The organism is Arthrobacter sp. efr-133-R2A-63 (genome assembly GCF_030209795.1).
Lineage (GTDB): Bacteria > Actinomycetota > Actinomycetes > Actinomycetales > Micrococcaceae > Arthrobacter > Arthrobacter bambusae_A.
Map to the genome: position 1 here is coordinate 1 of NZ_JARVRG010000036.1, position 83,846 is coordinate 83,846.

74 protein-coding genes, 1 tRNA gene and 2 riboswitches are annotated in these 83,846 nt (G+C 64.8%); of the genes, 28 read left to right on the plus strand and 47 right to left on the minus strand.

What is annotated here, in order from left to right:
* The 3 genes from QRN45_RS18645 to QRN45_RS18655 form a co-directional block, all read right to left on the minus strand.
* Positions 1 to 916 (minus strand): ABC transporter permease (locus tag QRN45_RS18645; protein ID WP_284764268.1); only part of this gene is annotated, 916 nt, incomplete at its 3' end.
* 65 nt (positions 917 to 981) lie between these two features.
* The gene (locus tag QRN45_RS18650; RefSeq protein ID WP_241708200.1) at positions 982 to 1,977 is read right to left on the minus strand and encodes a substrate-binding domain-containing protein; all 996 of its coding nucleotides are present in this window, start codon (positions 1,975 to 1,977) and stop codon (positions 982 to 984) included.
* A 149-nt stretch (positions 1,978 to 2,126) separates the two neighbouring features.
* A complete protein-coding gene (locus QRN45_RS18655) occupies positions 2,127 to 3,137 on the minus strand; it encodes a LacI family DNA-binding transcriptional regulator (protein WP_284764269.1) in 1,011 nt (336 codons plus the stop codon).
* A gap of 157 nt (positions 3,138 to 3,294) precedes the next feature.
* On the opposite strand from QRN45_RS18655, the gene QRN45_RS18660 reads away from it, so the two are divergent.
* The 5 genes from QRN45_RS18660 to QRN45_RS18680 all read left to right on the plus strand — a co-directional run bounded on the left by QRN45_RS18660 (position 3,295) and on the right by QRN45_RS18680 (position 8,156).
* Positions 3,295 to 4,473 carry a Gfo/Idh/MocA family protein gene (locus tag QRN45_RS18660; RefSeq protein WP_241708198.1) on the plus strand — a complete coding sequence of 393 codons (1,179 nt, stop codon included), beginning with the start codon at positions 3,295 to 3,297 and terminating at the stop codon, positions 4,471 to 4,473.
* Positions 4,470 to 5,489, plus strand: a complete 1,020-nt coding sequence (locus QRN45_RS18665; RefSeq protein ID WP_241708197.1) for a sugar phosphate isomerase/epimerase family protein — start codon at positions 4,470 to 4,472, stop codon at positions 5,487 to 5,489. Before QRN45_RS18660 ends, QRN45_RS18665 begins: the two co-directional genes overlap by 4 nt.
* 161 nt (positions 5,490 to 5,650) lie before the next feature.
* Positions 5,651 to 6,031, plus strand: a complete 381-nt coding sequence (locus QRN45_RS18670) for an ArsR/SmtB family transcription factor (protein ID WP_241708196.1) — start codon at positions 5,651 to 5,653, stop codon at positions 6,029 to 6,031.
* Positions 6,028 to 7,746, plus strand: a complete 1,719-nt coding sequence (locus QRN45_RS18675; RefSeq protein WP_264637466.1) for a SulP family inorganic anion transporter — start codon at positions 6,028 to 6,030, stop codon at positions 7,744 to 7,746. Before QRN45_RS18670 ends, QRN45_RS18675 begins: the two co-directional genes overlap by 4 nt.
* Positions 7,746 to 8,156 (plus strand): hypothetical protein, encoded by a 411-nt coding sequence (locus QRN45_RS18680; protein ID WP_241708194.1) that lies wholly within the window; start codon positions 7,746 to 7,748, stop codon positions 8,154 to 8,156. Before QRN45_RS18675 ends, QRN45_RS18680 begins: the two co-directional genes overlap by 1 nt.
* Positions 8,157 to 8,210: 54 nt before the next feature.
* Here QRN45_RS18680 and QRN45_RS18685 read toward each other — a convergent pair whose 3' ends face one another.
* The 12 genes from QRN45_RS18685 to QRN45_RS18740 form a co-directional block, all read right to left on the minus strand.
* A complete protein-coding gene (locus tag QRN45_RS18685) occupies positions 8,211 to 9,083 on the minus strand; it encodes a sugar phosphate isomerase/epimerase family protein (protein WP_284764270.1) in 873 nt (290 codons plus the stop codon).
* Positions 9,084 to 9,091: 8 nt separating this feature from the next.
* A complete protein-coding gene (locus QRN45_RS18690; RefSeq protein WP_241708192.1) occupies positions 9,092 to 10,105 on the minus strand; it encodes a Gfo/Idh/MocA family protein in 1,014 nt (337 codons plus the stop codon).
* A gap of 38 nt (positions 10,106 to 10,143) precedes the next feature.
* Positions 10,144 to 11,055: a sugar phosphate isomerase/epimerase family protein gene (locus QRN45_RS18695; RefSeq protein ID WP_241708191.1), complete on the minus strand. Its 912-nt coding sequence runs from the start codon at positions 11,053 to 11,055 to the stop codon at positions 10,144 to 10,146.
* Positions 11,056 to 11,172: 117 nt separating this feature from the next.
* Complete coding sequence (locus QRN45_RS18700) at positions 11,173 to 12,684, minus strand: CoA-acylating methylmalonate-semialdehyde dehydrogenase (protein ID WP_284764271.1); 1,512 nt, start codon at positions 12,682 to 12,684, stop codon at positions 11,173 to 11,175.
* A gap of 44 nt (positions 12,685 to 12,728) precedes the next feature.
* Positions 12,729 to 14,657: a 3D-(3,5/4)-trihydroxycyclohexane-1,2-dione acylhydrolase (decyclizing) gene (iolD, locus tag QRN45_RS18705; protein ID WP_284764301.1), complete on the minus strand. Its 1,929-nt coding sequence runs from the start codon at positions 14,655 to 14,657 to the stop codon at positions 12,729 to 12,731.
* Positions 14,658 to 14,677: 20 nt separating this feature from the next.
* Complete coding sequence (locus tag QRN45_RS18710) at positions 14,678 to 15,607, minus strand: Cgl0159 family (beta/alpha)8-fold protein (RefSeq protein ID WP_284764273.1); 930 nt, start codon at positions 15,605 to 15,607, stop codon at positions 14,678 to 14,680.
* A complete protein-coding gene (gene iolC, locus QRN45_RS18715) occupies positions 15,604 to 16,614 on the minus strand; it encodes a 5-dehydro-2-deoxygluconokinase (protein ID WP_284764275.1) in 1,011 nt (336 codons plus the stop codon). Before iolC ends, QRN45_RS18710 begins: the two co-directional genes overlap by 4 nt.
* A 209-nt stretch (positions 16,615 to 16,823) precedes the next feature.
* Positions 16,824 to 17,228 carry a tautomerase family protein gene (locus QRN45_RS18720; RefSeq protein ID WP_284764276.1) on the minus strand — a complete coding sequence of 135 codons (405 nt, stop codon included), beginning with the start codon at positions 17,226 to 17,228 and terminating at the stop codon, positions 16,824 to 16,826.
* A 334-nt stretch (positions 17,229 to 17,562) separates the two neighbouring features.
* Complete coding sequence (gene sucD / locus QRN45_RS18725; protein ID WP_241708187.1) at positions 17,563 to 18,465, minus strand: succinate--CoA ligase subunit alpha; 903 nt, start codon at positions 18,463 to 18,465, stop codon at positions 17,563 to 17,565.
* A 13-nt stretch (positions 18,466 to 18,478) separates the two neighbouring features.
* Positions 18,479 to 19,648, minus strand: coding sequence for an ADP-forming succinate--CoA ligase subunit beta (sucC, locus tag QRN45_RS18730; RefSeq protein ID WP_078106244.1), 1,170 nt, complete (start codon positions 19,646 to 19,648; stop codon positions 18,479 to 18,481).
* Positions 19,649 to 19,930: 282 nt separating this feature from the next.
* The gene (gene pcrA / locus QRN45_RS18735) at positions 19,931 to 22,501 is read right to left on the minus strand and encodes a DNA helicase PcrA (RefSeq protein WP_241708186.1); all 2,571 of its coding nucleotides are present in this window, start codon (positions 22,499 to 22,501) and stop codon (positions 19,931 to 19,933) included.
* Positions 22,502 to 22,648: 147 nt separating this feature from the next.
* A complete protein-coding gene (locus tag QRN45_RS18740) occupies positions 22,649 to 23,491 on the minus strand; it encodes an inositol monophosphatase family protein (RefSeq protein WP_241708185.1) in 843 nt (280 codons plus the stop codon).
* Positions 23,492 to 23,524: 33 nt separating this feature from the next.
* On the opposite strand from QRN45_RS18740, the gene QRN45_RS18745 reads away from it, so the two are divergent.
* A complete protein-coding gene (locus QRN45_RS18745; protein WP_241708184.1) occupies positions 23,525 to 24,151 on the plus strand; it encodes a hypothetical protein in 627 nt (208 codons plus the stop codon).
* Positions 24,152 to 24,169: 18 nt separating this feature from the next.
* Here the strand turns inward: QRN45_RS18745 and QRN45_RS18750 are convergent, their stop codons facing one another.
* Positions 24,170 to 25,210 (minus strand): hypothetical protein, encoded by a 1,041-nt coding sequence (locus QRN45_RS18750; RefSeq protein ID WP_241708183.1) that lies wholly within the window; start codon positions 25,208 to 25,210, stop codon positions 24,170 to 24,172.
* 173 nt (positions 25,211 to 25,383) lie between these two features.
* On the opposite strand from QRN45_RS18750, the gene QRN45_RS18755 reads away from it, so the two are divergent.
* The gene (locus tag QRN45_RS18755) at positions 25,384 to 25,671 is read left to right on the plus strand and encodes a hypothetical protein (protein WP_241708182.1); all 288 of its coding nucleotides are present in this window, start codon (positions 25,384 to 25,386) and stop codon (positions 25,669 to 25,671) included.
* Between the two features lie 75 nt (positions 25,672 to 25,746).
* Here the strand turns inward: QRN45_RS18755 and QRN45_RS18760 are convergent, their stop codons facing one another.
* The 3 genes from QRN45_RS18760 to QRN45_RS18770 all read right to left on the minus strand — a co-directional run bounded on the left by QRN45_RS18760 (position 25,747) and on the right by QRN45_RS18770 (position 28,742).
* Entirely contained in the window at positions 25,747 to 27,267 is a 1,521-nt protein-coding gene (locus tag QRN45_RS18760; protein ID WP_241708181.1) for a putative bifunctional diguanylate cyclase/phosphodiesterase, read from the minus strand.
* A complete protein-coding gene (locus QRN45_RS18765; RefSeq protein WP_241708180.1) occupies positions 27,257 to 27,703 on the minus strand; it encodes a DUF7793 family protein in 447 nt (148 codons plus the stop codon). The genes QRN45_RS18760 and QRN45_RS18765 overlap by 11 nt, the downstream gene beginning before the upstream one ends.
* 277 nt (positions 27,704 to 27,980) lie before the next feature.
* The gene (locus tag QRN45_RS18770) at positions 27,981 to 28,742 is read right to left on the minus strand and encodes a DUF998 domain-containing protein (RefSeq protein WP_241708179.1); all 762 of its coding nucleotides are present in this window, start codon (positions 28,740 to 28,742) and stop codon (positions 27,981 to 27,983) included.
* A 141-nt stretch (positions 28,743 to 28,883) separates the two neighbouring features.
* On the opposite strand from QRN45_RS18770, the gene QRN45_RS18775 reads away from it, so the two are divergent.
* The 5 genes from QRN45_RS18775 to QRN45_RS18795 all read left to right on the plus strand — a co-directional run bounded on the left by QRN45_RS18775 (position 28,884) and on the right by QRN45_RS18795 (position 34,200).
* Positions 28,884 to 28,956: transfer RNA gene (locus QRN45_RS18775), tRNA-Arg, on the plus strand.
* A 1-nt stretch (position 28,957) separates the two neighbouring features.
* Positions 28,958 to 29,413 (plus strand): DUF6314 family protein, encoded by a 456-nt coding sequence (locus QRN45_RS18780; protein ID WP_284764279.1) that lies wholly within the window; start codon positions 28,958 to 28,960, stop codon positions 29,411 to 29,413.
* Complete coding sequence (locus QRN45_RS18785) at positions 29,410 to 29,826, plus strand: NUDIX hydrolase (protein WP_241708178.1); 417 nt, start codon at positions 29,410 to 29,412, stop codon at positions 29,824 to 29,826. The genes QRN45_RS18780 and QRN45_RS18785 overlap by 4 nt, the downstream gene beginning before the upstream one ends.
* Before the next feature lie 88 nt (positions 29,827 to 29,914).
* Positions 29,915 to 33,271, plus strand: a complete 3,357-nt coding sequence (locus tag QRN45_RS18790; RefSeq protein WP_284764280.1) for a response regulator — start codon at positions 29,915 to 29,917, stop codon at positions 33,269 to 33,271.
* Positions 33,268 to 34,200, plus strand: coding sequence for a GGDEF domain-containing response regulator (locus QRN45_RS18795; protein WP_284764281.1), 933 nt, complete (start codon positions 33,268 to 33,270; stop codon positions 34,198 to 34,200). Before QRN45_RS18790 ends, QRN45_RS18795 begins: the two co-directional genes overlap by 4 nt.
* Before the next feature lie 27 nt (positions 34,201 to 34,227).
* On the opposite strand, the gene QRN45_RS18800 is transcribed toward QRN45_RS18795, so the two are convergent.
* Both QRN45_RS18800 and QRN45_RS18805 read right to left on the minus strand, forming a co-directional pair.
* Complete coding sequence (locus QRN45_RS18800; protein WP_284764282.1) at positions 34,228 to 36,141, minus strand: ABC transporter ATP-binding protein; 1,914 nt, start codon at positions 36,139 to 36,141, stop codon at positions 34,228 to 34,230.
* Positions 36,138 to 37,808 carry an ABC-F family ATP-binding cassette domain-containing protein gene (locus tag QRN45_RS18805; RefSeq protein ID WP_284764284.1) on the minus strand — a complete coding sequence of 557 codons (1,671 nt, stop codon included), beginning with the start codon at positions 37,806 to 37,808 and terminating at the stop codon, positions 36,138 to 36,140. The genes QRN45_RS18800 and QRN45_RS18805 overlap by 4 nt, the downstream gene beginning before the upstream one ends.
* 256 nt (positions 37,809 to 38,064) lie before the next feature.
* Here QRN45_RS18805 and QRN45_RS18810 point away from each other — a divergent pair, with 256 nt between their 5' ends.
* From QRN45_RS18810 to QRN45_RS18830, 5 genes are all read left to right on the plus strand, one after another.
* Positions 38,065 to 38,790 (plus strand): hypothetical protein, encoded by a 726-nt coding sequence (locus QRN45_RS18810; protein WP_078106258.1) that lies wholly within the window; start codon positions 38,065 to 38,067, stop codon positions 38,788 to 38,790.
* Positions 38,787 to 39,494, plus strand: a complete 708-nt coding sequence (locus tag QRN45_RS18815; RefSeq protein WP_241708173.1) for a hypothetical protein — start codon at positions 38,787 to 38,789, stop codon at positions 39,492 to 39,494. Before QRN45_RS18810 ends, QRN45_RS18815 begins: the two co-directional genes overlap by 4 nt.
* Before the next feature lie 247 nt (positions 39,495 to 39,741).
* Positions 39,742 to 40,560: an amino acid ABC transporter substrate-binding protein gene (locus tag QRN45_RS18820; protein ID WP_241708172.1), complete on the plus strand. Its 819-nt coding sequence runs from the start codon at positions 39,742 to 39,744 to the stop codon at positions 40,558 to 40,560.
* A gap of 15 nt (positions 40,561 to 40,575) precedes the next feature.
* The gene (locus QRN45_RS18825) at positions 40,576 to 41,241 is read left to right on the plus strand and encodes an amino acid ABC transporter permease (protein WP_284764286.1); all 666 of its coding nucleotides are present in this window, start codon (positions 40,576 to 40,578) and stop codon (positions 41,239 to 41,241) included.
* Positions 41,228 to 42,055, plus strand: coding sequence for an amino acid ABC transporter ATP-binding protein (locus tag QRN45_RS18830; protein ID WP_284764287.1), 828 nt, complete (start codon positions 41,228 to 41,230; stop codon positions 42,053 to 42,055). Before QRN45_RS18825 ends, QRN45_RS18830 begins: the two co-directional genes overlap by 14 nt.
* 80 nt (positions 42,056 to 42,135) lie before the next feature.
* On the opposite strand, the gene QRN45_RS18835 is transcribed toward QRN45_RS18830, so the two are convergent.
* The 12 genes from QRN45_RS18835 to QRN45_RS18890 form a co-directional block, all read right to left on the minus strand.
* Complete coding sequence (locus QRN45_RS18835; RefSeq protein ID WP_284764289.1) at positions 42,136 to 44,277, minus strand: glycosyltransferase family 39 protein; 2,142 nt, start codon at positions 44,275 to 44,277, stop codon at positions 42,136 to 42,138.
* Between the two features lie 59 nt (positions 44,278 to 44,336).
* The gene (locus tag QRN45_RS18840; RefSeq protein ID WP_284764291.1) at positions 44,337 to 45,656 is read right to left on the minus strand and encodes a bifunctional glycosyltransferase family 2/GtrA family protein; all 1,320 of its coding nucleotides are present in this window, start codon (positions 45,654 to 45,656) and stop codon (positions 44,337 to 44,339) included.
* A gap of 93 nt (positions 45,657 to 45,749) precedes the next feature.
* Positions 45,750 to 48,773 (minus strand): alpha-mannosidase, encoded by a 3,024-nt coding sequence (locus QRN45_RS18845; protein WP_284764292.1) that lies wholly within the window; start codon positions 48,771 to 48,773, stop codon positions 45,750 to 45,752.
* A 148-nt stretch (positions 48,774 to 48,921) separates the two neighbouring features.
* A complete protein-coding gene (fdhD, locus tag QRN45_RS18850; protein WP_241708166.1) occupies positions 48,922 to 49,803 on the minus strand; it encodes a formate dehydrogenase accessory sulfurtransferase FdhD in 882 nt (293 codons plus the stop codon).
* Position 49,804: 1 nt separating this feature from the next.
* On the minus strand, positions 49,805 to 52,138 hold the full coding sequence (locus QRN45_RS18855; protein WP_284764293.1) for an FdhF/YdeP family oxidoreductase: 2,334 nt from the start codon (positions 52,136 to 52,138) through the stop codon (positions 49,805 to 49,807).
* A gap of 62 nt (positions 52,139 to 52,200) precedes the next feature.
* A complete protein-coding gene (locus QRN45_RS18860; protein WP_284764294.1) occupies positions 52,201 to 53,577 on the minus strand; it encodes a molybdopterin molybdotransferase MoeA in 1,377 nt (458 codons plus the stop codon).
* Entirely contained in the window at positions 53,574 to 53,861 is a 288-nt protein-coding gene (locus QRN45_RS18865) for a DUF6457 domain-containing protein (protein ID WP_171983416.1), read from the minus strand. The genes QRN45_RS18860 and QRN45_RS18865 overlap by 4 nt, the downstream gene beginning before the upstream one ends.
* A gap of 31 nt (positions 53,862 to 53,892) precedes the next feature.
* Positions 53,893 to 54,540 carry a molybdenum cofactor guanylyltransferase gene (mobA, locus tag QRN45_RS18870; protein WP_241708163.1) on the minus strand — a complete coding sequence of 216 codons (648 nt, stop codon included), beginning with the start codon at positions 54,538 to 54,540 and terminating at the stop codon, positions 53,893 to 53,895.
* A 36-nt stretch (positions 54,541 to 54,576) separates the two neighbouring features.
* Positions 54,577 to 55,077 (minus strand): HNH endonuclease, encoded by a 501-nt coding sequence (locus QRN45_RS18875; RefSeq protein ID WP_028266173.1) that lies wholly within the window; start codon positions 55,075 to 55,077, stop codon positions 54,577 to 54,579.
* Positions 55,078 to 55,327: 250 nt separating this feature from the next.
* Positions 55,328 to 56,092, minus strand: a complete 765-nt coding sequence (locus QRN45_RS18880; RefSeq protein WP_241708162.1) for an NlpC/P60 family protein — start codon at positions 56,090 to 56,092, stop codon at positions 55,328 to 55,330.
* 5 nt (positions 56,093 to 56,097) lie between these two features.
* A riboswitch (cyclic di-AMP (ydaO/yuaA leader) is annotated at positions 56,098 to 56,264 on the minus strand.
* Positions 56,265 to 56,409: 145 nt separating this feature from the next.
* On the minus strand, positions 56,410 to 57,228 hold the full coding sequence (locus tag QRN45_RS18885) for a M23 family metallopeptidase (protein WP_241708161.1): 819 nt from the start codon (positions 57,226 to 57,228) through the stop codon (positions 56,410 to 56,412).
* Positions 57,229 to 57,230: 2 nt separating this feature from the next.
* Positions 57,231 to 57,441, minus strand: a riboswitch (cyclic di-AMP (ydaO/yuaA leader).
* A 126-nt stretch (positions 57,442 to 57,567) separates the two neighbouring features.
* The gene (locus tag QRN45_RS18890) at positions 57,568 to 58,263 is read right to left on the minus strand and encodes an iron-dependent transcriptional repressor DtxR (protein ID WP_078106270.1); all 696 of its coding nucleotides are present in this window, start codon (positions 58,261 to 58,263) and stop codon (positions 57,568 to 57,570) included.
* Positions 58,264 to 58,535: 272 nt separating this feature from the next.
* On the opposite strand from QRN45_RS18890, the gene serC reads away from it, so the two are divergent.
* Entirely contained in the window at positions 58,536 to 59,666 is a 1,131-nt protein-coding gene (serC, locus tag QRN45_RS18895) for a phosphoserine transaminase (RefSeq protein ID WP_241708160.1), read from the plus strand.
* A 21-nt stretch (positions 59,667 to 59,687) separates the two neighbouring features.
* On the opposite strand, the gene QRN45_RS18900 is transcribed toward serC, so the two are convergent.
* From QRN45_RS18900 to QRN45_RS18910, 3 genes are read right to left on the minus strand one after another with little or no spacing between them, the layout of a single operon-like run.
* Positions 59,688 to 61,034, minus strand: coding sequence for an MFS transporter (locus QRN45_RS18900; RefSeq protein ID WP_241708159.1), 1,347 nt, complete (start codon positions 61,032 to 61,034; stop codon positions 59,688 to 59,690).
* A gap of 44 nt (positions 61,035 to 61,078) precedes the next feature.
* Positions 61,079 to 61,663, minus strand: a complete 585-nt coding sequence (locus QRN45_RS18905) for a DUF3027 domain-containing protein (protein ID WP_241708158.1) — start codon at positions 61,661 to 61,663, stop codon at positions 61,079 to 61,081.
* 7 nt (positions 61,664 to 61,670) lie between these two features.
* Positions 61,671 to 62,054 (minus strand): cold-shock protein, encoded by a 384-nt coding sequence (locus QRN45_RS18910; protein ID WP_078106274.1) that lies wholly within the window; start codon positions 62,052 to 62,054, stop codon positions 61,671 to 61,673.
* 243 nt (positions 62,055 to 62,297) lie between these two features.
* On the opposite strand from QRN45_RS18910, the gene QRN45_RS18915 reads away from it, so the two are divergent.
* From QRN45_RS18915 to QRN45_RS18925, 3 genes are read left to right on the plus strand one after another with little or no spacing between them, the layout of a single operon-like run.
* Complete coding sequence (locus QRN45_RS18915) at positions 62,298 to 62,513, plus strand: hypothetical protein (RefSeq protein ID WP_241708157.1); 216 nt, start codon at positions 62,298 to 62,300, stop codon at positions 62,511 to 62,513.
* Positions 62,514 to 62,562: 49 nt separating this feature from the next.
* Positions 62,563 to 65,025: a helicase-associated domain-containing protein gene (locus tag QRN45_RS18920; protein ID WP_241708156.1), complete on the plus strand. Its 2,463-nt coding sequence runs from the start codon at positions 62,563 to 62,565 to the stop codon at positions 65,023 to 65,025.
* Positions 65,026 to 65,035: 10 nt separating this feature from the next.
* Positions 65,036 to 66,679, plus strand: coding sequence for a DNA repair helicase XPB (locus tag QRN45_RS18925; protein WP_284764296.1), 1,644 nt, complete (start codon positions 65,036 to 65,038; stop codon positions 66,677 to 66,679).
* 18 nt (positions 66,680 to 66,697) lie between these two features.
* On the opposite strand, the gene QRN45_RS18930 is transcribed toward QRN45_RS18925, so the two are convergent.
* Both QRN45_RS18930 and QRN45_RS18935 read right to left on the minus strand, forming a co-directional pair.
* Positions 66,698 to 66,925: a hypothetical protein gene (locus QRN45_RS18930; RefSeq protein WP_284764297.1), complete on the minus strand. Its 228-nt coding sequence runs from the start codon at positions 66,923 to 66,925 to the stop codon at positions 66,698 to 66,700.
* A gap of 71 nt (positions 66,926 to 66,996) precedes the next feature.
* The gene (locus QRN45_RS18935; RefSeq protein ID WP_241708154.1) at positions 66,997 to 67,905 is read right to left on the minus strand and encodes a LysR family transcriptional regulator ArgP; all 909 of its coding nucleotides are present in this window, start codon (positions 67,903 to 67,905) and stop codon (positions 66,997 to 66,999) included.
* A gap of 69 nt (positions 67,906 to 67,974) precedes the next feature.
* On the opposite strand from QRN45_RS18935, the gene QRN45_RS18940 reads away from it, so the two are divergent.
* The 4 genes from QRN45_RS18940 to QRN45_RS18955 all read left to right on the plus strand — a co-directional run bounded on the left by QRN45_RS18940 (position 67,975) and on the right by QRN45_RS18955 (position 71,319).
* Positions 67,975 to 68,610, plus strand: coding sequence for a LysE/ArgO family amino acid transporter (locus QRN45_RS18940; RefSeq protein ID WP_284764298.1), 636 nt, complete (start codon positions 67,975 to 67,977; stop codon positions 68,608 to 68,610).
* A gap of 83 nt (positions 68,611 to 68,693) precedes the next feature.
* Positions 68,694 to 69,404 (plus strand): response regulator transcription factor, encoded by a 711-nt coding sequence (locus QRN45_RS18945; RefSeq protein WP_059388206.1) that lies wholly within the window; start codon positions 68,694 to 68,696, stop codon positions 69,402 to 69,404.
* A 2-nt stretch (positions 69,405 to 69,406) separates the two neighbouring features.
* Positions 69,407 to 70,888, plus strand: a complete 1,482-nt coding sequence (locus QRN45_RS18950) for a sensor histidine kinase (RefSeq protein ID WP_241708153.1) — start codon at positions 69,407 to 69,409, stop codon at positions 70,886 to 70,888.
* A 140-nt stretch (positions 70,889 to 71,028) separates the two neighbouring features.
* A complete protein-coding gene (locus QRN45_RS18955) occupies positions 71,029 to 71,319 on the plus strand; it encodes a WXG100 family type VII secretion target (RefSeq protein WP_284764299.1) in 291 nt (96 codons plus the stop codon).
* A gap of 71 nt (positions 71,320 to 71,390) precedes the next feature.
* Here QRN45_RS18955 and QRN45_RS18960 read toward each other — a convergent pair whose 3' ends face one another.
* The 6 genes from QRN45_RS18960 to QRN45_RS18985 all read right to left on the minus strand — a co-directional run bounded on the left by QRN45_RS18960 (position 71,391) and on the right by QRN45_RS18985 (position 77,290).
* Positions 71,391 to 72,482: a ribonuclease HI family protein gene (locus QRN45_RS18960; protein ID WP_284764300.1), complete on the minus strand. Its 1,092-nt coding sequence runs from the start codon at positions 72,480 to 72,482 to the stop codon at positions 71,391 to 71,393.
* Between the two features lie 169 nt (positions 72,483 to 72,651).
* The gene (gene groL / locus QRN45_RS18965; RefSeq protein WP_078106281.1) at positions 72,652 to 74,280 is read right to left on the minus strand and encodes a chaperonin GroEL; all 1,629 of its coding nucleotides are present in this window, start codon (positions 74,278 to 74,280) and stop codon (positions 72,652 to 72,654) included.
* A 297-nt stretch (positions 74,281 to 74,577) separates the two neighbouring features.
* Positions 74,578 to 75,846 carry an ABC transporter substrate-binding protein gene (locus tag QRN45_RS18970; protein ID WP_241708150.1) on the minus strand — a complete coding sequence of 423 codons (1,269 nt, stop codon included), beginning with the start codon at positions 75,844 to 75,846 and terminating at the stop codon, positions 74,578 to 74,580.
* Positions 75,847 to 75,938: 92 nt separating this feature from the next.
* Positions 75,939 to 76,142 carry a cold-shock protein gene (locus QRN45_RS18975; protein ID WP_059388209.1) on the minus strand — a complete coding sequence of 68 codons (204 nt, stop codon included), beginning with the start codon at positions 76,140 to 76,142 and terminating at the stop codon, positions 75,939 to 75,941.
* A gap of 139 nt (positions 76,143 to 76,281) precedes the next feature.
* On the minus strand, positions 76,282 to 76,905 hold the full coding sequence (locus QRN45_RS18980) for a LytR C-terminal domain-containing protein (protein ID WP_241708149.1): 624 nt from the start codon (positions 76,903 to 76,905) through the stop codon (positions 76,282 to 76,284).
* Positions 76,906 to 76,954: 49 nt separating this feature from the next.
* Positions 76,955 to 77,290: a DUF3263 domain-containing protein gene (locus QRN45_RS18985; protein WP_059388211.1), complete on the minus strand. Its 336-nt coding sequence runs from the start codon at positions 77,288 to 77,290 to the stop codon at positions 76,955 to 76,957.
* Between the two features lie 117 nt (positions 77,291 to 77,407).
* Between QRN45_RS18985 and QRN45_RS18990 the strand changes: the two genes are divergently transcribed.
* Positions 77,408 to 78,202: a uracil-DNA glycosylase gene (locus QRN45_RS18990; RefSeq protein ID WP_242598640.1), complete on the plus strand. Its 795-nt coding sequence runs from the start codon at positions 77,408 to 77,410 to the stop codon at positions 78,200 to 78,202.
* Positions 78,203 to 78,217: 15 nt separating this feature from the next.
* Entirely contained in the window at positions 78,218 to 79,057 is an 840-nt protein-coding gene (locus QRN45_RS18995) for a siderophore-interacting protein (protein WP_241708147.1), read from the plus strand.
* Between the two features lie 8 nt (positions 79,058 to 79,065).
* Here the strand turns inward: QRN45_RS18995 and QRN45_RS19000 are convergent, their stop codons facing one another.
* Positions 79,066 to 80,544, minus strand: coding sequence for a threonine/serine exporter family protein (locus tag QRN45_RS19000; protein WP_241708146.1), 1,479 nt, complete (start codon positions 80,542 to 80,544; stop codon positions 79,066 to 79,068).
* 96 nt (positions 80,545 to 80,640) lie between these two features.
* On the minus strand, positions 80,641 to 81,714 hold the full coding sequence (locus QRN45_RS19005) for a lipid II:glycine glycyltransferase FemX (RefSeq protein WP_241708145.1): 1,074 nt from the start codon (positions 81,712 to 81,714) through the stop codon (positions 80,641 to 80,643).
* A 231-nt stretch (positions 81,715 to 81,945) separates the two neighbouring features.
* Here QRN45_RS19005 and QRN45_RS19010 point away from each other — a divergent pair, with 231 nt between their 5' ends.
* Positions 81,946 to 82,110, plus strand: coding sequence for a hypothetical protein (locus tag QRN45_RS19010; RefSeq protein WP_171983419.1), 165 nt, complete (start codon positions 81,946 to 81,948; stop codon positions 82,108 to 82,110).
* Here the strand turns inward: QRN45_RS19010 and QRN45_RS19015 are convergent.
* A complete protein-coding gene (locus QRN45_RS19015; RefSeq protein WP_241708144.1) occupies positions 82,091 to 83,521 on the minus strand; it encodes an L-serine ammonia-lyase in 1,431 nt (476 codons plus the stop codon). The two genes, QRN45_RS19010 and QRN45_RS19015, sit on opposite strands and share 20 nt — an antisense overlap.
* Between the last annotated feature and the right edge of the window lie 325 nt (positions 83,522 to 83,846).

Here is an 83,846-nt window from a genome sequence, read left to right on the forward strand (position 1 = left end):
CGATCGCACCGCCCACCGCGGACCCGTACCCGCCGGTGAGCAGGCAGCCGCCGATGACCGCGGCGATGATGTACAGGAACTCGTTGCCCACACCCTCCCCGGACTGCACCGCGTCGAACGCGAAGAGGTTGTGCATGCCCAGGATCCAGCCGCAGAACCCGACCGCCATGAACAACCCGATCTTCGTCTTCGTCACCGGCACACCCACGGCGCGGGCCGCGTTCGCGTCCCCGCCCACAGCGAAGATCCAGTTGCCCACCTTCGTGCGCAGCAGCACCCAGGACGCGACCGCGACCAGGATGATCCAGAAGAACACCGTGATCTTCACCTCGACCCCGCCGATGCTGATCGAGGACGCGAACACCGCATGGGCCGAATCGAAACCATCCAGCTTCGAAATCGACGGCGAGGACACCGACCCCCCGATCAGGCGCGTCAACGCCAGGTTCAGGCCCGTAAGCATCAAGAACGTCGCCAGCGTCACAATGAACGACGGCAGCTTCGTCTTGACCAGGATCCACCCATTGATGAAACCGATGCCGAGCGAGACGACGAGGGCCAGCAGGACACCCACCCATGCGTTCAGGGAAAAGTTCCAGCTGAAAAGCGACGCGGTCAGGGCCGAGGAAATCACGGCCACACCGGTGGAAAGGTCGAACTCGCCGCCGATCATCAACAACGACACCCCCACCGCCATGATCCCGATCGTCGAGGAACCATAAAGGATCGTCGCCAAAGCATTCGGCTGGGTAAACGTCCCGGACACCGAAGCAAAGAAAATGAAGAGGACAACCGCCCCCACCAGGGCACCGACCTCAGGCCTGCCCAAAAACTTCTGGATCGGGCTACGCCTTCCGATCCGCTCATCGCCGGGGGCCGAGGCCGGTGCCGGCGGCAGGGTTGCTGTGTTTGCCATAGGAAGAAACTCCTTGTTGGTCAGGCCGCGCGGCGGTCGCCCGCCGCGCGGCCGGAATCCTGGATCTAGCGGACGCCCTGCTGGGCGAATTTGAGGACGTCGGAAGCGTTCGACTTGTCAACGATGGTGGGACCGGTAAGAACGGGCTGGCCCCCACCGAGCTTGAAGCCTCCGCGCTTGGCCTGCCACAGGGAGTCAACGGACATGTAGCCCTGGAGCCACGGCTGCTGGTCCACGGTGAAGAGCACCGAGCCATCCACGATCTTCTGGGCGAGGTCGGCGTTCAGGTCGAAGCTGGCCACCTTTGCGGAGCTGTTGGCGTCTGTGACCGACTTGAGGAGCGTGAGGGTGATCGGGGCGCCTAGGCCTACAATCACGTCCGCGTCCTTGGCTGCCTGGAGTTTCGCGGTCGCTGTGGACTGGACAGATGTCATGTCCTGGCCGTTGACGTACAGGACCTCGGTTCCCGGGACCTTCGCCTTCACGCCGGCACACCGTGCCTCAAGGCCGACGTGGCCCTGCTGTTGAATCACGCAGATCGGGTGCTTGAAGCCCTGCGACGCGAGCTTGGTTCCCACGGCCTCGCCGGCCAGCTTTTCGTTCGAGCCGAAGTGCGTAAATGCCCCGAGCTGGGCCGAGACGTCCTCGCCCGCATTGAGGCTTACTACCGGAATACCGGCGTCTTCGGCCTTCTTGAGGACGTCCTTGAGTGCATCAGGAGTGGCGAGGGTGACGGCGATGCCGTCGACCTTCTGGTCGATGGCCTGCTGTACCAGCTGGGCCTGGCGGCCGGCTTCGGGGTCGCTGGTGTAGAGGAGGTCAACGTTGTCCTTCGCGGACGCTTCCTCGGCGCCCTTGCGCACGATATCCCAGAACGTGTCGCCTGCTGCGGCGTGGGTGATGAGGGCTACTTTCATCCGGGGAGTGCTGACGGCTTGTCCGCCTCCCGCGGCGTTGGCGGTGTCGGCCGGCTTTCCGCCTTGGCTGGAACAAGCACTGAGAGCCATCATCGGAACGACGGCCGCCACAAGTGCCGCCTTCCGCCAGGAAAACTTCTTCACGATTTATCTCCTTTGATAGGGGTTGCGGCCCTGCCACTCTGCAGGAGCTCAAAGCCCTCTACACAGATCATGGTGACTGGCCTCACATATGTCAATACTTTGTCCTGACATTAGGATGTTTTTACGTGAAGGACTGGATTGATGACGAATCAGAGTGCGGCCCGGGCCGTCGTCGAGCGGACAACCAGGACGGGATCAATCAAGGTGCGCTCGGGCGCGATAGCGGGGTTTTCAATCCTGGCCAACAGCCTGCGCGCAGCGCCAATGCCGACGAGGTCGCTTCGGTTGTCGACGGAAGTGATGTCCAGGTACCTCGATTTGGCCAGGGGGGAATTGTCATAGCCGATCACCGAAATATCTCCGGGCACGCGAAGGCCCCGGGCCTTGAGGACGGCAAAGGCGCCCACGGCCATGGTGTCGTTGGCCGCGAAGATCGCGGTGGTGTCAGGATGGTGGTCCAGGAGCCAGGAGGCTGCCGCATAGCCATCTTCCTCCGAAGTGCCCCGGGATTCGGCGATCAGGAGTTCGACGCCGGCCGCCTGGATCTGCCGCCGGAACCCGGCGCGCCGATGGGCTGACGCGCCGTCGGACCCTGAGAGATGACCGATGCGTTGGTGGCCCAGCTCCAGCAAATGACTCGCGGCCAGGCCGCCCCCGCCGTCGTCGTCGTTGGTGATGAGGTCGGCACCGCTCGGCACCCCCAAGCGCCACCCGGCCACCACCGTGGGTACCCACGTCCGGGCCAGCATGGGCTCGCTCGGTTCCGCCGCGATCACCAGCGCGTCAACGTGCATGGCGAGGAGGCCGTCCGCGGCTTCTTTGATGCGGTTCTCGCCCGGCCGGGAGTCGGCCAGCAGGACGTGGTAACCAAGCTCCGAAAGAACCGACTCCAGGCCCCTCAGCAGATCCACGAACCAGAGGTTCCGGTAGTCGTCGATCACCAGGCCGATGCTCTTGGTGCGGTTGCTCGCCAGGGTGGTCGCGGCCCGGCTGGGCCGGTAGCCCAACTCAGATATCGCTGCCTGGACAGCTTCCCGGCGCTTGTCGCTGACCCTCGCCGGCGCTTGCAGGACCAAGGACACCAACGACGGCGAGACGCCGGCTAGCTTGGCAACGTCGTAGATGGTCGGGCGGCGGGTTTTTGGACTGCTGGAACTCATGGCTCGGAAACCTTTCTCCTTTGGTGTCAAGGGTATTAGCAAGACATTGACAGGACATACTCACATGATTAGGCTGTGAGTTCAGTGCTAAATTGTAGCGCTCCAAAATGCCAAAAGGGGTGTTCGGCACCCGGGCTGAATTTCGAAGGAGAAATCAATGGCTGAGAGCCTAGGGGTCGCCGTCATCGGCGCAGGAATGGCCGGCAAGGCACACGCGGCGGCCTACCGCACGGCGTCTGCCCTTTACAGCCCCGCGCTTCCGCCGGTGCGCCTCGTATCGATCGGCGACGTGAACGCGGAGTTCGGCTCCCTCGCTGCCCGGCGATTCGGCTACGAACGCAATGACACCTCGTGGCAGGCGATCGCGGAAGCGGACGATATCGACGTCGTGAGCGTCGTCATTGCGAATTCCCTCCACCGCGAGGTGGTCGAAGGACTGCTGGCCGCCGGCAAGCACGTCCTCTGCGAGAAGCCGCTGAGCGACTCGCTCGAGGACGCCCGCGCCATGGCGGAAGCAGCCCGCAACGCTTCCAGCATCGCGCGTATCGGCTTCACGTTCCGCCGCACACCGGGCATCGCCTATATCCGCGACTTGATCCGCACCGGTGTCCTCGGCAAGGTGCTGCACTTCAGCGGCCGCTACTGGACGGACTACGGCTTCAGCCCGTCCGCTCCCATGAGTTGGCGCTACAAAGGCGGCCCCGGCTCCGGCGCGTTGGCCGACGTCGGAAGCCACCTCACGTACATCTCCGAGTTCCTGTGCGGCGACATCACGTCCATCAGCGGCGGTCGTCTGAGCACCGTCATCGACAAGCGCCCCGTGCCCCTGGGCGCCGTCATGGGCCACGACCACGCCGCCGTGAGCGACACCTTTGAAGCCGTGGAGAACGACGACTACGCTGCCTTCAACGCAGCATTCGAGAATGGCGCAGGCAGCTTCGAAGTCTCCCGCGTTGCCGCCGGCCACGCCAACAGCCTCAACTTCGAAGTGTTCTGCGAGAACGGTGCGGCAAAGTTCGACCAGCGCCGCCCCTCCGAAATCCAGCTCTTCCTCAACGATGGCTCGGGCAACGAGAACGGCTACCGCCAGGTCATCCTCGGACCAGGCCACCCGTACATCGCCGGCGGCCTCGCCATGGACGCCCCCGAAGTCGGTTTCGGCCAAAACGACGCCTTCGGCTACCAGGCCCGGGCGTTTCTCGAAGAGGTCGCCGGCCTTCCCGAGGCCGATTCCCTCCCCCGCTGCGCCACGTTCGACGAAGGCGTCCGCAACATGGAACTGCTCGGCGCCGTCACCGAATCCGCACTCAACAATGGAAAGACCATCACGCTATGAAACTCGGCGTCTACAACGCGATCCTGCACGACCGCCCACTTCCCGAAGCCTTGAAAGTCATCGCTGATTTGGGCCTGACGGGCATCGAAGTCAACACGGGCGGGTTCCTCCCCGCCGTGCACGTCCCCACCTTCGACGACATCCTGGTCTCGGATGCCGCCCGCGACGACTACCTCGCGATCTTCGAGGGAACCGGCGTCGCGATCGCAGGACTGAACTGCAACGGCAATCCCCTGCACCCCAAGCGCGAAATCGGCGAGAAGCATGCCGAGGACGTCCGCCGCTCCATCCGGCTCGCGGAGCGCCTCGGCCAGGACCGGGTGGTGACCATGTCCGGCCTTCCCGGGGGCGAACCGGGAGCCACCACAGTGAACTGGGTCGTCAACGCCTGGAACTCGGCGGCCTTGGACGTGCTGGATTACCAGTGGGATATCGCGGCGAAGTTCTGGCGCGAGACCGACCGCCTGGCAGCAGACCACGGCGTCAAGGTGGCCCTTGAACTCCACCCGCAGAACATCGTGTTCAACACCGCCGATGTGCACAAGCTCATCGAGCTCACGGGAGCCACCCACGTTGGCGTCGAACTCGATGCTTCGCACCTGTTCTGGCAGCAAATGGATCCGGTAGCCGTGGTCCGGGAACTCGGGCCTTTGGTCTTCCAGGCAGCCGCGAAGGACGTCCGCGTCAACACCGCGAATGCCGCCCTCTACGGGGTTCTCGACAACAGCTTCCGCCGGCTCTCCCCGGAAGAGAACCGCACGAACCTCGGCGGCGACGAATGGGCCAATGAGTGGCCTAGGAATTCCGCGTGGGACTTCGTGGCGCTCGGGCGCGGGCACGACACTGCCTACTGGACCGAGTTCCTGCGCGCCCTGCATGAGGTGGACCCGAACATGCTCGTCAACATCGAGCACGAAGACACCTCGCTCGGCCGGATCGAAGGACTCGAGGTCGCCGCCAAGGTCCTTCGTGACGCCGACGCAGCGCTCTCCGCATCGCTGAACGTGACGGCCTAGCCACTTCACCCGAACCACAGAGGAGGGCCTCATCCGAAAAAAGTCGGATGGGGCCCTCCTTCGTTGGCCCGCAGGGCTCTCTCTTCCCACCCTTGATACACTGAATGATGAATCCATCAAATAGTCAAGCAAGGCTCGTGATGGCGGGCCGGGAGGCAGACATGGAAGAGTTCGCGGATTTCCGGGCACCGCTGTACGAGGTGAAGGCCAATCTGTTCAAGGGGCTGGCCCACCCGGTCAGGATCCGGGTACTGGAGCTGCTGTCGGCGGCGCCCGAAGTATCCGTGACAGACCTTCTGGCCGCAACGGGCCTGGAGGCATCGCACCTGTCCCAGCACCTGTCGGTGCTGCGCCGATATCAGCTCGTCAAGGGAGAGCGACGGGCGCTGCAGATGTTCTACACCCTCGCGTACCCCCAGGTCGCGGAGCTCCTCGCCGTCGCCAGACTGCTGCTCAACGACATGCTGCACACCACCCGGGCGCAGCTTGAGACCTCAGTAGCGACTGCACCCGCGGCAGCCGCAGCGGCCAGCACCCGGTGAAGGCCCTGCTCGCTGTCCGGGCCTTGCTGCCCGGACGGCAGGACTACACGTTGTTGCCGCGCACCTGGAAAGGAGACCTGGTTGCCGGAGTCACGGTCGGCATTGTCGCGCTGCCGCTGGCTCTCGCGTTTGGTGTCAGCTCCGGCGCGGGTGCGGCCAGCGGACTGATCACCGCCGTGATCGCCGGGGTTATCGCGGCCGTCTTCGGTGGTTCCAATATCCAAGTCTCCGGACCCACCGGCGCCATGGTCGTGGTTCTGGGCCCGGTCATCGCCGCCCATGGGCTCGGGGCACTGGCCGCAGTCTCGGTCCTTGCCGGGGTGATAGTGGTGGCCGCCGGGCTGCTCAAGCTCGGGCGGGTCGTGACGCTCCTGCCCTGGCCGGTGATCGAGGGCTTCACCGTCGGAATCGCGGTAATCATCTTCCTGCAGCAGGTCCCTGCCGCATTCGGCGCCAAGCCCGGGCCCAGCAGCAACGCCGCCATCTCGGCCATCCAGGCCATCAGCACCGTATCCCCAGCCTCGGTTCTTGCCCCGGTTGCCGTCGTAGCCCTGGTGGCGCTGATCATGGTTGCCTCGCCGCGGATCCACCCCCGGATCCCGGGCTCGCTCATCGCGATCATCATCGCCACTGTGGCCGCGCAGTTGCTCGATCTGCCCGTGACCCGGATCGGCGCCCTGCCCGGTTCCCTTCCGGCCCCGATGATGCCATCCCTGGACCTGGCGACGATCACCGCGCTGGCCGCCTCCGCGGGCACGATCGCGGCCCTGGCCGCGATCGAGTCGCTGCTCTCGGCACGGGTCGGGGCGTCGATCTCCGATACCGGCCCCTACGACGCGGACCGTGAACTCCTGGGCCAGGGCCTGGCCTCGGTCGCGTCCGGATTCTTCGGCGGCATGCCGGCCACAGGTGCCATCGCCCGCACCGCGGTGAACATTCGCTCGGGCGGCCGGACACGCCTCGCCGCCATCACCCACGCGCTCGTCCTGCTGGCCGTCGTGTACCTGGCCACCGGCCCGGTTTCCCGCATTCCCCTAGCCGCCCTGGCCGGGGTGCTCATGGTCACCGCGACACGCATGGTCTCCCTCAAGACGTTGCGCAGCGTGATCGGATCAACCCGCGCCGACACGGTCGTGTTCTTCGTCACCGCACTGATCACCGTGTCCTTCGACCTGATCGAGGCCGTGGAAATCGGGATCGCAGTTGCCGCCTTCTTCGCCTTGCGTGCCTTGGTCCGGTCCAGCGGGGTGCACCGTGAGGAAATCCCCGGCCCGGTCCGCGAAGGGGACGAGCACATCGCCGTGTTCCGCCTCGACGGGGCGCTGTTCTTCGCCGCCGCCGAGCGCGTCCTGGAGCGGGTCAGCGCCATCCGGAATGTCGACGTCGTGATCATCCGCATGTCACAACTGCAGATCCTGGACGCTACCGGGGCCAGAACAATCACCGACATCGTCCAGGCTCTGGAACGCCGTGGAATCACCGTGCTGATCAAAGGGATCCAGGAACGCCACCTTCGACTCGTCACCCAAGTGGGGGTCCTGGACTCCCTTCGCCACCACAAACACCTCTTCACCGAACTAACCCCCGCCGTGGAGCACGCCCGAAGCCACGTCGCCCGCGCCGCCAGCGCACGCACCGCCCGCAACCCCGGCAAGAAACCGCAACCGGTCCAGACGCAGGCGACCCTACAGGCGCCAACTTTGAAAGAAGACTAATGCCGTCACTGAATGAAGCCAGCGCCCACATCCGGGCCGCCCACCTGCTCGTGCGGTCCGCCGAGGAATGGGACGCGCTCTCCGAAGATTTGCTTCGGAGCTACGATCCCAATGACAACGACAAGGCCGAGATGCTCCGAGAATCCTTCGTTGCCGCTTGGAGGATGGTCATCCGCAACCTGCTCATCGATCCCCTGAACGCCATTGACATCACTGTCACCCCGGCCGTTCACCCCTGGGGCATCGCCACCCTGGAAACCGCCGGACGCGCCTGCGAACCGCTCTTGTGCTCCCCGGAAGGACTCCCCGCATTTCCCAAGACAAGCGACATTCACGGCAGGCCGCGGCTGCTTAGCTTCGAGGAAGTGATGGCCGGCTACAGCACCTGCCTGGCATCCCTGCTTCGGTAGCCGGGACAACAAAGGGAGGCGGCGAAAAATCGCCGCCTCCCTTTGTTGGCCGCCCTACTGGACCTTGGCGATGTACTTGCCCATCGTTTCCAGCTGGTAGCGGGACACCTCGTTGGCGTTGTCGTCCTCGGCGAAGACGCTGGACACCATGACGGTGTTGTCCTTGTCCAGGAAGCCGATTTCCTTAAGTTCGCCGAAGAACTCATCCCAGTTGACGTCGCCGTCGCCGATCTTGAGGTGTTGATGCACGCGCACGGCGTTTCCGGGCGGGTTGGTAATGTAGCGCAGTCCGTGCGAGGCATGGTGGTCCATGGTGTCGGACACGTGGACCAAACGCAGCTTGTCCCCCGCGGCCCGCATGATGTCGAGCGGCTTGTTGCCCATGTGGAACGTGTGGGAGGCAACATAGACCATGCCGATGTTGGGCGAGTTGACGCCCCGGATGACCCGCAGCGCGGCGAGTCCGTCCTCGACGAAGTCATCCGGGTGCGGGTCGATGAGGATGTCCAGGCTTTCGCGCTCGATGATCGGAAGCAGCTCTTCCATCGAGCGGTAGAACGCCCTTTCGGACTCCTCGGCCTTTTCCGGCCGGCCGCTGAATTCGGTGTTCATCGTCTGCACGCCGAGTTCTACCGTGATCTGGATGGCACGCTTCCAGTAGCGGACCGCTGCCTCGCGGGCGTCTTCGTCGGGTCCGGACCAGCGCAGCACGGGAAGCACCGAGGCGATCTCTACGTCGGCGTCCTTGCAAGCCTTTTTCAGCTGGCCGACCAATTCGTCGTCGGCCTTGGGGTGGTTGAAAAACGGGATAAAGTCCGCATGCGGGGTCAGCTGGAGGTATTTGTAACCGAGATCGGCAGCAAGCCGCGGAAACTCCAGGAGGCCGTGGCTGTGGTGGAACGGGGTGGGATCGAGGGCAATCTTCATGGCGATTCCTACTTGTACAGCTCGGGCTTGGTGTTGAGTTGTACCGCCACCTTTTCGCCCGACTTCTGGGCCTCGACGCCGGCTTCGCAGCAAGCAGCCGTGGCGTAGCCGTCCCAGGCGGTGGGGCCGCCGATTTCGCCGCGGCGGGCGGCATCAACCCAGGCCTGGACCTCGACGTCGTATGCGGCACCGAAGCGCTCTTCGAAGCCGGGCGTGACCTTGCCGCCCCAGCGGCCGGCGCTGCGGACGTAAGGACCGCCGTCGCCGCCGATGCTCACGATGCCGTCCTCGAAGGACGCCTGGGTGGCGACTTCGTAGCCGAACTTCGCGTTCACGTAGATCTCGACGTCGGCCAGCACGCCGGACTCGGTCTCGATCAGGACGTGCTGCGGGTCGTGCTGGCCGTTCGGGGCGTTGCGCGTCGCCTTGCCCAGGCGGACCTGCACGGAGGTGATCTCCTCGCCGGTGAAGAAGCGGATGGCGTCGAATTCGTGGACCACCGAGTCATTGATGAGCATCTCGTTGGTGAAGCCCGCAGGGGTGTCCGGGTTGCGGTGCTGGTGGTGCAGCATGAGCAGCTCGCCGAGTTCACGATCGCGGATCACGGAACCCAGGGCGGCGTATTCGGCGTCGAAGCGGCGCATGAAGCCCACCTGGATGCGCTTGTGGCCGAGCGCCGTTTCCGCCTGGACAACCTTCCAGGCGCTCTCGGCGTCCGGGGTGAGCGGCTTCTCGCAGAGAATCGGGAAGTCCTTCTCCAGTGCCTTGTACAGGATTTCCTCGTGCAGGAAGCCCGGGGTGGCGATCAGCACTGCGTTGACGTCCCCGTTGTTGAGGGCCTCATCGGCGCTGGCGAGGGCGACGGCGCCGTCGATCCCTGCGATGGCGGCCTGCGCACGGGCGAGGTCGACGTCGACGACGGCGGCCACTTCGGCGCCGTGGATGCGGGTGCTAAGCCGCTTGATGTGGTCGGCGCCCATGCGGCCTGCGCCGATGACGGCCACGCGGAGAATGTCAGTCATTGTTTCTGTCCTTAGGTGTTGGCGCCTGAAAGGCAGCGTTAGTTAACAGTCGTGCGGGAGCCGCACGAGAGCAGGTAGTTCCGGGTGCGCTTGGCGATAGGCATCGGGACGTCGAAGGCCACGGGATACATGTCCTGTTCCACAATGCCAAAGATCGGGCGGTTAAGTCCTTCAACCGCTTCGATGACGGCGCGAAGATCCGGCAGCCCGTTCGGCGGTTCGGTCATGACTCCGGCCAGGTTGGCTGCCGCCCAGGTCATGTTTTCCTCGTTGACCTTTCGCAGGATGTCCGGGTTGATCTGCTTCAGGTGCAGGTAGCCGATCCGGTCCGGGTAATTCTTGATGAGTTCCAGGCTGGAGGCTCCGCAGTATTCCGCGTGCCCGGTGTCCAGGCACAGGTTCAGATACTGGGGATCGGTCTCGGCGAGCAGGTGCTCGATATCCGCTTGGGCGCCGACGTGGGAATCTGCGTGGGAGTGGAATTGCTGCTTGAGGCCGAAGTCTTCCAGCAGCACCTTGCCCATGCGGTTGTGGCCGGCGAACAGATCATTCCACTGTTCCTGCGACAGTTCCCCGCTCTCCACGGCCTCGCCGGTGACGTCGTCGCGCCACATCGCGGGAATGACCACGATGTGTTCGCCGCCCATGGCGGCGGTCAGTTCGGCGACCTTGCGTGCCGGTTCCCAGGCTTCCTCATACTGTGCGCCACCGCGGTGGAAGGCCGTGAAGACCGTTCCCGCGGTGACCTTGAGGTCGCGCTGCTTGAGTTCCTCGGCGAGGCGGGCGGGGTCGTTCGGCAAGTAGCCGTAGGGGCCTAGTTCAATCCATTTGTAGCCGGACTCGGCTACCTCATCCAGGAAACGTTCCCACGGGGTCTGCTTGGGGTCATCCGCGAACCAGACACCCCAGGAGTCCGGGGCCGTGCCGATGATGAGTTTGTTCTCTGTCATTGCTCAATCCTTAACGTTGACTGCTCCCCACCGGGGGCCAGCCCAACTGACTCGCATTTGTTGTCGTTATGCGGGCCCAAAACGACAACTACTGCGAGTCAGTTGGGCCAGAGGAGACTAGTTGGAGGGGAAGTTGTAGGAGGCGCCGGAGGCGTGGGTGGGTTCGGGCCAGCGGGAGGTGATGACCTTGCCGCGGGTGTAGAAGGACACACCTTCGGGTCCGTAGATGTGTTTGTCGCCGAAGAGCGAGGCTTTCCAGCCGCCGAAGGAGTGGTAGGCCACCGGTACCGGCAGGGGCACGTTGATGCCCACCATGCCCACGGTGACGGAGCGCTGGAACTTGCGGGCGTTCGCGCCGGAGGAGGTGAAGATCGCGGTGCCGTTCCCGTAGGGGTTGGAGTTGATGAGCTTGATGCCTTCCTCCAGGTCCTCCACGCGGACGACGACGAGGACGGGTCCGAAGATTTCCTCCGTGTAGGCGGTCATTTCGGCCGTGACGTGGTCGATCACGGTGGGGCCGACCCAGAAGCCTTCTTCGTGGCCGGGGACCACGAGGTCCCGGCCGTCCACGACCATCGCCGCGCCGGCGGCTTCGGCTTCGGTGACGATCCGCACGATGCGTTCTTTGGAGGCCGGGGTGATGACCGGGCCCATTTCGGCGTCGGGCTCGGTGCCGTTCTTGACCTTCACCGCGAGGGCACGTTCTTCGACCTTCTTGACCAGCAGCTCCGCGGCATCGCCGACGGCGACCGCGACCGAGATGGCCATGCACCGTTCGCCGGCGGAACCGAACGCGGCCGCGGCCAGGTGGTCGGCGGCGTTGTCCAGGTCGGCGTCGGGCATGATGATCGCGTGGTTCTTCGCCCCGCCCAGGGCCTGGACCCGCTTGCCGTGCTTGGTGGCGGTTTCGTGGACGTACTGGGCGATCGGGGTGGAGCCGACGAAGGAGATGCCGTCCACGTCCGGGTGCGTCAGGAGCCCGTCGACCGTTTCCTTGTCGCCGTGCAGGACCTGGAACACGCCGTCGGGCAGCCCTGCCTGCTTCCACAGCTTCGCGAGGAGCATCGAGGCGGAAGGGTCCCGTTCGGAAGGCTTGAGGATGAAGGCGTTGCCGGTCGCGATCGCCATCGGTGCCATCCACAGCGGCACCATCACGGGGAAGTTGAACGGAGTGATGCCGGCGACGACGCCGAGCGGCTCCCGGAAGGAGAACACGTCGATGCCGGTGGAGACCTGGTCCGAATAGTCGCCCTTGAGCAACTGCGGGATGCCACAGGCGAACTCGATGACTTCCAGGCCGCGGCCGATTTCGCCCTTGGCATCGGAGATGACCTTGCCGTGTTCGGCGGTGATCAGGGCCGCGAGTTCGTCCACGTGCGCGGCGACGAGTTCGCGGAACTTGAACAGGACAGCGGTGCGCTTGGCCAGGGAGAAATCGCCCCACTTTTCCGCAGCAGCCTTCGCTGCGGCGACCGTGGCGTCCAGATCGGCCCGGTTCGCGAGCCGCAGCTCCGCTGAGACTGCGCCGGTGGCCGGGTTGTAGACCGGCTGGCTGCGATCGCCGGCGCCGGCGGTTTCAACACCGTTGATGAAATGCTTGATGGTGGTCAGGGTGGTCGTCGTCGACATGTGCGGACTTCCTTGTCTTTGGCTTGAAAAGAGCTTGAAGGGGTCTAGCCGAGCAGCTTGCGCTGGCGGTTCTTGTGGTCGGTGTAGGTCCGGTAGGCCTGTTGGGTGGATTCGAGTTCCGAGACCTGCGAGACGGGAACGTCCCACCAGGACTCGGAGCTCGGCGCATCCAGCAAGGGGTCCGATTCGACGTGGATCACGATCGGCCCGGTCTCTTCCGGCGCCGACTTCGCGTCGCGGATGGCCTGTTCGAGTTCGGAGATGACCTTCTCCCCCGGTTCGATCCGGATGACTTTCGCGCCGAGGGACTCGGCGTTGAGGGCCAGGTCGATGGGCAGGTTCTCGCCGGCGTCGAAGGAGTGCTGTTCCTTGTCCAGGACCCGGTACTGGGTGCCGAAGCGCTGCGAGCCCAGGGACTCGGAGAGCGAACCGATGGAGGCGTAGCCGTGGTTCTGGATGAGGACCACGATCAGCTTGATGCGTTCGGCGACGGCGGTGACCAGTTCGGTGTGCATCATCAGGTAGGAGCCGTCCCCCACCATGACCACGACGTCGCGGTCCTTGCCGCCCGCGGCGGCCTCGGCCAACGCGGCGCGCTTGACGCCCAGGCCGCCGGGGATCTCGTAGCCCATGCACGAGTAGGCATATTCCACGTGGTAGCCGAAGGGATCGCGGACCCGCCACATCTTGTGCAGGTCACCGGGCAGGGAACCGGCGGCGCAGATGACAACGTCCTGCTCGTCCATGGCCCGGTTGGTGGCGCCGATAATCTCGTTCTGCGCAGGCAAAGGCGTGTGGCGGGTGTCGAAGGCTTCATCCACCGTGGCGTCCCAGCGCTTCTTCTCGGCCGCGATCTTCTGCTCGAGGTCCCCGCCGACACGGTATCCGCCGAGCGCCTGGTTCAACTTGACGAGGGCCTTGCGGGCGTCGGCGACGATCGGCAGCACGGTTCCGTGCTTGTACGCGTCGATCGCGGCCACGTTGATGTTCACGAACTTCACGTCGGGGTTCTGGAAAGCAGTGCGCGACGCCGTTGTGAAGTCCTCGTATCGGGTACCGATGCCGATGATCAGGTCAGCCTCGGCAGCGATGGCGTTCGCCGCCGTCGTGCCCGTGGAGCCGATGGCTCCGAGCGAGAACTTGTGGTCCCACGGCAGCACGCCGACGCCGGCCTGGGTGTTGCCCACCGGGATGCCGGTCAGTTCGGCGAAGCTGGCGAGTTCCTCGTTGGCGAAGGCGTAGAGGACGCCGCCGCCCGCAATAATGAGCGGGCGCTTCGCGGCGCGGATGGCCTCCGCGGCGCGGCGGATGTCGTCGTCGTCCGCCTCGGGGCGGCGGATCCGCCACTCACGCTCGGCAAGGAACTCCTCCGGGACATCCAACGCCTCGGCCTGGACATCCTGCGGCAGCGAAATGGTCACGGCGCCAGTCTCGGCCGGGTCCGTCAGGACGCGCAGGCCGTGGTGGAACGCCGAGAACAACTGCTCCGGCCGGGACACCCGGTCGAAGAACTTCGAGAGCGGACGGAACGCGTCGTTGACCGTGATGTCGTAAGCGTAGGGCAGTTCGAGCTGCTGGAGCACGGGGTCAGCGACCCGGGTGGCGAACGTATCGCTGGGCAGCAGCAGCACCGGCAGCCGGTTGGTGGTGGCCAGCGCCGCGCCGGTTAAAAGGTTCGACGAACCCGGGCCGATCGAGGTGCTGATCGCAAACGTCTGGCGGCGGCGGGTGTGCCGGGCGTAGCCGACAGCCTGGTGCGCCTGGGCTTGCTCGTTACGTCCCTGGTAATACGGCATGATCGCCGGATCAAGCTGCTGATACTGCTTGAGGGCCTGCCCGACGCCGGCGACATTGCCGTGCCCGAAGATCCCGAAAGTGCCCGGGATCAGGCGCTCCCGGTACTCGCTCCCGCCGACGGTGTCCACCGTGTACTGCTTGGACAGGAACTCGACAACCGCCTGGGCGACCGTCATTCTGCGCGTTGACATTAGTCTTACTCCGATACTTTCGCAGGTGTCTTCAGCAGCTCTGGCGTCTTCAAGAGCGAGGCGGCGGTGGCAACGGCCCCGGCCACGTCGCCGTCGGCCGGATACAAAAGGGTGCGCCCCACAGTCAATCCCTGGACTCCGGGCAGGGCAAGCGCTGCCTGCCAGCTGGCAAAGACCTCGTCCTGGCCCGCATCCGGATCCCCGCCCAACAGGACAGTGGGCAGCGTGGTGGCCGCCATGACGCGTTCCATCTCAGCCACGACCGGCAGCTTCATCCAGGTGTAGGCGCTCGTGGAACCGAGGCCCTCGGCAATCGCGACCGACTTGATCACGGCGTCCGGGGAAAGGTCGTTGCGGACCTTGCCGTTCGCCTCGCGGACGGACAGGAACGGCTCCACCATCGCGATCAGCTTGCGCGCCGCGAGGGAGTCCACTGCCTTGGCGGTGGCCTCCAGGATCGACGCCGTGTCCGGGTCCCCGAGGCAGATCCGGGTAAGCATTTTGCCGCCGTCGGCGCCGAGGGCGTCCAGGGCCGCCGCGGTGTGGCCCGTGAAACGGTCATCGATTTCGTTGACCAGCCCGGCGAGGCCGCCGCGGTTCATCGAACCGAAGACGAGCTTTCCCTCCAACGCACCGAGCAGCAGCAGGTCATCCATGATGTCCGGGCTCGCGAGCACACCGTCGACGGCGGGGTTCGCCAAGGCGATCTGCAGCCGGTCGAGCAGGGTCCGGCGGTCTGCCATGGCTGTCGGGTCGGCGCCGACGCTCAGGGCGCCGCGCGCCGGGTGGTCGGCCGCGACGATGAAGTTCTGGGTCCCGTACTTGAGTCCCGGGTGGCGGCGACGGGCGGCGGCGGCGCGGGCAACGGCGTCGGGATCTTCAAGCCGGATGGCACTGAGGTGCTCGTACCGGCGGGGGTCGTCATTGAAGCTCAACGTGTTGCTCCTTCGGAAACGGCTGCGGCGGTACCGGCGGGTGTCAGGCGGCCGCGTTCAGCGAGCAGCGAGGTGACCTCGTCCGGCGTCGGCATGGCATCTGCGCACGAGAGGCGGGAGGCGACGATCGCGCCGGCGGCGTTCGCGTAGTCCAGGACCTGGGCCAAAGGCCAGCCGGAGAGCAGTCCGTGGCAGAACGCGCCTCCGAAGGAATCGCCCGCGCCCAGGCCGTTGACAGTCTCCACCGGAACCGGCGCGGAAACGACGCGTTCGGTGCGGGTCTTGGCCATGACGCCTTCGGGGCCGAGCTTGACGACGGCGATTTCGACGCCGGCGGCCAGGAGGCGGTCCGCCTGTTCGTCCGGGGTTCCCCCACCCACGGCGACGGCACATTCCTTGTCATTGCCGATGGCGACCGTGACGTGCGGCAGGATCTTGGCAACTTCAGCGCGGGCCTCGTCCTCCGAAGCCCAGAACATCGGCCGGTAGTCCAGGTCCAGGATGGTGTACTGGCCCTCCTTGAGTCCCGTGCGCGGACGTGCCTCGTGGGCTGCGAGGTGGGCTGAGCGGCTGGGCTCCTGGCAAAGCCCGGTCACGGTGGACCAGAAGATCCCGGCGTCCTTGATCGCGTCGAGATCCAGTTCCTCGGCCTTGATCTGAAGGTCCGGCGCCGTCGGGAAACGGCCGTAAAAGTAAAGTGGGAAGTCGTGCGGGGGCTGGATCGCGCAGAACGTGGCCGGGGTCTGCAGCCCCGGCACCGGGGTGACGAATCCGTCGTCGACCTTGAACTTGCGCAACTCGCGGTGCAGGTAGACGCCGAAGGGGTCATCGCCCGTACGCGTAATCACGCCGGAACGGCGGCCGTGGCGGGCTGCGGCAACAGCCACGTTGGAGGGCGAGCCGCCTAGATACTTGCCGAAGGACTGCACGTCCTCCAGTCCCACACCGATGTCGTTCGGGTAGATATCAACGCTGATGCGCCCGATGGTGAGCAGTTCGTGGGTCACGGTGATCGCGGACCTTTCTGTAGTGAACTCTTCTTGCGGGACGGTGAGAGCTCCGGTGCTTTTGCCGGCCCGCAGTGAGCGGGGCCACAACCACTACTTTGCACCAGAATTCATGTCCTGTCAAAGGTTTGTACTGACATATTTACAACGAAACGTAATGGCCGAAGTTACGCGGTGATATGGGTTTGAATCCGCTCCAAAACGCTGAGTTACCGGGCAGGAACGGCAAGTTCGCCGGTGACATACTGGGCCCGGCCGAAGCCGAAGGACCAGTCATCGGCGGTGTTTTCGACGTACCCCAGGAAGACATCCTCGCCGGCGACGCCGATCTCACTGAGTTGCGCGGCAATGGCGGCGAACAGGGACTGTTTGGCTTCGCGACTTCGACCACCCTGGGTGAAGATCTGGATCATGACCACGCCGGAACTTCGCTCGAAGCCGAGCCCGGCGTCCTGCGCAACGATCCGGCCCGCGGGATGCTCGGTGATGATGTGGAAGTAGTCGCGCTCGGGAATGCCGTACTCGGCGAGGATGGCATCGTGGATTCGCCTGCTGAGGTCGCCGAGCTGCTCCGGCGTTCGGCCTTCGTTGACGTCAATGCGGACGAGGGGCATCTGCTCTCCTTCGATTAGTTTGTCCTGACATACTAACAAAGTAGGTGATCGCGCCACAAGCCCTCGGCACCCTGATGCGCCGCCATCAGCAACGCCCGCTCACATATATGGCTAAAAGCCGAGACGCCCGCTCACATAAATCGCCTTAACCGCAAACGCCCGCTCACATCATGTGAGCGGGCGTCGGCCCAAAACCCTTCAGATGTGAGCGGGCGTCGGTGACGGGCCGCCCGGGCTTTCAACAGTTAAACCACGACGGCGCCCGTCACCTTCGCGTGGAAGGTGACGGGCGCCGTCGTGCTTCAGTCGCGCGGAAATCTCGCGCGGAGTTGTGCTAGAGGGTTGCGAAGACCTCGCGGAGGAGCTTGGCGGTCTCGGACGGAGTCTTGCCGACCTTCACGCCTGCTGCTTCGAGAGCTTCCTTCTTGGCCTGTGCCGTACCCGCGGAGCCGGAGACGATGGCGCCTGCGTGGCCCATGGTCTTGCCCTCGGGAGCGGTGAAGCCTGCAACATAGCCGACAACCGGCTTCGTCACGTTGGCCTTGATGAAGTCGGCTGCGCGCTCTTCGGCGTCGCCACCGATTTCGCCGATCATGACGATTGCCTTGGTCTCCGGGTCAGCCTCGAACGCAGCCAGGGCGTCGATGTGCGTGGTACCGATGACGGGGTCGCCACCGATGCCGATCGCGGTGGAGAAACCGAGGTCGCGCAGCTCGTACATCATCTGGTAGGTCAAGGTACCGGACTTGGAGACCAAGCCGATGGGGCCCTTGCCCGTGATGTTTGCCGGGGTGATGCCAACCAGGGCTTCGCCCGGAGTGATGATGCCGGGGCAGTTCGGGCCGATGATGCGGGTGATCTGCTTGCCGTCAGCATCAACCGTGGCCTGGGCAAGTGCCCAGAATTCGGCCGAATCCTGAACCGGCACGCCTTCGGTGATGACGACAACCAGGCCGATGCCTGCTTCGATGGCTTCAACGACGGCGGCCTTGGTGAATGCCGGCGGGACGAAGACGATCGAGACGTCGGCGCCGGTTTCGGCGATGGCTTCCTTGACGGTGCCGAAGACAGTGATTTCCTTGTCCCCGTGCAGCACCGTGGTGCCGGCCTTGCGGGCGTTGACGCCACCGACGATGTTGGTGCCGGCCTTGAGCATCAGGGCGGTGTGCTTGGTGCCTTCGCCGCCGGTGATGCCCTGGACGATGACCTTGGAGTCCTTGTTGAGGTAGATAGACATAGTCTTGCGTCCCTTACTTCGCTGCGTTGGCGAGCTCGGCGGCCTTGTCGGCGCCCTCGTCCATGGTGGCTGCCAGGGTAACCAGCGGGTGGTTGGCCTCGGCCAGGATGCGGCGGCCCTCTTCGACGTTGTTGCCATCGAGGCGGACGACCAGCGGCTTGTTGGCGTTGGAGCCAAGCTCGGCCAGTGCACCGACGATGCCCTTTGCCACAGCGTCACACGCGGTGATGCCACCGAAGACGTTCACGAAAACGCTCTTGACCTGCTCGTCGCCGAGGATGACGTCCAGGCCGGCGGCCATGACCTCAGCGGAGGCTCCACCGCCGATGTCCAGGAAGTTGGCCGGCTTGACGTTGCCGTGGTTTTCTCCTGCGTAAGCAACCACGTCCAGGGTGGACATCACAAGACCGGCGCCGTTGCCGATGATGCCAACCGAGCCGTCAAGCTTCACGTAGTTCAGGTCCTGCGCCTTGGCCTTGGCCTCGAGCGGGTCAGCCGCGTCCTTGTCCTCAAGCTCACCGTGGTGGACGTGGCGGAAGCCGGCGTTCTCGTCCAGCGAGACCTTGCCGTCAAGGGCAACGATGTCGCCAGCGCCGGTCTTGACCAAGGGGTTGACCTCAACGAGGGTTGCGTCTTCCTTCTTGAAGACGTCCCAGAGCTTCAGGATGACGGAAGCAACCTTGGCGCGCAGTTCCTCGGAGAAACCGGCAGCGGCAACGATTTCGTCAGCCTTGGCCTGGTCGATTCCGACTGCGGGATCGATGGCTACCTTGGCGAGGGCCTCGGGGCGCTCCACGGCAAGCTGCTCGATTTCCATGCCGCCTTCTACCGAGCACATGGCCAGGTAGTTGCGGTTGGCCCGGTCCAGCAGGACGGAGAAGTAGTATTCCTCAGCAATGTCGGCGCCCTGGGCGATCATGACCTTGTTGACGGTGTGGCCCTTGATGTCCATGCCGAGGATGTTGGTGGCGTGCTCAAGCGCTTCGTCAGCGGACTTTGCGACCTTGACACCGCCGGCCTTGCCACGGCCACCGACCTTTACCTGCGCCTTGACGACGGTCACGCCGCCGATGTTCTCGGCAGCAGCCTTTGCTTCTTCAGGAGTGTGCGCCACGATGCCGGCGAGCACGGGTACACCGTGCGCTTCGAACATATCGCGCGCCTGATATTCAAACAGGTCCACGGTTTAGTGTCCTTCTACGTCGAAGTAGTTTCTGTACAGCCGGAAACCACGGTGACCGCGAAAACCGGCTGCGGATAGGTGCGCATCGAACGGCCGACAAGCAGCCGGTCACATTGCGCAAGTTCCTCTCGAACTTTAGCCCCCCGGGGAGGCCAGCCGGTTCTACAGTACCTGTTAAGTGAGTAAGCACACAGTTCTATGGACCGTAGAAAAACCGCTATATGACGCGGTTTTCCGGCGCTCCGGACGCCGCCATGCCAGGACGACAGGACGCCGGAGCCGTTAGGAATCCAGTTTGGTCAGCGGCGCGTAACGCAACAGCAGCCGTTTCTCGCCGACGTCGAACTTCACCTTCGCCACGGTCTTGTCGCCGGCGCCTTCGACGCCGATCACGGTGCCGTTCCCGAAGCTCGTGTGGTTCACCTTGTCCCCGACGGCGACGGCGACCACTTCCTTCTGCGGCTGGACACGATTGCGTACGACGGCGGCAGGCACGTCGGCGTTGAAGCCCGCCGTCGCACTGGCGGCAGCCCCGCGCGAGGTGCCGGCACCCCAGAAGGATCCGCCGTAACGCCCGGAACCGATCGGGGCGTTGCCCCAGCCGCTCACTTGGCGGGAGGTACCTTCGCGTTTCCACTCCACCAGACCGGTGGGGATCTCCTCAAGGAATTGGCTGGCGGGGTTGTATTGGCTCTGGCCCCACATGCTGCGGACTTCCGAGCGGGTGACATAGAGGCGCTTCCGTGCCCGGGTGAGGCCCACATAGGCCAGGCGACGCTCTTCTGCCAGCTCCTTGGGATCGGTTGCGGACCGCTGATGCGGGAACAGCCCGTGTTCCATGCCGGTCAGGAAAACTACCGGGAACTCCAGGCCCTTGGCCGTGTGGAGGGTCATGAGCGTGACGACGCCCATCCGCTTGGCTTCTGCCACGGCGGCGGCTGCGTCCTCGGAGGATCCTTCCGGAGCGTCCGGGATCTGGTCCGCGTCGGCTACGAGGGAAACCTGCTCCAGGAATTCACCCAACGAACCTTCAGGGTTGTCGCGCTCGTATTCCCGGACCACCGCCACCAGTTCGGCGAGGTTTTCCACGCGGGACTCGTCTTGCGGATCGGTGCTGGCACGGAGCCCTGCAAGGTACCCCGTCTGTTCCAGAACCGCTTCCAACGCTGCCGCAGCCCCGGAACCCGAGGCCACTTCGGCCAGGTCATCCAGGAGTTTCACGAATCCCAAGACGGCGTTCACGGAACGGGTGGCCATGCCGGGAGCCTGGTCCGCCTTGCGTGCCGCAGTCATGAACGACATCCGTTCGCGTTCGGCAAGCGCCGCCACGGCTCCTTCGGCGCGATCGCCGATTCCCCGCTTGGGTTCGTTGAGGACGCGACGCAAATTGACGTCGTCGTCCGGGTTCACCAGGACGCGAAGGTACGCGAGGGCGTCCTTGATTTCCTTGCGCTCGTAGAAGCGGGTGCCGCCCACCACTTTGTACGGCAGGCCGACCCGGACCAGCACGTCTTCAATGGAGCGGGACTGGGCGTTGGTCCGGTAGAAAATGGCGACGTCGCCGGGACGCAGGCCTTCCTCGTCCTGGAGCCGGTCGATTTCCTTGGCGATGAACTGGGCTTCGTCGTGCTCGTTCTCCCCCACGTAGCCGATGATCTTTTCGCCGTCACCCTCGGCCGTCCAGAGCTTCTTGTCCGGGCGGTTGGGGTTGCGCGAAATAACGGAGTTCGCCGCGCTCAGGATGTTCTGGGTGGAGCGGTAGTTCTGCTCCAACTTGATGGTGCGTGCTTCCGGGTAATCCTTCTCGAATTCGACGATGTTGCGGATATCCGCACCGCGGAAGGCATAAATGGATTGGTCGGAGTCGCCGACGACGGTCAGCTCGCTCGCGTGGGGACCCTCGCCGACGATTTCGCGGACCAATGCGTACTGGGCGTGGTTGGTGTCCTGGTATTCGTCAACGAGGACGTGACGGAAACGACGGCGGTAGGACTCTGCGAGCGCGGGGAAGGCCCGGAACATGTAGACGGTCTGTGCGATGAGGTCGTCGAAGTCCATGGCGTTGGCCTGGCGCAGGCGCTGGGTGTAGCCCTTGAAGACCTCGGACACGGCCTGCTCGAAGGGTTCGTTGTAGTTGGCGCTCGACGCGAACGCGTCGTCGTCGATGAGCTCGTTCTTGAGGGCCGAGATCTTGTGCTGGATCGCTTTGGGCGCGAACTTCTTGGGATCAAGGTCCAGGTTCTTCGCGACGAGCGTGATGAGCCGCAGGGAGTCTGCGGAGTCGTAGATGGAGAAGTTGGAGTTCAGCCCCACGTTGGCGGCTTCGCGGCGCAGGATACGCACGCAGGAGGAGTGGAATGTTGAAATCCACATGGACTTGGCGCGGGCACCCACGAGGGCTTCGATGCGTTCCCGCATTTCCGCGGCCGCCTTGTTGGTGAAGGTGATCGCCAGGATCTCACCGTGGTGGGCCCTCCTGGTGGCGATCAGGTACGCAATGCGATTGGACAGCACGCGGGTCTTGCCCGAACCTGCGCCAGCCACGATCAGCAAAGGGCTGCCCGCGTGCTTGACGGCTTCCTCTTGCTGCGGATTCAAGCCTTGGAGCAATGCGTCCGCGGACGGCAAGCCCGAATGGCCCCGCTCCTCGGCACCGCCGGGCGTCCCTCCCCAGGACGCACCAGACGCACCCCCGGGCACGGAACCGCCGGATGCAGAACCCCCTCCGGGCGCAGAGCCGCCGGGTGCAGAGCCGCTTCCGGCGCGCGAAAGCACGGCCGGAGCGGCCTTGGTGGCAGCTGTGCTTGCAGCTTTGAAGGGGCCATCCGCGTACGGGTCAAACAACATATCCATGGTGTTTACAGTCTAGGCGGTGGCCCTGACACTCATTGTCCGGATGCCGCCCAGGATCGGTTCCCCCACGGGACATGCCCCCTCTTCGCCCGAACGAGTGGACATAACACCGCTATGTCCACTCCCCGGACCAAGAAAGGCGCATGCTCAGGCGAATTGCGGCACCGAGGTGAGGGCCGCGCGCAACTCGCGGACCGCCGTCGGGCCTCCCGCGATGAACCAGTCCAGGCCGTTGACGCGCACGACGTCGGTGTCCCCGCCGGCCGCGCGGACGATCGCTTTGCCGGGGAGCCAGTCCCACTCGGGGCAGCTGTGCTGGAACCAGCAGCCCAGTTCGCCGTCGGCAACCCGACCGAGATCGCAGGACCCGGAGCCGAACATGCGCAGTGAAGCGGTGGACACCGCTGCGGCGTGCCACGGCATGGCGGCGCGGGGATCGGCGAGCCAGGTGGGGTGGATGTAGGTCGCGGCGCCGAGTTCGCTGAGGGCAGCTCCGGATGGTCCCGTGACCGGTTCGTCGTTGAGGGTCGCGGGGTGGCCTTCGCCGCCTGTCCAGAGCTTGTCGAGCTCCGGTTGATAGATGGCCCCGAGGATGACGTCGGCGTCCGGGGCACCACCATGCGATGCCGTGCCCTCGTGCTTCAAGGCGATCGCCGAGCACCAATACGTCGAGCCGTGCAGGAAATTGTAGGTGCCGTCCACGGGATCGATCACCCACGTGCGGCCGCTGCTCCCTGCCACCGAGCTTCCTTCTTCACCCAGGATGCCGTCGTGCGGGCGGCAACGGCGCAGTTGCTCAAGGACATAGGCCTCGGCTGCATGGTCCGCGGCCGTCACCACGTCCGAAACCGAGGTCTTCCGTTCCCCCTGCAAGCCGCCCATCCGCATCAGCAGGGCAAGCTGCCCGGCTTCCCGGACCAGGGCTGCAGCGAGTTCGTAGTCGTCGAGCGAAGGATCAAGTTCTGTGGCGGAGTGCCTGCCAGTGGTCATGGGTCCAGCTTATGTGGCGGGATAATGAATGACATGGCCAAGACCCCAGCCCAACGCATCAAGAAGCACGGTGCCAATGCCGCCGTGCCCCAGCACCACTTGCCGTCGGTGATCAATCCCACCGCCCAGCAGGGCCCTGAGAAGGCGCAGAACAACGGCCGCCTCATCGTGATCGCCGGGGTCGTGGCCAGCCTGTTCCTGTTCTGGTATGTGCACCTCCTGACCCTGAACCAGATGACCCAGTTATCCGGCGGCATGGCCATGCCCGATTCACTTGTCGGCGGGTTCTCCACCGACTATGTCCATCAATTGCATGGCGCCATGACCGACGACGCCCGCGGACAGCTCAGCTACATCCACAAGACCGCCGGAACGCTGTTTCCGCTGATCTTCGGTTTCACCTGGCTTCTGCTCATTGGCACCAATGTGGCCGCGAAGGCGATGCGGTGGGCCCTGTGGGCTGCTCCCCTGCTGTTCGCGGTGGTCCGCTTGTGCGGCAACGTGGCGGTCGACGCCGCGCTGGGGACCGCAACGCCCGACGCCGGCCAGGTGGCGTTGGCTTCCACCCTCACCGTTGTGGGCTGGGTACTATTCCTGCTAAGCCTTTTGGCTGGCGTCGCGGCTGTATTCCTGGGGAGGCGGCGTTCCAAGAGCGCCTGACAGGCCGGCCCGTCGAGGCTACTCCTGATCCGAGCCGCTCCCCGGCGCGAGCATCTCCCTGGCTTGGAGAGCACGCTGGTGGGCGCCTGCCTTGTCGAAGCGGTCAGCGGCTTCGACCAGGCTTTCCTTGGCCGCCTGCTTGCTCCCGGTATCGGCTTGGGCACGCGCCATCAAGAGGAATATTTCGCCCGCGATCTGCGAAGGCAGCTGATCTGCGCTGCCGCTGATTTCGCCCAGCAGCTCAAGCGCCGCTCCGGCGTCTCCTGCCAGGTAGTTCCAATGCGCGCGGTTGAGGCGAAGCAGGAGAATTTCCTCTTCGCTCCCCCCGACAACATCCGTGGCAAGTTCGGCACGTTCGATGCACCGCAAGGTGGCGGCGTCAGCCACGTCCGCCGCCAGCCTCATCGCCGCCGATGCCTTGTTGAACTTGGCCCAGACGTCCAGGTTCCGTGACGGGGAAAAAGTCTCCGCGGCGAGTTCATGGTAATGGAGGCCCTCAGCGACCTTGTCGCAGAGGAATGCCACATTGCCGATGACCCAGTACGCCTTGCCGGCCAGTTGGTCATCCATCTCATCGGAGATTCTTTCCGAGAGCGAAAGGCACTCCTCCCAAGCCTCCTCAAGCTTTCCGGATTCGCCATACGTCGCGATCAGAGCCTGCCGTGCATGGACGTCGATTTCCATGTCTGCGTCATCATCGACCAAGCCCACAGCCGACGCCGCGGCCGCCGTCGCCATCTCCAGAAGTCCTTCACTCCGCAGGGAGTTCGCCATCAAAATGAGTGCCCTGGCCCTGTGCTGGGGTGAGGCTGCAGCCAACGATGCCTCGGAAAGGGATCTCGCCAAGGCAGTGCACTCGGCGAAATCACCGGCGTCGAGAAGGTTCTCGGCTTGCAGGAAGGTCATGTTCCACCAGCCCGTGGAATCGCCCTCGTCGCGGGCAATATCGGCGGCCGAACGCGCGCCGTCGGCAGCCTTGGTGAAATCATGGCTGGCGCGGTGCTCCCTCGCCTCAAGCTCCACCGCAGCGTACGCCGGCGCAACCTTTTTTTCTCGCATAGCTCCATTATGTCCCTGAGACACTTCGTCGAGACGCGGAAGGGCAATTAGCACGATTTTGGAAGATGCCGACCAAGCATTGATGACACGGCGTGTCGTTACTCTTATAATGAGCGTGCTTCACTTTGTTCACTTCAGTCGCATCAGTCACAAAAACTATCAGGAGCTTTCGCATGAAAAGAACTTTCGCCGCCCTCCTCGCGGCAGCAGCAATCTTGCTCGCGGGCATTACCGGCTCGGCAGCGGTGTCCGCCAGCGGCCAGGGCCCGTCGCAGGATTCCTCCGTAGCCATTGGCTGGTGGCCCAACGCCGCCACCCAGGGTGCGGCACAGGCAATCGGCTGGTGGCCCAACGCCGCTACCCAGGGTGCGGCACAGGCAATCGGCTGGTGGCCCAACGCCACCACCCAGGTGTCACCCCAGGCAATCGGCTGGTGGCCCAACTCCACTCCGTCCAACTAGTTCCACCTGAAAGGCACCGGACCTTGGGTCCGGTGCCTTTCTGTTGCCGTTCTTCCGTCGCGGGAGTAAGTGCGTTCAGGCGCCCCGCAGCAGTTCCGCAAACTTTTCCGCTGCCATGGGCCGGCCAAAGTAATAGCCCTGGCCACTGGCGCAGCCCAGGCGGGCAAGCTCAGCCGCTTGTTCTGCAGTTTCGATGCCCTCGGCAACGGCCTGCATTCCGCACGCATGAATGAGTTGGAGAACGGCCGCCACAAAGTTCCGTTCCTTCTCGTCCTTGCCCAGGTCCTGGATGAGGGAGCGGTCGATCTTGACCACGTTGACGGGAAGGCTGCGCAGGTAGCTGATCGACGAATAGCCCGTGCCGAAGTCGTCGATTTCCAAGCGGATGCCCAGACGCCGGAGGCCGGTCAGCGAGTATCTGTCGATGTCGCTGCCGTTCACCGCCATTGACTCCGTCAGCTCGATGACCAGCTTGGATGCTTCCACTCCGGTTTCGGCGAGCACTTCCCGGACGTGCTCGATCAATTCCAGGCTTTGAAGTTCCGTTGTTGAAATATTGACCCGCATGCTGAAGTCTTCGGCCACCCCCGGGCCGTCCTGCCATTCGCGCAGTTGCTGCATTGCCCGCCGAAGGACCCAATACCCGAGGTCGAGGATGATTCCGGTTTCCTCGGCCAGCGGGATGAAGGCATCCGGCATCAACAATCCCCTTTCGGGGTGGTTCCATCGCACCAGCGCCTCAGCGCCTTCAATCCTGCCCGAGGCCAACTCGACAACAGGCTGGAAATGGAGGACCAGCTGATCTGTGCGGATGGCTTCACGCAGTTCCGAGATCATGAGTCCTTGGAGCCGGCGCGCGTACAACAAAGCCGGCTCGAAAACCCTGACGCTGCTCCCTTGCTCTGCCTTTGCCGCGTACATGGCTGTATCGGCTTCCATGACGAGGTCGTCCACGGACTGTCCGGGTTCCGCGACCCGGAGCCCGATGCTGGTGCCGCAGATGATCCGGACTTCGCCGATGTCGATGCTCTCACCGACGGCCCGGAGGATCCGCTTGGCGACGCCCCGTGCATGCGCGGCATTGGATTTTGGCAGCATGACGGCAAATTCGTCGCCGCCGAGCCTGGCCACCATGTCAGTGTCGCGGACCGCTGAGATCAGGCGCCTTGCAGTGACCTTCAAGACGGTGTCCCCTGCGCCGTGGCCCAAGGTGTCGTTGATCCCCTTGAATGAGTTCAAGTCCAAAACGAGCAACGCCGGCGGGAGCTCACCCCTCTCGGACTCAACGAGTTCATGGTTCAGCGCCCTTTCGAGTGCCGTGCGGTTGGCCAATTGAGTCAGCGGATCAGTGAGCGCCATCCTTTCGAGTTCGATCTGGGCCTCGCGCAGCATGGCAGTCCGGCTTTCGACCCGTTCCTCGAGCTCCTGGTAGATGGCTTGAAGATCGTCGGCCATGAGGTTGATCCCGGTAATGACGGCAGCCACTTCGTCCCGCGGGCCGGAGACCGGGATCCTCGTGCTGAGGTCGCCGTCGGCAATCCGCACCACCCCTTCAACAAGGGCAAGGAGTCGCGGGTCCTGGGGCTCATGGTTCACGGTGGTGCTCTCTCAACCAGTCACGGGCCTCCGCCTCTGAGGTGAAGAACTGTCCCGGGAGGGAGCCTGGCTTCGCGCGAAGGAGAAAATGTGCAATCACACGGTCCACAGGACTCTCCCCTAAGAGGGCACAGGCTGAAACAGCCACGGAATTCGTGTACGTCAGGCGCGCGTCGTCGGTGACGGACAGTACTCCGGTCACTCTGAGTAGCAGCGGAAGCCTCCGGCCGTCCGCAAACATGCGAACGGCCGCCGCGGCCGCCCGGGCTTCCGGCGAGCGGACGACCGAGTTCGGCGGCAGGGTGACCTCGACAATCCCGTCCGCCGCCAAGTCGACGGTGATCTGATCGGCGAGGGCCGTCACGACTTCGGCTGAAGGCTCCGAAGCGTCATCGGGAAGCGTGCAATCCCGGGCGGGCAGTGTCCGGGCGCTCATCGTCGTGCGGCCTGCCGCCGTCGGGCGATCGGCCCGTGAGCGTTCCAAAGGGCACGACCCGAAAGGCCGGATCCTGCCCCTATGGGGAAAATAACGCCTGCGTGTCCCGGACCACGCCGAACAAGCTGATGAGTCATGGGTCCTATGTTCTGCCGTATCGGTCAATCTAGTCTGCGCCAAAACTGCGTGGAACCCTCAGCCCGGCGCCTTTCCGGTGAGTGCACTCATGATAATGCAAAGACCACCCACTCGCTGACATGAGGCTACCCGCGAAAACTCAGCGTTTTGCAAGCCGCGCCGTTCGCCGTACGTCCCGGACCCTTTGCGCCACCACCAGCCCTGCGGCGGAAAATCCGATCGTGACCGGATAGCCCATCAGGCGTTCCAAGGTTCCGGGTTCGGGGACATCCATCCGCGTCAGCCCACCGACCACGAGGGCGCCCAGGGTCAGCGTTCCGCATACCAGGATGAACCAGCTCATGGGAGTATGCGGCAGCCAGAGCACTCCGAGGAGCACCAGGGCGAATGCACCTCCGATGAAGAACATGAGGGCGCCCACGAAGTGGAAGGGAGACCCCAGGTCCTCCGGCACAAAACCAACAACCACGGTCCCCAGCCCGGAGATCCCCGTCAAGACACGGACCGCGACGGCGGTGGGCCACGCTTTGCGGTAGCCGGCGCCTTGCAGGATCCGCACGCCGGGACGGGCCGCGATGCACAGGAGCGCGGAACTAAGCAGCAACGCCCCGAAGAGCAACGCCAGGCCCTGCACCACGAAGGAGGCATTCATGAGCAAGTGAAGGGGCGAACAGACGTCGCGGTGTTCGTAGATCCCGCATTTGAGCGCGCCAAGATCGCTGATGAAACCGGTCCGGCGATCGTAGGGCTCGGGGCCGCGCCAGGCTTCTATCACCGCCGATTCGGCCACGAAATACTGCACCACGCTCAAATGGGCCCAGCCTCCGATGTTGGAGCGGATGGTCCCCAGGTCCGGGAGGTGGTCGCCGGATGCGGCCGGCACCGTCATCTGCTCTCTCATGCGGGCCAGCCTAGCCTCAGCCCGCCCCTCTGCCGCGCCGCCCCTGTTGCCCGCGGCGGTGTTCGGGGGGCGCCCCGGCAGCTTGTATGCTTGTATGCGTGCCCGGCCAGCGGCTCCCCGGAGCTTCCAGCACGTGCACAGGCCCTCGTAGCTCAGTGGATAGAGCACGGCTCTCCTAAAGCCGGTGTCGTTGGTTCGATTCCAATCGAGGGCACTTGAAAGACCAGCTGCGCGAATCGTCTCCGACGCAAGACCTGCGGGCCTACCTGCTGGGCAGCTGGACCGTGGAACGGTCCCTGTGGGACCGCGCGAGCGGCGCCCGAGGCACGTTCACCGGCGTCGTGCGCTATTCAGGAACCCCCGACGGCGGCCTCGCCCTTCGCGAAGACGGCACCATGACCTGGCCCACCCACACGGGTCCGGCCTTCCGCGAATACCTCCTGCGGCCCGGCGACTCCCCCGCCGCCATGGACGTCTATTTCCCGGACGGGAAGCCCTTCCACCGCATGAGCTTCCGAGACCACGCCAACGAGGACAGCCACTGGTGCGATCCCGATGACTACAAGGTCAATTACCTCTGGGGCGGACTGGACGCTTTCAGCTACGCCTGGGACGTCCAGGGACCGGCCAAGGACTTGCTGCTGGAATCCCGGCTAAGGAGAGAGCAATGACCCGCAACCGCCCAGCAAAGGACCTGATTGTGGTCAGCGCGGTCTGCGTCTACGACGACGCCGGACGGCTGCTGACGGTGCGCAAGCGCGGCACGGACAAGTTCATGCACCCGGGAGGCAAGCCCGAACCAGGTGAAACAGCGGCGGAGGCGGCATCCCGCGAGCTGGCCGAGGAAGTCGGAATCGACGTCGATCCGGCCGGGCTGGAGCCCTTGGGGAGCTGGCTCGCTGCCGCTGCGAACGAGGCCGCCACCGACATCGAAGCCACCGTCTTCACGGCACCGGGAACGTGGGAAGCCCATCCTTCGGCCGAGATCGCAGAGATCCGCTGGTTGGATCTCTCTGCCGAACTTCCGGACGATTTGGCTCCCCTCCTGACCGACCACGTGCTGCCCTTGCTCGCCCAAAGATGAAGAACCAGTAGAGCTTTCAGGCGACTGGTGGCAAAGTTTGGTTTAACCTAATACAGCCCCGCATTGTCAGATCCAGCTGGGGGATCGCATGCAATATCTTGATGAGCGCCGCGACGCTCCGGCCATCGGCATGAGCGGCTACGGGTTGCGAAAGCCCACCCTGCTGTGGGCGGTCATTGCCGCCGGTGCCGCAGTTGCCGTCCTGGCGATGGTTCTCGGAATCAACCACGGGACGTCCGCGGCCCAGTCCGCCGGGGATCTCGCCATCCTGGCGGCGGTGCTGCTCGCCACGGTCAGTTGCGCCCGCGCGGCCCGACGCAAAGACGAAAGCTCCCGCGCATGGTGGGTCATGGCGCTGGCCACGCTGATCTGGACCATCGGTCAATCAATCTGGACCTTCTACGGGCTGACGCTTGACCACGACTATCCCTACCCATCCGCAGCAGATGCCGCATTCGTCGGCTATTCGATCCCGGCCGCGATCGGCCTCTACTTGTTCCCGCGTCCCAGGGTTTCCCGTGTTGCTTTCCTGCGCGGACTCCTTGATGCGGCAGTGATCGCCTCCGCGGTGCTGTTCATCAGCTGGGCCACCGTCCTCGGTTCCATGTACAAGGCCGAGGGGCCGGACCCCCTCGTCCACCTCACCGGCCTTGCCTATCCCGTTGCCGATATCGTGATGGTTTCCCTTGTCCTCATGCTCACCATGCGGACGGCACCCGGCGAGCGCCTCAGGTGGGCCTGCCTGGGTGGCGGCCTCCTGGTCCTGGCGATCACTGACAGCACCTACGTGGACCAGACTTCCGACGGAGTCACTGGGCTCACCGGAACACCCTTGGCAGCAGGGTGGATCGCGGCGTTCCTGCTGATAGCCGTTGCCCCTTTGGTCCCTTACGCCCCGCGTCCCAGGACGGACCGGCGCCTTTACACCCTGGCCCTGGAACTCCTCCCCTATGTCCCCGTTTTCGGTGCCGTCATGGTGGCGCCCATACGCGTCGGGCGCCCCGGCGACCCCTTCCTCCAGACCGTAGGACTTACCGTGCTGGCCCTCGCCGTCACGCGCCAGATCCTCATGATCCTGGAGAACATCAACCTGACCCGGGATCTCGAATCGAAGGTTGCCCAGCGGACGGCGGAGCTTGAAGGCCTCGGCGCGATCGTCAACTCCTCGGCGGACGCCATCGTGGGAAAGACCCTTGACGGTGTCATCACCAGCTGGAACCCCGGCGCGGAACGGATCTACGGGTACAGCGCCGCAGAGGCAATAGGCAGGAATGTTTCCTTCGTCATTCCGGATGAGCTTCAGGATGAGGAGAACCAGCTCATGGCGGCCATCAGGGCCGGCGGCGAAACCCACAGCTACGAAACAACACGGCTCCGCATCGACGGTTCCCCCGTTCCGGTCTCGATCACCATGTCCCCGATCCGCGGCACCGGCGGCATCCGCGGAGTCGCCACGATCGCCCAGGACATCACCGAACGAAGGATCGCCCAGGCCGAGTTGGTGACTGCCAGGGAAGCCGCCGAGGAAGCCAGCCGCTTGAAGTCGGAGTTCCTCGCGACGATGAGCCATGAGATCCGCACGCCGATGAATGGCGTGATCGGGTTGACCGGCTTATTGCTGGACACCCCCTTGGAAGAAGCCCAGCGCCAATATGCCGAGGGCGTCAAGGGGGCGGGCGAAGCCCTGCTCACCCTGATCAATGACATTCTGGACTTCTCGAAACTCGAAGCCGGCAAGGTCGATCTTGACCCTGTGCCCTTCAATCCACGCACCTTGGTGGAGGAACTCGCGGTCCTCCTTGCCGAGCCCGCACAAGCCAAAGGCCTTGAGCTGATTGCCTACTGCCGCCCGGAGGTTCCGGCGATGCTGGTGGGCGACGTCGGCCGCATCCGGCAGATCCTGCTCAACCTGGCCTCAAACGCCGTGAAGTTCACCCCCTCGGGGGAAGTCGTCATCAGCCTGAAGGTCGTGGAGCAGGAATCCACGAACGTGCGGGTGCGCTTCGAAGTCCGGGACACCGGGATCGGGATCGAGGCGGCAGACCATCTCAGGCTCTTCGAGTCGTTCTCGCAGGCCGACGCCTCCACCACCCGGCGATACGGTGGAACCGGCCTGGGGCTGGCGATCTCACGGAGGCTCACCGAAGTGATGGACGGCGAGATCGGGGTCGACAGTTCCTTGGGCAACGGAAGCACCTTCTGGGCCACCCTTCCCTTGGCGGTGAGCGGGCCCGCCGCAGTTCCGCCGTCGGTCTCGCCCGAGCAGCTCACGGGACTGCGGGTCCTGGTGGTGGACGACAACTCGACCAACAGGCTGGTGCTCACAGCGCAATTGGCGGGCTGGCGGATGAATCCTGAGGCTGTCGGCGACGCCCAACAGGGCCTGGACCGCTGCCGTGAAGAAGCCGCCGCCGGACGTCCCTTCGACATTGCGGTGCTGGACATGTGCATGCCGGACATGAACGGCTTGGAACTGGCCCACAAGCTGAGCACCGACGTCGCGCTGGAATCGACGCGGATCATCATGCTGACGTCCACCATGAATGTGGACAAAGCCGAACTTGTGGCCGCCGGGGTCCAGGAATGGCTGACGAAACCCGTCCGCAGCTCCGAATTCTACGACCGGCTCATGCGTCTTGTAGCGGCCCGCCCACTCGCGGCTCCCGCGGTTTCTCCGGCGATCCCTGTAACCATCAGCCAGCCTTCGCACGGCCTGATTCTGGTCGTCGAGGACAACGAGGTCAACCAGCTCGTGGCCCGCAGCATGGTCGCGAAGCTCGGGTACGACGCCGACGTCGTGGCCGACGGCAGCGAAGCAGTCGCCGCCACCGCGGCCAAGGAGTATGCCGCGGTCCTGATGGATTGCCATATGCCCGTCATGGACGGATTCGAGGCCACCAAGGCCATCCGGGCACGCAACGATGGCCGCAGGCGGCTCCCCGTCATTGCCATGACCGCAGGGGCCCTGGATGAGGATCGTGAGCGCTGCCTCGCGGCCGGCATGGACGACTATCTGACCAAACCGGTGGACGTGGACACCTTGGACCAGGTTCTCTCGCGATGGATCCCGGAAAGTTCCGAGGAAGATGCCGGACCGGCCCTCGACCCCGCAAGGCTGGAAACGTTGCGTGACCTCGGCCCGGCAGACGGACTGGGGTTGCTGCCCGCCGCGGCCCAGGCCTTCAGGCAAGACATTCAACCGAGCCTGCAAGCACTCCGCCAGGCTTTGGACAACGGAAGCGGAGAAGCTCTCAGACAGGTGGTCCACAAATTGAAAGGCGCCGCAGCCAACATCGGAGCCGCCCGCGCCGCCCGGATGTGCGAGGAATTGGAACGCAGCTCATCAAGCGGCAAGCCTGTCGATCCGGCGCTCATAGCCGGCCTTGAGGCCGAACTTGCCCTCGTTGACAAAGCCTTGGACCACGCCCTGTCGGTGGCCTCGTGAAGGTCCTGGTGGCGGACGACGACTTCGGTTCGCGCCTCGTGGCGAAGGCCGCGGTGGAGCAGTCCGGCCATGAATGCATCGTGGCAGCGGATGGCAGCTCCGCCTGGGAACTGTACCGGCAACACCGGCCGCAAGTCGTCGTGACTGACCTGATGATGCCCGGGCTCAACGGACTGGAGCTCTGCCGCGCCATCCGGAGCGCGGAAGAAGACTCCTACACCTATCTTGTCCTTGTCACGTCGAAGGATGCCCGCGAGGACGTCGTCGCGGGCATGCACGCCGGTGCTGATGATTACGTGGCCAAGCCGCTTGACCCGTTCGCTTTGCACACCCGGCTGCTGGTGGCGCAACGGGTGACTTCGCTGCACACGGACCTTGCCCGCTACCGTGCCGCGCTCGCGGAGCAAGCGCGGACCGATCCTCTGACGAAGCTCCATAACCGGCTGAAGCTCTCGGAGGACCTGGAACGGCTGCATGACAGAAGCGCCCGCAACGGGACGGACTACAGCCTGGCGATCTGCGACGTGGACAATTTCAAGAGATACAACGATCTCTATGGCCACCAGGCCGGCGACCTCGCCTTGCAGTCGGTAGCGGCCTCCCTTGCCGCCCAAGGGCGCGAAAGCGATGGAATCTACCGGTTCGGCGGGGAGGAGTTCCTCTTCCTGCTGCCCGGCCAGACGGCATCCGGCGCAGAGGCAAGGCTCGCCCGCGCACTGGAGGCAGTGCGGGACCTGGGGATTGCCCACTCAGGAAACCCTTCGGGCACCCTGACCTTGAGCGCCGGTCTCTCGGCCTTCGTGCCCGACCACCGGGTCAGCAGCGAACGGCTCCTCAAGGAAGCCGATATGGCCTTGTACACCGCCAAGTCCGCCGGCCGGAACCGTGTGGAGGTCGCGCCCGAAGTCCGTCAACACACCAGGAGCTGACTCTAAGGGCCGGCGCCGGCGCCGCGCCTAAAGCTCCGGAACAGCTTCCTGGGCCACGGCCGTCGCCTCGGCGAACTGCGTGTTGTACAGCTCTGCGTATCGGCCGTCCGCGGCGAGGAGCTCTGCATGCGAGCCGCGCTCGATGATCGATCCGTCCTCCACGACGAGGATGACGTCGGCCGCCCGGATGGTGGAGAGCCGGTGGGCGATCACGACGGCGGTGCGTCCCTCAAGTGCCTCGCCCAAGGCCGCTTGGACGGCCGCTTCACTGGTGGAGTCCAGGGCTGCTGTGGCTTCGTCCAGAATGACGACCTTCGGTTGGGCGATGAGGAGCCGGGCAATGGTGAGCCGCTGGCGTTCCCCGCCGGAAAGCCGGTAACCGCGCTCCCCCACCACGGTCTCCAGGCCGTCCGGCAAGGAGCGGACCATGGCTTCGAGCCGGGCGCGCCGGAGCACGTCCCACATTTCCTCGTCCGTCGCTCCCGGCCGGGCCAGGCGCAAGTTGGAGGCGATGCTTTCGTGGAACAGGTGGCCGTCCTGGGTGACCATGCCCAGGGTCGCCCTGAGGGAATCGAACGTTACGTCCCGGATGTCCAGGCCGGTACCCCACCCGTGCCCGCCCAGGCGCACGGCGCCGGAGTCGACGTCGTACAGGCGGGACAGCAGTTGCGCCACGGTGGACTTGCCCGCGCCGGAGGACCCCACGAGCGCCACGGTCTGCCCGGGCTCCACGCGGAAGCTGATACCGTGCAGGACCTCCTCGCCGCCGCGCGTGTCGAGCGTAGCCACTTCCTCGAGGGAGGCGAGGGAAACCTTTTCCGCGGACGGGTAGCCGAAGCGGACGTCGTCGAACTCCACCGCGACAGGTCCCGAAGGCACCGCGACGGCGTCGGGCTTCTCCTGGATGAGCGGCTTGAGGTCCAGGATCTCGAAGACCCGCTCGAAGCTGACCAACGCGCTCATCACCTCGACGTGGGCGCTCGACAGCGCGGTGAGCGGCGCATAGAGCCGGGTGAGCAGCAGCGCCAGCACAACGACGTCGCCCGCGGCCAGCTGCCCGCTCAGCGCAAGCCAACCGCCCAGTCCGTAAACGAGTGCGAGGGCAAGTGCGGAAACGAGGGTCAGCGCGGTGATGAACGTGAACTGCAACATGGCGGTGCGGACGCCGATGTCCCGCACGCGGCCGGCCCGCAGGGCGAACTCGGCGGATTCTTCGTCCGGGCGGCCGAAGAGTTTGACGAGCGTGGCTCCTGGTGCGGAGAAACGCTCCGTCATCTGGGTTCCCATGGCCGCGTTGTGGGACGCGGCCTCACGGCGGAGGTCGGCCAGCTTGGAGCCCATGCGGCGTGCGGGGATCAGGAAGATGGGGAGCAGCACCATCGCCAGGACGGTGACCAGCCAGGAGGTGTTGAGCATGACCACGAGTGTCAGGATCAAGGACACGATGTTGCTGACCACCCCGGAGAGCGTGCCCGCGAAGGCCGACTGGGCTCCGATGACGTCGTTGTTGAGCCGGCTGACGAGGGCGCCGGTCCGGGTCCGTGTGAAGAAAGCGATGGGCATGCGCTGCACGTGGTCGAACACCTGCGTCCGGAGATCAACGATCACGCCTTCGCCGATCACGGAAGACAGCCACCGGGTCAGCAGTCCCACTCCGGCGTCGGCGACGGCCACGGCAGCGATGAGCGCGGCCAGCCCGATCACGACGTCCACGCCTGCTTTGGCGATGAGCGCATTCACCACCTTGCCGGCCAGCACCGGAGTGGCAACTGCAAGGAATGCGCCGGCGATGGAGGCCAGGACGAAGGCAATCAGCTTGTTGCGGTACGGATTCGCGAAAGCGAGCACGCGCTTGATGGTTTCCCGCGAAAACGGCTGGGAGCCGCTCTTGGCGCGGGTGATGTTGTAGAGCGAGCGCCAGGCGACGCCATCCATGCTCATGGCTTGTGATTCCCCATTCCGGAAGTGTGGTGCAGTTCGGTCACGGTGCCGTTGTCAAGGTGCCAGCGGGAATCGAGCCGGACGTTTTCGAGCAGGCGGCGGTCGTGCGTGACCAGCAGGAGCGCGCCGTCGTAGCCGTCGAGGGCTTCCTCAAGCTGCTCGATCGCCGGCAGGTCCAGGTGGTTGGTGGGTTCGTCCAGGACCAGCAGGTTGACGCCGCGGGCCTGCAGCAGCGCGAGCGCCGCGCGGGTGCGTTCGCCCGGGGACAAGGAATCCACGGTCCGGGAAGTGTGGTCCGCCTTGAGGCCGAACTTGGCCAGGAGGGTGCGGACATCCGCCGAGTTCCATTCGATCAGGACGGCCTCGACGGCGTCTGCCAGGGTGAGGTGCCCCGCCAGCAGTCCACGGGCTTGGTCGATCTCGCCGATCGCCACGGACGCACCCATGGAAGCGTCTCCGGCGTCGGGCTCCTGGAGTCCCAGCAGCAGCCGCAGGAGGGTGGATTTTCCTGCTCCGTTGGGTCCGGTGATGCCAATTCGTTCGCCGGCGTTGAGCTGGAGATTGACCGGTCCGAGCGTGAAATCGCCCTGGTGGGCCACCACGTCGCGCAAGGTCGCCACGACGGAACTGGAGCGCGGAGCTTGGCCTATGCTGAACTGCAGCTGCCATTCCTTGCGCGGCTCTTCCACCTCGTCGAGCCGGGCGATGCGCGACTCCATCTGCCGGACTTTCTGTGCCTGCTTTTCCGACGACTCGACGCTCGCCGCCCTGCGGATCTTGTCGTTGTCCGGGCTCTTCTTCATGGCGTTGCGGACACCCTGCGAGCTCCACTCGCGCTGCGTCCGGGCCCGGGACACGAGATCAGCCTTGGTGTTGGCGAATTCCTCGTAGCGTTCCCGGGCGTGCCGCTTTGCCACCGCCCGCTCTTCGAGGAAGGAATCGTAGCCGCCGTCGTAGACCGCCACGCTGCTCTGGGCCAGGTCCAGCTCCAGCACCTTGGTGATGCAGCGCGCCAGGAACTCACGGTCGTGCGAAACGAGCACCGCGCCGCCGCGAAGGCCCTGGACGAACGATTCAAGCCGGGCGAGTCCGTCGAGGTCCAGGTCATTGGTGGGTTCGTCGAGGAGCACGACGTCGAAGCGGCTCAGCAGGAGCGCGGCGAGGGCAACGCGGGCGGCCTGCCCTCCGGAAAGGCCGGTCATGAGCGCGTCCGGACCCGATTCGAGGCCAAGCTCCGCCAACACCGCGGGAATCCGGTCCTCCAGGTCCGCGGCACCCGATGCCATCCAGCGGTCAAAAGCCAAGGAGTATGCGTCGTCGGCGTCCGGGGTCCCGGCCGCGAGCCCCTCGGCGCCGGCTTCCATCTCGGCCGTTGCTTGGGCGCAACCAGTGCGGCGGGCAATGTAGGCCGCGACGGTTTCGCCGGGGGTGCGTTCGTGTTCCTGGGGCAGCCAGCCGACAAAGGCGTCGCTGGGAGCGAGGCTGACCGTGCCCTCCTGGGGGCGGTCGGCTCCCGCAAGGATCCGCAGCAGGGTGGATTTCCCGGCGCCGTTGGCGCCGACGACACCCACGACGTCTCCTGGCGCGACTGTGAGGGAGAGCTTCGAGAACAAGGTGCGGTGACCGTGGCCGCCGGAGAGCTCTTTGGCGACAAGCGTTGCAGTCATTGGTCTATCCTCTCACTGCTCCGCTCCTGAGCGGAAAGACCGGCCACCTGGGGCAACCGTTTGAAAACCCTGCCGTGCGAAAAAGACCGGGGCATGGAAGAACCCGCCGGTCCGTACTTGGGGGGTGTGCGGACCAGCGGGTTCGAGAATCAAGCATAATTCAATGTGCGCTCATCGTAAAATCGACCTCACGCGAGCTGGCAGGAGCCGCCTGCCGGATGCCGCACGCCGGTCCTCGCCTATCAGAAAGTGGTTAATGTCCCTCCCTTCCAAGGCGTTCCAGCGCTGGCTGCACGGTATCGCCCCGGACACCAGCACGGCTGATGTGTGCCGCTTTTCGGGAGTGAAACGCACGACGTTGGCCCAGCAATTGGTCCGCGGCAAGGTGGCCGAGAGTTCGCTCGTGAGCATCAGCCGGGCCTTCGACATGAATCCCTTCGACGCGTTGGCGCAATTCGAGGCCTACGCGGCGCTTCGCGGGACCCCGGTTCCCCCTACTGACGCGGAACTCGTCAGCCAGGTCTCCACCATGGACCTGCTGCGGGCAGTCGTGGAGCGCTCCGGCCCCCGGGACGGCGTCGCGTCTTTGGTCTTGGCAGAGACTCCGCACGCGAGTTCGGTCAGGAACTGGGTGGACGCGATCGACGACGGCGAACTGCGCCACCGCGTGAGCGAGGCCAGCGGGATTGCGCCGCAGAACTTCTCCGCGCACCTGACGGCCAACAGGCTGCCCCCTGAACTGGCCTTGGCAACGTCGCGAGCCGCCGGCGTCGGACCGGCCGGAGGGCTCGTGGCCAGCGGCCTCGTCACCGAGGCCGAGGCAGGATGGCCCCCCGGGGCGCGGCGCGCCGCCCTGGACAGGATGACCGAGGGTGAACTGGCACTGTTGGCCGGAGAACGCCTGCAGGCGCTGGGCAAGGCCCTGCGCCGCCATGAACACGAGCTCGACCACAACAACAGAATCTGGGAAAACTTGGGATGATCACCGTATTGGCGTGGGCCACGCTCCTCGTTTGCGTCACCTTGACGGCCATTCGCATTCCGAGCGCCGTGCGGGGTGAAAACCGGATGATGTTCGTCCTGTTCGCCCTGATTTCCCTCGACATCCTCCTCAGCATCGAGGGTCCGTACATGCTGTTTGACGGATGGCTGGGCAACTTCAACCTCTGCAACCTGCTGCTCCGGTTCCTGCTCTACGGAACGTTCCTGCTGATGGGCATCAAGGTTGCCCGGGCGTTTGGCTCACCCGGCGGTGAACGTGCCATCCGCGGGCCGATCGGTTTGGCCGTCTTGGGTGGTACCGCGGTCCTGACCGCCGCCTTCTTCTTCTCGACGGACACCTCGGGCTCCAGCGTGGGCCTGGACGCGCTGACGTGGGGGCCGTCACTCGAGGTCTACGCGGCTTTGGGACGGTTTTACCCGGGCTACGTCGCCGTATGCCTTCTCCCGGGCATGTGGCGGTCCGTTCGAAACCCGGGTCCCGTCCTGCTCCGCGCCGCGTCCGCGACCCTGCTCCTGGGCCTCGGATTGCTCATCGTTTCCCAAGTGTTTCCGCTCATCCCGCTTTCGAACACGTGGCTGCGCCCGCTCATCAATTACTCGGCCGCTTTGGCGGCTGCGCTTGGCTTGGGAGGTATCTGGTTGTCCAAGACCGTTGCCAGTCGGACTCGCCGCGCGGTAACGTAAAAAACATACCGCGTAACCTCTTTCATAAATCCATTATATCGTGGCATAATTATGAATGTGTGAAGGCGACGCAGCCTGACCTTTGAATCAATGAACGGGTTTCCAAGGTTCGTGGCGCGTGCGGAAGCACTTTTGGGGGGATGAGTGGTGGCGGGCTGTTGGGGACCGCCCCCACTCAGCCTATTTAAGCGTCCTTGTGTGTAGGCCCGGGGCAAGCTGGTACGGTCCCGTGACTAAGATGGCTTTCATGAAGAGCTTGTCCAATCGCCGCATAGCCCTGTCCGCAACCCTTGCCGCCGTCGCGCTGGCACTGTCCGCTTGCGGCGGCGGCTCCTCGCCGTCGTCGACGTCGGGTGGAGACACCTCGCTCTCCGACGTCAAGTCCAAAGGCGAGATCGTCATCGCCACCGAAGGCACGTACCGGCCGTTCAGCTTCCACGACAACGGAGCCGGCCCCCTCACGGGCTTCGACGTCGAAATCGCCCAGGCCGTGGCCGGCAAGCTCGGCGTCAAGGCAACCTTCCAGGAAACCCAGTTCGATGGCATCTTCGCGGGCCTTGATGCCAAGCGCTTCGACGCTATTGCCAACCAGATCTCCATCAACCCTGAGCGCACGGCCAAGTATGACTTCTCGGTGCCGTACACGATCTCCAACGGCGTCGTGGTGACCAAGTCCGACAACAACTCCATCAACAGCTTCGCCGACCTCAAAGGCAAGACCACCGCCCAGTCGCTGACCAGCAACTTCTACAAGATGGCAGTCGACGCCGGCGCCAACGTCCAGTCCGTCGAAGGTTGGGCGCAAGCCGCCACCTTGGTCCGCCAGGGCCGCGTCGACGCAACGGTCAACGACAAGCTGACCTATCTCGATTACGCCAAGAGCACCCCGGACTCCGGCTTGAAGATCGCGGCGGAGACCACCGACAAGACGCAAAGCGCCATGGTCTTCCGCAAGGGATCCACCGAACTCAAGGCCGCAGTGGACAAAGCCCTCGCGGACCTTCGCACAGACGGAACCCTGGCAAAGATCTCCCAGAAGTACTTCGGCGCAGACGTTACCAAGTAGCCGGCGGCCAAACAGATGACCTTCAACTGGGACCTCGTCTGGAGTTCCTTCGGGCCGATCGTCGGCGGCGCCGTCACGGGTACCATCCCCCTGACACTGGCCTCGTTCGCCCTGGGCCTGGCCTTGGCCCTGCTCGTTGCGCTCTTGCGGCTGAGCCCCAACAAGCTGCTCTCCGGCGTCGCGCGCTTCTACGTTTCCGTGATCCGCGGGACGCCTTTGTTGGTGCAATTGTTCGTGATCTTCTACGGCCTCCCGAGCATTGGCGTGAAGCTGGAGCCGTGGCCTAGTGCCATCATCGCGTTTTCGCTCAATGTGGGCGGTTACGCGGCCGAGGTCATCCGCGCCGCGATCCTGTCCGTGCCCAAGGGCCAATGGGAGGCCGGGCACACCATCGGAATGTCGCGGCCGCAAACGCTTGTGCGGATCATCCTGCCGCAAGCGGCCAGGGTTTCGGTGCCTCCGCTGTCCAACACCTTCATTTCCCTCGTGAAGGACACCTCGCTGGCTTCACTCATCCTGGTCACCGAGCTTTTCCGCAACGCCCAGCAAATTGCCGCGTTCAGCCAGGAATTCATGATCCTGTATCTCGAATCGGCCTTGGTCTATTGGGTCATTTGCCTCGTCCTCTCCACGGGCCAGTCCGCCCTGGAGCGTAGATTGGACCGTTATGTCGCCCACTGAGCCCAGCAACGCCTCCCAGGGGAACTCCGGGCTGGTCTTGTCCGCGCGGGACCTCGCCAAAGCCTTCGGCAGCAACGAGGTGCTGCGGGGCATCGACATCGAAGTCCGCCGCGGACAGGTGGTTGCCTTGATCGGGCCTTCCGGTTCGGGAAAGACGACTGTCCTGCGCTCGCTCAACGGCCTCGAAGTGCCCGACGCCGGTACAGTCACCTTCGGGGACGCCGACGCTGGTACGGTACGGGGGTCGGGCGCGGGACTGACGCTCGATTTCGCGGGAACCGTGGGCAAGCGGGAGATCGCCGCCCTCCGGGACCGCAGCGCCATGGTGTTCCAGCACTACAACCTGTTCCCGCACATGACGGTCCTCAAGAACATCATCGAGGGACCGCTGCAGGTCCAGAAGCGCCCCCGCGCGGAAGTTGTTGCCGAAGCCGAGCGGCTCCTGGCCCGGGTGGGCCTCGCTGACAAGCGCGACGCTTACCCCTTCGAACTGTCAGGCGGCCAGCAGCAACGCGTGGGAATCGTGCGGGCCTTGGCCCTCAAGCCCCAATTGCTGCTCTTCGACGAGCCCACCTCGGCCCTGGACCCGGAACTCGTGGGTGAGGTGCTGGGTGTCATCAAGGAACTGGCCGACGAAGGCTGGACCATGGTGATCGTGACGCACGAGCTCGCCTTTGCCCGCCAGGTTGCCGATGAAGTCATCTTCATGGACGGCGGCGTGGTGGTGGAACGCGGTCCTGCTGCGGAGGTCCTCCGGGAACCGCGCGAGGAACGCACCAAGCAATTCGTCAAGCGTCTCCAGCACGACGTCTGACCCAACTAGCTCGCATTTGTTGTCGTTTTGGGCCTCCAGAACGACATTAACTGCGAGTTAGTTGGGCCAGGGCCACCCGCTCATTGGTGCAGACGGTAGACGGTGCTCCCTCCGACTGTCGTAGCCGGGAACGTTGCTTCGACCCACTGCGTGATGGCCGAGGATGTGCCGTTCCCGGCTGCCCGTCCGAGGCCACGTGCCTCGGTTCCACTATCGCTGCGGGCCGCCGGGCCCTGTCCGGGATTTTCAGGATCCGAGGCACCTGCCTTGCCGGGCGCGCCTTGGCCGCCCGGACCGCCAAAGGGACTGCCCGGAACGAAGTAGGAAATTTGTCCTGCGGCAACCATTTGCCTGAACTGGTCCAGGGCCGGAAATGGATCGGAACCGCTGAAACCGCCAATGGCCATCACCGAAGTATCGGAACCGAGCTCAATCGCTGCGGCACTGTTCGCGCCAACGGTGGCAGCAGACCACTTCGTCTTCGTCGCCTGCAGAAGGGTGTTCAGCGCGGAATTCCCGAGGGGTTCGGTGAATCCTCCTGCCGCGGCCTGGGGGTTGGCGGCATCGGAACCACGGAAGCGGTCGAATGCCCCGTTACGGGAGGCGGAACCGGCCGGGCTGGTGAGCCCTGCGAGCCCCATCGCTTGGTTGTTCGCTCCTGAGCCCGGTCCCGCGGAAGGCGAGCCTCCGGTATGGCCGGTGGCCGCAGTGGCTACAGTCCATGCGCCCGCGCCGAGGCCTGTTGACAAGAGCGCCAGGATCGCCGCCGCTGCACTGGCTTTCCCAAGCCGGATCGGACCAGCGGCGATCAAGGCTGCGCTCAGGATGCCTGCAGCGAGAACTGTCCATCGGAGCCACGGGAGCCACCCCGGGTCGCTGGAAAGCAGCACGAAGGACCATATCGACGTCAGCAGGACAGCCGACACCAGCACGGCCCGGGACGCAGGCTGGGACCGGTGTTTCCAGAGTTGGACCCCGACGATGCCGAGCAACGCGGCGACGGCAGGGGCAAGTTCGACCGTGTAGTAGGCGTGGATGGTGCCACTCATGAAGGAAAAGACAGCGGCGGTGATGACCAGCCATGTGCCCCACAAGACCAAGGAGGCCCGGATCGCATCGGTCCTCGCGGCCCGGCGCGTGAACCACAGTCCGGCTACCAGGAGGAGGAACGCGGCGGGCAGGAACCACGCCACTTCAGCGCTGAACTCGCCGCCGAACAAGCGGAGGACACCGGGAGGGCCGCCGAACGAGAATCCAGCCCCACCTCCGCCGCCGCCCGGCACAGCACCGGCGCCACCGGAATAGCGGGCAAAGTCCGGTGCCGCGCCTCCCCCGGGGGTCGCGCTGCCTCGGCCTAGGATCCGGCTCAGCCCGTTATAGCCGAAGACGAGTTCCCACAGGGAATTTCCTTGCGACCCCGCCATGTATGGCCGTACGGATACCGGAGTGAGTTGGAAAACAAGCGCGTACGCGCCGGAGACGAGCGTGATGCCTCCCGCGGCGCCGAGCAAGTGCAGAAGCCTCTTCTTGAGCGGAACCGGTGCGGCCAACAGGTAGGCAAGTCCGAGCGCCGGGACGGTCATCAGCCCTTCAAGCATCTTGCTCAGGAAGGCCATGCCCACAAACGTTCCTGCCCAGAAAAGCAACGCGGGGCTGGCCTTCTGGGTGGCGTTCACAGTCATCCAGGCCGCAACCATGAGGCAGAAGACCATCATGGCATCGGGGTTGTTGAAACGGAACATGAGTGCGGCCACTGGAGTCGCGGCGAGGGCAGCTCCTGCGACAAGGCCTGCGGCCGGTCCCGCCGCCCGTTTGACGGCCAAGTAGAGCATCCCGACGGAAGCGATCCCCATCGCTGCCTGGGGCAGCAGCATGGTGAAGGAATTGAACCCGAAGACGCGGCCCAGCAGGGCGGGTATCCAGAAAGCTGCCGGCGGCTTATCGACCGTAATGGCGTTCGATGGGTCCAGGGATGCGAACAGCAACGCCGTCCAGTTCTTTGTCCCAGACTGGATGGCCGCAGCGTAGAAGGAATTGGCGTATCCGGAATTCGTCAGATTCCACACGTAGACCAGCGCGGCAACCAGGAGCAGTGCCGCGGCCGAGGGCCTGACCCACCGCGGTTGATTTTCGCCGTACGCCAGGCGCTCCCATCGATTGGCAAAAGCGGCCTCTCGGGGAGCGGCGGCGTTCTGGTCCCGGGTGGGGGTGGTGACAGTCATGGATTTGGAGCTCATTGTGTCTTTCACTTGAAATGGAGCGTTTGTGGGCTTCCGCACGCCTAGGGCTGGCGCGGTTGCTTGAAGACCCAGACCCTGAACAGGATGAACTTCAGCAGGGTCGCCAGGAGGTTGGCGCCGACGACGCCCGCTACTTCGACCGCCCTGGGGGGCTCACCGCCGGAGGCCAGCCAGAACAGGACCCCGGAAGTCAGCGCCAGGCCAAGGGCGAAGACCACAAGGCCCTGGAACTGGTGCCGTACAGCTCCCGTCGCTCCGGACACCCCGAAGGTCAGCCGCCTGTTGGCCGCGGTGTTGGCAACCGCCGTGATGAGCATTGCCACGAAATTCGCGGTCTGCGCATCGGCGAACGTACGCATGAAGACGAACAGGGCGAGATAGGCCAACGTCGAGGCGACACCCACGACGCCGAAACGGAGCATTTGCCCCAGGAGCGCGCCGTTGCCTTTGTCCGGGGCCTTGCGGCCAAGGGCGGTGCGCAGCTCGGCGACCGGTATCCGCCCTGTCATCATGTCCCGCCCGATCCGCGCGATCCCTTTCAAGTCATCGATCGAGGTCCGCACGATGTCAACCGACGAGTGCGGGTCATCCGTCCAGTCGACCGGCACCTCGGCCACCCTGAGACCGGCCCGATCGGCGATGACCAGCAATTCGGTGTCGAAAAACCAGGAATCGTCGACGGTGCACGGCAGGAGGGCGCGCGCGATATCGGAACGGATGGCTTTGAAGCCGCATTGGGCGTCCGAGAAGCGTGCGCCCAATGAGCCGCGGAGGATGAGGTTGTAGCTTCGGGAGATGAACTCCCGTTTGGCTCCTCGAACGACACGCGAGTTTCGGTTCAAGCGGGTTCCGACCGCCAAATCCGAGTGCCCCGACAAGAGCGGCGCAATGAGTGGACCGAGGGCGGCAAGATCCGTGGACAAATCGACATCCATGTAGGCGACCACTGCCGCCTCGGACGCGAGCCATACGGTCCGAAGCGCCCGCCCGCGCCCCTTCCGGTCCAGGTGCTCGACGCGCACTTCACTGAACTCGGTACTGAGGCGGCGTGCGATCTCCAGGGTCGAGTCTGTGCTGGCATTGTCCGCGATGGTGATCGTGAACAGGTGCGGGAAGCTGTCCTTGAGATAGGAATGCAGGCGACGGACCGCCGGTTCGAGGGCAGCTTCTTCGTTGTAGACCGGTATCGCGACGTCAAGAATCACCCTGCCGTCGGACGTGCTGATCGGAGCCCGTTCGGGCCGGATGGCAGGGATGCGGCGGGCGGTGGACTCCGTCGCTTGCTCTTGTCCCCCGGGCTGCTGCCGTTCCGTTTGTTCGGCAGGCAGCCGTCCGGAGTCGGTCGTCATCGCATTGGACATTGTCCCAAGGTACGCAACGAAGGTTGGGGCTTCCCTGAAGGAGCCTGTGCGTCCGCCGTAAACCGGCCCGGCCCACCGGCCGCGCCGTCGCCACTAACTGAACCGCAAGGTCACCAACTGGAACGGGCGCAGTGCAAGTTCGGCGGCACCCACGCCAGGCTTCACCCCTGGAGCCTCAACCGGGCGCTCCAAGAGGTCAACGGATTGCACCTTGGCGGATTCGAAGTTGGCCGTGATGAGGCCAGTGGAACGCTCCCCCAGTGATTCGTAAAGCCGTACGATCACGTCTCCGGAGCCGTCCTCGGCAAGCTTGACGGCCTCGATGACCAGCGCTTGGTTGAACACCGTGAAGAGCGGTTCCACAGGGTTCGCGCCTGTCAGCAGCCTTGGCTTGAGGTTGGTCCGGTACCCCTCTTCCACGGCGTCGCCGATGCTGGCGCCGGGCCGGATGCTCAGATCCAGGACGTGCACACCGAGGTCGGACTGGGGGTCCGGGAACTTGGGCGCCCGCAGCAGTGATACGCGGACATTGGTGGTGGTTCCGCCGTCGTCGCGGATGGTCCGGGTGACGTCGTGCCCGTAGCTCGATGCGTTGGAAAGCGCGACACCGTAACCCGGCTCCGCCACGTGGATCCAGCGGTGGGCGCAGAATTCGAACTTGGCAGCCTCCCAGGACGTGTTGGTGTGCGTGGCCCGGAATACGTGCCCGAACTGGGTCTCCGAGGCTGAACGGTCAGCGCGGACATCCAGCGGGAAACCGATCTTCAGCAGTTTCTCGTGTTCCTGCCAGTCCACCGTGGTGGAAATACCGAGGGATTCCGCGCCGGCCTCAAGTGAAATGCGCTGCGTGATCGTGGAGGAGCCCACCGTCCGCTCCACGACGACGACGGCGTCCCAGCCTGCGCTTTCCAGCGTCACCGATCGCGCGTCGACTACCGAGACGACGTTCCGGCGGTAGAACTCGTCAATGTCCCAGGCATCCCATTCGTTGGGAGTGTCCCGATGGAGCTCAAGGTGGTTTCCGAACATCCCGGGCGCAATGGCTTCCCGGCCCGTTGCGTAATCCGACAGGGAGGTCAGCAATCCGTTAGCGTCCAGCACCGCGCGGATGATTCCGTTGTCCAAAACATACCCGCCGGCGCGTTCCGTGACATTGACTGGATGATCCGAGTGGACGGGCTCGGCAGCGGCGAGCGAGGGTACGCCGCTGCGTTCGTGCGGCGCTGCATTGAGCAGGAACATGGTGTCTCCCTCGCCCAGCAGGGCGGACGCAGCACCCGCAATGATGCCTTCGAGTTCCCGGGCGATTGCGGCGTAGTTCCGCTCCGCATCCTGGTGGACCCACGCGATGGAACTGCCCGGCAGGATGTCGTGGAACTGCTGGAGCAGCACCAGCCGCCACAACCGCTTGAGGTCCGCCGCGGGATAGGTGAACGAACCTGCAGTCCGTACTGCCGCCGTCGAGCACCAAAGCTCGGCCTCGCGCAGCAGGTGTTCCGAGCGGCGATTGCCCTGTTTCGTATTGGCCTGGCTCGTGTAGGTGCCCCTGTGCAGCTCGAGGTACATCTCGCCTACCCAGACCGGGAGGTTGCGGTACTCAGCCTCGGCCTGCTTGAAGAACTCCTCGGCGGTTCCCATGCGCACCTTTGGCGAGCCTTCCAGATCCGCTGTCCGGTGGGCTGCGGCAACCATTTCGCGTGTGGGTCCGCCGCCGCCGTCGCCGTAACCGAACGGGACCAGCGAGATGGTGCCGCGGCCGTGCTCACGGTAGTTGCGCTGGGCGTGTGCGAGTTCGCGGCCGTGGAGCTCGGAGTTGTAGGTGTCCACGGGCGGGAAGTGGGTGAATAGCCGCGTGCCGTCGATGCCCTCCCAATTGAAGGTGTGGTGCGGCATTTTGTTGACCTGGTTCCAGGAGATCTTCTGGGTCAGGAACCACCGGGACCCAGCGGCTTTGACGATCTGCGGGAGGGCACCGGAATATCCGAAGGAGTCAGGCAGCCACGCTTCCTGGCAGTCGATGCCGAACTCCTCCAGGAAGAAGCTTTTGCCCTCCACGAATTGGCGCGCCATCGCCTCGCCGCCGGGCATGTTGGTGTCCGATTCCACCCACATGCCGCCGACCGGCACGAATTGCCCGGCCTTGACCTTTTCCCGGATCCGGATGAACAGCTCCGGGTAGAACTCTTTCATCCATGCCAATTGCTGCGCAGAGGAGCAGGAGAAGACGAAATCGGGGTTCTCATCCATGAGCGCGACGACGTTGGAGAATGTGCGGGCGCATTTGCGGATGGTTTCACGGACCGGCCACAGCCAGGCCGAGTCAATGTGGGCGTGGCCAGTGGCCAGAAGTTCGTGGGCCGAGGCGTAGGCGGGCCGGCTCAAGACCTCGGCGAGGGCTTCCCTGCCGGCGGCTGCCGTCCCGGCAACATCGTCCGGGTCCATGACGTCGAGCATGCGCTCGAAGGCGCGGAGGATCTCATGCCGCCTGGGCAGTTCGAAGGGCAACTCGTGCATCAGCCCGCTGAGGGTCCAGATGTCCTGGTGGAGTTCCCACACCACCTCGTTGAGTTCGGCTATGGCTATGCGTCCGAGCCGGTAGCGGGGTTCGTCTCCGGAAGTGGTTTTGTCCCCCAAGGGAGTTGCTGCGAAGCTCCACCCCTGGCTGAGGTCCGGGTTGGCGGCGGCTTCCACGTAGAAGTCCACCGAGAGGCCGCCACCGAGCAGCTTCAGCGGGACGTGCTGGTTGCGCGGGGAGATGGCCTTGATGATGGTGCCGTCCGGCCGCCAGGCGATGCCTTCGCACTGGAATCCAGGAGCGTCGATGCTGAACCCGAGATCGACGACGATCTCCACCGCGGTGCCATCCGCGACTCCCCAGCCCTCCGGGACCTCGCCCCGAAGCCGCAACCATTTGGTGCTCCAGGCCTTGCCCCACGCAGCACCGTGTTCCTGGGGTTCAAAGACCTGGCGGACTGCTTCCGACACCGTCACCGGCTCTCCCGGGGCATCCCAGCTGCTCATTTCAAGAGGCAGTGCCCTGCCATAGATGGCGGGCGCTATCCGCTCCCGGACAAAACGTTCGAGCCGCTTCTCGGTGATCCGGCGGTCGTCGTGCAATTGAGGTCCCCTTTGCAGTGGGCTCGGTTGATTGCTTCCTTACCGTTATGAGCAGCCTGAATCGGCAGGGTCATTGTTCGGAAGAAACAGATTCCATTCGATGGATAAAATCTACGTTGTTCCGGAACAATAGCCAAGTGATTGGCGGTCAACCCCGCACATCCGAAGATGCGGCCGGAACACCCACCCGGTCACTGCCTGCATAGACGTTCAGGCTGGTCCCCCGGCTGAATCCCACCAGGGTCAGGCCGGTCTCCTGCGCGAGCTCCACCGCGAGGCTGGAGGGTGCGCTGACGGCGGCCAGAACCGGAATCCCTGCGAGCGCCGCCTTCTGGACCAGTTCGAAGGATGCCCGCCCGGAGACTTGCAGGACGGTGCCGCTCAAGGGCAACAGTCCTTCGCGGAGTGCCCAGCCCACCACCTTGTCCACCGCATTGTGCCTGCCCACGTCTTCCCGCAGGCACAGCAGCTCGGCGGCACCATCGTCGTGGATCCGGAAGAGTCCGGCGGCATGCACTCCCCCGGTCTTGTCGAAGACCGCTTGTGCTTCGCGGAGACGGTCAGGCAGCGACGCCAGAACCTCGACCGGAATGCTCAGGGAGTCGCCAGCGGGGCTGAAGTGTGAGGATTTGCGCACTGCCTCGATGGAGTCGGTGCCGCAGATCCCGCACGAGCTGGAGGTGTAGACGTTGCGGCCGGTCTCCGGAAGGACGACGTCGGGACGCAACTGCGCTTCGACGACGTTGAAGGTCTGCACGCCGTTCTCGTCCTCGCCGGCGCAGAAACGCAGGGAAATGAGCTGGGCCGGGTCCCAGATGACGCCCTCGGAGACCAGGAAGCCCGCCACGAGGTCAAAGTCGTCGCCAGGGGTCCGCATGGTCACCGAGAAGGACAGGTGCCCCAGGCGCACCTCGAGCGGTTCCTCGACAGCCAGGAAGTCCTCGCGGTACCGGACCGGGTGCTCCAGCGCCTGGGCGGAGCCATCCAGGACATATTTGTGCACCTTGCGGCGCTGGGTCACCCGTCCCATCTCAGATACCCACCGTCCCGGCATCCCGGTTTCCGGCGGCATCCCCATGCTTGACGAAACGCACTGTCATGGCCTTGTAGCCCGGCGTGTTGGATTCACGGGCGACGAGCTCCCGGTGGACCAGGGCGTTGGCCTCGGGGAAGTATGCCGCCGCGCAACCCTTGGCAGTGGGGTAGGCAACCAGCCGGAATTTGTCCGCCCGGCGTTCCGTTCCGCCGAAAGTGGAGATGACGTCCACCATGTCCCTGTCCACGAAGCCGAGCCCGCTGAGATCCTCCTCGTGGACAAGGATGACCCGGCGGCCTTCGGAAATTCCCCGGTAGCGGTCGTCGAGCCCGTAGAACGTGGTGTTGTACTGGTCGTGGCTGCGGACTGTCTGCAGGATCAGGTGGCCGGCCGGGGCTTCCAGGTACTCCAGCGGACTCACGGTGAAGCGTGCCTTGCCGATGTCCGTGGCGAACGTGCGGGTGTCGCGTGGCGGATTGGGCAGCACGAAACCGTTCTTGGTCCGCACCCTTGCGTTGAAGTCCTCGAAGCCGGGGATCACCCTGGAGATGTGGTCCCGGATGACGTCGTAGTCCTCGGCCATGGCACGCCAATCCACAGGGTGGCCATCCCCGAGCACTGCCTGGGCCATGCGTGCGACGATGACGGGTTCGCTGAGCAGGTGCTCCGAGACCGGGGTCAACCGGCCCTGGGTGGAATGGATGACGGACATGGAGTCTTCCACGGAGAGGATCTGCCGCCCGCCCGGGTGTTTGTCGTCCGTGTCCGTTCGGCCCAGGGTAGGCAGGATCAGGGAGGTCTTGCCGTGCACCACGTGGGCACGGTTGGGTTTGGTGGAGATGTGCACCGTCAGCCCGGCCCTCTTGAGCCCTTCTTCCAGCGCGACGGTGTCCGAGCCCGCGGCGGCGAAGTTGCCGCCCATGGAAACGAACACGTCCACATCACCCTTCTCCAGGGCGTGTTGGGTTTCCACGGAGTCGTATCCGTGCGCCCGCGGCATGGTGAATCCAAACTCTTTGTCCAAGGCTGCCAGGAAGCGCTCGGAAGGCTTCTCCCAGATGCCCATGGTGCGGTCGCCCTGCACGTTGGAGTGGCCGCGGACGGGGCAGGCCCCGGCACCCCGCTTGCCGAAGTTTCCCTGCAGGAGCAGCAGGTTGATGATTTCCCGCAAGGTGTCCACCGAGTGGGGCTGCTGGGTCAGGCCCAGCGCCCAGCAAATGATGGTGCCCTTCGAGGCGGCCAGCATGCCGGCCACCTTGGTGATTTCGATGCGGCTCAGGCCCGTGGCGCGTTCGGTCTCGACCCAGTCCAGCGCAGCCCGGGCTTCGGCGTAGGCCTCGAAGCCGTCGGTCTGGGCCTCGACGAAGGCGCGGTCCACCACTGTTCCCGGCTGCCGCTTCTCCTCCTCGAGCAGGAGATGGCCCAGCGCCTGGAACAAGGCAAGGTCGCCACCGACCTTGATCTGCAGGAATTCATCGGCGATGTCCGTGCCACCGCCCAACACCCCGTTGAGCGACTGGGGATCCTTGAAGTTGAGGAGCCCGGCTTCCGGCAATGGATTGACGGCGACAACCTTGCCGCCGTTGTTCTTGCAATCACGCAAGGCGGAGAGCATGCGCGGATGGTTGGTGCCCGGGTTCTGGCCCACAACGAGCACCAGTTGGGCTTCGTGGATGTCTTCCAGGGAGACCGTGCCCTTGCCGATGCCGATGGTCGGGTTGAGGGCGCTCCCGGAAGACTCGTGGCACATGTTCGAGCAGTCGGGCAGGTTGTTGGTGCCCAGGCTGCGTGCGAACAGCTGGTACATGAACGCGGTCTCGTTGGCCGTCCGCCCCGAGGTGTAAAAAACGCAGCGCTCCGGCGTCGTGGCATTCACGTGCTCGCCGATCAGGGCGAAAGCATCCGTCCAGCTGATCGGCGAATAGTGTGTGTCGCCGGGGCGGATCACCACTGGCTCGGCAATGCGGCCTTGGCTGCCGAGCCAGTATTCGGTCTTGTCCTCAAGCTCGGCCAGGGAGTGCCGGGCCCAGAATTCCGCGCCGACCACGCGCGTGGTGCTCTCCTCGGCGATTGCCTTTGCCCCGTTTTCACAGAACTCGGCGGGGCTGCGTTTGCCGGTGATGGACTCGGGCCAAGCGCAGCCGGGACAATCGAAACCGTCCCGTTGGTTGACGCGGAGCATTGACTTGACGGTCCGGCTGACGCCCGCTTGGGCCCAACCGCGTTCCAATGCAACGGTGACTGCCTTGACGCCCGCGGCGGAGCGCTTGGGTGGGTGGATCTGGAGGTCATCTTCGTTGATGTCCTGCTCGGGAGCATGCCTGTTCATGTCCCCATCATTGCAAGGCATGACTCTCTAATCCACCCGCGTCCATTCGGCGTCGGAATCTCTCAGCCCGTCAGGGCGCTCCAGTCGACCGGCCCGGACGGCACCTTGCGGGCAGACCGGGAGGGAGACTTCTTGGCCTTGTCCGCCGTGGGCTTTGGCCGGGGAAGGGGCGGCCCCCACGGCAACGGAAAAGCGGGCACCGCCTCTCCCAGTTGCACGCCGTGCGGTGGCACCACCATGACTCCGTCGGCGCTGGCGAGGCCGCGCATCATCCCGGGGCCCGCATGCTGGGCCGGCGAGGCCAAGCCGTACACGAACCTGAAGGGAAGCAAGCGCGTGCGCCCCGGGTCGGCGTCGAGCATGGCACCGCAAGGAACCTCGCCGACCTCCGGCAGCGCCCTGTGCCCCAGCCCCGCGAGGAGCGGTGCACCGATCGTGAAGAGGACCATCATGGCCGCGAGCGGATTCCCGGGGAGACCCAGCACAAAGCGACCGTCCGGCAGTTCGGCCAGCACGCCGGGATGTCCCGGACGCATCGCAATTCCATCAATCAGCAAACGGCCGCCGAGCTCCGCAATGGCCCGCCGGAAGTGGTCCGTCCCCGAACGGCCAGTCCCACCGGTGGTGATGACGACGTCGGCGGGAGGCGCGTCGGGCGACAGCTCGCCTTCTTCAAGGCCCGCGAGCCACTCTTCATAGGAGTCGCCCACCTTGATTTGCTCGCCGCGGATCCCGCCAAGGAGCTCGACGACGGCGCCAAGCTGGGGACCGAAGGTATCCCTCACCCGGCCGGGGACCGGGACACCCGCGGTCACCACTTCGGAGCCGGTCAGGAGCATTTTCACGAGGGGCTTGCCGAGGACGTCCAGCTCGTCGCGCCCGGCCAGTGCGGCCAGGGCGAGGTGGGCAGGGTTCAAGACAACGCCCGATGTGATCAGCAGCTCGCCCGCCGCGGCTTCTTCTCCGGCGTTTCGGATGTGTTGGCCGTTGCGCGGTTCGCCCGGTTTCGCTTTTCCGCCGAGCGCGAGCAGCGGCAGGCCGTCTTCATCGGTGGTCAGGACCCCGCTCTCGCTGCGGAGCACTGCCTTGGCCCCCGGCGGGATCAAGCCACCGGTGACGATCGGGCTCGCTTGGTGCGGGGCCAGCCGATGGCCGGGTTCCGCGAGGATCCAGGGGCCGCTGCCGTTGACCGCCCAACCATCCATCGCCGAGGACGCATAGTGAGGCAGGTCCTGCAGGGCGTGCACATCGGCGGCCAGGGTCCTGCCGATGGCGTCCTTCAGGGCGACGGGAGCGGCGGGAATGGGCGTGGCACTGTCGAAGGCTAGTTGCCGCGCCTCGGCCCACAAGTGGTCGGCGTGCTGGACCTGCTCAACGTCCGGGGCCGGTTCGGTCACGGCGCCGAGCGGCTCGGCGCCTTCTTCGGGGGCTTCCGTCATCCGGCGTCGGTTCCGGGGTTCGTATAGTCCTTCGCGAGCGTGCGGGCCAGGCCCATCGCGGCATCCATCGACGCGGATTCGCTAGCCTGCCCGGACCCCGCTGCGAGTCCGGCTGCGAAGCCCGCGATGAAGGTGGTCAAAGGAGCCGCCGGCCGGACCACTGAATGGGCTGCAACCCCTGCCAGGGACAGGATCTCGTTGATGTCGATCTCGACGTTTTCGAGCTCATATGCTTGCAGCAGGCTCCTGCACCATTCCTCGAGCGTTTCTTCCTGGCTCTTCACGATCCGCCTCCACAGTCCTGTACAGCTGTTGTCACGGCAGGTCGCCGTCCACTCCGAGCGCCGCGGCATCGTCCCAGGTATCCACGTCGTCGGTGGACCCTTCGGGGACGGGCACGGCCAGCAGATCAAGCCTAGCAAGCAGCCGGAAGACCGCTGCGTTGGCCAGGCCCTCCTCTTCCGATACAGCCTGCACTTCCCGTTGCAAGGCAGATACCCGGTAGATCCCGAGCAGGGGCTGCTTCCGTCCATCGGAGGATATGGACAGGGCTCCTTCCGATTCCGCATGGGCGGAAACTTCCTGGAGCAGGACAGGAACAGCGGCGGCGGCCAGGGGCATGTCGCAGGCCATGACGAGCACCCAGGCTGCATGGCCTGGGGAGGGACTCTGGCCGTGCCGCGCTTCGGAATCCTGCCCTTCGCTGTCTTGCCCCTCCAGGGCGAGGAGCCCGGCGGCGATCGCGGCTGCCGGTCCGGCGAAGGGCGGGTCCTCCCGTGCGGTCAACGTGCCGTCCGGCAATGTGCCGGGATCCGGCCCGACGACGACGACTCTCCGGGCTCCGCGCGTGGCCGCCAGGGCACGCTGAAGGAGCGTTGCGCCGTCGTACCTCAGATGGGCTTTGGGCACGCCGCCGAGGCGGGAGGACTTGCCACCCGCCAATACCACCGCATCAAAGTCCACCCGCCCAGATTACCCGGGAAGCGGCTCAATTCCGGTTCAGGCCGCCGATTCAGGGAGGAGGAAGGGATCCCATGCGGGCGCAGGTTTCTCAAGCTCCTTGATCTGCCAGATAGTCCCGGTGGGCGCCGCGGGAGTGAACCTCAGTTTCCAGCCCATCTCGGCTGGAGTGTGGTCACTCTTGGCGTTGTTGCAGCGAAGGCACGCTGCCACCAGGTTTTCCCAGGAATCCGCGCCGCCCCTGGATTTGGGGTGGACGTGGTCAATGGTGTGGGCTGCTTTCCCGCAATAGGCGCAACGGTGGCCGTCGCGGCGCAGGACGCCGCGGCGTGTAACCGCCGTGATGGTGTTGTACCTTGGCCGGATGTAGCGATTGAGCAGAATCACGGACGGACGTCCGAGAATCTCCTGTGGCCCGACGACAGGCTCGTCGCCTTCGGCCACTACGCTCGCTTTCCCGGTGAGCACAAGGACCAGCGCCCGGCGGAAGGTTACTACCGCCAGCGGTTCATATCCAGCATTCAGAACGAGTGTGCGCATGCACGTACCTCTTCACGGCCGCACCCGTCAGGGGCGCGAGGGCCGGCTGCCCTCTGCATGTACGGGCTGTGGATCGACAACCTAAGAGTAAACACCCGGAGGCCAGATCAACGAATCCTAGCGTGAGTTCCAGGACGGTGTCGGTCAAAGTTCATGTGCCGGACACGTTTGCGCATGCTGGTTAAAACGGAACATCCCCGCCGGCGGACCGACGGGGATGTTCCAGTGAAAACTATGTAGCCGGAGCTAATTAGCCACCGACGCGGATGAAGACCGGGCCGGAACCGACGTTGACGCTGTACAGGGCGGTGGTGCCACCGTTCCAGCCGCCGTGGACTGCCATGCCGTTGCCGACGTAAACGGCGATGTGGGCCATGCCCATGCCACCGTTCTGGTAGTAGACGAGGTCACCCGGCTGCGCTTCAGCAGCGCTGACCGTGCGGCCGAGGGAGAGGTAGTCTGCCGGCCAACCGTGGAAGTGGATGCCAACGGCAGCCAAGGAGTTCGAAGCCAGGGCCGTGCAGTCCTGGGCAACGCCAAGCTGTGCGTAAGCTGCGGCAGCAATTGCCGCGCCCTGGCCGCTGGCAACCTTCGTTGCGGGAGAAACAGCAGCAGTCACGGAAAGCGTCGAGACGCCGGTAGCGGCACCCGTTGCAGCCTGCGGAGCAGGAGCAGCTTCCTGGGTAGCGACCGGAGCAGCAACAACCGGAGCAGCCTCGGTGGAAACCGTCGGGCGCTCGTACTTGATGGCGACGGAGGAGTCGGCCGAAATGCTGGCTTGGGCGACGGACTGGACTTCCAGGGCGGAAGTCGAAGTGGACTCGCGGGGGACGTTGGTTTCTGCAGCGTTGGCTGCGATACCGCTAGTAAGCACCAGACCGGAAGCAGCTGCGATAACCGCTGCCTGACGGCCTACGCCACCGGCGTTGCTGCCGACAGTCTTAGCGATAACGGCAAGCGAGTTGGTCTTGGTGACCGCGGCACGGTGGCGCGCGACAGTAGAGCGTGAAGACACGTTAAGAGGCCTCTCCCTATGCCCGCGAGGTAAGCTGTCGGATTCGGATGGGAGTCATCCGGCCACACTTCTCCCTCTCGGAAGTTGTGCGACTTAACCCCAAGGCCATCCGTGAAGATGACCAAAAGTGGGTCCCCCGCCTCTGCCAGACGATGTTTTGCGAACGGAACCTCGAGCAGTGGCAGAGCTAGGCAATCCACTCGAGTGCATCAACTCTCTAAAAGTTGATGCGTCTTAGACGGTACATGAGTTTTGGCTGAATGTCACATTCAGGTCACGGAGCGTGACAAGCATGCGAGAGGCTTCCATCGGATTGGCTACAGCCAGCCCAGGGGGTCGACGACGTCGCCGTTGACCATGACTTCAAAATGGAGGTGGCAGCCGGTGGAGGCGCCGGTAGTGCCGCTCAACGCGATGACGTCGCCGCGGCTGACAGTCTGGCCCACGTGGACGTTGAACGAAGACAAATGGTTGTACGTGGTTTCCAGGCCGTTGCCGTGGTCCACCACAATGCGGTTCCCGCCGCCATACGGATGCCAGCCGGCGAAGGTCACCTTGCCCGCCGCAGCGGCATGGACCTGGGTGCCGCACTGGGCCACGAAGTCCTGGCCCCGGTGGAATTCGCCTAGGCCGCCCGTGATGGGGTTCACGCGGTAACCGAACGGCGAGGCCGTGATCAGGGTATCCAGCGGCGCCCCGAGTGTGCCCTTGGAGGACGACGTCGTGATGGTGCCGACGGACTGCGCGCTCAGGAGCTGTTTGAGCCTGCTGTCCGGATCTGCCGTGGTGGAAACCGCAGCGCGGCTGAAATCGATCGTGGCGCTTGCCGCGGCCGGGATTTCAGGCTGGGTTCCCACTGCCAGGGCCGTCTGGTTCAACTCAGGGGTGGCCGTCATGGCGCCGGCGCCCGGCATGGCGATCGTGAGGATGAGGCCGGTAGCCGCAAGGGCCACGCCGGCCTTCTGCCCCGCTCCGCTCGCTGCGGCGAACTCGGCCATCTGCCGCAAAGGTCCCTTGCGGCGGCGGAGTTCGCGATGGGGATCGCGGGGCCGCTGGTGCTCGACGGCGCTTGCGCTCCGCAGCTCAGCAGCAGGACCGGACGCGCGCCTGCGGCCCCTGGTGTTCTGCGTGGTCAAGGTTTTCCTCTCTGGCAAGCCTGCGAAGTTAGCTGTCGGATTCGGGCCAGAGAGATCGTGGACCCGGTCCGCACGAAGGACGCGAAGCGCAGGGCTACTCCGAGGAGGACCCTGCGCAATGTGTGCTTCTGCTGCGGACTTCACCCCAAGGCCGTCTTTCGACGGCCGATGGTGGTTCCCCCGCTTCTGCCAGTGAATGGACTAATCCACCTGATCCACTGGCAGAACTCGGCTTCGGATCAGGTAACGCTTTGGTATCGGCGCCAGTACCCAACTATAGGGGATTAAGCCCCCGCGGTAATAATTTCGTTATCTTTGCCGCTCGCCTTGCCGGAGAGGCTAGGCGACCGTGACAAACACGTGCGAGGCAACCTCCGGCGGCAGCTCCAGGGCGCCGTCGATATTGGGCACGCGGACTGAGATGTACTCCCCCACCCGTTCCAGGGAAACCCTGGCACCGGGACGGATTCCGCCCTCGTCCAGCTGCACCAGGAGTTCCGGTTCCACCTGGATCGGTTCGGCCAATCGGCTGACGGTGACCCGGTTTTCAGGTGAGTATTCGTTCATCGCGTCAAGGAGGTTGACCACGCCGTCCGTAAACGCGTGGGACGCGGCTCCGCCCAATGCTTCGAGTCCCGGAATGGGGTTGCCGTAGGGCGATTCCGTGGGGTGGTCCAGGAGCTCGTAGAGCCGCCGCTCCACGCGCTCGCTCATGACGTGCTCCCAGCGGCACGCTTCATCGTGGACGTAGGCCCAGTCAAGCCCGATGACATCGGCGAGGAGCCGTTCCGCGAGCCGGTGCTTGCGCATGACTTCCGTGGCGCGTTTCCGGCCCGTTTCGGTCAGCTCAAGGTGCCGGTCGTTGGACACAATCACCAGGCCGTCGCGTTCCATCCGACCGATCGTCTGGGAAACAGTTGGGCCGGAGTGCCGCAAGCGTTCGGCGATGCGTGCGCGAAGAGCCACGATGTTCTCTTCTTCAAGCTCCAAAATGGTCCGAAGATACATCTCAGTGGTATCGATCAGATCCGTCATCCAGCTCAGCTCCTCGAGCGCAGTATCTTGCGTGTTTTCGCCAGCTCCAAGCTTAGCTTATTTGGAATTACTCCGGATAATTACGACGCCGGTCCAGCGCTCTTCCGCCGTCCCATCCGGAGCCGACCAAACAAATGCTTTCCACGTGGCGGACTATGACACCTCCGGTTCTGCCCCCGCCTGCGGCGTCGGGCAGAATTGGGAAGTCGAAGGAGGCAGCTTGCCACCTGCCACGACCCATCTAGGCCGCTACTTCACCATTGGAGCATCCCGTGAGCGACAACAGCATCACTATCCCCGCCGATTTGCTGCCCAAGGACGGCCGCTTCGGCGCCGGGCCCTCCAAGGTCCGCCCGGAGCAGATCGAGGCCCTGTCCGCCGCCTCGACCACGATCCTCGGCACCTCCCACCGCCAGGCACCGGTCAAGAACCTGGTGGGCTCCGTCCGCGAGGGACTGAGCCAGTTCTTCCGTGCGCCCGAGGGCTACGAGGTGATTCTCGGCGTCGGCGGCTCCACCGCGTTCTGGGATGTCGCCGGCTTCGGCCTGGTCGAGAAGAAAGCCCAGCACCTCTCCTTCGGTGAGTTCGGCTCCAAGTTCGCTGCGGCCACCAACAAGGCACCCTTCCTGGAAGCCTCGTCCATCATCACGTCCGAGCCGGGCACCCGGCCGGTTTCCGAGGCCGAAGCGGGCGTGGACGTGTACGCATGGCCGCAGAACGAAACCTCGACGGGTGTGGCCGCTCCGGTCAAGCGCGTTGAGGGCAGCGACGACGGCGCCCTGGTCCTGGTGGATGCGACGTCCGCGGCCGGCGGCCTGGATGTCGATGTTGCCGAGGCCGACGTCTACTACTTCGCTCCGCAAAAGAACTTCGCCTCCGACGGCGGCCTGTGGCTGGGCCTCTTCTCCCCCGCAGCCCTGGAGCGCGCCGCCCGCATCAAGGCAAGCGGCCGGTGGATCCCCGATTTCCTGGACCTTCAGACGGCCATCGACAACTCGAAGCTCAACCAGACCTACAACACGCCGTCCTTGTCCACCTTGGTGACCTTGGATGCCCAGGTGCAGTGGCTCAACAAGAATGGTGGCCTGGACTTCGCTTCGGGACGCACCGCGGACTCCGCAAACCGCATCTACACGTGGGCAGAGGCTTCCGAGTACGCCACCCCGTTCGTCGCGAAGGCAGAGGATCGCTCCAACGTCATCGCCACGATCGATTTCGATGATTCGATCGATGCCGCGGCCATCGCCAAGGTGCTGCGCGCCAACGGGATCGTGGACACGGAGCCGTACCGCAAGCTGGGCCGCAACCAGCTGCGCATCGCTACCTTCGTTGCCATCGAGCCGGACGACGTCTCTGCGTTGCTCGCCAGCATCGACTATGTGGTGGGCGAACTGAAGAAGTAAGCGCCGGCCGCGTTCCTGCGGTCAGGGCTTGTCGGCGTCGTCCGGGTGCGGATCCCGGGCGGCGCTGGCCTCTTTAACGGCGCTGTCCTTATTAAGAGCATCGCCCGCGCCCAAGGACTCAATGCGGAAGAACCGCAGCCCTCGGGCGGTTCGATCGAAACGGAGCCGCAGCTGGCGCGCGCGAATGATCCACACGATGCCGACGACGGCGGTGCCGGCGCCCGCGGCGGCGGCCACACCCACAGCCCATCGGGGTCCGGCGACGTTGGATACCCAGCCGACGAACGGTGCACCGATGGGCGTTCCACCCATGAAGATGGCCATGTAGAGCGCCATGACCCGGCCGCGCATGACAGGTTCAGTGGTGGATTGCACGTAGCCGTTGGCGCTGGTGATCATGGTCAGGGCAAACAAGCCGCAGGGAATCAGCGCCAAGGCAAACATGGTGTAATTCGGTGCCAGCGCCGCCAGTCCGCTCGCGAGGCCGAACCCGCCCGCCGCCGCGAAGATGAGGCGCATCCGTGGCCGGCCGCGCCGGGCGGCAAGGAGCGCCCCTGCGACGGAGCCGATCGCCATGACCGAGTTGAGGAGCCCGAAGGCGCCCGCGTCCATGCCGAATTCCGTGCCGACCATGGCCGCAATGAAGAGGACGAAGTTCAAGCCGAATGTGCCCATGATGAAAATCGCGACGAGGACAACCACAATGTCCGGTCGATTGCGGACGTAGCGAAGCCCCTCCCGGATGCGGCCTTTGCCTGCGGCTGCCCGGGGCTGGACGCGCAGGGAGGCTAGGGGAATGGCCCGGATCGCGCCAAGCATTGCGAGGAAGGTCACGGTGTTGATCATGAACACCCAGCCCGGGCCCACGGCCACTGTCAGGACGCCGGCCACGGCGGGACCGATCATGCGCGCAACGTTGAAGGATGCGCTGTTCAATGCAACGGCATTGGCAAGATAGTCGTCCTTGACCAGTTCCGAGACGAACGTCTGGCGGACCGGTGCGTCAAGTGCCGAGACGACGCCCAGCACCAGCGCGAACACATAGACATGCCACAACTGCGCCGCACCGCTCAGCACCAGCAGTCCCAAGCCAGTGCTCAGGACTGCCATCGCCGATTGCGTCATGACAAGGAGCCTGCGCCGGCTGTAGCGGTCGGCAAGCAGTCCGGCCCACGGAGCAAGGAAAAGCTGCGGGCCGAGTTGGAGGGCCAAGGTCACGCCCATGGCGCCGGCGTCGTGATTGCTCAGATGGGCGAAGACCAACCAATCCTGGGCAGTCCGCTGCATCCACGTGCCGACGTTGGAAATGAGGGCACCGATGAACCAGATGCGGTAGTTAGGGACACCCAGCGATTTGAAAGTGGACATCAGTTTCCACCTTCAAGGAATTCACTCGCCGGGTCCGCCAAAGGTTAGTCAGCCTCGATGTCGTCGACGTCGTCGTTCTCTGGTGCGTCACCGGAAGCGGCGGCCTGCGAACCGGAGGGCTCGCCGTCGTCGTCCACGTCAACGGCGACGACGGCCTCTTCCGCGAGTTCTTCGGCCGCGGTAGCCTCGTCCTCCGGACGGACGCGTTTTGCCCACGGCACCCATTCCGGCGCGAGGATGGAGTCCTCCGACGGCAACAGTCCAAGCTCGCTGACGGTGACAACCTTGGAGCGCGAGTTGCGGGTCACCACCGCGTACCACTGCCAACCGCCATAGCCTGCCAGCCGCGATTCGAACAGGTGGGTGACCACGCGTTCGCCTTCGGAGCGCGCTGCAATGTGCGGGCCGATTTCACCCGGCCGGGCTATGGTCTCCACCGCGTTGCGGGCAACATCGACGGCGGCGGCCAGGAAAGCGTCCGGCTTGCCGACGCGCCACACGGGGATGCCGGTGCGGGGTTTCGCCGTTGCCGGCTTCCGCTCAGCACCGGAACCAGGCGTTCCAGCCGTTCCAGCAGCGGCGCCAGTGCCGTTCTCTTCAGGACTGGCTTCAGCGGATTCCGATGTCATGGCAGCTTTAGGCTTCCAGCTCGTCGGCGACCTTGCGCAGGGCTGCGGCAATGGCCTTGCCCTTGGCGCCTTCAGGGTACTTGCCGGCGGACAACGTGCCGGAGAGGTTGTCCAGGACGGAAACGAGATCCTGGACTACCGGAGCAAGCTCGCGGGCGTTCATGCGCTTGGCCTTGGCGATGGATGGCAACTTGTCCAGCACGCGGAGGCCAAGGGCTTGCGCGCCCCGGCGACCATCGGCGACGCCGAACTCAACCCGGGTGCCCGCTTTGAGATCCGCTACGCCTTCGGGCAGCGCTGATTTGGGCAGAAACACTTCCTGGCCGTCCTCTGCCGCGAGGAATCCGAAGCCTTTGTCCTTGTCATACCACTTGACCTTGCCGGTGGGCACGTAATCAACCTTCTTCGTTCTGACTTGCGAGACACAGCCGGCGCGCCACCGCATCCGCAGGATGCTGCGGGAATAGGGGTAACTGCCTGGACCGTGTTGGTCTATTGCTTCAAGGTTATCCTGCCCGGCCGCGGAATCGCGCTTTGAGGCTCCAGCAGGCCGGTGCCGCCGCCATTTGTCCGCGACCGGACTGCACCCGGGCCGGAACCGGTGATGCGGCCCCGGACTGTTAGCGTTGCATGCATGATTCCCCACGACTTCCGCCGGCCGCTCACGATCGTTGCCGCCGTCGTCGCAGTCCTGTCCCTGGCGGCCGTCGCCGCCGTCATGGTGATCGCTTATGGCAACGGCGTGGCCCCGGTGTGGGTCACGTCCACCGCCCTGTACGGGCTGCCGCTCGCCTTCATTCTGATGGCCGCACTGGTGGTTGACTCCGTGTGGGCACGGCGCCGTCAATGAGCGGCCGGAAAGCCCGACGGCGGGCCCGCCTGGCGGTAACGTTGAACTGATGTCCCTTATTCGCGCGCTCAGCAAGGAACTGGAAGCGCGCAGCGACGATTCGCTGCGGGCCTTGTTTGCCGCGCGGCCGGACCTGATCTCCCCCATCGCACCGGATTTCGCCGCCCTCGCAGCGAGGGCAAGTGCCCGGGTCAGCGTGCAGCGCGCCCTGGAACGGCTGAACAAACCGGAGATGCAGGTGCTGGAGACGCTCCACCTATGCACCAACACGGACACCGGCCACAGCGCATCGGCGGCCGGATTGAAGAGGTGCATCAACGGAGCGACGCTTGCCGCGCTCGAACCGATCCTGAGCAAGCTCCAGGAGCTGGCCCTCATCCACCGGGCCGATCCGCCGGCCACGGTGCACAATCCAGGCAGGCAGCGTTTCTACTTGCCGGTGGGCAGCCTCAAGGACGTCATCGGCATCTACCCGGCGGGCTTGGGCCGCAGCTACACCGAGTTGGTCCGACTGCAGCCTGCCTTCGCGCAGCGGGTGGTGCACCTCGTTGCCGAGCTCCACCAGAGCGGCGCCCATATCCTGGCCGCCACGACGCCCATGGACGCGGCTTTGGCACTGCAACATTGGACATCGACCCCGGAGAACCTTCAGCACATCCTGTCCGAGGCACCTGTCCGGACACGTCCCCTTTTGAACAAGTTCGGCAGTTGGGCCATGGGCGCCGTTCCGCAGGCCCAGCGCAAGGCCTCCGTGCTCCATGAAGGCCGCGACGTCGGCCCCGTGGACTGGCTCCTGGCCCGTGGACTGCTTGTTCCCCTCGACGCGGGCCACGTTGAGCTTCCGCACAGCGTCGGCCTGTCCCTGCGCGGCGGCGCGATCGTGGACCACTTCACCTTGAAGCCTCCCGTGCCGGAGCTGGGCCAGACGAGTGCCGCCCTGCGCCGCAATGCCGCCATGGGTGCCATCGCCGAAGTGCTCCGGCTGGTGGGTGAACTCCTGTACGCGGTCCGCGAGCAGCCGGTGGTCACCCTGCGCAGCGGCGGTGTGGGCGTGCGCGAGCTCAAACGCCTCGCCGACAGCCTCCGCCTCGGTTTATCCGAGACCGCACTCATCCTCGAGCTCGGTGCCTTGTCCGGATTACTGCGCCTCGATGTGGACAGTTCCACGTGGGTGCAACCGCCATCGCTGGAATGGCTCACGCTCCCGCGCCAGGAACAGTGGCTGTGGCTGGTCAACGCCTGGCTTGCCAGCGAGCGCGCTCCTTCCCTCGTGGGCCAGACCCTTCCGGGGCCCGGCACCACGGCACCGCGAACGGGCTCCGCGGCAACCTCCATCAATGCCCTGTCCGCCGAGGCCCAGCGCCCTGACGCCCCGCTGGTCCGCAAACGGATCCTGGAGATCCTCGAAGAACTCACCCTCGAGGTGGAAGCACCGGACGGCAAGGCTCCTGTGCTCAACGCCGAAGCCGTCATGGAACGCGCCGAATGGGCCCAGCCTCGGATGTCGCGGCGGTTCAGTTCCCTTGTCCGCGGCATCCTGCACGAAGCCGAACTCCTGGGGCTCATGGGTTCCGGCGCCCTCACCCAGCTTGGTTCGGCGATCGCCACCGAACAGCCCGAACTGGCCCTCAGCATCCTCGGCGAACACCTCCCCGCCGCGGTGAACCATGTCCTCCTGCAAGCAGACCTGACCGCCGTCGCCCCCGGGTACCTGGCCCCCGAGCTGAGCGAAAAACTGCTTCTGATCGCCGACGCCGAAGGCCAGGGCCCGGCGACGATCTTCCGATTCTCCGGAGATTCGATCCGGCGCGCGTTGGACGCCGGCCAGGACGCCGAAACCATCCTCGGGTTCCTGCGCACCCACTCGGCCACCGATGTCCCCCAGCCGCTCCGGTACTTGATCAAGGACATCGCCTCGCGGCACGGCCGCCTGCGTGTCGCCAGCAGCCCCAGTTTCATCCAGAGCGACGACGAGGCAGCCATCGCCGAACTCGTTCACGAGCCGGGAGCCTCAAGCCTCGGACTTGTCCGGATCGCCCCCACGGTGCTGACCTCCACGGCGAGCCCGCGGGAGGTCGCGAGGGTGCTACGCGAGCTGGGACTCTCGCCCGCCGTGCAGGAGGCGGAGACCGCCGTCGTGCGCTACAGGAGGACGACGGCGCTGGCCGGCGGGGCCCGCCCCGTGTACACCGCGCCCCGCACCGCACCGCCGGACGACGACGTCGACGCCCAGCTTTCGGTACTGAGGCAACATCATTCTGTCCACGGCGACGCAACCGGCGAGGCGGCAACGCAACTCGGACTCGAAACCCTGCAGAGGGCCATCCGGCTGAAGCAAGCGGTCACCATGAACGTGGTTGACGGCTCGGGGAATTCCAATACAGAAACAGTTGTTCCCGTATCGGTGTCGGGAGGGCGCGTCAGGGTGTTCGACGCGGCCAGGGACACCGAAAGAGTCTTGTCCATCCATCGCATCATCGATGTGGAGCCCGCGGGCGATCCGCGCAAGTGAGGAAGCAATAGTGAGCGACGGTCCGCTGATCGTACAGAGCGACAAAACCATCCTGCTGGAAGTCGACCACGAGCTCGCCACCGAGGCCCGCCATGCGATTGCGGCGTTCGCCGAACTGGAGCGGGCCCCCGAACACGTCCACAGCTACCGACTCACCCCATTGGGCCTGTGGAATGCGCGCGCGGCAGGACTGGATGCGGAAAAAGTCCTCGACACGCTCCTGCGCTACTCCCGGTTCCCGGTGCCGCACTCCTTGCTGATCGACATCGAAGAGACGATGTCCCGTTACGGCCGCTTGCGCCTGGAAAAGGATCCGCAGCACGGATTGGTCATGCGCACCACCGACTACCCCGTGCTCGAGGAAGTCATCCGGGCCAAGAAGATCGCACCGTTGCTGGGGCCGAGGATCGACGGCGAAACCGTGGTGGTGCATTCCTCCCAGCGGGGACAGCTCAAGCAATTGCTGCTCAAGCTCGGATGGCCGGCCGAGGACCTCGCCGGCTACGTGGATGGCACTCCGCACCTCATCGCCCTCAACGAGGACGGCTGGCACCTGAGGCCATACCAGAAGCTGGCCACGGAGAACTTCTGGGCGGGCGGCAGCGGCGTCGTCGTGCTGCCCTGCGGTGCAGGCAAGACCTTGGTGGGGGCCGCAGTCATGGCTACCAGCTCCACCACCACGCTGATCCTGGTGACCAACACGGTCGCGGCCCGGCAATGGAAGGACGAGCTCCTCAAGCGGACGTCGCTGACGGAGGAGGAAATCGGCGAGTATTCGGGCGCGGTCAAGGAAGTCCGGCCCGTCACGATCGCCACCTACCAGGTCCTGACGACCAAGCGCGGCGGCCTCTACCCGCACCTGGAACTCGTGGACGGGCACGACTGGGGACTCATCATCTACGACGAGGTCCATCTCCTCCCTGCTCCGATCTTCCGGATGACCGCGGACCTGCAGGCCCGGCGGCGGCTTGGACTCACGGCGACGCTTGTGCGCGAGGACGGCCGCGAGGGCGAGGTCTTCAGCCTGATCGGCCCCAAGCGCTACGACGCCCCGTGGAAGGACATCGAAGCCCAGGGCTACATTGCGCCGGCGGACTGCGTGGAGGTCCGGGTGGACCTGCCCCGGGACGAGCGCGTGGCCTACGCGATGGCGGAGGACGCGGACAAGTACCGGCTCTGCGCGACGTCGGAGACCAAGACGCACTTGGTGGAGCAGCTGGTGGCCTTGCACCAAGGCGAGCAACTGCTGGTGATCGGCCAGTACATCGACCAGTTGGATGAGATCGGCGAGCGTTTGGACGCCCCCGTGATCAAGGGCGATACCACGGTGAAGGTGCGGCAGAAACTGTTCGATGCCTTCCGCGCCGGTGACATCAAGACCCTCGTGGTGTCCAAAGTGGCCAACTTCTCGATCGATCTGCCCGAGGCATCCGTGGCGATCCAGGTATCTGGATCTTTCGGTTCCCGCCAGGAAGAGGCCCAGCGGCTGGGGCGCTTGCTTCGTCCCAAGCAGGACGGCCGTGCGGCACGTTTCTACTCCTTGGTGGCCCGGGACACCCTCGACCAGGACTTTGCCGCCAAACGCCAGCGCTTCCTCGCCGAACAGGGCTACGCCTACCGGATCATGGACGCCAAGGACGTACCCGCCGCCTAGGGGCTTGGCCAACCCAAGCTAGGCAACCAGTTGTTGCGCGCGCTCCTGGCCTTGCGTTGCTCGCAGCACGACGGCGTCGACGACAGCCCACGAGTCCTCGTCCTTGAGCTGGGCAGCGGCGAAGCGTTCAGCGGCCGGGCGGTCGCTGAACGCTTCGTGCTCAACGCGTCCGGAGAGCGTGTCCAGGTAGCTGACATGGAATTCGACGTTGTGGATTTCACCGCGTGATTCTTGTTTGTTTTCCATGGCTCCAGTGTGAAACGGGGGTCCGACAATTTAAGACTGTGCCCGCGGCGTGTTGGCTTTTGGCCTTTTTGTCAGGGCGCCCGAAGCACTTCCGCGGCGGTGCTGCGGACCGCCTCTGTCACGGCGTCCAGTATCCGCGAGGGTGTCCGCCACCGTTGCCAGTACAAGGGAACGTCCAACGGCCGCCCGGGCGCGAGTTCCACCAAGGATCCATCGGCTATGTCCCGGCCGCATTGCGGTTCAGGCAGCAATCCCCATCCGAGACCCAGGCGAATGGCTTCGGCAAACTCCTGGCTGGATGGAACATAGTGGCGCGGCCCGGCCGGTTCCATTCCACGCCCCGCACCGCCCAGGAGTTCCAGGAAGCGGTGCTGGTATTCATCCTTGCGGTCGAAGTCCACGGCGGGAGCTGCGCGCAGCGAGGCGGCATCGACGCCGTCGGGAAGCCACCTCGCCTTGAACTCCGGGGTGGTGACGGCGCGGTACCGCATGCTCCCCAGCGGCTCCACGCGGCAGCCCTGCACCGGTTCGGGCGTCGCGGTCACGGCTGCCATCACCGTTCCTGCACGCAGCATGGACGTGGAATGCTGTTCGTCATCCCGGTGAAGGTCGAAGACCGCATTCAATTCCGCAGGAACTTTCGTCAGGGCTTTGAGGAACCAGACAGACAGGGAATCCGCGTTGACCACGATCGGCACCGACACCATGGGCGATTCGCCGGGCAACCCCAGTTCAAGTTCGGCGTCGGCCTCCAATTGGGCGAGTTGGCGCGCCAGCCTGAGCACGACGTGCCCCGATTCCGTGGCCTGGACCGGATTGCTGCGCTGAAGCAATACCCTTCCGGATGATTGTTCCAGCGCTTTGAGGCGCTGGGAGACCGCCGACGGCGTGATGTTCAGCGAGCGGGCGGCGGCGTCAAGCGTGCCTTCCGTGAGCACGGCGGCGAAGGTGTGCAACTGTTCAGAGGAGAATCTGGCCATAAGATGATCTTACGATGCCTAAGAATATTTAGCTGGACTAATGTTTACGGCGAAACTTAGCCTCGAAACATGAACTCCCCCGACGTCTTCCACGCTGCCGGCCTGGGCCTTGGCACCGGCCTGGCCCTCATTGTTGCCATTGGCGCCCAAAATGCCTTCGTCCTCCGGCAAGGAATCCGCGGCGAACATATCGGAGCGATCGTTGCCGTGTGCGCCATCTCCGATGCCGTGCTCATCGCGGCCGGGGTATTCGGCACGGGTGCCCTGCTCACCGCGGCACCTGCCGCCGTCGTCGTTCTTCGCTATGTCGGCGCGGCGTTCCTGGTCACGTACGGCGTGATGGCGGGCCGGCGGATCCTCAAGCCGCAAGCGCTCGTCTCCGCGGACCCCGGGCCTTCGGGCGCCGGCCGAAGCGGACTGGCTGCAGCGCTGGCAACCGTCCTGGCACTCACATGGCTCAATCCCCACGTCTACCTGGACACTGTATTGCTCCTGGGATCGGTGGCGAATGCCCAAGGGCCCGGCCTGCGGTGGTGGTTCGGCGCCGGAGCCATGCTGGGCAGCATTCTGTGGTTTTGTTCGCTCGGGTTCGGCGCGAAAATGTTGCGCGGCTTCTTTGCGCGCCCGGCGTCCTGGCGGATTCTCGACGGCGGGATTGCCGTCACGATGGTGGGTCTCGGCGTCGGGCTTGCCTTCGGAAGTTAGCCGGGGATGCAGCCTCGACACGCGGATAATTCTCACAACAAGCATCCAGTCAACTCCCAGAAACTGGGAGCATCATGAATGGTATGAAAAAGAACGGCCCCGAAGCCAAGCTGCTCGTCGTCGACGACGAACCCAACATCCGTGAGCTGCTCTCCACCTCGCTGCGCTTTGCTGGCTTTGAGGTCGTTGCGGCGTCGAACGGCCGCGAGGCACTCGCTGCCGCCGATCTTCACGCCCCGGACCTCGCGGTCCTGGACGTCATGCTCCCCGACATGGACGGGTTCACTGTCACCCGCCGCCTTCGGGCCGCCGGAAAGCACTTCCCTGTCCTGTTCCTGACTGCCAAGGACGACACGGAAGACAAGGTCACCGGCCTGACCGTGGGCGGCGACGACTACGTCACCAAGCCTTTCAGCCTGGATGAAGTGGTGGCCCGGATCCGCGCCGTGCTCCGCCGCACGCAGCCGATGGAAGACGACGACGCCGTCATCCGCGTTGATGACTTGGAGCTCGACGACGACGCGCACGAGGTTCGCCGCGGCGGTACCATCATCGAGCTCTCGCCTACCGAGTTCAAGCTGCTGCGCTACCTCATGCTGAACCCGAACCGGGTGCTTTCCAAGGCGCAGATCCTGGACCACGTCTGGGAGTACGACTTCAACGGCGACGCCTCGATCGTGGAGTCCTACATTTCCTACCTCCGGCGCAAGGTGGACATCGACCCGGATGCCACTGCCCTGATCCAGACCAAGCGCGGCGTCGGTTACGTACTGCGGACGGCCGAGAAGCGCTGACCTTGTTCAACCGTTGGAAGTCGGCCTCCCTCAGGTCGCAGCTGGTCGCCATCATCATGGGGCTGCTGCTCCTTGCCCTGGCCGCCACAGGCGCGGGGACGCTGACGCTCGTCAAGAGCTACCTCCAAGGGCAGGTGGATGACAAGCTCAAGGCTGCCGTGCAGACCGCCCAGCAGCAGCAGTCCTTTGCCAACCTGTCCGAGGCGAGCCCTGCCGTTCCCACCGACTATTCCCTGACGCTCTACGTCCAGGGCCAGCCACCGTATCCGTTCGGCGGCAGCAAGACCGATCGTCCGAACATCGCCAGCATCAGCCCGGTTGAAGCCAAGGATCGCAACTACGCGCCCTTCCAGGTTGGTGGCACTACCGGCGCCAATTGGCGCGTGGTGGCGGTCAACGTCGTGGACAACCGTACCGGGCAAAACGCAGTGGTGATCATCGGGCTGCCCCTGTCTCCCGTGGACAAAGTCATGGAACACGCCACCCTGGTGGTGGTCGGCGTCGGACTGTTGACCCTGGTGCTCGCGTTCTTCATCGCCACGTGGACCGTTGCGCGTTCGTTCCGCCCCCTCTCGCGCGTTGAAAAGACTGCTGCCGCCATTGCCGCCGGCGATCTCTCGCGCCGCGTGGACATCGAGAATCCGGTCACCGAGGTCGGCCGCCTGGGTGCCTCCCTCAATGCCATGCTCGCGCATATCGAGTCGTCCTTCGCTGCGCGTGCCGCCTCCGAGGCCAGGATGCGGCGATTCGCCGCTGATGCTTCCCACGAGTTGCGCACCCCCTTGGTCACCATCCGCGGTTTCTCCGAGCTTTACCGCCACGGCGCCCTTTCCACACCGGAAGACGTGGGCACCGCCATGGGCAGGATCGAGAGCGAAGCCAAGCGCATGGGATCCATGGTGGAAGACCTCCTGTTGCTTGCCCGGCTGGACGAACAAAGGCCCTTGCAGCTCAAGCCGGTGGACTTGCAGCTCCTCGCGAACGACGCCGTCGTGGACTCCCTTGCAACGTCCGGCAAGCGGAAGATTACGCTGACGGGGCTCGACGGCGGCCCGGCCGCGCCTGCCCCGGTCCAGGGTGACGAGGCCAAGCTTCGGCAAGTCCTGGGAAACCTGGTGGGCAATGCCCTGCGCTATACGCCCGAAGGAACGCCGATCGAGCTCGCCGTCGGTGTCCGCAACAGTCCGAGCGGTCCACTCTCCGTTCTCGAGGTACGGGACCACGGCAGCGGCATTCCGGCCGAGGAATTGCCCCGGATTTTCGAACGCTTCTACAGGGCTGACACTTCGCGCACGCGGGAGACCGGCGGCAGCGGCCTCGGTCTCGCGATTGTCTCTGCCATTGTGGGATCCCACGGCGGTACCGTCAGGGTCGACGAGACCGACGGCGGCGGGGCCACCTTGGTTGTCAGCCTCCCCTTCCAGGACGACATCTCGGAGATGCCTGAAGACGCGGGCATCGCGGAGGCGGAGATCTCGGACTAAGTCCCGGGCGCGTTGGCCCAGCGAGTTGTCCACATAGGGAGATACGGCTCTGTCCGGGCTATGGGACCGCTTCTAGGCTCGTTGTGTGGACCACACGCCAGCCGCACCTGCGGACCCCGTTAGTTGAAAGGCGACGCCCCATGAGCGTTATCTCCGTCGATACCGAACTGCTCCAGCTCAAATCCACCAACGTCAAGGCCACCGTGGATCGCGTCAGCGCCGACGTCCAAGCGATGAAACGTGGGCTGGACGAGCTCCAAGCCACGTGGAAGGGATCAGCGGCCAACAATTTCCAGGCCCTCGTCTCCGAGTGGACGTTGACCCAGAACAAAGTGGAGGCTTCGCTGGCATCCATCAACCTGGCACTGTCTTCCGCCGCGGCAAGCTATCTCCAGACCGAACAAGGCAACACCCAGCGGTTCAGCTACTGAGCGCTGAGGCTGCGGGTCCCGGCGGGCGGCCATTCCGCCTTCCCGCCGGGGTGCAGCCTGCATTTGCGCCCTTACTTCTCCGGCGTCGACTGGTGGAAGCGCAAACGCCAGCGGCCGTCGTCGAGCAACCAGATGGAACTCCGCAAGGCCGAGCCGGTTCGTCCGTAACTTCTGTAGTTGAGCAGCATGGTGTTGCTGGAGAGGCGCTCCGCGGAAATGACCTCGATCTCAGCGGTTTCGCCCGGATTTCCCTCCAACGCCATCATGAGTTCGTCCCGGGACCAGACACGTCCGGAGCTGCCAATCTCGGTAAAGTCGGGGTGGAGCAGTATCCCCGTACGTCCAAGGTCTCCCCTGACGTCGGGCCTCAGGAGCTCCTTCTCAAGAAGAATGACCGTTTCCTCGTCTGAGCGCCCGCCGTCCTGGCCAAGGACCGCTTGTTCGTCGTCACCGGCGAAGAGGGTGGGCTCGATGAACGCCTCCTGCTCCGCGAACGCCACCGTCGCGTTGAGCAAAGGCGACCCGTCCGAAAGGTCTTGGCCGCCGAACAACGTCAGGTCTTCATCCGGCGCATCGGCGTCGTCATGATCGTCGTCGAAAAGCGACGGCGCCTCCACAGGCATCGTGCGGGCTGACTGCATACGAGCTGGTGGCGTGCCCGCTGATGATGTGCGGGCCAAAGACCCTGCAGCTTCGGCTCCGGGATAACCGGGTCCGCCGGGAGCGGCTATACCTTGCTGGTATGCGGTGGCCACCGCGCGGGCGCGATCGTCGGCAGCCTCGTTGAGGTCGTGGCCTGCGTGGCCCTTGACCCACTCGAACGTGTACTTGCGGCCGACAATGGCTTGGTCGATGTCCTTGAGGAGATCGACGTTCAAGACGGGCTTCCCGTCCGCTTTGCGCCAGCCCTTGCGCTTCCACCCTGGCATCCACTTGGTGATGCAATTGATGACGTACTGGCTGTCGCACAGAATCTTCAGCTCTTCGTCGGGAACGTGTGCCGTTGACCGGAAGAGGTCCAGCACCGCCATGAGCTCGCCCTGGTTGTTGGTTCCGTGCGGCCACCCCCCGGCCCTCCAGCAAGAGTCGTTCACGTACCAGGCCCAACCGGCAGGCCCGGGATTGCCGAGGGCAGAACCGTCGGCGGCAGCAATAATCGTCATGCTTTCCATCCTGCCAGACCACCCCGACACTCCCGGACCGCAAACGTGAGCGGGCGTTCCGCCAAAACCCGACATACGTGAGCGGGCGTGGTGGTTAAACGGCGACGACGGCCCCCACCTGAGGCGGGAACCGTCGTCGTGCGTGTGGCTGGTGAGCTACAGCGGGGGCTTAGAAGCCGCCCATGCCGCCCATGTCGTCGCCGCCACCCATGGCCGGAGCGTTCTTCTCCGGCTTGTCGGCAACAACGGCCTCGGTGGTCAGGAACAGACCAGCGATGGAGGCTGCGTTCTGGAGAGCCGAGCGGGTGACCTTTACGGGGTCGTTGACGCCGGCAGCCAGCAGGTCCTCGTAAACGCCGGTTGCGGCGTTCAGGCCGTGGCCCGACGGCAGGCCGCGGACCTTGTCGATGACAACGCCCGGCTCGAGGCCGGCGTTGTGGGCGATCTGCTTGAGCGGAGCGTCGATGGCAACGCGGACGATGTTGGCGCCCGTTGCTTCGTCGCCTTCGAGCTGCAGGTTGGCGAATGCCTTGGCACCGGCCTGGATGAGGGCAACGCCACCACCGGCGACGATGCCTTCTTCAACGGCAGCCTTCGCGTTGCGGACTGCGTCCTCAATGCGGTGCTTGCGCTCCTTGAGCTCTACCTCGGTTGCGGCACCGGCCTTGATGACTGCAACGCCGCCGGCCAGCTTGGCCAGGCGCTCCTGCAGCTTCTCACGGTCGTAGTCGGAATCGGAGTTCTCGATCTCGGCACGGATCTGTGCCACGCGGCCGGCGATGGCGTCGGCGTCGCCGGCACCTTCGACGATGGTGGTCTCGTCCTTGGTGACAACAACCTTGCGGGCGTTACCGAGCAGTTCGAGGGTTGCGTTCTCGAGGCTGAGGCCGACCTCCGAAGAGATGACCTGGCCGCCGGTGAGGATCGCGATGTCGGCGAGCTGTGCCTTACGGCGGTCACCGAAGCCCGGAGCCTTGACGGCAACGGACTTGAAGGTGCCACGGATCTTGTTGACGATCAGGGTGGCCAGGGCCTCGCCCTCGATGTCTTCGGCGATGATCAGCAGCGGCTTGTTGGACTGCATGACCTTCTCCAGGACCGCAACGAGTTCCTTCACGTTGGAGATCTTGGAGTTGACGATCAGGATGTACGGGTCTTCGAGGACCGTTTCCTGGCGCTCTGCGTCGGTGACGAAGTAAGCGGAGATGTAACCCTTGTCGAAGCGCATGCCCTCGGTGAGTTCAAGCTCCAGGCCGAAGGTGTTGGACTCCTCGACCGTGATGACGCCTTCCTTGCCGACCTTGTCCAGGGCTTCAGCAATGAGGTTACCGATTTCGGTGTCGCCGGCAGAGATGGAAGCCGTGGCTGCGATCTCTTCCTTGGTCTCGATCTCCTTGGCGGAGGCGAGCAGCTCGCGGATGACGGCTTCAACAGCCTTCTCGATGCCGCGCTTGAGGGACAGCGGGTCGGCGCCGGCAGCTACGTTGCGCAGGCCTTCCTTGACGAGGGCCTGGGCCAGGACGGTGGCGGTGGTGGTGCCGTCGCCAGCGACGTCGTCAGTCTTCTTGGCAACTTCCTTGACCAGCTCGGCGCCGATCTTCTCGTAAGGATCGTCCAGCTCGATCTCCTTGGCGATGGAAACACCATCGTTGGTGATCGTGGGGGCGCCCCACTTCTTTTCGAGGACGACGTTGCGTCCACGCGGGCCGAGGGTGACCTTGACGGCGTCGGCGAGGATGTTCAGACCCCGCTCGAGACCGCGGCGTGCCTCTTCATCAAATGCAATGATCTTGGCCATAACGGCGGTAGTCCTTTCGGGACAGTCGTTAAGAAGGTGCCTTCACTGCGGTGCCCGCGACGGACGATCCTTCGCGTTCGGCCTCTGTACGCCGCGCGCTCGGGATCTCACCCCAGCAAGGTTTTCTTTGTTCCCCCAAACACCGCCAGTGTTTCCAGACGGCCGGAGCCGTGAAGAATTAGCAGTCAGTGCTTGAGAGTGCTAATCAATAATTAGCACTCACCCGAGGAGAGTGCAAGCAGCAAGCGAGGGAAACTGCTCGCCACGCCAGGGGAATTCGCTACGGGCACAAGCCGATCACGGAGTCCGCGAGGCGGTCTCCTTGCCACTCACCCGCGCAGTGTTGTCTGCACCGTAGGTGAAGACCATGTAATTGGACGATGTAACGTCGCCATTGGCGTCGAACCCGATGGTGCCGGACTCGCCGTCGTAATCCGGAAGCTTGGCCCCCTTCAGCACCTCGAGGCAGTCCTTGTATGACGTACAGGACGTGCGTTCCTTCGTTGCCGCATCACCCGACGTCGGACGTGTCCCGCCGGACACGGTGGTGAGCCAGGCTGCGATCGAACCGCCGGCGTCGTCGCCCGCCGCCGCGGCCGCGAGCGCCGCGAGGGTGACGGCGTCGTACGTTTCGGCCGCGTACGTTGTGTCCTTGAGTTTGGGGTCGATGCCGGTCAGGTCCGCCTGGAACTCCGCACTCGGGAAGACGCCTGGAAGAATTCCCCGCGCGCCGTCGAGGCCACCGGCTCCCAGCGCGGTTCCGTATTGGCGGATGGCACCGTCGCTCAAGATCAGGTTCTTGCCGCTCAACCCCGCGTTCAAGAGCTCGGCCAGGGCGCCTTGGGCGCCATCACGGGCAACCACGACGACGGCGTCAGGAGTGCCGGACTTGATGCCCGCCGCGGCGGGAGCTGCTTTGCCGGCCGCGAATTCCGTGTTGGTCACTGCCTCCATTCCGAGGCTGCGGGCAGCGTCCATGACCGCTCCGGAAACACGAGTGCCGTAGTCCCCGGATTCGTGGAGGACGGAAATCCTCTTGGCGCCGCCGTCGTGGGCAAGCTTCGCCAAGACGCTCCCCTGTGCGGCATCAGCGGCCGAGGTGCGGAAGTAGAAACCGCCGTTCTTGTAGCTGCTCAGCCCCGACGCCGTGTTGGCCGGCGAGATGAGCGGAATCCGGGCAGGAGCCAGCACATCGATGGCGGCGGGTGCATGGCTCGAATCCGTCGGCCCCACAACGACGTCGGCGTGGGCCGAAAGCAAAGCCTTGGCTTGCGTGGCTGTATCGGCCGTGAAGGCCGCCGCGCTGGCCCCTTGGCTGGCGCTGATGCCTTCGCCGGCCGCGGATTCCGGGAGCAACTCGACCGGGCGGTTCTTGTAGCCGCCGGAGTCGTTGATCTGCTTGACGGCCAATTTGGCCGCTGCCAGCTCGGACTCGTTGAGGAAGGCGGAACTACCCGTATTGTCCAGAATCACGCCGACGCGCAGGACGCCGTCGCCGCTCGGAGTGACGGAGCTGAGCCTGGCGTTGCCAACGGGGGCGGAACACCCGGCCAGTCCAACGGCCAAGGCTGCAAAACCTGCAAGGAGAGGTGCTGCCAACGATACCCGGGACCGGCGCACCCCAAGAGGCAGGGACAGCCCTGTTGCCGCAACACCCACTAGATAAGCCGCACGCTTTCTGCCTGGGGGCCCTTCTGGCCCTCGCCCAATTCGAAGTCGACCCTTTGTCCTTCTTCGAGCGCACGGAAGCCATCCATCTGGATGGCGGACCAATGCACAAAGATATCGTCACCGGATTCATCCACGGTGATGAATCCGTAGCCCTTTTCGGCATTGAACCATTTGACGGTTCCCAAAGCCATGATCCCCACACTTTCAACTAGCTGTGGCCGGCTTCCGGGATCTCCGGGCCAGCTCACAACTACTGTAACCACAGTCACGTTGCCGTAGCGCAACCTTGGGTGCGGGTAGCCGCAATGTTATTGAGGCGTAACCGAGTTCCTACTTGTAACCGGGGCCCAGAATGACAACTACGGGCTGCTGGAACTCGGCGCTGTCCACCAGGTTGGAGATACCCAGCAATTTGCCGAGCGCTTCGGCGTTGCCCTTCTGGGCCGCGCCTTTGTAGAAGACCGACGACGTCTGCTGGGGCATGCCGCCCCAGTTGGCGACGGTGGACAACGGCCATCCCCCGCCTTGCACCATGCCGGCCACACGGGCAGCCAGTCCACCGGTGGTGGTGCCGTTGTAGACCGCGACTACCGCGGTCTTGTCCAAGGGCGCCGTGGTGGGGGTCGGCGTGCTGGAGGGAGTATCGCTCGGGCTTGGTTGCCCGGATGCCTGCACAGAGCTACTTGGAGACGGCATGCTGCTCGCAGAGGGCGACGCCGCGGCACTTGGCTTCGAGGCGCCCGCCGTGGCGACGGCTTGCGGCGTCGTCGATGAGGTGAATCCCAGCTTCGGAAGGACGAGGAACGCCACGAGGCCGACAGCCAGCGCAATGCCGCCCAGGAGCAGCACCGGCCACAAGGCTGCGCGGGAAGCGGACGCGACGAGCCTGTGGACACCTTGGCGCGATGAGCTCTGCGGGACACGGTCGAATTCATCCCGGGCAAATTTGGTCATGGTGAAGCCTTGTCCTTGCTGCTTGCTTGCTGGGGTATCAGCGGATGCTTTATGCGTCGGAACCGAGACGGCGCGCTGTGCGGGCCCTCTGACGTGACATACGTAGTCTACGCAATCTCTTGACCAGCATGGGATCGTGCGCCAGTGCTTCCTCGGTGTCGATGAGGGCGTTGAGGAGCTGGTAATAGTGGGTCGCGGACAGATCGAAGAGTTCCCGGACGGCCTGTTCCTTGGCCCCGGCGTACTTCCACCACTGCCTCTCCAGGGCGAGCATCTGCTGTTCACGCTCGCCGAGCGGCGAATCGCTGCGGAGTCCGGCGGACAGGTCTTCGAGCACCAATCCAGTTGCTTCGGACGCCATGGGTTCCCGTGCGGGTTCTGCCACGACACACTCCTTCGACGCATTGACTGAAAAATGTCCCCCACCCATGATACCGGGCGAATAACACGGATGTCATTTGCCCCGCCGCGGGAGGAACTCCCGAGGGCCCGCTTTCCCCAGATGCCCCACGACAGGGAGAATGGCTGGGTGGCAGGCGAAGAAGCGTTATTTGAGCTTGAATCCGAGGACCGCTCCGCCGGGTTCGAAGCACTCCCGGGGATGGCCTTGGAGGACCTGATGGCGCCGGACTGGGCCGACGCGCTCTCCGGCGTCGAGGACGAGTTGCGCTCGGCGCTGGCCTTCGTGGCGGGCGAGGCCAGCCGCGGAACCCAGGTACTGCCTGCCGCGTCGAACATCCTTCGCGCATTCCGGCAGCCACTGGCCGACGTCAAAGTGCTGATCCTCGGCCAGGACCCCTACCCGACGCCGGGACACGCCGTCGGGCTCGCTTTCGCGGTTTCCGGACAAACCCGGCCCATCCCCCGCAGCCTTTCGAACATCTACCGGGAGATGGAGTCCGACCTCGGGCTCCCGCAGCGGGTGCACGGAGATCTTTCGGCCTGGACGGACCAAGGGGTACTTCTCCTGAACAGGGTGCTGAGCGTCGCTGCCGGTGCGGCCGGCTCGCACCGGGGCAAAGGCTGGGAGGCCATCACGACGGCGGCGGTCACCGCCGTCGCCCGCCGCACCAATGCTGCCGGGCTGCAGAGTCCGCTGGTCGCGATCCTGTGGGGCAAGGACGCTGAAGCCGTCCAGCCCCTCCTTGAAGGCGCCCCCGTGATCTCCTCCGCGCACCCCAGCCCGCTCTCCGCGTCGCGGGGCTTCTTCGGTTCGCGCCCGTTCAGCCGGGCCAACGAGCTGCTCCGCAGGCAAGGCGCGGATCCCGTCATCTGGGAACTTCCACCACTGCCTTAGCTTAGGCTTGCCTACATGACATCTTTGCCTGCGACGTCGTCTGCATCCCGGAATACCCGCCCCCAAGTGAACCTGACTGTCCTGCGCACGGAACAGCTTTCGCCCCACATGGTGCGCATCATTGCGGGTGGACCCGGTTTTGCCGGCTACGCGAACAACGGCTTCGTGGACCGGTATGTGAAGATCGTCTTCCCGCAGCCCGGCGTCGACTACGAGCTGCCTCTGGATCTCTGGGCCATCCGCGAGACCATGCCGCGCGAACAGTGGCCTTACACCCGCACCTACACCGTCCGCTGGGTGGACCAGGCCGCGCAGGAATTGGCCATTGATTTTGTGGTCCACGGCGACGAGGGCCTTGCGGGTCCGTGGGCCCTGGCGGCCCAGCCGGGCGACACGCTTGTTTTCACAGGACCCGGCGGCGCCTACAACCCGGCACCCGACGCCGACTGGTACCTTTTCGCGGGCGACGACGCCGCGCTCCCGGCGATCGCCGCAGCAATCGAATCCCTGCCGGCCGACGCCAAGGGCCTGGCTTTCCTCGAAGTCGATAGCGACGCCGACATCCTTGCCATAGCGGCCCCCGACGGCGTGGAGCTGCGTTGGCTCCTTCGCTCCGGAGTCCCGGCCGGATCCAGCTCGATCCTGCTTGATGCCTTGGGCGAAGCGGAGTGGCTGCCCGGCCGCGTCGACGTGTTTGCGCATGGTGAACGCGGTTACATGAAGGGACTGCGGGACATCTTCTTCAAGCAGCGTGGGCTCGAGCGTTCCCAGGTATCGCTCTCTGGATACTGGGCCCAGGGGCGCGTCGAGGACGATTTCCAGGCAGAGAAGAAACTCCCGATCGGGCAGATCTAGGGCGCAGCTTAGCGCCTGCGGACGCGGCGTCGCTCGTTGCTGGCAAGGCCCTTTGTCAGCGGACGGGCAAGGTTGTCGCCCAGGACAATTCCCGCGGCCACGCCCAGCACGATTGCCCCGGCGTTGAGCATGCCGCCCGAACCGAGCAAGACGTCCGCTTCCTGCACGGTCAACACATACATGGAACGGAATATCTTCAGGCCGGGGAGCAAGATGAGGGCGGCCGGGACGGCCACCACCAACTGCGGGGCCCCCAGCCTGAGGGCGACCATGCGGGCGAGCAGACCGATGACGACGGCGGAAATCGCCGGCGAGAGCCGGTCTCCAAAGCCGAGGTTTGAAGCCCCCCACAAGACGAAGTAACCCACCAAGCCCACTGCCGCCGTCGGGAGCAGAAGCTTGAGGAGGGTCTGTTCGGTGATGCCGATGGCAATCACCCCGATGGCGATCAGGATGGCCTGGCCCCACAATGGATACGCTTCGGGGAATGTTTGCGTGACGTCGATCGCGACGCTGCCGATGAGGTCACCCACAACCACTGCGACGGCGATCCCCGCAACGATCGCGCCGAAGGTCAGGATGGTGGACAGGAAACGTCCGGCCGCAGTCACGGGGAATCCGTTGATGGCATCTTGCACCGAGGAGACGAGCCGGCCCGTTGGCAACAGCAAGAGGATGCCACCTGCCACGACGATCGACGGCGGGATGTCCGCCCCGGCCCAGTGGAGCATGAGCGCGATGAACGTGACCAGGAAGGAGCCAGCGGCTGTCACGAAGAAGTCAGGCGTGCGCCACTTGCCCAATTGGCGGGCCACGAGGTTGACGAGCATGTTGGAGACGAAAGCCAGGGCGGACGCTCCCAGTCCCCCGCCGAGGACCCCGACGAAGACAGCGGCGAAGACGCCGAATGCCATGGTGACCATCCACCGCGGGAAGGGCTTGCTGCTGCGGATGATGTCATCCAGCCGCCGCACGGCCTCGGCCCTGCCCACCCCGCCGGCCACGATGTCCGTGACGAGTTGGTGCACCTGGGCCAAACCTGCGTAGTTGTTGGTCCAGGAACGAACGACGCGGAGCAGGGTCAGAGGGGTCTGCTCCTTGGGTGCGTAGTTGATCTGGACTGACTGGTTGGTGATGTCCACTTCGATGTTCTTCAACCCGAGCGCGGCCGTGACTGCGATGATGCTGGTCTCGACTTCGAGGGCCCCGGCTCCGTACCGAAACATGGATTCTGCCATGTGCAGCGCGAAGTCGATGGTCTTGCGGGCCGAAGCGTCAACGCCGCCCACATGGATGATGGGGTTGGCGTAGGGACTGCCTGCCAGTCGATCGACGATGCTCATAGGGGCGGTGGGTGGGTTCTCGCCCTGCACGAGCCTGCGAAGCATGCGCTTTGCGTTGACATTCTGGCGCACCTGGGATGGCTTCAGCGGCTGCGTCTTGGGCAGGCCGTCGGTGTTGGGCCTGTTGTCGGGGCGGTCAGTCAAGCGGGTGTTCCTCCAAAGGGCGTGGTTCCTCCAAATACGATGGCATGCACATGCGGGTAGCCGGGGTGGCGTTGAGATCCTGGTGGAACTGCTGGCCTAGTAGAACTGTTGACCAGTGCGGCGGGTGTAGACCTGCCGCGCTATACGCTCCCCGGCCGCGGTCCAGAGCTTGTACTTCAGCGGGCTGATGACTTGGTCGTAGCAGCCGACAAAGTCGGTGACGGCCTTGCTGAAGCTGGTCTTGAACAAGCCAAGCCCGTGGAACGGATGCGAAGTGTCTTTGAGCCGGTCAGCGGGAGGAGTGCCGCAGAAATCGTACTCCGTGCAACCCAGTTCCTTGACCTGGTTGATGGCGGTCCACTGAACCAGGTGCGAATCGCCGTACTGCGCGCGCTTCTGCAGCGATCCGCCGTCCTTGTAGGTGCCCTTCCGGCCATAGTTGATGACGAAGGCTCCGACCGAGGGGACACCGTTTTCAAAGACAAACAAGAGCCTGCCCTGGCCACGTTCGATGAAGTTGGTCCAGAACTGGCGATAGTACCCGAATTCGCGGACCCGCACTTGGGACTTCGCCTCGACGGTGTTGGTCATCAGCGCATACATGGAGCGGAAGTTCTCTTCCGTGGGTTCCATGGTGTGGACTTCAACCCCTTCGCGGATGGCCCGGCGGACGGCGTTGCGGCCGCGGGAATGCAGGTTGCGCAGTAGCTGGTTCTCCTCGGGAGAGATGTCCAGCAGGGCTGTGGAGTCGTTCGGCTGCAGGTTGGGGGTCTTGACCACTCCGGTGGCTTCGATCGCGTCCCGGGCTTCGCTGCTGAGGACGATGTCCGGCTCGATTTTCACTGCGAAGACGCCGAGCTTGTCCCGCTTCACGAATTCGCGGTTGGCTTTGATGATCCCTGGAATGTCCTCGACGCCGGCAACATCGGGGCCCTTGATGAGGTACCAGAGCTTGCCGAGCAGCGGGAACGACTTCTCCAGGACCAGGTTGTAGCTGCTGTAGTCCTCGGTCTCGTAGACGAGATGCAGGGGCTTCCAGCCGAAGTGTTGCTTCAAGTCCGCGAAGGCCTCGGATTGGAGGAGGTTGCCGCCGTTGGGGTTGGCTGTGACGTGTTTGTCCCAGTGTTCGATTTCCTCGGCGGTGGCAAAGCGTGCGGTAAATTCTCGCAAGGGGGCCGTGTCCAATCAGTTGCGTTCGTGAGGCAGCAGGCACCGGTGTGCGGCGCAGGCGTTCAGCTCCAAGTCTATCGGCCACCACGGAGGGCTAGGGAATGGCCGGCTTCAACGCCTGGCCGTGGATGGCAGATCCGGGCCTCACAGCCGGGGCAAAGGTTCTCCAAAGTCCACAACTAATCCGGCGGCGGAGAGTAGTCATAACAACACCTGAACCAGGAGGATCCGATGATCGTCTACCGCCCCATTCCGCCGCTCTCCGCCGGCCGCAGCAACAGCTTGTGGTCGGTATTCGCCGCTATGGCATCCGCGGCACTGCTGGGCCCGGCCTGGCCGTCCGGTACCCGCCGCGTCGACCATCAGGAAGCGGTCGTCAGCACTCCACGACGTTGACGGCGAGGCCGCCCATGGCGGTTTCCTTGTATTTGGAGGACATGTCCTTGCCGGTTTCGCGCATGGTCACGATGACCTCGTCCAGGGAAACGCGGTGGGTGCCGTCCCCCCAGAGCGCCATCTTCGCGGCGTTGATGGCCTTCGCCGCGGCGATCGCGTTGCGTTCGATGCACGGAATCTGCACGAGTCCGCCGATCGGGTCGCAGGTGAGGCCCAGGTTGTGTTCCATCGCGATCTCGGCCGCGTTCTCCACCTGTCCCGGGGAGCCGCCCATGACTTCGGCCAAGCCGGCGGCGGCCATCGAGGAAGCGGAGCCGACCTCGCCCTGGCAGCCCACTTCGGCGCCGGAGATCGAGGCCTGCTCCTTGTAGAGCACTCCGACGGCGCCCGCGGCAAGCAGGAACTTCACCACGACGTCGTCGCGGTCCTGTTGTGTGGCCTTGTCCATTCCGGGGGCGAAATGCAGGGCGTAGTACAGCACGGCGGGGATGATGCCGGCGGCGCCGTTCGTGGGCGCGGTGACAACGCGGCCGCCCGAGGCGTTTTCCTCGTTCACGGCCAGGGCGATCAGGTTCACCCATTCCTGCCAGTACTTCGGATCCCGGTAGTCAGGGTCCTGGTCTTTTGTTTCCTTCAAGAGCCGCTCGTGCCAGTCGGGGGCCCGACGGCGGACCTTCAGCCCGCCGGGCAGCACGCCTTCGCGCTTGAGGCTGGTTTCGACGCAGCCCTCCATGACGGACCAGATGTGGAGCAGGCCTTCGCGGATTTCCTCTTCGGTCCGGGAAGCCCGTTCGTTGATGAACATGATGTCCGAAATGCCGAGTCCCTTGGAGGAGCAGCGTCCCATCAGCTCGGCGGCAGTGCGGAAGGGCAGCGGAAGTTCCTTCTTGGACTCCTCCAGTTCCTTCTGGGCTGCGTCCTCTTCGCCTTCGCGGACAATGAAGCCACCGCCCACGGAGAAGAACGTCGCCTCGTGCAGGACCTCGCCGTCGGCATCGGACACGGAGAACTTCATACCGTTCGTATGCCGGGGAAGGACCGTGAGGGGGTGCAGGATCATGTCCGCTTCCCCATACGGCAGGGATACCCCGGATTCGGGCTCGACGGCGCCGCCAAGGTTCAGCTGGCCGGTCTCCGCGATCGAAGCAAGCCGTTCCTCCACTTCCTCGGGGAGGATCTGCTCGGGGTGGTAGCCCTCCAAGCCCAGCAGCACCGCGGTCATGGTGCCGTGCCCCCGGCCCGTAGCAGCCAGGGAACCATACAGGTCAACGCGCAGGGACGTCACCCGGTCCAGCTTTCCCGAAGCCTTCAGCTCGCCCGCAAAGACCGCAGCAGCCCGCATCGGCCCCACGGTATGCGAACTCGAAGGACCAATCCCAATAGAGAAAAGATCGAAGACGCCAACAGCCATGTCGGTTTCCTTAGTTAGTTGTGGTCGGGGACGGTGGGGAGGTGAGCAGCGCGGCCCCTTCGGGACCGACATCCGGCAGCGGGCGTCCCCGCCGTCCCCCTAACCTCGCAAGCTCGGTCAGGGAACCCGGACGGCGTGGGCCCATTCGGTCGCGGAAACGTCCGCCCAGCGGGCGTCTTCGCGACCGAGCCCGCAGAGGATGCCGGCCCCGACGGGCTGTTGGTTCCGACAGGTTCGCCGGAACCAACAGCCAAAAGAGAACCTCAGCTGAGGTTCGCGACGCCGGGGTAGAGCGGGTGCGCGGCGGCGAGTGCCTCCACGCGGT

What these genes read in the sequence shown, in the direction of transcription:
- QRN45_RS18765 (WP_241708180.1), bottom strand. Translation starts at nt 27,703, where the DNA reads ATGAGCGCCCGGACACTGCCCGCCCGGGATTGCACGCTTCCCGATGAC.
- QRN45_RS19010 (WP_171983419.1), top strand. Translation starts at nt 81,946, where the DNA reads ATGATCGTCTACCGCCCCATTCCGCCGCTCTCCGCCGGCCGCAGCAAC.
- fdhD (WP_241708166.1), bottom strand. Translation starts at nt 49,803, where the DNA reads ATGGGACGGGTGACCCAGCGCCGCAAGGTGCACAAATATGTCCTGGAT.
- QRN45_RS18805 (WP_284764284.1), bottom strand. Translation starts at nt 37,808, where the DNA reads ATGACTGCAACGCTTGTCGCCAAAGAGCTCTCCGGCGGCCACGGTCAC.
- QRN45_RS18920 (WP_241708156.1), top strand. Translation starts at nt 62,563, where the DNA reads ATGTCCCTTATTCGCGCGCTCAGCAAGGAACTGGAAGCGCGCAGCGAC.
- QRN45_RS18810 (WP_078106258.1), top strand. Translation starts at nt 38,065, where the DNA reads ATGTCCCTCCCTTCCAAGGCGTTCCAGCGCTGGCTGCACGGTATCGCC.
- sucD (WP_241708187.1), bottom strand. Translation starts at nt 18,465, where the DNA reads ATGTCTATCTACCTCAACAAGGACTCCAAGGTCATCGTCCAGGGCATC.
- QRN45_RS18940 (WP_284764298.1), top strand. Translation starts at nt 67,975, where the DNA reads ATGAACTCCCCCGACGTCTTCCACGCTGCCGGCCTGGGCCTTGGCACC.
- iolD (WP_284764301.1), bottom strand. Translation starts at nt 14,657, where the DNA reads ATGACGGTCGCCCAGGCGGTTGTCGAGTTCCTGTCCAAGCAGTACACG.
- QRN45_RS18905 (WP_241708158.1), bottom strand. Translation starts at nt 61,663, where the DNA reads ATGACATCGGAATCCGCTGAAGCCAGTCCTGAAGAGAACGGCACTGGC.
- QRN45_RS18695 (WP_241708191.1), bottom strand. Translation starts at nt 11,055, where the DNA reads ATGACAGAGAACAAACTCATCATCGGCACGGCCCCGGACTCCTGGGGT.
- QRN45_RS18975 (WP_059388209.1), bottom strand. Translation starts at nt 76,142, where the DNA reads ATGGCTTTGGGAACCGTCAAATGGTTCAATGCCGAAAAGGGCTACGGA.
- pcrA (WP_241708186.1), bottom strand. Translation starts at nt 22,501, where the DNA reads ATGGATATGTTGTTTGACCCGTACGCGGATGGCCCCTTCAAAGCTGCA.
- QRN45_RS18955 (WP_284764299.1), top strand. Translation starts at nt 71,029, where the DNA reads ATGAGCGTTATCTCCGTCGATACCGAACTGCTCCAGCTCAAATCCACC.
- QRN45_RS18665 (WP_241708197.1), top strand. Translation starts at nt 4,470, where the DNA reads ATGAAACTCGGCGTCTACAACGCGATCCTGCACGACCGCCCACTTCCC.
- QRN45_RS18670 (WP_241708196.1), top strand. Translation starts at nt 5,651, where the DNA reads ATGGAAGAGTTCGCGGATTTCCGGGCACCGCTGTACGAGGTGAAGGCC.
- QRN45_RS18790 (WP_284764280.1), top strand. Translation starts at nt 29,915, where the DNA reads ATGCAATATCTTGATGAGCGCCGCGACGCTCCGGCCATCGGCATGAGC.
- QRN45_RS18960 (WP_284764300.1), bottom strand. Translation starts at nt 72,482, where the DNA reads ATGACGATTATTGCTGCCGCCGACGGTTCTGCCCTCGGCAATCCCGGG.
- QRN45_RS18720 (WP_284764276.1), bottom strand. Translation starts at nt 17,228, where the DNA reads ATGCCCCTCGTCCGCATTGACGTCAACGAAGGCCGAACGCCGGAGCAG.
- QRN45_RS18770 (WP_241708179.1), bottom strand. Translation starts at nt 28,742, where the DNA reads ATGAGAGAGCAGATGACGGTGCCGGCCGCATCCGGCGACCACCTCCCG.
- QRN45_RS18995 (WP_241708147.1), top strand. Translation starts at nt 78,218, where the DNA reads ATGACATCTTTGCCTGCGACGTCGTCTGCATCCCGGAATACCCGCCCC.
- QRN45_RS18935 (WP_241708154.1), bottom strand. Translation starts at nt 67,905, where the DNA reads ATGGCCAGATTCTCCTCTGAACAGTTGCACACCTTCGCCGCCGTGCTC.
- QRN45_RS18830 (WP_284764287.1), top strand. Translation starts at nt 41,228, where the DNA reads ATGTCGCCCACTGAGCCCAGCAACGCCTCCCAGGGGAACTCCGGGCTG.
- QRN45_RS18755 (WP_241708182.1), top strand. Translation starts at nt 25,384, where the DNA reads ATGAAAAGAACTTTCGCCGCCCTCCTCGCGGCAGCAGCAATCTTGCTC.
- QRN45_RS18990 (WP_242598640.1), top strand. Translation starts at nt 77,408, where the DNA reads ATGCCCCACGACAGGGAGAATGGCTGGGTGGCAGGCGAAGAAGCGTTA.
- QRN45_RS18655 (WP_284764269.1), bottom strand. Translation starts at nt 3,137, where the DNA reads ATGAGTTCCAGCAGTCCAAAAACCCGCCGCCCGACCATCTACGACGTT.
- QRN45_RS18915 (WP_241708157.1), top strand. Translation starts at nt 62,298, where the DNA reads ATGATTCCCCACGACTTCCGCCGGCCGCTCACGATCGTTGCCGCCGTC.
- QRN45_RS18815 (WP_241708173.1), top strand. Translation starts at nt 38,787, where the DNA reads ATGATCACCGTATTGGCGTGGGCCACGCTCCTCGTTTGCGTCACCTTG.
- QRN45_RS18740 (WP_241708185.1), bottom strand. Translation starts at nt 23,491, where the DNA reads ATGACCACTGGCAGGCACTCCGCCACAGAACTTGATCCTTCGCTCGAC.
- QRN45_RS18800 (WP_284764282.1), bottom strand. Translation starts at nt 36,141, where the DNA reads ATGAGCATGGATGGCGTCGCCTGGCGCTCGCTCTACAACATCACCCGC.
- QRN45_RS19015 (WP_241708144.1), bottom strand. Translation starts at nt 83,521, where the DNA reads ATGGCTGTTGGCGTCTTCGATCTTTTCTCTATTGGGATTGGTCCTTCG.
- QRN45_RS18785 (WP_241708178.1), top strand. Translation starts at nt 29,410, where the DNA reads ATGACCCGCAACCGCCCAGCAAAGGACCTGATTGTGGTCAGCGCGGTC.
- QRN45_RS18840 (WP_284764291.1), bottom strand. Translation starts at nt 45,656, where the DNA reads ATGTCCAATGCGATGACGACCGACTCCGGACGGCTGCCTGCCGAACAA.
- QRN45_RS18685 (WP_284764270.1), bottom strand. Translation starts at nt 9,083, where the DNA reads ATGAAGATTGCCCTCGATCCCACCCCGTTCCACCACAGCCACGGCCTC.
- QRN45_RS18855 (WP_284764293.1), bottom strand. Translation starts at nt 52,138, where the DNA reads ATGAACAGGCATGCTCCCGAGCAGGACATCAACGAAGATGACCTCCAG.
- QRN45_RS18900 (WP_241708159.1), bottom strand. Translation starts at nt 61,034, where the DNA reads ATGTCCACTTTCAAATCGCTGGGTGTCCCTAACTACCGCATCTGGTTC.
- QRN45_RS18660 (WP_241708198.1), top strand. Translation starts at nt 3,295, where the DNA reads ATGGCTGAGAGCCTAGGGGTCGCCGTCATCGGCGCAGGAATGGCCGGC.
- QRN45_RS18700 (WP_284764271.1), bottom strand. Translation starts at nt 12,684, where the DNA reads ATGTCGACGACGACCACCCTGACCACCATCAAGCATTTCATCAACGGT.
- QRN45_RS18690 (WP_241708192.1), bottom strand. Translation starts at nt 10,105, where the DNA reads ATGACTGACATTCTCCGCGTGGCCGTCATCGGCGCAGGCCGCATGGGC.
- QRN45_RS18860 (WP_284764294.1), bottom strand. Translation starts at nt 53,577, where the DNA reads ATGACGGAAGCCCCCGAAGAAGGCGCCGAGCCGCTCGGCGCCGTGACC.
- QRN45_RS18750 (WP_241708183.1), bottom strand. Translation starts at nt 25,210, where the DNA reads ATGCGAGAAAAAAAGGTTGCGCCGGCGTACGCTGCGGTGGAGCTTGAG.
- QRN45_RS18980 (WP_241708149.1), bottom strand. Translation starts at nt 76,905, where the DNA reads ATGACCAAATTTGCCCGGGATGAATTCGACCGTGTCCCGCAGAGCTCA.
- QRN45_RS18825 (WP_284764286.1), top strand. Translation starts at nt 40,576, where the DNA reads ATGACCTTCAACTGGGACCTCGTCTGGAGTTCCTTCGGGCCGATCGTC.
- QRN45_RS18745 (WP_241708184.1), top strand. Translation starts at nt 23,525, where the DNA reads ATGGCCAAGACCCCAGCCCAACGCATCAAGAAGCACGGTGCCAATGCC.
- QRN45_RS18890 (WP_078106270.1), bottom strand. Translation starts at nt 58,263, where the DNA reads ATGACGGATCTGATCGATACCACTGAGATGTATCTTCGGACCATTTTG.
- QRN45_RS18945 (WP_059388206.1), top strand. Translation starts at nt 68,694, where the DNA reads ATGAAAAAGAACGGCCCCGAAGCCAAGCTGCTCGTCGTCGACGACGAA.
- QRN45_RS18820 (WP_241708172.1), top strand. Translation starts at nt 39,742, where the DNA reads ATGAAGAGCTTGTCCAATCGCCGCATAGCCCTGTCCGCAACCCTTGCC.
- QRN45_RS18875 (WP_028266173.1), bottom strand. Translation starts at nt 55,077, where the DNA reads ATGCGCACACTCGTTCTGAATGCTGGATATGAACCGCTGGCGGTAGTA.
- QRN45_RS18680 (WP_241708194.1), top strand. Translation starts at nt 7,746, where the DNA reads ATGCCGTCACTGAATGAAGCCAGCGCCCACATCCGGGCCGCCCACCTG.
- QRN45_RS18835 (WP_284764289.1), bottom strand. Translation starts at nt 44,277, where the DNA reads ATGACTGTCACCACCCCCACCCGGGACCAGAACGCCGCCGCTCCCCGA.
- QRN45_RS18930 (WP_284764297.1), bottom strand. Translation starts at nt 66,925, where the DNA reads ATGGAAAACAAACAAGAATCACGCGGTGAAATCCACAACGTCGAATTC.
- groL (WP_078106281.1), bottom strand. Translation starts at nt 74,280, where the DNA reads ATGGCCAAGATCATTGCATTTGATGAAGAGGCACGCCGCGGTCTCGAG.